Source organism: Corynebacterium kalidii, from assembly GCF_022869005.1.
Taxonomy (GTDB): Bacteria; Actinomycetota; Actinomycetes; order Mycobacteriales; family Mycobacteriaceae; genus Corynebacterium; species Corynebacterium kalidii.
The window spans coordinates 171511-284718 of the sequence record NZ_JALIEA010000011.1 but is presented as its reverse complement, the minus strand read 5'-3'; the positions used below and the strand labels follow the sequence as shown (position 1 = coordinate 284718).

Annotated in this window: 108 protein-coding genes (2 of these 108 cut by a window edge); 36 read left to right on the top strand and 72 right to left on the bottom strand. The window is 70.2% G+C overall.

Annotated elements, in window-relative coordinates:
• The 7 genes from MUN33_RS04460 to MUN33_RS04425 all read right to left on the bottom strand — a co-directional run.
• Positions 1-202 carry the 5' portion of a hypothetical protein gene (locus tag MUN33_RS04460; protein ID WP_244803695.1) on the bottom strand. Its footprint begins 761 nt before the window's first position, so only the first 202 of its 963 coding nucleotides appear in the window; it begins with the start codon at positions 200-202; the stop codon falls past the left edge of the window.
• 128 nt (positions 203-330) lie between these two features.
• Entirely contained in the window at positions 331-1899 is a 1569-nt protein-coding gene (locus tag MUN33_RS14155) for a serine/threonine-protein kinase (RefSeq protein ID WP_369414919.1), read from the bottom strand.
• A complete protein-coding gene (locus tag MUN33_RS04445; RefSeq protein ID WP_244803694.1) occupies positions 1896-2597 on the bottom strand; it encodes a hypothetical protein in 702 nt (233 codons plus the stop codon). The genes MUN33_RS14155 and MUN33_RS04445 overlap by 4 nt, the downstream gene beginning before the upstream one ends.
• An 82-nt stretch (positions 2598-2679) precedes the next feature.
• Positions 2680-3387: a hypothetical protein gene (locus tag MUN33_RS04440; protein ID WP_244803693.1), complete on the bottom strand. Its 708-nt coding sequence runs from the start codon at positions 3385-3387 to the stop codon at positions 2680-2682.
• A 13-nt stretch (positions 3388-3400) separates the two neighbouring features.
• Positions 3401-4177 carry an ATP-binding cassette domain-containing protein gene (locus MUN33_RS04435; protein WP_244803692.1) on the bottom strand — a complete coding sequence of 259 codons (777 nt, stop codon included), beginning with the start codon at positions 4175-4177 and terminating at the stop codon, positions 3401-3403.
• Positions 4174-5166 (bottom strand): ABC transporter permease, encoded by a 993-nt coding sequence (locus MUN33_RS04430; RefSeq protein ID WP_244803691.1) that lies wholly within the window; start codon positions 5164-5166, stop codon positions 4174-4176. The genes MUN33_RS04435 and MUN33_RS04430 overlap by 4 nt, the downstream gene beginning before the upstream one ends.
• Positions 5163-6164: a substrate-binding domain-containing protein gene (locus MUN33_RS04425; protein WP_244803947.1), complete on the bottom strand. Its 1002-nt coding sequence runs from the start codon at positions 6162-6164 to the stop codon at positions 5163-5165. Before MUN33_RS04425 ends, MUN33_RS04430 begins: the two co-directional genes overlap by 4 nt.
• A 461-nt stretch (positions 6165-6625) precedes the next feature.
• Between MUN33_RS04425 and MUN33_RS04420 the strand changes: the two genes are divergently transcribed.
• Entirely contained in the window at positions 6626-7390 is a 765-nt protein-coding gene (locus tag MUN33_RS04420; protein WP_244803690.1) for a hypothetical protein, read from the top strand.
• A 142-nt stretch (positions 7391-7532) separates the two neighbouring features.
• Entirely contained in the window at positions 7533-8180 is a 648-nt protein-coding gene (locus MUN33_RS04415) for a LiaF domain-containing protein (RefSeq protein ID WP_244803689.1), read from the top strand.
• A 6-nt stretch (positions 8181-8186) separates the two neighbouring features.
• Here MUN33_RS04415 and MUN33_RS04410 read toward each other — a convergent pair whose 3' ends face one another.
• A complete protein-coding gene (locus MUN33_RS04410; protein ID WP_244803688.1) occupies positions 8187-9539 on the bottom strand; it encodes an adenosine deaminase in 1353 nt (450 codons plus the stop codon).
• Between the two features lie 85 nt (positions 9540-9624).
• On the opposite strand from MUN33_RS04410, the gene MUN33_RS04405 reads away from it, so the two are divergent.
• Positions 9625-10965 carry a D-alanyl-D-alanine carboxypeptidase family protein gene (locus tag MUN33_RS04405; protein ID WP_244803687.1) on the top strand — a complete coding sequence of 447 codons (1341 nt, stop codon included), beginning with the start codon at positions 9625-9627 and terminating at the stop codon, positions 10963-10965.
• A 12-nt stretch (positions 10966-10977) separates the two neighbouring features.
• Here MUN33_RS04405 and MUN33_RS04400 read toward each other — a convergent pair whose 3' ends face one another.
• The 3 genes from MUN33_RS04400 to MUN33_RS04390 form a co-directional block, all read right to left on the bottom strand.
• Complete coding sequence (locus MUN33_RS04400) at positions 10978-12069, bottom strand: YhjD/YihY/BrkB family envelope integrity protein (protein ID WP_244803686.1); 1092 nt, start codon at positions 12067-12069, stop codon at positions 10978-10980.
• A 117-nt stretch (positions 12070-12186) separates the two neighbouring features.
• A complete protein-coding gene (trpS, locus tag MUN33_RS04395) occupies positions 12187-13203 on the bottom strand; it encodes a tryptophan--tRNA ligase (protein WP_244803685.1) in 1017 nt (338 codons plus the stop codon).
• Between the two features lie 11 nt (positions 13204-13214).
• Positions 13215-14111 (bottom strand): LysR family transcriptional regulator, encoded by an 897-nt coding sequence (locus MUN33_RS04390; protein WP_305037372.1) that lies wholly within the window; start codon positions 14109-14111, stop codon positions 13215-13217.
• Positions 14112-14182: 71 nt separating this feature from the next.
• Between MUN33_RS04390 and MUN33_RS04380 the strand changes: the two genes are divergently transcribed.
• The gene (locus MUN33_RS04380; RefSeq protein ID WP_244803684.1) at positions 14183-15139 is read left to right on the top strand and encodes an SLAC1 family transporter; all 957 of its coding nucleotides are present in this window, start codon (positions 14183-14185) and stop codon (positions 15137-15139) included.
• Here MUN33_RS04380 and MUN33_RS04375 read toward each other — a convergent pair.
• Together MUN33_RS04375 and MUN33_RS04370 are read right to left on the bottom strand one after the other, a co-directional pair.
• On the bottom strand, positions 15088-16056 hold the full coding sequence (locus MUN33_RS04375) for an exodeoxyribonuclease III (RefSeq protein ID WP_244803683.1): 969 nt from the start codon (positions 16054-16056) through the stop codon (positions 15088-15090). The two genes, MUN33_RS04380 and MUN33_RS04375, sit on opposite strands and share 52 nt — an antisense overlap.
• 10 nt (positions 16057-16066) lie before the next feature.
• Positions 16067-17239, bottom strand: coding sequence for an MFS transporter (locus MUN33_RS04370; RefSeq protein WP_244803945.1), 1173 nt, complete (start codon positions 17237-17239; stop codon positions 16067-16069).
• Between the two features lie 482 nt (positions 17240-17721).
• Between MUN33_RS04370 and MUN33_RS04365 the strand changes: the two genes are divergently transcribed.
• From MUN33_RS04365 to metX, 3 genes are all read left to right on the top strand, one after another.
• Positions 17722-19977, top strand: coding sequence for an NADP-dependent isocitrate dehydrogenase (locus MUN33_RS04365; RefSeq protein WP_244803682.1), 2256 nt, complete (start codon positions 17722-17724; stop codon positions 19975-19977).
• A 158-nt stretch (positions 19978-20135) separates the two neighbouring features.
• On the top strand, positions 20136-21476 hold the full coding sequence (locus MUN33_RS04360; RefSeq protein WP_244803681.1) for an O-acetylhomoserine/O-acetylserine sulfhydrylase: 1341 nt from the start codon (positions 20136-20138) through the stop codon (positions 21474-21476).
• Between the two features lie 11 nt (positions 21477-21487).
• Positions 21488-22609, top strand: coding sequence for a homoserine O-acetyltransferase MetX (gene metX, locus MUN33_RS04355; RefSeq protein ID WP_244803680.1), 1122 nt, complete (start codon positions 21488-21490; stop codon positions 22607-22609).
• Between the two features lie 16 nt (positions 22610-22625).
• On the opposite strand, the gene MUN33_RS04350 is transcribed toward metX, so the two are convergent.
• From MUN33_RS04350 to MUN33_RS04310, 9 genes are all read right to left on the bottom strand, one after another.
• Positions 22626-23615 (bottom strand): sulfate/molybdate ABC transporter ATP-binding protein, encoded by a 990-nt coding sequence (locus MUN33_RS04350; RefSeq protein WP_244803679.1) that lies wholly within the window; start codon positions 23613-23615, stop codon positions 22626-22628.
• The gene (locus MUN33_RS04345) at positions 23616-24419 is read right to left on the bottom strand and encodes a sulfate ABC transporter permease (protein ID WP_244803678.1); all 804 of its coding nucleotides are present in this window, start codon (positions 24417-24419) and stop codon (positions 23616-23618) included. It lies immediately after the preceding gene.
• Positions 24416-25207, bottom strand: a complete 792-nt coding sequence (gene cysT, locus MUN33_RS04340) for a sulfate ABC transporter permease subunit CysT (protein WP_244803677.1) — start codon at positions 25205-25207, stop codon at positions 24416-24418. Before cysT ends, MUN33_RS04345 begins: the two co-directional genes overlap by 4 nt.
• Positions 25208-25209: 2 nt before the next feature.
• A complete protein-coding gene (locus MUN33_RS04335) occupies positions 25210-26388 on the bottom strand; it encodes an extracellular solute-binding protein (protein WP_439647829.1) in 1179 nt (392 codons plus the stop codon).
• Positions 26389-26503: 115 nt separating this feature from the next.
• On the bottom strand, positions 26504-27439 hold the full coding sequence (locus tag MUN33_RS04330) for a TIGR03571 family LLM class oxidoreductase (RefSeq protein WP_244803943.1): 936 nt from the start codon (positions 27437-27439) through the stop codon (positions 26504-26506).
• A 38-nt stretch (positions 27440-27477) separates the two neighbouring features.
• Positions 27478-27852: a DUF3017 domain-containing protein gene (locus MUN33_RS04325; protein ID WP_244803676.1), complete on the bottom strand. Its 375-nt coding sequence runs from the start codon at positions 27850-27852 to the stop codon at positions 27478-27480.
• Positions 27849-28730, bottom strand: coding sequence for a bifunctional methylenetetrahydrofolate dehydrogenase/methenyltetrahydrofolate cyclohydrolase (locus MUN33_RS04320; protein WP_244803942.1), 882 nt, complete (start codon positions 28728-28730; stop codon positions 27849-27851). The genes MUN33_RS04325 and MUN33_RS04320 overlap by 4 nt, the downstream gene beginning before the upstream one ends.
• A 27-nt stretch (positions 28731-28757) precedes the next feature.
• A complete protein-coding gene (locus tag MUN33_RS04315; RefSeq protein ID WP_439647832.1) occupies positions 28758-29267 on the bottom strand; it encodes a tRNA (cytidine(34)-2'-O)-methyltransferase in 510 nt (169 codons plus the stop codon).
• 5 nt (positions 29268-29272) lie between these two features.
• Entirely contained in the window at positions 29273-30556 is a 1284-nt protein-coding gene (locus tag MUN33_RS04310) for a M18 family aminopeptidase (RefSeq protein WP_244803675.1), read from the bottom strand.
• Between the two features lie 81 nt (positions 30557-30637).
• Between MUN33_RS04310 and MUN33_RS04305 the strand changes: the two genes are divergently transcribed.
• Both MUN33_RS04305 and MUN33_RS04300 read left to right on the top strand, forming a co-directional pair.
• Positions 30638-32059, top strand: a complete 1422-nt coding sequence (locus MUN33_RS04305; protein WP_244803674.1) for a C1 family peptidase — start codon at positions 30638-30640, stop codon at positions 32057-32059.
• On the top strand, positions 32059-33453 hold the full coding sequence (locus MUN33_RS04300; protein ID WP_244803673.1) for a C1 family peptidase: 1395 nt from the start codon (positions 32059-32061) through the stop codon (positions 33451-33453). The genes MUN33_RS04305 and MUN33_RS04300 overlap by 1 nt, the downstream gene beginning before the upstream one ends.
• A 4-nt stretch (positions 33454-33457) precedes the next feature.
• Here MUN33_RS04300 and MUN33_RS04295 read toward each other — a convergent pair whose 3' ends face one another.
• The gene (locus tag MUN33_RS04295; protein ID WP_244803672.1) at positions 33458-34699 is read right to left on the bottom strand and encodes a CE1 family esterase; all 1242 of its coding nucleotides are present in this window, start codon (positions 34697-34699) and stop codon (positions 33458-33460) included.
• A gap of 122 nt (positions 34700-34821) precedes the next feature.
• On the opposite strand from MUN33_RS04295, the gene MUN33_RS04290 reads away from it, so the two are divergent.
• Together MUN33_RS04290 and MUN33_RS04285 are read left to right on the top strand one after the other, a co-directional pair.
• A complete protein-coding gene (locus tag MUN33_RS04290) occupies positions 34822-36186 on the top strand; it encodes a lipase family protein (protein ID WP_244803671.1) in 1365 nt (454 codons plus the stop codon).
• 227 nt (positions 36187-36413) lie between these two features.
• Positions 36414-37400 (top strand): MinD/ParA family ATP-binding protein, encoded by a 987-nt coding sequence (locus tag MUN33_RS04285; protein WP_244803670.1) that lies wholly within the window; start codon positions 36414-36416, stop codon positions 37398-37400.
• 8 nt (positions 37401-37408) lie between these two features.
• Here MUN33_RS04285 and MUN33_RS04280 read toward each other — a convergent pair whose 3' ends face one another.
• Positions 37409-40594, bottom strand: coding sequence for an error-prone DNA polymerase (locus tag MUN33_RS04280; protein ID WP_244803669.1), 3186 nt, complete (start codon positions 40592-40594; stop codon positions 37409-37411).
• 134 nt (positions 40595-40728) lie between these two features.
• On the opposite strand from MUN33_RS04280, the gene MUN33_RS04275 reads away from it, so the two are divergent.
• The 4 genes from MUN33_RS04275 (at position 40729) to MUN33_RS04260 (ending at position 44103) form a co-directional block, all read left to right on the top strand.
• Complete coding sequence (locus tag MUN33_RS04275; protein ID WP_244803668.1) at positions 40729-41628, top strand: MetQ/NlpA family ABC transporter substrate-binding protein; 900 nt, start codon at positions 40729-40731, stop codon at positions 41626-41628.
• The gene (locus MUN33_RS04270) at positions 41621-42664 is read left to right on the top strand and encodes a methionine ABC transporter ATP-binding protein (RefSeq protein ID WP_244803667.1); all 1044 of its coding nucleotides are present in this window, start codon (positions 41621-41623) and stop codon (positions 42662-42664) included. Before MUN33_RS04275 ends, MUN33_RS04270 begins: the two co-directional genes overlap by 8 nt.
• Positions 42661-43353: a methionine ABC transporter permease gene (locus MUN33_RS04265; RefSeq protein WP_244803666.1), complete on the top strand. Its 693-nt coding sequence runs from the start codon at positions 42661-42663 to the stop codon at positions 43351-43353. The genes MUN33_RS04270 and MUN33_RS04265 overlap by 4 nt, the downstream gene beginning before the upstream one ends.
• Before the next feature lie 75 nt (positions 43354-43428).
• Positions 43429-44103 (top strand): AMIN-like domain-containing (lipo)protein, encoded by a 675-nt coding sequence (locus tag MUN33_RS04260; protein ID WP_244803665.1) that lies wholly within the window; start codon positions 43429-43431, stop codon positions 44101-44103.
• Here the strand turns inward: MUN33_RS04260 and MUN33_RS04255 are convergent.
• The 3 genes from MUN33_RS04255 to imuA' are packed head-to-tail and all read right to left on the bottom strand — an operon-like array spanning position 44087 to position 47790.
• Positions 44087-45334, bottom strand: coding sequence for a sucrase ferredoxin (locus MUN33_RS04255; RefSeq protein WP_244803664.1), 1248 nt, complete (start codon positions 45332-45334; stop codon positions 44087-44089). The genes MUN33_RS04260 and MUN33_RS04255 overlap by 17 nt on opposite strands.
• 27 nt (positions 45335-45361) lie before the next feature.
• Positions 45362-47017, bottom strand: a complete 1656-nt coding sequence (locus MUN33_RS04250; protein WP_369414918.1) for a Y-family DNA polymerase — start codon at positions 47015-47017, stop codon at positions 45362-45364.
• Positions 47014-47790, bottom strand: a complete 777-nt coding sequence (imuA', locus tag MUN33_RS04245; protein ID WP_244803663.1) for a DnaE2-dependent mutagenesis accessory factor ImuA' — start codon at positions 47788-47790, stop codon at positions 47014-47016. The genes MUN33_RS04250 and imuA' overlap by 4 nt, the downstream gene beginning before the upstream one ends.
• Before the next feature lie 182 nt (positions 47791-47972).
• Between imuA' and MUN33_RS04240 the strand changes: the two genes are divergently transcribed.
• Positions 47973-48428: a hypothetical protein gene (locus tag MUN33_RS04240; protein ID WP_244803662.1), complete on the top strand. Its 456-nt coding sequence runs from the start codon at positions 47973-47975 to the stop codon at positions 48426-48428.
• Between the two features lie 125 nt (positions 48429-48553).
• On the opposite strand, the gene guaA is transcribed toward MUN33_RS04240, so the two are convergent.
• Complete coding sequence (guaA, locus tag MUN33_RS04235) at positions 48554-50179, bottom strand: glutamine-hydrolyzing GMP synthase (protein ID WP_448259352.1); 1626 nt, start codon at positions 50177-50179, stop codon at positions 48554-48556.
• A gap of 164 nt (positions 50180-50343) precedes the next feature.
• Between guaA and MUN33_RS04230 the strand changes: the two genes are divergently transcribed.
• The 3 genes from MUN33_RS04230 to MUN33_RS04220 all read left to right on the top strand — a co-directional run bounded on the left by MUN33_RS04230 (position 50344) and on the right by MUN33_RS04220 (position 53153).
• Positions 50344-51609, top strand: a complete 1266-nt coding sequence (locus MUN33_RS04230) for a Na/Pi symporter (RefSeq protein ID WP_244803661.1) — start codon at positions 50344-50346, stop codon at positions 51607-51609.
• Positions 51606-51929, top strand: coding sequence for a hypothetical protein (locus tag MUN33_RS04225; protein WP_244803660.1), 324 nt, complete (start codon positions 51606-51608; stop codon positions 51927-51929). Before MUN33_RS04230 ends, MUN33_RS04225 begins: the two co-directional genes overlap by 4 nt.
• A 123-nt stretch (positions 51930-52052) precedes the next feature.
• Entirely contained in the window at positions 52053-53153 is a 1101-nt protein-coding gene (locus MUN33_RS04220) for a putative endonuclease domain-containing protein (protein WP_244803659.1), read from the top strand.
• Positions 53154-53289: 136 nt separating this feature from the next.
• On the opposite strand, the gene MUN33_RS04215 is transcribed toward MUN33_RS04220, so the two are convergent.
• Complete coding sequence (locus MUN33_RS04215; protein WP_244803658.1) at positions 53290-54441, bottom strand: GuaB3 family IMP dehydrogenase-related protein; 1152 nt, start codon at positions 54439-54441, stop codon at positions 53290-53292.
• A gap of 7 nt (positions 54442-54448) precedes the next feature.
• Positions 54449-55978, bottom strand: coding sequence for an IMP dehydrogenase (gene guaB, locus MUN33_RS04210; protein ID WP_244803657.1), 1530 nt, complete (start codon positions 55976-55978; stop codon positions 54449-54451).
• A gap of 175 nt (positions 55979-56153) precedes the next feature.
• Here guaB and MUN33_RS04205 point away from each other — a divergent pair, with 175 nt between their 5' ends.
• The gene (locus MUN33_RS04205; RefSeq protein WP_244803656.1) at positions 56154-56567 is read left to right on the top strand and encodes a DUF5319 domain-containing protein; all 414 of its coding nucleotides are present in this window, start codon (positions 56154-56156) and stop codon (positions 56565-56567) included.
• A gap of 103 nt (positions 56568-56670) precedes the next feature.
• Here the strand turns inward: MUN33_RS04205 and MUN33_RS04200 are convergent, their stop codons facing one another.
• The gene (locus MUN33_RS04200) at positions 56671-57552 is read right to left on the bottom strand and encodes a hypothetical protein (protein ID WP_244803655.1); all 882 of its coding nucleotides are present in this window, start codon (positions 57550-57552) and stop codon (positions 56671-56673) included.
• Positions 57552-58136, bottom strand: coding sequence for a sigma-70 family RNA polymerase sigma factor (locus tag MUN33_RS04195; protein WP_244803654.1), 585 nt, complete (start codon positions 58134-58136; stop codon positions 57552-57554). Before MUN33_RS04195 ends, MUN33_RS04200 begins: the two co-directional genes overlap by 1 nt.
• 297 nt (positions 58137-58433) lie before the next feature.
• On the opposite strand from MUN33_RS04195, the gene MUN33_RS04190 reads away from it, so the two are divergent.
• A complete protein-coding gene (locus MUN33_RS04190) occupies positions 58434-58754 on the top strand; it encodes a WhiB family transcriptional regulator (RefSeq protein WP_244803653.1) in 321 nt (106 codons plus the stop codon).
• 116 nt (positions 58755-58870) lie between these two features.
• Here the strand turns inward: MUN33_RS04190 and groL are convergent, their stop codons facing one another.
• From groL to glmS, 5 genes are all read right to left on the bottom strand, one after another.
• On the bottom strand, positions 58871-60484 hold the full coding sequence (gene groL / locus MUN33_RS04185) for a chaperonin GroEL (protein ID WP_244803652.1): 1614 nt from the start codon (positions 60482-60484) through the stop codon (positions 58871-58873).
• A 10-nt stretch (positions 60485-60494) separates the two neighbouring features.
• Entirely contained in the window at positions 60495-60800 is a 306-nt protein-coding gene (gene groES / locus MUN33_RS04180; RefSeq protein ID WP_075811378.1) for a co-chaperone GroES, read from the bottom strand.
• Between the two features lie 136 nt (positions 60801-60936).
• Positions 60937-63408, bottom strand: coding sequence for a tRNA (adenosine(37)-N6)-threonylcarbamoyltransferase complex transferase subunit TsaD (gene tsaD, locus MUN33_RS04175; protein WP_244803651.1), 2472 nt, complete (start codon positions 63406-63408; stop codon positions 60937-60939).
• Between the two features lie 224 nt (positions 63409-63632).
• A complete protein-coding gene (alr, locus tag MUN33_RS04170; protein WP_244803650.1) occupies positions 63633-65435 on the bottom strand; it encodes an alanine racemase in 1803 nt (600 codons plus the stop codon).
• A gap of 18 nt (positions 65436-65453) precedes the next feature.
• The gene (gene glmS / locus MUN33_RS04165) at positions 65454-67328 is read right to left on the bottom strand and encodes a glutamine--fructose-6-phosphate transaminase (isomerizing) (protein ID WP_244803649.1); all 1875 of its coding nucleotides are present in this window, start codon (positions 67326-67328) and stop codon (positions 65454-65456) included.
• A gap of 190 nt (positions 67329-67518) precedes the next feature.
• Between glmS and MUN33_RS04160 the strand changes: the two genes are divergently transcribed.
• On the top strand, positions 67519-68415 hold the full coding sequence (locus MUN33_RS04160) for a dienelactone hydrolase family protein (RefSeq protein ID WP_244803648.1): 897 nt from the start codon (positions 67519-67521) through the stop codon (positions 68413-68415).
• Between the two features lie 44 nt (positions 68416-68459).
• Here the strand turns inward: MUN33_RS04160 and MUN33_RS04155 are convergent, their stop codons facing one another.
• The 9 genes from MUN33_RS04155 to MUN33_RS04115 all read right to left on the bottom strand — a co-directional run bounded on the left by MUN33_RS04155 (position 68460) and on the right by MUN33_RS04115 (position 74886).
• The gene (locus MUN33_RS04155) at positions 68460-68714 is read right to left on the bottom strand and encodes a hypothetical protein (protein ID WP_244803647.1); all 255 of its coding nucleotides are present in this window, start codon (positions 68712-68714) and stop codon (positions 68460-68462) included.
• Positions 68711-70228, bottom strand: coding sequence for a hypothetical protein (locus MUN33_RS04150; RefSeq protein ID WP_244803646.1), 1518 nt, complete (start codon positions 70226-70228; stop codon positions 68711-68713). Before MUN33_RS04150 ends, MUN33_RS04155 begins: the two co-directional genes overlap by 4 nt.
• Positions 70228-70545, bottom strand: coding sequence for a hypothetical protein (locus MUN33_RS04145; RefSeq protein ID WP_244803645.1), 318 nt, complete (start codon positions 70543-70545; stop codon positions 70228-70230). Before MUN33_RS04145 ends, MUN33_RS04150 begins: the two co-directional genes overlap by 1 nt.
• A 146-nt stretch (positions 70546-70691) precedes the next feature.
• Positions 70692-72038, bottom strand: coding sequence for a phosphoglucosamine mutase (gene glmM / locus MUN33_RS04140; RefSeq protein WP_244803644.1), 1347 nt, complete (start codon positions 72036-72038; stop codon positions 70692-70694).
• A 143-nt stretch (positions 72039-72181) separates the two neighbouring features.
• A complete protein-coding gene (gene rpsI / locus MUN33_RS04135; protein ID WP_439647828.1) occupies positions 72182-72730 on the bottom strand; it encodes a 30S ribosomal protein S9 in 549 nt (182 codons plus the stop codon).
• Positions 72727-73170, bottom strand: coding sequence for a 50S ribosomal protein L13 (gene rplM / locus MUN33_RS04130; protein ID WP_244803643.1), 444 nt, complete (start codon positions 73168-73170; stop codon positions 72727-72729). The genes rpsI and rplM overlap by 4 nt, the downstream gene beginning before the upstream one ends.
• A 255-nt stretch (positions 73171-73425) precedes the next feature.
• Entirely contained in the window at positions 73426-73707 is a 282-nt protein-coding gene (locus tag MUN33_RS04125; protein ID WP_244803642.1) for a WXG100 family type VII secretion target, read from the bottom strand.
• A gap of 63 nt (positions 73708-73770) precedes the next feature.
• On the bottom strand, positions 73771-74055 hold the full coding sequence (locus MUN33_RS04120) for a WXG100 family type VII secretion target (protein WP_244803641.1): 285 nt from the start codon (positions 74053-74055) through the stop codon (positions 73771-73773).
• A 108-nt stretch (positions 74056-74163) separates the two neighbouring features.
• Complete coding sequence (locus tag MUN33_RS04115) at positions 74164-74886, bottom strand: FadR/GntR family transcriptional regulator (protein ID WP_244803640.1); 723 nt, start codon at positions 74884-74886, stop codon at positions 74164-74166.
• A gap of 176 nt (positions 74887-75062) precedes the next feature.
• Here MUN33_RS04115 and MUN33_RS04110 point away from each other — a divergent pair, with 176 nt between their 5' ends.
• Complete coding sequence (locus MUN33_RS04110; protein WP_244803639.1) at positions 75063-76751, top strand: L-lactate permease; 1689 nt, start codon at positions 75063-75065, stop codon at positions 76749-76751.
• 57 nt (positions 76752-76808) lie between these two features.
• Positions 76809-78062, top strand: coding sequence for an alpha-hydroxy acid oxidase (locus tag MUN33_RS04105; protein ID WP_244803638.1), 1254 nt, complete (start codon positions 76809-76811; stop codon positions 78060-78062).
• Here MUN33_RS04105 and MUN33_RS04100 read toward each other — a convergent pair.
• A complete protein-coding gene (locus MUN33_RS04100) occupies positions 78043-79278 on the bottom strand; it encodes a type VII secretion-associated protein (protein ID WP_244803637.1) in 1236 nt (411 codons plus the stop codon). The genes MUN33_RS04105 and MUN33_RS04100 overlap by 20 nt on opposite strands.
• Complete coding sequence (locus MUN33_RS04095) at positions 79275-82697, bottom strand: FtsK/SpoIIIE domain-containing protein (protein WP_244803636.1); 3423 nt, start codon at positions 82695-82697, stop codon at positions 79275-79277. Before MUN33_RS04095 ends, MUN33_RS04100 begins: the two co-directional genes overlap by 4 nt.
• 159 nt (positions 82698-82856) lie before the next feature.
• Here MUN33_RS04095 and MUN33_RS04090 point away from each other — a divergent pair, with 159 nt between their 5' ends.
• Together MUN33_RS04090 and MUN33_RS04085 are read left to right on the top strand one after the other, a co-directional pair.
• On the top strand, positions 82857-84116 hold the full coding sequence (locus MUN33_RS04090; protein ID WP_244803635.1) for a ubiquitin family protein: 1260 nt from the start codon (positions 82857-82859) through the stop codon (positions 84114-84116).
• Positions 84117-84169: 53 nt separating this feature from the next.
• Positions 84170-85288: a S8 family serine peptidase gene (locus MUN33_RS04085; RefSeq protein ID WP_244803634.1), complete on the top strand. Its 1119-nt coding sequence runs from the start codon at positions 84170-84172 to the stop codon at positions 85286-85288.
• Between the two features lie 14 nt (positions 85289-85302).
• On the opposite strand, the gene eccB is transcribed toward MUN33_RS04085, so the two are convergent.
• Complete coding sequence (eccB, locus tag MUN33_RS04080; RefSeq protein WP_244803633.1) at positions 85303-86544, bottom strand: type VII secretion protein EccB; 1242 nt, start codon at positions 86542-86544, stop codon at positions 85303-85305.
• A 321-nt stretch (positions 86545-86865) separates the two neighbouring features.
• Between eccB and MUN33_RS04075 the strand changes: the two genes are divergently transcribed.
• Positions 86866-87624 (top strand): hypothetical protein, encoded by a 759-nt coding sequence (locus MUN33_RS04075; protein ID WP_244803632.1) that lies wholly within the window; start codon positions 86866-86868, stop codon positions 87622-87624.
• 21 nt (positions 87625-87645) lie between these two features.
• The gene (locus MUN33_RS04070) at positions 87646-88647 is read left to right on the top strand and encodes an arsenic resistance protein (protein ID WP_244803631.1); all 1002 of its coding nucleotides are present in this window, start codon (positions 87646-87648) and stop codon (positions 88645-88647) included.
• Here MUN33_RS04070 and mgtE read toward each other — a convergent pair.
• From mgtE to rpsH, 18 genes are all read right to left on the bottom strand, one after another.
• Complete coding sequence (gene mgtE, locus MUN33_RS04065; RefSeq protein ID WP_244803630.1) at positions 88616-89986, bottom strand: magnesium transporter; 1371 nt, start codon at positions 89984-89986, stop codon at positions 88616-88618. The genes MUN33_RS04070 and mgtE overlap by 32 nt on opposite strands.
• Before the next feature lie 263 nt (positions 89987-90249).
• The gene (locus MUN33_RS04060) at positions 90250-91113 is read right to left on the bottom strand and encodes a tRNA pseudouridine synthase A (protein WP_244803629.1); all 864 of its coding nucleotides are present in this window, start codon (positions 91111-91113) and stop codon (positions 90250-90252) included.
• The gene (locus tag MUN33_RS04055) at positions 91110-91946 is read right to left on the bottom strand and encodes a DUF998 domain-containing protein (protein ID WP_244803628.1); all 837 of its coding nucleotides are present in this window, start codon (positions 91944-91946) and stop codon (positions 91110-91112) included. Before MUN33_RS04055 ends, MUN33_RS04060 begins: the two co-directional genes overlap by 4 nt.
• Before the next feature lie 133 nt (positions 91947-92079).
• A complete protein-coding gene (gene rplQ / locus MUN33_RS04050) occupies positions 92080-92622 on the bottom strand; it encodes a 50S ribosomal protein L17 (protein ID WP_244803627.1) in 543 nt (180 codons plus the stop codon).
• 106 nt (positions 92623-92728) lie between these two features.
• The gene (locus tag MUN33_RS04045) at positions 92729-93742 is read right to left on the bottom strand and encodes a DNA-directed RNA polymerase subunit alpha (protein WP_244803626.1); all 1014 of its coding nucleotides are present in this window, start codon (positions 93740-93742) and stop codon (positions 92729-92731) included.
• Between the two features lie 118 nt (positions 93743-93860).
• The gene (rpsD, locus tag MUN33_RS04040) at positions 93861-94466 is read right to left on the bottom strand and encodes a 30S ribosomal protein S4 (protein WP_244803625.1); all 606 of its coding nucleotides are present in this window, start codon (positions 94464-94466) and stop codon (positions 93861-93863) included.
• 21 nt (positions 94467-94487) lie between these two features.
• Entirely contained in the window at positions 94488-94892 is a 405-nt protein-coding gene (rpsK, locus tag MUN33_RS04035) for a 30S ribosomal protein S11 (protein WP_038546448.1), read from the bottom strand.
• A 3-nt stretch (positions 94893-94895) separates the two neighbouring features.
• The gene (rpsM, locus tag MUN33_RS04030; RefSeq protein ID WP_244803624.1) at positions 94896-95264 is read right to left on the bottom strand and encodes a 30S ribosomal protein S13; all 369 of its coding nucleotides are present in this window, start codon (positions 95262-95264) and stop codon (positions 94896-94898) included.
• Positions 95265-95482: 218 nt separating this feature from the next.
• Complete coding sequence (gene infA, locus MUN33_RS04025) at positions 95483-95701, bottom strand: translation initiation factor IF-1 (RefSeq protein ID WP_025251938.1); 219 nt, start codon at positions 95699-95701, stop codon at positions 95483-95485.
• 197 nt (positions 95702-95898) lie between these two features.
• Entirely contained in the window at positions 95899-96702 is an 804-nt protein-coding gene (map, locus tag MUN33_RS04020) for a type I methionyl aminopeptidase (RefSeq protein ID WP_244803623.1), read from the bottom strand.
• A 31-nt stretch (positions 96703-96733) separates the two neighbouring features.
• Positions 96734-97279: an adenylate kinase gene (locus MUN33_RS04015; protein WP_244803622.1), complete on the bottom strand. Its 546-nt coding sequence runs from the start codon at positions 97277-97279 to the stop codon at positions 96734-96736.
• The gene (gene secY, locus MUN33_RS04010) at positions 97276-98607 is read right to left on the bottom strand and encodes a preprotein translocase subunit SecY (protein WP_244803621.1); all 1332 of its coding nucleotides are present in this window, start codon (positions 98605-98607) and stop codon (positions 97276-97278) included. Before secY ends, MUN33_RS04015 begins: the two co-directional genes overlap by 4 nt.
• A 560-nt stretch (positions 98608-99167) precedes the next feature.
• A complete protein-coding gene (gene rplO, locus MUN33_RS04005) occupies positions 99168-99617 on the bottom strand; it encodes a 50S ribosomal protein L15 (protein WP_244803620.1) in 450 nt (149 codons plus the stop codon).
• Positions 99618-99619: 2 nt separating this feature from the next.
• The gene (gene rpmD / locus MUN33_RS04000; protein WP_244803937.1) at positions 99620-99805 is read right to left on the bottom strand and encodes a 50S ribosomal protein L30; all 186 of its coding nucleotides are present in this window, start codon (positions 99803-99805) and stop codon (positions 99620-99622) included.
• Between the two features lie 5 nt (positions 99806-99810).
• Complete coding sequence (gene rpsE / locus MUN33_RS03995) at positions 99811-100458, bottom strand: 30S ribosomal protein S5 (protein ID WP_244803619.1); 648 nt, start codon at positions 100456-100458, stop codon at positions 99811-99813.
• A gap of 40 nt (positions 100459-100498) precedes the next feature.
• Positions 100499-100903, bottom strand: coding sequence for a 50S ribosomal protein L18 (gene rplR, locus MUN33_RS03990; RefSeq protein WP_244803618.1), 405 nt, complete (start codon positions 100901-100903; stop codon positions 100499-100501).
• Between the two features lie 2 nt (positions 100904-100905).
• A complete protein-coding gene (gene rplF, locus MUN33_RS03985; RefSeq protein WP_244803617.1) occupies positions 100906-101442 on the bottom strand; it encodes a 50S ribosomal protein L6 in 537 nt (178 codons plus the stop codon).
• Between the two features lie 15 nt (positions 101443-101457).
• On the bottom strand, positions 101458-101856 hold the full coding sequence (gene rpsH / locus MUN33_RS03980; protein WP_244803616.1) for a 30S ribosomal protein S8: 399 nt from the start codon (positions 101854-101856) through the stop codon (positions 101458-101460).
• 400 nt (positions 101857-102256) lie between these two features.
• Here rpsH and purF point away from each other — a divergent pair, with 400 nt between their 5' ends.
• From purF to fdhD, 5 genes are all read left to right on the top strand, one after another.
• A complete protein-coding gene (gene purF, locus MUN33_RS03975) occupies positions 102257-103750 on the top strand; it encodes an amidophosphoribosyltransferase (RefSeq protein WP_244803615.1) in 1494 nt (497 codons plus the stop codon).
• Positions 103751-103809: 59 nt separating this feature from the next.
• Positions 103810-104451 carry a nucleosidase gene (locus MUN33_RS03970; protein ID WP_244803614.1) on the top strand — a complete coding sequence of 214 codons (642 nt, stop codon included), beginning with the start codon at positions 103810-103812 and terminating at the stop codon, positions 104449-104451.
• Between the two features lie 86 nt (positions 104452-104537).
• The gene (locus tag MUN33_RS03965) at positions 104538-104897 is read left to right on the top strand and encodes a DUF6457 domain-containing protein (protein ID WP_244803613.1); all 360 of its coding nucleotides are present in this window, start codon (positions 104538-104540) and stop codon (positions 104895-104897) included.
• A gap of 129 nt (positions 104898-105026) precedes the next feature.
• Positions 105027-107345: an FdhF/YdeP family oxidoreductase gene (locus MUN33_RS03960; RefSeq protein WP_244803612.1), complete on the top strand. Its 2319-nt coding sequence runs from the start codon at positions 105027-105029 to the stop codon at positions 107343-107345.
• A 9-nt stretch (positions 107346-107354) separates the two neighbouring features.
• Positions 107355-108275: a formate dehydrogenase accessory sulfurtransferase FdhD gene (gene fdhD, locus MUN33_RS03955; protein WP_244803611.1), complete on the top strand. Its 921-nt coding sequence runs from the start codon at positions 107355-107357 to the stop codon at positions 108273-108275.
• A 44-nt stretch (positions 108276-108319) separates the two neighbouring features.
• Here the strand turns inward: fdhD and MUN33_RS03950 are convergent, their stop codons facing one another.
• From MUN33_RS03950 to moaC, 5 genes are read right to left on the bottom strand one after another with little or no spacing between them, the layout of a single operon-like run.
• Positions 108320-108961 (bottom strand): pyridoxamine 5'-phosphate oxidase family protein, encoded by a 642-nt coding sequence (locus tag MUN33_RS03950; protein WP_244803610.1) that lies wholly within the window; start codon positions 108959-108961, stop codon positions 108320-108322.
• Positions 108943-110058 carry a ThiF family adenylyltransferase gene (locus tag MUN33_RS03945; RefSeq protein ID WP_244803609.1) on the bottom strand — a complete coding sequence of 372 codons (1116 nt, stop codon included), beginning with the start codon at positions 110056-110058 and terminating at the stop codon, positions 108943-108945. The genes MUN33_RS03950 and MUN33_RS03945 overlap by 19 nt, the downstream gene beginning before the upstream one ends.
• The gene (locus MUN33_RS03940; RefSeq protein ID WP_244803608.1) at positions 110055-110522 is read right to left on the bottom strand and encodes a molybdenum cofactor biosynthesis protein MoaE; all 468 of its coding nucleotides are present in this window, start codon (positions 110520-110522) and stop codon (positions 110055-110057) included. Before MUN33_RS03940 ends, MUN33_RS03945 begins: the two co-directional genes overlap by 4 nt.
• Positions 110515-111015 (bottom strand): molybdopterin-binding protein, encoded by a 501-nt coding sequence (locus MUN33_RS03935; RefSeq protein ID WP_244803607.1) that lies wholly within the window; start codon positions 111013-111015, stop codon positions 110515-110517. Before MUN33_RS03935 ends, MUN33_RS03940 begins: the two co-directional genes overlap by 8 nt.
• A complete protein-coding gene (gene moaC, locus MUN33_RS03930) occupies positions 111012-111545 on the bottom strand; it encodes a cyclic pyranopterin monophosphate synthase MoaC (protein ID WP_244803606.1) in 534 nt (177 codons plus the stop codon). The genes MUN33_RS03935 and moaC overlap by 4 nt, the downstream gene beginning before the upstream one ends.
• A 41-nt stretch (positions 111546-111586) precedes the next feature.
• On the opposite strand from moaC, the gene MUN33_RS03925 reads away from it, so the two are divergent.
• The 3 genes in view from MUN33_RS03925 to MUN33_RS03915 are tightly spaced (each overlapping or abutting the next) and all read left to right on the top strand, a layout consistent with a single transcriptional unit that may run on beyond the window.
• Complete coding sequence (locus MUN33_RS03925) at positions 111587-111856, top strand: MoaD/ThiS family protein (RefSeq protein WP_244803605.1); 270 nt, start codon at positions 111587-111589, stop codon at positions 111854-111856.
• Entirely contained in the window at positions 111857-112498 is a 642-nt protein-coding gene (locus MUN33_RS03920) for an NTP transferase domain-containing protein (protein ID WP_244803604.1), read from the top strand.
• On the top strand, positions 112495-113208 hold the 5' portion of the coding sequence (locus MUN33_RS03915; RefSeq protein WP_244803603.1) for a molybdopterin molybdotransferase MoeA. It continues 516 nt past the right edge of the window; 714 of the gene's 1230 nt are visible here — the first part of the coding sequence; it begins with the start codon at positions 112495-112497; the stop codon falls past the right edge of the window. Before MUN33_RS03920 ends, MUN33_RS03915 begins: the two co-directional genes overlap by 4 nt.

The following is a 113208-nucleotide window of genomic DNA, read 5'->3' as shown; positions in this document are numbered from 1 at the left end:
AGAGCGCGGCCTCGTAGATGTCCCGCTTGTAGGGGTCGCCCAGGATCACGCGGGCGGTCTCCACCTGGTCGATCTCCGGGGAGTCGGCACCGTACCCCCGGTTCCGCAGGTCGGCGGCACGCTCCCCGAGGACCTCCGCTATCTCGTACGGCGGCATGTCCTTGTCGAGCTGAAGTTCGGTGTACAGGTCGTAGTTCGCCATGGGATTCCTTGTCGTGGGTGTCTCGCCGGGCCTCGCTGAAGCTTCGAAGAGCTGTCAGGGGCACCTTAATACATCGGGCGGGCCGGGGAACACCTGCAACCCGCGCCACCCGCCGTGCCGGCAGGCGGTCAGCAGACGGGGATGTCCCCCACGACGTCGGTGGCCGTGGAGGCGGAGTCCACCGTCGTGCCGGTGAGGAGCATCGCGTAGCGCGTCCGGTCCCCGGTCTCCGGGAAGACGCCCATCGCCGCACCGGTACCGGTGGCGGGGGCGACCCGGATGCGGCAGCCGTCCGCCTCCAGGTCCCGGACGCCGTCCACGGGCACGTAGGACGCGCGGACGTCCTCGTCACCGAAGTCGACGACGGCCATGGTGAGGTCGTCGCCGTGGCAGTTCACCCGCGCCCCCTCCTCGCCCCGGGGCTCACCACTCTCGCACGTCATCCCCCGCCAGCCGTGCTGCCCCTGCCGTTCCGGCAGCAGGTCGGGGAACGCGGCGACGATCCTGGCGTCGCGTGCGTCCCAGCCGGGGGTCAGGAACTGCCGGTACCCCACGAACCCCAGCACCGCGAGCGCGCCGACGATCGTCAGGACGGCGCCGAGCGCGACGGGCGTCCGCCACCGCGGCGCACCTGACCGCGGCGCACCGGACGACGGCGGCACCGGCGCAGGCGCCGTGCCCCACGGTCCCGGCAGCTCGCGGGTCTGACCCGCCTCACCCACCTGCCCCGCCTGCCCCGCCTGCCCCGCCGCGGCGTCCCGCAGCGCGTCGAGGAACGCCACGGCGGTGGGGAAACGTCGGGCCGGGTCGTTGTCCAACGCCCGTCGGAACACCCCGGCCACCTGCGGCGCGACCGCCGCGTCCGACGCCGCCAGGTCGTCGGCGGTGAGCCGGGGAGGTGTCCGGTCACCCCGCCACGCCGCCGTGGACATCGTGTCACGGAACGCGGTGAGCGTGAGCATCTCCAGTGCGATGAGCGCGAGGGCGTACCTGTCGGTGGCGGGACTGTAGTCGACGAGGTGCGCACCGTAGGTGCTGGCCACGGTGAAGATCTCCGGCGCCATGTACCGCTCGGTACCGATGACCAGGCCGGTCGAGGTCACACGGGTGTCGTCGCCGGCGATGCTGATGCCGAAGTCGGTCAGAACAGCGGTGGTCCCGGCACCGCCCCGCGGGTCGCGGGGCAGCAGGATGTTCGCCGGTTTGAGGTCCCGGTGGACCACCGGTGGCGTCCGGTGGTGGATGTGGTCGAGGGCGTCCGCGACGGGCCGCAGCACCCGGTCGACCTCGTCGACGGTGAACTTCCGGCCGGTGCGCCTCCGGTCGGCCAGGGCCCCGTCCAGGTCGCCTCCGTCGACGTAGTCCATGACGAAGTAGGCGGCGGTGCCGTCGTCGGACGCGGTGTCGGCGTAGTGGATGCTGACCACCGCGGTGTGCCGGATGGTGGCCAGGGTCCTCATCTCCGCCAGGAACCGACGGTAGCCCTCCCCTGCACCGCCGACGACGTCCGGGCGGAGGGCCTTCACCGCCACCCAGCGACGCAGGCCCCGGTCGTAGGCCCGGTAGACCTGCCCCATGCCGCCCCGTCCGATCAGCGACAGGTCGGTGAGGTTCCTCCGCGCCTCCAGTTCCGCCGCGAGCCGCGCGGTGTCCGGCCCGCCGGCGCCGGACCAGGTGGGACCGCTGTCGCCGCTCACCTGTCCACGCCCTCAGAGCTCCAGGTGAACCCGCGGGAGGAGACGGTGTCCCCTCCTCCGTCGACGACACGGACGCCGGTCCCGCTGATCACCACGCGGGAGCCGTTGTTGTCCAGGGTGCGGGTGACCCACCGTCCCGACCCGGCGCGCTGCATGTCGATGTCGTACTCGGCGGACCGGTTGTTGTAGTACCCGCGGTAGTACAGGTCGCCGCGCTCCCCGACCCGGCACACGACCGCGTGGTCTTCCCCGTTGGTACCGGCGAAGACCCACCGGTCGGAGGCGTTGCACGTCGCGGCGCGGACCCCGCGCCACCCCTGCGCACCCAGGGTGGACGGTACGTCCGACGGGTCCGACGGGCGCGTCGTCCGCTCCGGGGACGGACGTGCCGGTGTCGGCGACGGCGAGGTCGACGGCGACTGTGCTGTGCCGGCGGTGCCCGGTGTCGTCGCCGGGGTCTGCACCGGGACGGTGGTGAACGCCGGGGCGGCGGTGTCGTCGCCGTCCCCCTGGTTGCTCCACAGCCACATGCCCGCGGCGACCACCGCGACGACGAGGACGACGACGGCGACCACGGTGAGGACAACGCCGGTGGCGAGACCCCCTGCCACGGACGGCGCCGGCTCCTCCGGCCGCCACGGGTTCCCCGTCTGGCCGGGCGAGCCCCAGCCGGGCGAACCCCAGTCGTCGTTCCCCACGTCGTGTCCTCCCGTCCACATCCGGTCGCTGGTCCGGCTGTCAGCCCAGCCGACCGTCCTGCCCTGGTCCGCTCTTGTCGTCCTACACTTGTTTTCTCAGGGACCAGTAGTTTTCCTGAGCGTACCGTGCCAGGGTAAGTCGCCGCGTCGGCGCATTGCCGTTGCGCGCCGAGAAGCCACGCACCCCGCTGTTCCCGAGGAGCTTCGAGAGGTAGTCGATCTTGGTGTTCACCTTCTTCTGCGACCAGCCCAAGGTCTGTTCGAGGTCGCGCACGGTCGGCACCTCGGACAGGTCGGTCCCCGGGCGCCGGACCAGGGGTGCGGCGAGCGCCCGCAACGGGTCGACCTGTTCCTCGTTGAGGATGAGCTCGCCGACGGTCATCGGGGCCTCGCCGACGCGTCCGGCGCCGGTGCCGCCCGTCGGGGGACGCAGTGTCGCCGCGACGGTGACGTCGATCTCGTAGGTGGTCACCGACGTGGCGAACACCGCGGCGGACCTCCCGAGCGGCAACGGCAGACTTGCCCCGGGCCCCAGCCTGCTCTGGCTGAAGGAGTTCTCGGCACGCGGCTGGATGCTGGCCGCCATGCGGCTGCCCCGGTTGGTGATCATCCATGTCCCGTCGGTGTCCCACACCTGCAGGAAGACCCGGTGCATGAACCCGTCGTCCATCCCCAGGGGGAAGTCGGCGGCGCGCCCGAGGGTCAGCGACTGCCCGGGGTCGAGCACGACCCGGTGGCCGATCTGGTCGTCGATGAGGATCTGGCCGGGGAAGAGCCGGGGGAACGTCATACCCGGCATCCTCCTAGCGTTCGAGCTCGTGCGCCAGGGAATTGAGTTCCCCGCCCCCGGCCATCTCCAGGGTGAGCTGCTCCAGGGTGACCTCCTCCCGCGACGCGTCGAGGACGCCGCGGCCCAGGTTGAGCAGGACGAAATGGTCCCCGACCAGGTAGGCGTGGTGCGGGTTGTGGGTGATCAGGATGACGCCGATCCCCTCGTCGCGCGCGGCGGCGACGAACCGCAGCACCATGCCGGACTGCTTCACGCCGAGTGCCGCCGTCGGCTCGTCGAGGATGAGCACGCGCGCTCCGAAGTAGACGGCGCGGGCGATGGCGACGACCTGGCGCTGCCCGCCCGACAGGGAGGAGACGGGGACCGACACGTCCGCGAGGTCGACGCCCATCCGTTGCAGGCGGTCGGCGGTGATCTCGCGCATCTCGGCCTCCCGCAGCCGGCCGAAGCGGCCGGTCATCTCCTGGCCCAGGAAGAAGTTGCGCCACACGGGCATCTGCCCGACCACGGCGAGGTCCTGGTAGACGGTGGCGATACCGTGGTCCAGGGCGTCACGCGGGTTGGCGAACGTGACCGGTTCCCCGTCGACGAGGATCACCCCGTCTGTCGGGGGGTGCAGCCCGGCCATCGTCTTGATCAGCGTGGACTTCCCCGCACCGTTGTCGCCGAGGACGCAGGTGACGTGGCCCTCCTGCACGGACAGGTTGACGTCGTCCAGGGCGCGGAAGGAACCGTAGGTCTTCCCGACGCCGCGGAGTTCGATCACCGGCGGGTTGTCTGGTGCACTCACTGTCGGGCCTCCGAGTACTTCGAGAAGGAGTTGTTGGCGAGCACGGCGAGCAGCAGCACACCGCCGAGGAAGAACTTGAACCAGTCAGGGTTCCAGCCGGCGTAGACGATCCCCTGGTTGGTCATGCCGAAGATCAGGGCACCGACGGCGGTCCCCACAGCCGTGCCCTTGCCCCCGTTCATCGCACAGCCGCCGACGACGGCGGCGATGATGTACAGGAACTCGTTGCCCACGCCCTGCCCGGCCTGGATGGAGTCGAACTGGTACAGGTTGTGCTGGCCGACGAACCAGCAGGACGCGGCGACGGTCATGAACAGGATGATCTTCACCCGGTCCACCGGTACGCCGACGGCCCGGGCGGCGTCCCTGTCCCCGCCGACGGCGAAGATCCAGTTGCCGAAGCGCGTCTTGAACAGGACCCAGCTGGCGACCGCGACGAAGAAGATCCACCAGAACACGGTGACCTGCACCGTCACGCCCGCCACCGTCACCGACCCGGCGAAGAGCCGGCGGCAGAACTCGTAGCCCTGCATGTCGGAGATGACCGGGGTGGCGACCTGGTCGTTGACGAGTTTCGTCACCGCGAGGTTGAGCCCCTGGAGCATGAGGAACGTCGCCAGGGTGATCAGGAAGCTGGGGATGCCGGTCCGGGTGACCATCCAGCCGTTGAAGAACCCGATGGCCAGCGCGATGGCCAGCGCCAGCAACGAGCCCACCCAGGTCTGCAGGTGGAAGTTGTAGGCGATCATCGTCGCCGCCAGCGCCGTGGTGGTGACCGCGACACCGGTGGACAGGTCGAACTCGTCGCCGATCATCAGCAGCCCCACGGCGAGGGCCACGATCCCCAGCGTCGACGAAGTGTAGAGGACGGTGGCGACGGCGTCCATCGAACGGAAGCTCGGCGCGACGACGAGGAACAGGACGAAGATCGCCACCGCCCCGATGAAGCTGGCGAACTCGGGTCGGCGCAGGACGGCCGCGGCCCTCATCGCAGCCCCTCCTTCGCGGCGTCGGCGATGGTGTCGATGTTGCCCTTGTCGACGAAGCTCGGCCCGGTGTAGACCGGCCGTCCACCGCCGACGGTGGTCCCGTTGCGCTTGGCGAGCCAGAGGGCGTCGACGGCCATGTACCCCTGCAGGTACGGCTGCTGGTCGACGGCGAAGCTGATCCGCCCGTCCCGGATGGCCGGGACCAGTTCGGCGTTCGTGTCGAAGGTGCCGATGTTCACGTCCGCCCCGGTGGCTTCCGCGGCGTCGGCGACGACGAGGGAGACAGGCGTGACCAGCCCCATGACCCAGTCGATGGAGCTGTCCTGCGCCAGTTTCGACTGCACCGTGGACTTCACCGAGGTGAGGTCCTGGCCGTTGACGTAGAGGATCTCGACGGAGCCGCCGCCCAGCCCCTTCCTGATGCCGTCACACCGGGCCTCCTGGGAGGTGTTGCCCTGTTCGTGGATCACGCAGAGCGTCTTCTGCGCCCCCTCCTCCCGGAGGCGTTCGCCGGCCCGCTGCCCCGCGACGCCTTCCTCCTGGCCGAAGAAACCGGTCATGCCGTAGTCCCCGTACTCCTCCATGCCCGCGTTCAGGCCGACGACCGGGATGCCGGCGTCGACGGCGCGCTGGGCCGCCGGTCCGATGGCGTTGGCGTTGGGCATGGTCACCGCGATGCCGTCGACCTCGGAGTCGATGGCGGACTGCACCAGGCTGGCCTGGTTGGGTGCCTGCGGGTCGGAGCTGTAGCGCAGCTCGATGTTGTCCTTGCGGGCGGCGTCCTCGGCACCCTTGCGCACGAGGTCCCAGAAGGTGTCGCCGGGGGCACCGTGGCTGACCATGGAGACGACGTACCGGGGGGTGTCGACGGTCCCGCCGCCTCCTGCCCCGTCGGCGGCGCGCGGGGCACCGCCGGTGGCGGAGCACCCGGCGGCGGCGAGGGCGGTGGTCAGTCCCACCGCCGTCACGGCGGCGGTCAGGGCGGTGCGGAAGCGCATCTTGAAAGTCACAAACCGCAAGTCAATGCGCCTGAAGCGGTTAAGTCAAACCAGCTGACCTGCGACTTTACCGATCCAGTTGATCGGTTCAGGTGACTTCACCTGCACAGGAAACGAGCCGACCGCCGTTCCCGGGCTCTCCCCACGGAGTGGACCACCGTGTCCCTTCCGCCGCGTCACGGTCACTCCCCTCGTCATGACGGTCCGGGCCCCTGAGGACCGTTCCCCAACTCGATGACCTCCGGTGTCCACTCGACCGCACAATACTTCCGGATGACAGGCCCGCCCGGCCGCCCACTCTCGAGAAAGGCCAGTTACCGATGCCTACGCCCCCTCCGGGCCGCTGGAAGCGCGACGACGCCTCCACCTCCCCCACTCCACCCTCCCGACAGCACCCCGACTCCGCACCAGCGGGCCACCAGACTGGATCCCGACAGGGATGGCACCGCACCACGCCGCCCATGCAAAGCTCCGCCCCACAGCGAAGGACCCCACGTCCCACCCCGCCACGACCCGCTGTCACCGACGGGGCACCGGAACCGTTCCCTGCGCCGGCAGGTGCGCAGCCCACCACGAACCCCGGGCCACCCTTCGACGCAGGACTTCACCGGTTCCTCCGTGACCCGCGGTACCTCGTTGCAGGTACAGCAGGACTGCTGCTCGTCATCACATTCATCATTGCGGGCACCGTCTACGCCCTGAAAGCCGGCCCGCAGGACGACATCAACCCGAACAGGGATTTCGTCCTCAGCGACGACGAGGTGCGGGATTCCTTCAGCATCGACAATGCCTTCGCTGACTGCAGGATAACCGAGGAGTTCTACGCAGAAGTACACGTGGAAGACGTCACGCTTTCCGAGAGCGGAGAAAAATGCGTAGGGACCTTCACGGATACCGGCGACGAGGTCGGGATACACCCGAACGTCTACGTGCAGGGCGGTAGCATTTCACGCGAATCCCACGTGAAGATCGGCGCGGAGAACTGGAGCAGGGTCAGCAATCCTCCCGGATCGAGCAGCGACGTCCCGTGCGCCATTTCACGGACCACCGAGCCCGGACTGATCACACTGACCTCCGACGACTCATGCTCGAACCTCGAACCGATAGCACGGCACCTCCAGAATCTCATCGACAGGAAGAAGTGGATCGACCTCCGGGATTCGGGTTCCAGCAGACCTGCACCACCCCTCCTCGACCCCTTCGCCACGGATGCTTCACAGACGTGACTGTCCGGCTCCGAGCCGAGACTGAATCAGTGGGCGGTCCCCACCTGCCACACGCCCCGACCGTGGCGGGATACGGTAGCTGTGTCTCCAGGTGTGTCTCCTCCGTTCCATCAGGACAGTAAACTCACGTATCCTGAGCCCCATGACCAACCTCCCCGACCGCATCCCCGACGAGCGCCGGCACGAACTCAGCGACGCCCTGACACTGGCTGTCGGCCAGGGACGCATCGACCTGACGGAGTTCTCCGAGCTCAGCGACGAGGTCTGGTCCACCACGGACGTGCAGCGGTTCGAGCGGCTCGAGGCCCTCGTCCTGGGGAACGGCGGCCGCCGGGACGTCGAGGAGCTCGCGGCGAAGGCGGCGACCCCCGTCCCCGAATTCTCCCGCGGGCACACCGTCCCCCAGATCAGTTCCCCCTCGCAGAACCTGTGGTTCGGCGACCTCAAGCGCGGCGGCGACATGCAGCTGGCCGCCACCGAGACGTTCTTCCTCGTCTTCGGCAACACCGAACTGGATCTCCGCGAAGCGTCACTGTCCGCACCGACGACGACCCTGCACATCACGTCGGTCTTCGGCGACGTGAAGGTCACCGTCCCACCCGGGGTCCGCGTGGAGAACCGGATGTCGCTCGTCTTCGGTGACGTGAAGGCCGACCAGGGGCCCCGCCTCAGCCCCGGCGCCCCTGTCGTCGTCCTCACCGGCCACGCCACCTTCGGCAGCGTGAAGATCACGGTCGCCGAACCCGGCGTACCGCTGAAGAAGAGCTGGTGGGACTGGCTCTCCGGCTAGCCGCCGTTACTTCCCGTCCATGTCCCCGGGTTCCTCGAACCCCTCGCCGTCCTCGCCGTCCTCACCGACGGTGTCGTCCTCGTCGTCGAGGCTCAGCCCCAGCTCGGCCAGTTCCGCCCGGAGGTTCTCCATCGACAGCTGGACCTCCTCGGCCCCGGCACCGTGCACGTGCCCGTGATCGCCGTGGAGCTCACCCAGCCCTTCGGAGTCGCCCTCGCCGGAGCCCAGGGTCCCGCCCAACTCAGCGTAGGCGGGGTAGATGACCTCGCGCTCCAGCGACTCCCGCAGCGGCTGGTCGCAGAACGCGTTGTCCAGGGCGTTGGTGGTCAGCTCCAGGAACTGCCAGTACTCCAGGTCGAAGTTCTCGGCCAGGGCCAGCATCTCCCCGGTCATCGTGCAGCCGGACACCAGCCGGTTGTCCGTGTTCACCGTGCAGGTGAAGCCCAGTTCGTAGAGCAGGTTGAACGGGTGGTCGGCGACGGTGTCGCAGACCCCCGTCTGGGTGTTGGACGTCGGGCAGATCTCCAGCGGGATCCGGCGGTCCCGCACGAACTTCGCGACCTCGCCGAGCTCGATGCCGTTCATCGTGGCGTCGAGGTCCTCGTAGATACGCACCCCGTGCCCGATCCGCACGGCCCCCTGGCGCAGGCCGTCGGCGATGGACTCCACCCCGGCCGCCTCACCGGCGTGGACGGTGACCGGCACGAGGTTCTCGCGCAGGATACGGAACGCCTCGACGTGGTTCGACGGCGGGAAACCGTCCTCCGCGCCGGCGATGTCGAAGCCGACCACGTAGCCCTCGCCGGGGGTGTGCTCGCCGTGGTTGTCGACGGTGAGCCGGGCGATCTCCGCGGCACGGTCGGCGTGGCGCATCGCACACATCAGCAGGCGCACGTGGATACGGCCGCCGCGCTCGGCGACGGTCCGCTCCCCCTCCTTCACACCCTGCACGGTCGCCTCGACGACCTCCTGCAGGCTCAGGCCCTTCGCCTGGTGCTGCTCGGGGGCGAAACGCAGCTCGGCGTAGCACACGCCGTCGGCGGCGAGGTCCTCGACCGCTTCCCGGGTGACCCGCACCAGCGAGTCCCGCGTCTGCATCACCGCGGTGGTGTGGTCGAAGGTGGTGAGGTACGTCGGCAGGTCCCCGGAGTTCGCCGCGTCGAAGAACCACTTCTCCAGTTCCGCGGCGTCGGTGGTCGGCAGGCCCTCGTAGCCCGTCTCCGCCGCGATGTCGATGATGGTCTGCGGCCGCAGGCCCCCGTCGAGGTGGTCGTGGAGTTCGACCTTCGGGAGACGCCGGACGACGTCCGGGTCGACGGTGGCGGTCACGTCCTGCTCGCTGAATTCGCTGTCGCTCATGGTGCCCCAGGATAGCGCCGCTCCCGGCGCGTGTCCGTGCCGGACCCCGCTACCGACGGGCGCCACCGATACACTCTGGGAACTGATGACCTCACCTACTCTCCCCCGACCCCCGGCCCGGCGCCGTGCCCACCGGGCCGCCACACAGGCCGCCACGCTCGCCGCGGCGTCCGCCCTGTGCCTCACCGGCGCCCTCGCCGGCCCACTCGCCGCCCCCGCGGCCGCGGAGACCGGCCTCAACGGCGTCGAGAAGGACGACTGGCTCCCGTTGACCGTGGATCCCGGCGCCCCGCTCCCTGCCGACCCCTTCCTCGACACCGAGTCCTGCCCCTTCGCCGGGGACCTTCCCCCGGCCTTCGACAGGGACGCACTCCCGCCCGCCGGTCAGGACGCCCCGGCACCGGTCGCCGTGGAGCGTCCCGGCCCGGCCGGCGAGGCCCTCGACACCTGCGCCGCCGTGTCCGCCCCGGGCATGGAGATGCCCGGGCGCCTCAGCCTGGGCAGCTACGTCGTCTACGACGTCGCCTCCGGTGACGTCCTCGCGGCGAAGGACCCCTACGGGCTCTACCGCCCCGCCTCCATCATCAAGGCCCTGCTGGTGATGACCGCACTGGACGAACTCGATCCGGACCAGGTCGTCCCGGTCAGTGACGAGGCCGTGGCGATCGACGGGTCACAGGTCGGCGTCGGCCCGGGTGGCCGCTACACCGCCCGGGAGCTGCTGCTGGGCCTGGTCATGCGGTCCGGCAACGACGCCGCCATCGCCCTCGCGGACGCCATGGGCGGGCAGGAGGAGACGGTGGCCCGGATGCAGGAGCTCGCGGACTCGCTGGGCACCCGGGCGACCCGGGTGGTGACCGTGCACGGTCTCGACAGCCCCGGTGTGCAGACCACCGCCTACGACATGGCGCTGATCTACCGGGCGGCGTTCCAGCGCGAGGACGTCCGTGAACTGCTCGGCGAGGAGACCATGGACTTCCCCGGCTACGGGGACATGGACGGCTTCGAGCTCTCCAGCGACAACGAGATGCTCTTCAACTACCCCGGCACGATCGGCGGCAAGACCGGCTTCACCGACAACGCCCGGCACACCTTCGCCGTGGCCGCGGAGCGCGACGGACGCACTCTGGGGATGGTGCTCCTGAACTCCACCATCGCGGCGGGACGTCCGGCCGAGCAGGCCAGCGCCGTGCTCGACGCCGCCTTCGACGCACCGGCCGGTGCGGGCATCGGCACGTTGGACGTCCCCGCGGAACCGGTCGCCGCCACCGGGGACGTGACGCCGACGCCGGACGCTCCGGCCGACGTGGACGCGCGCGCCACCGCCGCGGACGGCGTCGACATGCGTGCCGTCGTCGGCGCCGTCGCCGCCGTCCTGCTGCTCCTGGGACTGGCGGCGGGTGCGGCGCGCTTCCGGCGTCGCTGAGCCCTCAGCGCGTCACTTCCTGCGGAACGTCCTGGTGAGCAGGCCGACGGCCGTCGCCCCGACGGCGGTGCCGACGCCGACCAACCCGGCGGTGCTGACGTTGCGCGCACCCGGCCGGACCTCCTGACGCACCCGGATCACCGCGGCGGGCGGAGCCTCGGGCACCATCGCCGCCAGTGCCTCCGGCGTGGTGGCCGTCCACGCCGCGAGGTACAGGGTGACGCGCCACACCAGGTAGAGCACGACCATCACGCCGATCACCGGGCCGAAGGCCGCGCCCGCCGGATTCGACAGGGCGTTGGAGAACACCAGCGTGGCGACCTGCTTGATCACCTCGAACACCAGTGCACCGATCACCGCCGCCCGTGCGGCGGAGGGACGCGGCACCCGGGTGCGCGGCAGGTAGAGCATCAGCCAGAAGAACACGATCCAGTTGGCGACCAACGCCACCACCAGTGCCACCAGCCAGGTGACGAACCGGATGCCGGGGACGTCCCCCAACCCGACGGTCTCCAGGAGGCTGCCGGTGAAACCACCGCCGCCGACAGCGGTGACGGCGAACGCCACCGCCAGCGCCAGCAGCAGCCCGAGCAGTCCGACGAGGTCGCTGAGCTTGCCCTTGACGACGTTGTCGGCCCGGCCGTGGACCTTCCACATCTCGGAGACCCCGAGGCGCAGGTTGCCCATCCACCCCAGGCCGGTCCACAGCGCCAGCACGAGGCCGATACCGAAGACACTGCCGCGCTGGTCGACCGCTTGGACGATGATGCTGTTGACGGTCTCCCCCAGCTCGCCACCGGCGGACTCGGTGACGGTGTCCATGATGGAGTCCATCAACTCGTCGTTGCCGGCGACGACCATCGCCACCGTGGCGAAACCGAGCATGATCAACGGGAAGATGGACAGGACGGAGAAGTAGGTGATCCCGGCGGCGAAATGGTTTCCGCCCTGGTCGCCGTAGCGCTCGTTCATGCGCATCACGTGGTCGAACCAGGGCCACTTGTCGCGGTACCGGTCGACCGCGCCCGGCGAGTCGTCGGTGGACCGTTCAATGCCGTGGTCGTCCAGCCTGTCGCGGTCGGAGGCGGTGATCGTGCGAGCCATCGGAGGACTCCTCGTGTGTCGCGTCATCGTCAACGTCCCACCGCAGACGGCGGGACCATGGGGAACCCACCCTAGTTCATGGACGACGCAGACGGTCGGATTCCTCCGCACGCTCCCCTACCGCAGCAGCCCCATCTTCCCGTACACGTCGGCGACCACAGACTCCGCGACCACGCCGGCCTTCTCCGCACCGCGGTCCAGGATCCGCTTCAGTTCCGCGGGGTCGGCCATGTACTCGTCGTACCGGGCCTTCAGCGGGGTGGTGAAGGCCTGCAGAGCGTCGGCGGTGTCCACCTTCAGCGCGCCGTACTGGGCGCCGGAGGCCTGGTAGTCGGCCACGATCTCGTCCACGCCGCGTCCGGTCAGGGCGGACTGGATCACAAGCAGGTTCGACACCCCCGGCTTCGCCTCCCGGTCGAAGCGGATCTCGCCGTCGTTGTCGGTCACCGCGGACTTAATCCGCTTGACCGACGTCTTCGGCTCGTCCAGCAGGTTCACGATGCCCTTGGGGTTGTCCCCGGACTTACTCATCTTCGAGGTCGGGTCCTGCAGGTCGTAGATCTTCGCCGCCCCCTCGGGGATGAACCCCTCGGGCACCACGAAGGTCTCGCCGAAGCGGGCGTTGAACCGCTCGGCGAGGTTCCGGGTCAGCTCCAGGTGCTGGCGCTGGTCCTCACCCACCGGCACCAGCTGCGGACGGTAGAGCAGGATGTCCGCGGCCATCAGCATGGGGTACATGAACAGGCCGGCGGAGGTCCGCTCGGCACCACGCTTGGCGGACTTGTCCTTGAACTGTGTCATCCGGGACGCCTCGCCGAAGCCGGTCAGGCAGGTCAGCGCCCACGCCAGCTCGGCGTGCTGCGGCACCTGGGACTGCACGAAGATCGTGGACTTCTCCGGGTCGATCCCCAGCGCCAGCAGCTGCGCCACCCCGGCGAGGGTGCGGTCGCGCAGTTCGGCGGGATCCTGGTCGACGGTGATCGCGTGCAGGTTCGGGATGAAGTAGAAGGCGTCGTACCCGTCCTGCAGGTCGATCCACTGCTTGACCGCGCCCAGGTAGTTCCCGAGGTGGTAGGAGTCCGCCGTGGGCTGGATGCCGGACAGGACGCGCTTGATCTGTGCTTCATCGCTCATGGAGAGCCATGTTACCCGGGGACTTTGGCGATCCGCAGCAGAGCCTCGGCGTCCGGGTCGCTCACGGCCAGGGACCGTCCCCGCGGGTAGACCGCACGCAGCAGGCGACGGAAGGTCACCCCCGTCACCGGGACCCTGACCAACTCACCGGACGCCACCTGCGTCTCCACCGCCCGCGCCGCGATCACGGTCGGCTCGCCCATCCCCGTCGCCGCGGCACGCTGGGCGGCGAGTGATCCGAACTCACCGGCCGGTTCGGCGATGGAGCCGAGCGTCGCCTCCAGGATCTCCCGGCTCCCCGACCCCTGCTCCCGGGTGACCAGCGGGGTACGCCGTAGCTGGGCGGCATCCACCTCCGACCCCGCCCAGGGGTGCGACGGTGGGACGACGAGGACCAGGTCGTCGACGCCCACCACGTCCGACGCCAAACCGTGGGACACCTCCGCCCCCTCGACGAACCCCAGTACGCACTGCCCGCCAGCCACCGCGTCACACACCTCGGCACTGTTCCGGGACCTCATCTGCAGCCGCACCGTGGGGTTCTCCCGGTGGAACCGCGCCGCCCACGACGGGAAGTACAGCTCCGCGATCGTGTTGGAGACGGCGACGGGCAGCGACCGCACAGCGTCCGGCTGCGTGGTCACCGCGACCGCCCGGGAGAACTCCGCCGCCGCGCCGAGCAGCTCACGGGCCGCGGACAGCACCGCCCGCCCGCGTTCCGTCGGCTCCGATCCCCCCACTCCCCGACGGAACACGGTGACGCCGAGGGTCTTCTCCGCCGCGGCCACCCGCGCGCTCACCGTCTGCTGGCTCAACCCCAGGTCACGGGCCGCGGCGGCGATGCTGCGGCGGTCGTCCACCGCCACCAGCGTGGCGATCTGGTCAACCTGCGGGACATGAGGGTACATACATTCACTGTACCCCTTTCCACCTGGCCCGTTATCCCTGTCCGGGGCGACGGCGCTCTACGGTCGGGCCCATGGACACCACTCCCGCACTCCCGCCTCCCGGTCCCGCCTGGGCCGGCGCGCTGATGGGCACCTCCATCACCGCCTCCATGGCCGGCGTCCACCTGGGGACGCCCACCGGTGGCGTCGTGACCGCGTTGGCCGGCACCGTCCTGCTGGTGCTGGCCACCGGAGGACGCAGCTGGCTGACCACGGACCTCCCCGCCTGGTCGATGGTCACCATGGGGATCCTCGCCCTCGGCTCGGCCGCCGACACCGCCCTCGGGTTCGCCGGCATCCACCGGGTCACGTGGGTGGCCGGGACACTCGCCTCGGTCATCGTCTATGTCCCGCAGGCGGTGGCACTCGTCCGCGGCACACTGCCGCGCACCTTCCCGGCGACGCTCCCCCTGGTGACCCCCATGGTCGCCGCGACCAACGCCGCCCAGCTCGGTCACCCGCTGCCCGGGGTCCTGTGTTTCGCCGCGTCACTGGCGGCCGGCGTCCCCGCTTTCGTCCTCGTCTACCTCGCCTCTGGACGACGCCCGGCGTCCCCCGCCGTCGCCACGACGTGGATCCCCCTGGGCATCGTCGGTCAGAGCAGCGCAGCGGCCCTGCTCCTGTCCGGGGGCACCGCCCTCGCCGACGCCGGCCGCGTCTACGCCACCGTCATGCTCTGCCTCGGTGTGCCCGCCGCCGCCTGGGCGCTCCGCACCCACTGGGGCACCCTGCTGCGGACGTCCCCCGCCGTCTCCGTGGCGACCTACGGCCCAGCGTGGTGGTCGGCCACGTTCCCCGTCGGTACCTGCAGCCTGGGCACCCACCAGCTGGCGGTCAGCACCGGCGCAGGGTGGCTGGACGCCGTCAGCGCGACACTGTTGGCCGTGCTGGTCCTGCACGTCACCCTGGCGACCGCGGGACTGCTCGCGGCACTGGGTCAGCGGTACGTGACCAGGACCGGTGAGTGGTCGCTCCAGCGCAGGTCGTAGCTCTCGGCACGGTCCACCCAGGCGGACTCCACCCGTTCCATCAGCTCCGCGGTCACCGCCTGGTAGTCGATACGCCAGCCCGCCCCGGTGTCGAAGGCCTGGCCCCGCCACGTCCACCAGGAGTAGGGCCCCTCCTCGTCCGGGTGGAGCCGGCGCAGTGCGTCGAACCACCGCGGCTCCGCGGCCGGCCCCTGCTCCAGCCGCCGGGCCGCCACCTCGCCGGGGGTGTAGTCCACCGCGCCGAAGAAGTCCGCCGGCGCACCTGCGGGGTTGCCGGCCCGTCCTGCGTCGGTGGGGTCACCGACCTGCGTCGCCCCGTCCGGGAAGGTGCCGAAGACGGTGTCCATGAAGGCCCGCTCCGCCGGCAGGTAGCCCGACTTCTTCCGGTTCGGTCGCCAGTTCTTCAGGTCCTGGCGCCGGTGGCAGATGTTCCAGTCCCCGCCGACCACCATCTGCCCGTGCACCCCGGCCTGCTGCTCGAGGTAGGGCCCGAAGATGTCCAGGAACCGGAACTTCTCGTCCTGCTTCGCCGTCCCCTCGGCGCCGGACGGCAGGTACACGCTGGCGACCCGCAGGCCGGCCGTCGTGGCCTCGATGTAGCGGCCGGCGTCGTCGAACTCGGTGCTGAACCCCTCACCGAAACCGACCTGGACGTCCTCGATGCCGTGCCGGGACAGCACGGCCACACCGGCGCGGCCCTTCGCCGCGGCCTCGGCCTGCACCAGGTTCCACCCGGACTCCAGCGCGGGCGCCAGTGCCTTCTCGGTCTGGTCGGGGGTGGCGCGTACCTCCTGGAGCAGCACCACATCGGCCGGGGTGCTCTCCAGCCACGGCAGGATCCCGTGGTTGTCCTCGTTGCGGACCTTGGCGGCGGCACGGATGCCGTTGACGTTGACGGTGGCGACTGTGACGGTCATGCCGACCAGACTAGCGGCGGGCCTCGCCACGGCGCCGAAGGAGGTAGGTCGGGACGAACACCGCGATACCGCACAGGGCCATCCCGACCCCGGCCAACGCCGGTGCCGAGTACGAGTAGCCGGCGCTGATCACCGCACCACCGACCGCGGCGCCGGCGGCGTTGGCCAGGTTCAACGCGGAGTGGTTCATCGACGCGGCGAGGTTCTGCGCCTCGCCGGCGACGTCCATCAGCCGGGTCTGCAGGTTGATGGTCATCACCGACCCCGACATCGCCACCAGCCCGAAGTTCACGATCGCCAGCGGCGCGACGGTGCTGGTGAAGTAGAACGCGCCGAGCATCAGGGCCATCGCCACCAGGGCGCCGAAGATGGACGCCTCCACGTCGATGTCCGCCAGGCGTCCGCCCAGGAAGGTCCCCGCCACCATGCCGACGCCGTAGACCATGAGCACCAGCCACATGAGGTTCTCCGGGAACCCCGCGCGCTCGGTCATCGTCCACGAGATGTAGGTGTACACGCAGAACATGCCGCCGAAGCCGACCGTGCCGAGCAGCAGGGTGAGCATGACCTGCGGATTGACCAGGGCACCGAGCTCGGTCATCGGCCGGGTCGGCGCCATCAGCGTCATGTGCGGCAGCGAGAACCACAGACCGACGAGGGTGACCAGGCCGATCACCGCCACCAGCGCGAACGCAGCGTTCCACCCCAGGGCCTGGCCGATCCACTGCGCGGCCGGCACCCCGGCCACCGTCGCCACCGACAGCCCCATCGAGACCTGGGCGACGGCCCGTCCCCGCTGCCCGGCGTCGGCCATCGACGCGGCGATCAACGCGGCCGCGGCGAAGTAGGCGCCGTGGGGGATGCCGGCGATGAACCGGGACAGCATCAGCAGTCCGTAGGACCCCGCGAGCACACTGAGCGCATTGCCCACGGTGAAGGCACCCATCAGGATCAGGACCAGCCGCCGCCGGGGCATCGACCCGGTGAAGGCGGTGATCACCGGGGCTCCCACAACCACGCCAAGGGCGTAGGCGGTGATCACGTGGCCTGCGGTGGCCTCGCTGACCGAGAAGTCCTCGGCGATGTAGTTGAGCAGGCCCATCGCCACGAACTCGGTGGTGCCGATCCCGAACCCGCCGAGCGCGAGCATGAGCAGCGCGACCGGACGGCGGCGCCGTCCCATCTCCGTCTGCCGCGGGAGGGGACGACGGGCCGGACGACGGGACCCGCGCGGCGGGTCCTCCAGTCGCTGCAGCCCGGAGGTGGCGGCGGTCGGCTGTTCAGTCACAGGGGCTCCTCGGGGGACGGTGCGGGGTGTGCTGGGCGTGCTGGCTGTACGGGCACGGTCGGGCGGCAGTGCCACAGGAGAGGGCAACCAGTATCGATTCAGATCTATTCCCCGTCCAATTCCACCAGAATCGGGGGGATTTCACTGATATCCGGATAACGGTCTCTCCCCGGTGTAGGGTATCGCGGCCCCGCGGCCGCCGGGACAACCGCCATTGCCGTATCATCGCGATAGTAGATGCCCGAGCGGCACCCTTCCACACGAAGGCATCACCACAGATCGAGACGAATAATCGCAGGTGCGCCCGTGCTCGTCCCTCACCATGGGGGCGGGCGACGCGACGCTGCACCGACTATTGAAGAGGGAGACACCGGCCCATGGCCAAGATCATCTACACCCGAACCGACGAAGCCCCGCTACTCGCCACCTACTCGTTGAAGCCCGTCATCGAGGCCTTCGCCTCGACCTCCGGCGTGGCCGTCGAGACGCGGGACATCTCCCTGGCCGCACGGATCCTCTCGGCGTTCAACGACATCCTCCCCGAGGAGCAGCGTGTCCACGACGCCCTCGCGGAACTCGGCGAGCTCACCAAGCAGCCGGACGCGAACATCATCAAGCTGCCGAACATCTCCGCGTCGGTCCCGCAGCTCAAGGCCGCGATCGCCGAGCTGCAGGAGCACGGTTACGACCTGCCGGACTACCCGGACGAGCCCACCTCCGACGAGGAGAAGGACGCCCGCGCCCGCTACGACTCCGTCAAGGGCTCCGCGGTGAACCCGGTCCTGCGTGAGGGCAACTCCGACCGTCGTGCGCCGAAGGCCGTCAAGAACTTCGCCCGGAAGCACCCGCACCGCATGGGCGAGTGGTCCGCCGACTCGAAGACCACCGTCGCCACCATGACCGACGGGGACTTCCGCCACAACGAGCAGTCCGTCGTCATCGACGGCGACGACACGCTCACCATCCGCCTCGTCGGCACCGACGGGACGACCACCGTCCTCAAGGACGGCCTGAAGGTCCTGGACAAGGAGATCGTCGACGCCACCGTCCTGCGCGCCGCGGACCTCGACGAGTTCCTCAAGGCCCAGGTCGCCCGCGCGAAGGAGGAGGGCGTCCTCTTCTCCGCGCACCTCAAGGCCACGATGATGAAGGTGTCCGACCCGATCATCTTCGGCCACGTGGTCCGCGCCTACTTCGCCGACGTCTTCGAGAAGTACGGCGACACCCTGTTCTCCGTGGGCCTCAACGGCGAGAACGGTCTCGCCGCCATCTACTCCGGCCTCGAGGACTACGCCGACAAGATCGGCGACGACCTGGCGGCGGAGATCCGCGCGGCCTTCGACCAGGCTCTGCAGGACGGCCCCGACCTGGCCATGGTGAACTCCGACAAGGGCATCACCGGCCTGCACGTCCCCTCGGACATCATCGTCGACGCCTCCATGCCCGCCATGATCCGCAGCGGCGGACACATGTGGAACAAGGACAACCAGGAGCAGGACGCCCTCGCCGTCATCCCGGACTCCTCCTACGCCGGCGTGTTCCAGACCGTGATCGAGGACTGCCGGAAGAACGGCGCCTTCGACCCGACCACGATGGGCACCGTGCCCAACGTGGGCCTGATGGCTCAGAAGGCCGAGGAGTACGGCTCCCACGACAAGACCTTCCGGATCGGCTCCGAGGGCACCGTCGAGGTCGTGGACTCCTCCGGCGAGGTGCTCATGTCCCACTCCGTCACCCCCGGCGACATCTGGCGTGCCTGCCAGACCAAGGACATCCCGGTCCGCGACTGGGTGCGTCTGGCCGTCGACCGGGCCCGCAAGACCGGCGCCCCGGCCGTGTTCTGGCTCGACCCGGAGCGTGCCCACGACCGCAACATCACCGCGAAGGTCGAGGAGTACCTCAAGGACACCGACCTCGTCGGCGACACCGAGGGCCTGGACATCCGCATCCTCTCCCCCGAGGAGGCCTGCCAGCTCTCCGTCGACCGCATCCGCGCCGGCGAGGACACCATCTCCGTGTCCGGCAACGTGCTGCGCGACTACCTCACCGACCTCTTCCCCATCATGGAGCTGGGCACCAGCGCCAAGATGCTGTCCATCGTGCCGCTGATCGCCGGTGGCGGGCTGTTCGAGACCGGTGCCGGCGGATCCGCACCGAAGCACGTCCAGCAGCTCATCGAGGAGGACTACCTGCGCTGGGATTCGCTGGGCGAGTTCCTGGCCCTGGCCGAGTCGCTGCGTAAGCTCGCCGAGACCGACGACAACCCCCGCACCCCGATCCTCGCGGACGCGCTGGACGCGGCCACCGAGCGGATCCTCAACGAGGACCTCTCCCCCGCCCGAGTCGTCGGTGAGATCGACAACCGCGGCAGCCACTACTGGCTGGCCCGCTACTGGGCGCTGAACCTCTCCCGTCAGACCGAGGACCCCGAGCTCGCGGAGATCTTCGCCCCGGTGGCCGAGGAACTGGAGGAGAAGTACGAGACCGTGAAGAAGGAGATGCGCGGCGGTCAGGGCTCCTCCGCCGACCTGGGCGGCTACTACTGGCTGGACGAGGAGAAGACCACGAAGGTCATGCGTCCCTCGTCCACCTTCAACGCCGTCATCGACGGCCTCACCGCGCGCAACTCCTGATGCGCCGGTAGCTCTTTTGGACAGCTCGGTCTAGCAGAAACAACGCCCTCACCTGCGACGTTGCCGAAAACTAGACCGAGCTGTTTGCCGCTCCCCCTCCGGTGGGTTATCGTGTTCCCAGCGAAATGACACACCTACCCCCGAAGGGACCACCACCGATGAGCACCAGGTACGACAACTCCGACTCCGCCTCCTGGGGATTCGCCTCCCGCGCCGTCCACGCCGGCCAGACCGTGGACTCCGACACCGGCGCCCGGAACCAGCCGATCTACCTCACCACCTCCTACGTCTTCGACTCCGCCGAGCACGCCAAGCAGCGCTTCGCCCTCGAGGACCTCGGCCCGGTCTACAGCCGCCTGACCAACCCCACCCAGGAGGCCCTGGAGAACCGCATCGGGTCCCTGGAAGGCGGCGTCCACGCCGTGGCCTTCGCCTCCGGGCAGGCCGCCGAGACCGCCGCGATCCTCAACCTCGCCGGCGCCGGCGACCACATCGTCACCTCCCCCCGGCTCTACGGCGGCACCGAGACCCTCTTCGGTGTCACCCTCGCCCGGCTCGGCATCGAGGTCACCTTCGTCGAGGACCCCGACGACCTCGACTCCTGGCAGGCCGCCGTCCAGCCGAACACCAAGGCCTTCTACGGCGAGACCTTCGCCAACCCCCAGGCCGACGTCCTGGACATCCCGGCCGTGGCCGAGGTCGCCCACCGCAACAACGTCCCGCTGATCGTGGACAACACCATCGCCACCGCCGCCCTGGTGCGTCCCCTGGAGCTCGGCGCGGACATCGTCGTGGCCTCCCTGACCAAGTTCTACACCGGCAACGGCTCCGGACTCGGCGGCATCCTCGTCGACGGCGGTTCCTTCGACTGGACCGTGGAACGCGACGGGCAGCCGGTCTTCCCCTCCTTCGTCACCCCGGACCCCGCCTACCACGGCCTGAAGTACGCCGACCTCGGCGCCGCCGCCTTCGGCCTGAAGGCCCGCGTCGGCCTGCTGCGCGACACCGGTGCGACCATCTCCGCCTTCAACGCCTGGGTCACCATCCAGGGGCTGGACACCCTGGCCCTGCGCGTGCGCAAGCACAACGAGAACGCCGAGATCGTGGCCCGCTCCCTCGCCGACAATCCCGCGGTCACCACGGTGAACTACGCCGGCCTGCCGGACTCCCCCTGGTACGCCACCAAGGAGAAGCTCGGCCTGGAGTACACCGGCTCCGTCCTGTCCTTCGACCTCGCCGTGGATGACGTCTGGTCCGACGAGGCCCGCGAGAAGGCCTGGGCCTTCATCGACGCCCTGAAGCTGCACTCCAACCTGGCCAACGTCGGTGACGTCCGCTCCCTGGTCGTTCACCCGGCGACGACCACCCACTCGCAGTCCGACCAGAAGGGCCTGGCCCGTGCCGGTGTGAACCTCGCCACCGTCCGCCTGTCCGTGGGTATCGAGGACATCGAGGACATCCTCGCCGACCTCCGACGCGGCTTCGACGCGATCGGCTGAGGCACCACCCCATGAGCATCGACCCCCGGTCCCTTCCCGCCTCCCACTCCTCGGTGACCGTGCCGATCGGCACGTTCACCACGGAGGCGGGGGTGGACATCCCCGGCGCTGAACTACGGCTGTTCGCCTGGTACGAGGGCCCGGCCGACGAGGCGGTGGCCCGCCCGGTGATCGTCATCGAGCACGCCCTGACCGGCGACGCCGACGCCGCCGACTGGTGGGCCGGCATCATCGGCCCCGGCCTCGCCCTGGACACCGAGCGTTACCTCGTGCTCTGCGCGAACTGTCTCGGCGGTTGCCAGGGGTCCACCGGCCCGTCCTCCGCCCACCCCGACGGCGGTCACTGGGGGTCGCGTTTCCCCGCCCTGTCGATCCGCGACCTCGTCGCCGCGGAGAAGACGCTGCTCGTCGACGTCCTCGGCATCTCCCGTATCCGCGGTGTGGTCGGCGCGTCCATGGGCGGTGCACGCGTCCTGGAATGGACCTTCATGTACCCCGAGGTGGTGGAGGCCGCCCTCCCCGTCGCCGTGTCCGCGCGCGCGTCGGCCTGGCAGATCGGGATCCAGTCCGCCCAGATCCGCTTCATCACCGCCGACCCCTGCTGGCAGGACGGCGACTACCACGGCTCCGGCCGCATCCCGTCCCACGGACTGGGCCAGGCCCGGCGCATCGCGCACCTGACCTACCGCGGCGAGCTGGAGCTCGACGAACGATTCTCCACCGAACCGCAGCCCGGCGAGAACCCCTACGGGCCCTACCCCTCCCCCACGGAGAGGTTCGCCGTGGAGAGCTACCTCGACCGTCAGGCCGAGAAACTGGAGGCACGGTTCGACGCAGGCAGTTACGTGATCCTCACCGACGCACTGAACCGGCACGACGTCGGACGCGGCCGTGGCGGCATGAACGCCGTGCTGGGCTCGTCGCAGGTGCCGACCATGGTCGCCGGGATCGACACCGACATCCTCTACCCGTACCACCAGCAGGAGCACCTCTCCCGCAACTTGGGCGACTTCATCGGCCTGTCCAAGATCACCTCCCCCACCGGGCACGACGGCTTCCTCACCGAGACCCGTCAGATGACGGTCATCCTGGACAAGTTCCTCACCAAGGCGGCGTTGCTGGCGCAGCGGTGACCGGCGCGGGCGCGGGTCACCCCGCGGCCGCCGTCGCCCGCGCGTACACCGTCTCCCCGACACTGCCGGCCCCCAGTCCCAGCGTGCGTGCGTCCCCGCGGGTGATCTGGGCGGTGAACCGTCGGCCGTCGGCGGCGTCGGTGAGCTCCACCCGCACCTCGAACCCCAGCACCGCGACGCGGTCGACCACCGCCTCGCGCACGTCGGTGGCGGCGACCTCGTTGCCGGGCACCTCCGGGTCGGCGTTGCGGCCCAACCGGATGTCGTGCGGGCGCACCGTCGTCCCCGCGAGTTCGGTGACGTGGCCCAGGAAGGACTGGACGAACGGCGTCTCCGGGGCGTCGTACAGCTCGGTGGGGGTGCCGACCTGCTCGATCCTCCCGTCCCCCATCACGGCGATGCGGTCGGCGACGTCGAGCGCCTCCTCCTGGTCGTGGGTGACGAGCACGGTGGTCACGGTGAACTCCTCGTGCATGTGGCGCAGCCAGGTGCGCAGGTCCTCGCGCACCTTGGCGTCCAGCGCCCCGAACGGTTCATCGAGCAGCAGCACACCCGGGTTCGGGGCGAGTGCCCGAGCCAACGCCATCCGCTGCCGCTGGCCGCCGGAGAGCTGCGAGGGGTACCGGGTGTGGTAGCCGGCGAGGCCGACGATCTCCAGCAGCTCGTCGACCCGCCGGTCGATCTCCTTCTTCGGACGCTTGCGCACCGACAGCCCGAAGGCCACGTTGTCGCGCACGGTCATGTGCTTGAACGCGGCGTAGTGCTGGAAGACGAAGCCGATGCCCCGGTCCTGGGGCGACAGGCGGGTCACGTCGGCACCGTCGATGACTACCGCGCCGGAGTCCGGCTGTTCCAGTCCCGCGATCGTGCGCAGCAGGGTGGACTTGCCCGAGCCGGACGGCCCCAGCAGGGCGGTGAGGGACCCTTCGGGGATCTCGAGGGAGACGTCGTCGAGGGCCGTGAAGTCACCGTAGGTCTTCACGGCGTGGGAGACGGAGATAGCCATTCAGGAAACCTTCTTCTTCTGCAGCAGGGTCATGGCGACCAGGACGATCACCGAGACGATCATCAGCAGGGTCGCCGCGGCGTACGCGCCGTAGACGTTGTTGTCGTCGAGATAACGGGAGTGCACCAGCAGGGTCAGGGTCTGCCCACCCCCGGCGAACCCCGAGGCGACCATGATCACCGCACCGAACTCCCCCAGGGCACGGGCGACGGTCAGCACGATGCCATAGGACAGGCCCCAGCGGATCGACGGGAGGGTGATGCGCCGGAACGTCTGCCAGGGTGAGGCACCCAGGGTGGACGCCGCCTGCTCCTGTTCGGTACCGATCTCACGCAGCACCGGCTCCACCTCCCGGACGATGAACGGAAGTGTGACGAACACCGTGGCCAGCACCATGCCGGGCAGGCCGAAGATCACCCGGAAGCCGAGGTCCTCCACGCCGCCGAACCAGCCGTCGGTGCCCCACAGCATGATCAGGGCGACACCGACGATCACCGGTGACACGGCGAAGGGCAGGTCCACGACCGCCTGCACCAGTGCCTTGCCGGGGAAGCGTCCCCGCACCAGTCCGAGGGCGACGACGATGCCGAAGACCACGTTGAGCGGGACGGTGACCGCCACGATGAGCAGCGAGGTCTGCAGGGCCGACACCGCCGCAGGGGTGGTGATCCACTCCAGGAACTGCCCGAGACCGGGCTCGGCGGTGCGCCACAGGATGGTGCCGACCGGCAGTGCGACGAGGACCGCCAGGTAGACCAGGGCGAGGATGCGCAGTGTCAGGACACTGGTTCTGGACTGGTTCACGCGTCCTGCTCCTTCCGTGTGCTGCGGTCCCCGACGAGACGGAGGACAAGGAGGACGATGAAGGTGATGGCCAGGAGGGTCACGGAGACCGCCGCCGCGGCGGACGGGACGTCCGACTCGATCTGCTCCTGGATGTACTGGGAGGCGACCTGGGTCGCGCCGGGGACGTTTCCGCCGATGAGCACGACCGACCCGTATTCACCGATCGCCCGGGCGAAGGCGAGGCCCGTCCCGGACAGCACCGCGGGCCACAGGGCCGGCAGGATGATCCGCCGGAAGATCGTGGCGTTGGACGCACCCAGGGACGCCGCGGCCTCCTCGACGTCGTGGTCGAGCTCGATGAGCACGGGCTGCACCGAACGCACGACGAACGGCAGTGTGACGAACGCCAGGGCGATGACCAGCGCCGGCTGCGTGGCGTTGAGGGTGACGTTCATCGGGCTGTCCGGCCCGTACAGGCTGAGCAGCACCAGGGAGGCGACGATGGTGGGCAGGGCGAACGGCAGGTCGATGACCGCGTCCACGATCCGCTTCGCGGGGAAGTCGTCGCGCACCAGCACCCAGGCGACCAGTGTGCCGGTGACCATGTTGATCAGGGCCACCACGAGGGAGACCTTCGCGGTCACCCACAGTGTGGTGCGTGCCCCTGGTGCGGTCACCGCGTCCCAGAATCCGCCGAACCCGCCGGAGAAGGCCTCCGTGGCCAGTGCCACCAGGGGCAGCAGGACGATGACGGACAGCCACAGGGTGGCCGTGCCCATGCTGAGTCTCGTTCTCCTCGCGCCCATTCTCACACCGCCTTGTAGATCGTCGTGATGGCGCCGTCGGTGTCGCCGCTGCCGGGCTTGGCACGCGTGAACAGCACCGCGTCGACCACGTCCCAGTCGGCCACGTTCCCGTCCGGGTCCAGGTCCGGATCAAGGTCGCGGAACACCTCGGCGAGGTCGTCGATGGTGTGCACCGTGTCCAGCGACCGGAAGGCCTCGCGCTGCTCCGCCGGGAGGGTGTCGATGACGTCCGTGGAGTCAGTGAACAGGTCCGGCCCGGGCCGGAACCCCTCGGCGGCCCACAGTTTCTCGGCGGCCGGGGTGAACAGGTAGTCGCGGAACTGCGTGGCCTTCGCCATGTCGCCGTCGGGGTCGTCGGTGGTGTCGACCACGGCGACGGGGTTCTCGATACGGAAGGTGTCGTCCGGGACGGTGTAGTCGACGGCCGCACCGTTGCGGGCGAGTTCGATGGCCTCGTTCTCGTAGGACAGCAGGACGTCGCCCTGACCTCCCTCAAAGGCGGAGGTCGCCTCGCGTCCCGACTTCGGTCGGACGGTGAAGTGCTCACCGACCAGGCGGGTGAGCTTACCGAGCGCCTCGTCGTGGGCGGTCTGTCTGTCGGCCCCGCCGTCGAGCGCCTGGAAGAACCAGCTGGCGTAGGGGGCGAGCAGGTTCCATTTCGCCGACCCGGAGCTGGCCGGGTTCGGGCTGATGACCTCGATGCCCGGGGCCAGCAGGTCGTCCCACGTCTCGACGCCGTGCGGGTTGCCCTCCCGGGTGACGACGGAGACGACCGACCCGAAGGGGACGGACCGTCCGGACTCGTCGCCGGGGACGTCGTCTCGCCAGTCCTCGGCCACCTGTCCACTGTCGACGAGCCGGGTCACGTCGGGCTCCACGGAGAAATTCACGATGTCGGTCGGCAGGTGCCGGGCGACCTTGCGGGACTGGTCGCCCGAGGCGCCGTAGCTCTCCGCGAACCCGGTGTCCCGGCCGTCGGGTGTGCCCCGGAACCCGCGGATGACCGCCTCGAACCCCGGCTTCGGGACCGCGTAGGCCACGAGGTTCAGCCGCTGGTCACCCGACGAGACGTCCACCACGTCCGGGTCGTCGACGGTTCCCCCGGGCAGCACGGCCACCCCGGCGGCGGCCACCAGGCCGACACCGACGAGTACCGCTCCCAGGCTGGGTCTGAACGCCACGACGTTGTCCTCTCCTCCGCACAGACTGCTCTGTCTACTACGCAGGAGACACTATCCTCCCGGCCGTCCGACCCCGCAGAGTTCGATTCACACCGAATGGAACCGGCCGCCGGATTCAGCCGTCGAGAGCGGGGAACTCCGGCAGCACGTGCTCGGCCAGCTCGCCCAGCATCTCCTCCACCGGTCTGGTCCGGCTCGTGAGCCGCAGTGACACATGGTTGATGCCCATGTCACGCTGCGACGCCAGGATCCTCGTCAGCCCGTGCCGCCCCGTCCGGTACCCGAAGTCACGCCCCTCGACCGGCAGGTCGGGGTCCTCCGCCAGGTCGACCCACATGGATTCGGCGAACGGCGCGAAAACGTCCCCGCAGGACGCCCGCCACCGGTCGACCATCACCTTCTGCTGCGGCAGGGAGCGGTGGTAGGTGATCCACCCGTCACCGTGGGCGGCGTTGTAGTCCATGTTCTGCTGGCACGACCCCGTCGGCAGCACCGGCACGCGCCCGACGGTCGGTGTCGGGACGACGTCCGCCCCACCCATGCGCCCCCGCGACCAGCGCACCGGGCGGCCGGTGGACGACCACCCTGCCTGCAGCACCTCCAGGTGCTCGCGGAACACGGCGGCACGGTCCCCCTTCTCCATGCCGAAGGCCGGGAACTCCTCGGGACGGTCGCCGCTGGCCACCCCCATGAGGAAACGTCCCCCACTGAGCCGGTCCAGGCCTGCGGACCGTTTCGCCAGCAGCAGGGGGTGCGCCAACGGCAGCACCACAGCCGCCGTGCCCAGCGCGACCCGCTCCGTGTGCGCGGCCAGCCACGTGAGGAACATGAACGGGTCGTGGATCTGCCCGACGTCCCCGAAGGTGTCGACCCGTAACGGGATGTCGCGTGCCCACACGGCCGCGACCCCGGCCGCCTCCGCGGCCCTGACCAGCTCCACCTGGCGTGCGACGTCCCCGCCGTCCTCGGCGCCCACCCCCTCGTCCGCGACCGGTCCGACCGGCAGGGCGAGCCCCAGCGTCAACTCCCCCTCGGCGAAGGTCCGTCGCATCCCGGGTAGGTCGGCGACGGACGCCGGGTCCCCCACCGTCAACTCCCCAACGAGTCGACGGAGATCGCGACCAGCAGCATCGACGCACCGACGACGAGACAGAACACCGAGTCGAATTTCCGCGAGCGGACGGAGAGCACCCCCAGGATCTCGCCGTCGACCACCCAGCGCAGCACGCCGAGGACGAGCATGCCCGTGCCCACGGTCACCGTCCCCCGTCGCCACCGGTCGGCCACGAGGAACGCCAGGCCCACCAGCATCACCACCACGAAACCGAGGACCAGCAGCATCTGCAGGGTCTGGTTCAACCGCGAGTGCGGCACCCGCCGGTCGTGCGGGTTGCGCAGCAGTGTCCGACGTTCCGCCGGCGTCAGTTCGACGAGATCGGCTCTGTCGTCGGTACCGTCACTCACACCAGCCGCTCCGCGCGTTCCACGACGTTGTGGATCAGGAAGGCACGCGTCAGCGGCCCCACCCCGCCGGGGTTCGGTGACACGGCCCCGGCGACGCCCCACACGTCGGGGTGGACGTCACCGGCGAGCTTCCCGTCGACCCGCGACACCCCCACATCGAGCACGGCGGCGCCGGGCTTGACCATGTCGGCGGTGAGCATGTGCGGCTTGCCCGCGGCGGCGACGATGATGTCGGCGTCGCGGGTCTCCTTGGCCAGGTCCCTGGTCCCGGTGTGGCACAGCACCACCGTGGAGTTCTCCGAGCGACGGGTCAGCATCAGGCCGATCGGCCGGCCCACGGTGACACCGCGTCCGATGACGACCGTCTTCGCCCCGTCGAGCGGCACGCCGTAGCGGCGCAGCAGCGAGATCGCCCCGTTGGGCGTGCAGGGCAACGGGGCGGGCTCCATGAGCACCAGCTTGCCGAGGTTCACCGGGTGCAGGCCGTCGGCGTCCTTGGCGGGGTCGATCCGTTCCAGCACCGCGTTCTCGTCGAGGTGCGCGGGCAGCGGCAGCTGGACGATGTAGCCGGTGCACGCGGGGTCGGCGTTGAGCTCGTCGATCACGGCGTTGAGCTCCTCCTGACTGACGTCCGCGGGGAGGTCGCGCCGGATGCTGTTCACCCCGATCTGCTCGCAGTCGCGGTGCTTCATCTTCACGTAGGAGTGGCTGGCGGGGTCGTCACCGACCAGGACGGTGGCCAGGCCCGGCGTGACGCCCTTCTCCTTCAGCGCCGCCACGCGGCGGGTGAGGTCGACGACGATCTCGTCGCGGTAGAGTTTCCCGTCCAGCGTCATGGCGGTCCCGGTCGTCGCCGTCGTCTCGGTCATCCCAGTCATCTCAGTCACGCCACCAGTATGGCACCCTCAGTGTCCGCCCGGGAACCCCGCCTGCCGCCACGCCTCGTACGCCGCGACCGAGGCGGCGTTGGAGAGGTTCATGCTGCGCCTGCCGGGCAGCATCGGCACACGCACCTGCCGGGTGATCCTGGGGTCGGCGAGCGCCTCGTCGGTCAGCCCGGTGGGCTCGGTCCCGAAGAGCAGGACGTCGCCCGGTTCGTAGGTGATGTCGGTGTACCAGGTGTCCGCGTGGGTGGTGAAGGCGAACACCCGTGCCCCGGACGGTTCCGTCAGCTCCGTCAGGGCGGCGTCCAGCGAGGGGTGGACGTGCACGTCGGCCAGGTCGTGGTAGTCCAGGCCCGCCCGCTTGAGGTGTTTGTCGTCGAAGTTGAAGCCCAACGGTTCGGCGAGGTGCAGCGACGCCCCGGTGCCGGCGCACAGGCGGATGGCGGCACCGGTGTTGCCGGGGATGGCCGGGTGCTCGAAGAGGACGTGGCAGTAGGGCGTCATACGGTCAGGCTCGCTCGCACCGTTCATGCCGCTCACCGCCCCCACCACTCCTGCAGTGCGGCGGTGAACCAGGCGATGTCGTGCACGCCCGCCATCTCCCGCGCCGAATGCATCGACAGCAGCGGTATCCCGACGTCGACGGTGGGGATGCCCAGCCGCGTTGCGGTGACCGGGCCGATGGTCGACCCGCAGGGGACCTCGTTGTTGCCCACGAAGACCTGGTCGGGCACCCCGGCGGCCCGGCACGCCGCCCGCCACTCCGCCGAGGTGACGGCGTCGGAGGCGTAGCGCTGGTTGGCGTTGACCTTCAGCACCGGGCCGCCGTTGACCACCGGACGGTGCACCGGGTCGTGCTTCCCTGCGTAGTTGGGGTGGACCGAGTGCGCGGCGTCAGCGGAGACGCAGGTCGACCGGGCGAACATCGCCCGGGTCTCCTCGGCGTCCGCCACCAGGGCCATGGCGGTGCGGGTCAGGACGTCCTCCAGCACCGGTCCCGCCGCCCCGCTGGTCGTCGCGCTGCCGACCTCCTCGTGGTCGAAGGCGGCGAGCACCGGGATGGCGTCGGTCTCCCCGAGGGCGAGGAAGGCCTGCAGCGAGGTGTAGACGCTGCTGAGGTTGTCCATACGTCCGGCGGCGACGAAGTCCCGGCGCGCACCGAACACCTCACCGCGGTGTGCGTCGACGGTGATCAGGTCGTGGGCCAGGATGTCCCCGGCCGACACCCCGTCGACGCCGAGGGCGTCCGCGACGACCTCGCCGATCGTCGGGGCACCGTCGCCGACGGCGAACACCGGCAGCATGTGCTGCTGCCGGTCGAGGGTGAGGCCGTTGTTGACGGTGCGGTCCAGGTGGATCGCCAGGTGCGGCACCCGCAGCACCGGCCCGGTACGTACGAGGTGCTCCGACCCGTCGGACAGGACGACCCGTCCGGCCAGGCGCAGCTCACGGTCCAGCCAGGACGGCAGCACCGCCCCGCCGTAGACCTCCACCGCGGCCTGCCGCCACCCGCCGGGCCCGGTGACGTCGCCGGCCGGCTTGAGCTTCAGCCCCGGCGAATCGGTGTGCGAGCCGACGATGCGGAACCCCCGCGCACTATCGCCGCCGGCCGTCTCCGGGATCCGCCACGCCAGCACCGCTCCCCCACGCACGATGTAGTGTCCGCCCGGCGAGGCGTCCCACCGTGCCGTCTCGTCCTGCCGGACGAACCCGGCGGCCTCCAGCCGCGACGCGACCTCCGCGGCGGCGTGGTAGCTGCTGGGGGCGGCGTCGATGAAGTCGATGAAATCCATGCAGTCGATACAGTCGGAGCCGGTCATGGGAACCAGTAAACCACCCGCACATCCGCCCGGTTCAGGGGGCCGGGCGTGGTGCACCCGACCGGGAGGTATAACGGATGCATGAGTACCTCACCACCCACGTCACCCGGGACGGTCGCCGAGACGTCACCGGCGCTCACCCCCGACCTGCTCACCGGACTGCGCGACGCCGCCACCGGCGACCGGGCCCTGCGGATCGCACGCAACGCCGTGACCGCGGCGGACGTCAACGCCGTCGCCCTGAACCGTGACGCCGTCGTCGCCCTGGACCCGACCACCGAGGTGAAGCTGGACTCCCTCGGGGTCAGCGACCAGAAGCAGTCGGGACGGTGCTGGATGTTCGCCGCCTACAACGTCTTCCGTCACCGGGTGGCGGAGAAACTCGACGTCAAGGAGTTCGAGTTCTCCCACACATACCTGCAGTTCCACGACAAGATCGAGAAGTCGAACCACGTCCTGCGGACACTGGAGACCCTGTTCCGCGACGGCGTCACCGACCTGGACGACCGCACCGTCGCCGCCCTGCTGCAGGCACCCGCCTCCGACGGCGGGCAGTGGAACTACTTCACCAACCTCGTGGCGAAGTACGGCGTCGTGCCGTCCTACGCCATGCCGGAGACCTTCGCCTCCGGGCGCACGCCGCAGCTCGACGGCCGCCTGCGCACCGTCCTGCGCCGCGGCGCCCTGCGACTGCGGGACGCCGTCGCCGACGGGGACGCCGCCGCCACGGAGGCCGTCATCGCCGACACCCTCGCCGACGCCCACCGGGTCACCGCCATCCACCTGGGCCTGCCGCCCACGGAGTTCACCTGGCAGTACCGCGACTCCGCCGGCGGCTTCCACCGTGGCGGCACCTACACCCCGCAGCAGTTCGCCGCCGAGATGCTGCCCGACGACCTCGACAGCTACGTCAGCGTCGTCCACGACCCGCGCCACGCGGCGGGCCGGGCGTTCAGCATCACCCACGAGAACAACATGTGGGGCACCCGTGACTTCAGCTACGTCACCGCCGGCATCGACACGCTGCGCCGCCTGGTCACCGACAGCCTCGACGACGGCGAACCGGTGTGGTTCGCCTGCGACGTCAACCGCCAGTTCGTCGCCACCTCCGGGGTGTGGGACGCCGACCTGCTCGAACTCGACGCGCTGTACGGCACCGACTCCGCGACCACCAAGGCCGGGCAGATGGCCACCGCCGAGTCACGCCTGACCCACGGCATGGTCTTCACCGGGTACGACCGCTCCCCCGCCGGCGACCTACGCTTCCGCGTGGAGAACTCCTGGGGCACGAAGAGCCACGCCCAGCACACCGAACTGGCCGGCGGCGGCTACGGCACCATGGCCGACAACTGGTTCGCCGACAACGTCTTCCAGGTCGTCGTCCCCCGCCGGCGCCTCACCGACGCCTCGGCCAGCGGCCTCACCGACGACCTCACCGACGCACTGGCCGCGCTCGACCGCGGCGACACCACTGACCTTCCGATCTGGGATGCGATGGCCTGATGACGACAGCAACCGACACGACGACCACCACGACCACCGCCGCCACGGCCAGCACGACCGCCGCGGCCGGAGCCGGGGTCGACCCCCGCCAGCTCGCCGCCCTCGGCGACACGCTGCGCGCCGACCCGTCCTTCCGCGTCGCACGCAACGCCGCGACCGCCGCCAACGTCGAGACCGTCACCCTCGACCGGGACGTCCTGGCCACCACCGACAGCTCCACCTCCGTGAAACTGGACTCCTGGTCGGTCGCCGACCAGAAGAAGTCCGGGCGCTGCTGGATCTTCGCCGGCCTCAACGCCCTGCGCGGCGGTGACGGCGGCGTCATCGACGCCACCGGGGTCAAGGACCTCGAACTCTCCCAGACCTACCTGCACTACTGGGACAAACTCGAGAAGGCCAACCACTTCCTCTGCGCCATGGCCGGGCTGACCGACCGCGACATCGACGACCGGACCGTCCAGCACCTGCTCGCCGACCCCGTCGAGGACGGCGGACAGTGGAACATGTTCGTCGCCCTCGTCGACAAGTACGGCGCCGTCCCCAAGTACGCGATGCCGGAGACCCGCTCGTCCTCCGACACCCGCGCGATGAACCGCGACCTGGCCACCGCCCTGCGCGCCGGGGCGACCCGGATGCGCCAGGACGGCGCCGATGTGCGGGAAGTGCACCGCGGCACCCTCGCCGACGTGCACCGCATCCTCACCGTCCACCTGGGCACCCCGCCGGAACGGTTCGTCTGGCAGTACCGGGACCGCAACGACGAGTTCCACCGCGTCGGCGAGATGACCCCGCGGGACTTCGCCGCCAGGTACCTCCCCGCCGACCTGGGCGAGTACGTCTGTGTGGTCGACGACCCCCGCCGGACCTCCCCGCGCGGCGGCCTGTTCACCGTCGAGCACCTGGGCAACGTCGTCGGCGGCGCCCCGGTGACCTACGTCAACGCGCCGGTCGAGGTGATCAAGGCCGCGGTGCTGGAGTCGCTGCAGGACGGCCGCCCGGTGTGGTTCGGGTGCGACACCGCCGCACAGTCCTACCGGGAGCGCGGCGTCTGGGACGCCCACCTCCACGACTACGAGGGCTTCTACGACGTGGAACTGGACCTGACGAAGGAGGAACGGCTGCTCACCGGCGAGTCACAGATGACCCACGCCATGGTGTTCACCGGCGTGGACGTCGACGACGACGGCCGGCCCGTCCGCTGGCGCGTGGAGAACTCCTGGGGCCCGAAGGCCGCGGAGAAGGGCTTCTGGACGATGAACGACAACTGGTTCGACCAGTACGTCTTCGAGATCGCCGTGCACCGCGACCGTCTCCCGCAGGAGTACCGCGCGGCCCTGGACACCACCCCGACCGTCCTGCCGGCGTGGGACCCGATGGGTGCCCTGGCCCGCTGACCTGTCAGGTGAGCCGGTGCCCGGAGAGGAACGTCCACACCTCGGTGGTGGCGTCCAGCGAGTAGGACGTCACCTCCGCCGAGTCCGACGCCGCGCCCGAGGCACCCGAGGCGTCGCCCGGCCAGGTGTGTCCGCCGTCGCCGACCCGCAGGTGGACCACCGACGTCCCCGGTGAACACATCGGCCACTGCTGACGCCGGACGTCCCCCGCCAACGCCGTGGTCACCGGGGTGCTCTGGCAGTGGTTCCGGCTGGCGACGTCCTCCACCAGGTCACGGGCCGCCATGTAGGTGCCGCCGTGGCGTGACCCGCCGCCGTAGTTGATCGTCTCGTCCTTCGTCCCGTGGATCTCCAGGAACGACGGCGCACGGCCGGCGTCCTCCACGCAGTTCGTCCGCGTCCCGCTGTAGTACGCCCCGGCGACCGCGGCGACGGCGGCGAACAGGCGGGGTTCGCGGCACGCCAGCTTGGCGACCATGCCGCCACCGTTGGACATGCCCGCGGCGTAGATCCGGGACCGGTCGACGTTGTACGTCGTGTTCAGTGCGGCGAGCATGTCACGGGTGAAGCGGATGTCCTCGCCGTCCTTCGTCTTCGAGTACGGGGCACCCTCCCAGGCGTCGCCGACGCCCTGCATCGACACGGTGATCACCGGCTTCCTGTCGAAGCCGGCGTAGTCGTGGAAGCCCTGGGCGGTCTCGCGGTAGCCGTGGTAGGTGAGCAGCACCGGGTAGGACTTCTCCGGGGTGTACCCCTCCGGCACCGACAGCACACCTTCACGGGTACGGTCGCCGCTGCGCAGGGAGATCCTCTTCGAGTGCCCCGGCGCGGGACCGTCCAGACGCGGCCCGGTGCCCAGGTCGGCCTCCGCCGCGGTGGGGACGATGCTCTCCGACGCGGCGACGGCGTTCTCCCGCACCGTCTGCTCCCGGTACTCCCGGAGCGCCGCCTGGTTCTCCCCTGCCGGGGAGTGCCCCGCCCACACCAGGACACCGACCATCACCGTGGCGGTGAGGACACCCAGTGACCTGGTGACCCGACGGCGGACACGGCCTGCCGGCCTCCCGCCGGCGTAGTCCCCGTCGTGGTCCTCGTCGCGGTGATCTTCCCGGTCGCCGTCCCAGCTATCTTCGCGGCCGTCGCCCCACCCGTCACCGGTGCTGTCCGGGCGGGGTCCGGGGACGGGACCTGACGTCCGCCGGACCGGGGGAAGGTCTCGGGACTCCTGCGGGTTGGACTGTTGCACCCCACCATTTCTACTGGTCAGATACCCCGGAAGCAACCCTGCCACGCACCCCGCACATGTTCTTTCGCCCAATTGTATCGAACGGGACAACACCGGCCCCGGCCGGCGATAAGCTCAACGCCATGACGTACCTCACACGACGGATGCTCACACGCGCCGCCGCACTCTCCACGGCGGCGGCCGTCGCTTTCGCGACAGTGGCCACCGGGACCGCGGCCCCCGGCTCGACCCTGGGCCCGGACGACATCCCGGGACTCTCCTGGCCCCCGCCGGCCGGCGCACCCTCCCCCGACACCGACCCCTTCTACCAGCCACCGGAGACCCTGCCCGCCCGGCCCGGGGAGCTCATCCGCGCCCAGGACGCACCACAACTCCTCGACCTCGCCGGCGACGGTGGCCCCGGCAGCGCCGAGAGGATCCTCTACACCTCCACCACCGAGGACGGCGACCGGGTCGCCACCAGCGGGACCGTCCTCAAGGCGTCGGGCACCTGGCACGGCAAGGGACCCGCCCCCACCCTCGTCTACACCCCGGGCACCCGCGGGTCCGGTGACCTCTGCGCACCGTCACGGAGCTCCTTCCAGCTCTTCGGGGTCGACACCGGCAACGGTGCGCTCAACGTCAACTACGAGTACCCGTTCCACGCCGCCGCCAGCGCACTGGGCATGAACGTGGTCGTCGTCGACCTCATCGGACTCGGCACACCGGGCCAGCACACCTACGTCAACAACCCTGAGCAGGGGCAGGCCACCCTCGACGCCGCCCGCGCCGGACTGTCCCGGCTCGGGTTGCCGGCGGACTCCCCCGTCGGGTTCTTCGGCTACTCCCAGGGCGGCGGCGCCGCGGCGGCCGCCGCCGAGATGGCCTCGTCCTACGCCCCCGAGCTCAACGTCAAGGGGACCTTCGCCGGCGCCCCGCCCGCCGACCTGCTCGAGGTCGTCGACGCCGTGGACGACCACGCCATCACCGGCGTGCTCGGCTACGCCCTGAACGGCGCCCTGGAGCGCCACCCCGAACTGGCTCCCCTGAAGGACAAGTACTTCAACGACCGCGGCAAGGAGTTCCTCGCGGACACCCGGGACCGCTGCATCGCCGACTCCATCGCCCGGTGGGGCCTGACGGACACCCGCACGCTGACGACCGACGGCCGGTCCTTCGGCGAGATCGCCCGCGACGACGACCGGCTGCGGTCCGTCCTGGAGAGCTACCGGCTGGGCTCGACCTACACCGACGTCAACGCCCCGATCATGATCGCCAACGGCCGGAACGACGACACCATCCCCTGGCAGCAGGCCCGCGACACCGCCGCGCGTTACTGCGAGGCCGGTGGCACCGTCCAGTTCGTCACCGACCCGCTGCCGTCGATCCTCCCGAAGTCCGCGATCAACCACGCGGTGCCGATGCTCACCACCGCCGGCCCGGCGATGACCTACATGGTCGACCGTTTCAACGACCGGCCGGCGCCCAGCAACTGCGGACGGTTCTAGGCGGCACCCGGCCTCCGGTCATCGCACCCCATCAACAGGTTATCGAAATCTGACCTGGGCTTTCGTGTTGTTAATGTGGTTATGGAGTGCGACGACCGTCCAGCCGCCCCATCTCCTCCCCCACCTTCCCGGGCATTCCGCCCCGCCGGCCACCGGCACCGGCTACCCTCGTCACCGGGGGCCGGGACAACACGGGACCGGAACACGATCCAAGGGGGAATTCACCGATGACCGTACCTGCACACACCACCGGTCCGGACACCACGCTGGACGCGTCGGCGATGGTCGGCGCCGTGGCGGCCGCTCCACCGTCCGGGTGGCGCCGCCTGGTCCACCGCCTCTCCGGAGGCCGGGTGAACCCGGGGGAATCGACAGGCCAGAGCGAGGAACGTGCCGTCCAGGAGCGCATCCTCACCCCGCTCCGCGGCGACTACCGGATAGCGGTCCTCAGCCTCAAGGGCGGTGTGGGCAAGACGACGACCACCGTCACGCTCGGCGGCATGTTCGCCTCACAACGCGGTGACCGGGTCATCGCCGTGGACGCCAACCCCGACCTCGGGACGTTGGCCGACCGTGTGGTGGACCAGGCCGCCGACCCGTCCGACCCGCTCCACGCCACCCCGACGGTCCGGGACCTCCTGGAGCTCCCCGACGCCTCGCGGTACCCGCAGGTCAGGTCCTGCACCAGCCAGGCCGCCAGCCGACTGGAGGTGATCGGTTCGGACCGCGACCCGGCGGTCTCGGAGGCGTTCAGCGAGTCCGACTACCGGCGGGCGGTGGATGTGCTGCAGCACCACTACAACATCATCCTCACCGACTGCGGGACGGGCCTGATGCACAGCGCGATGACCGGGGTCCTGGACCTCGCGCACATGCTCGTCCTCGTCACGTCCCCGGCGTTGGACGGGGCGAGGTCAGCGGAGGCCACACTGGACTGGCTCGACCACCATGGTCACGGTGACCTGGTGGCCAATGCCGTCGTCGTGGTCTCCGGGGCGCACCCGGGGCAGGCGGCTGTCGATCCTGACGTCCTGACCTCGCATTTCGCTGCCCGGACGCGGGCTGTCCGGGGGATCCCCTTCGACCGTCACCTGTCGGAGGGTGGTGTGGTGGACCTGGACCGGCTCACCCCGGCGACGTTCCGCGCCTACCGCGAGCTCGCCGCGACGGTGGCGGAGGACTTCGGCAGCTGGCACCGGCACGCCGCGGTGTGACCGGACCGTCACCGGAAGTCACGGGAGGGGGATGCCAGGACATCCGCCATCTCCAGGGGTTCGAATGCGTCGGCGGCGACGGTCACCGCCCCACCGGCGTTCTGGACGATACCCCGGACCATGAGCATGCGTGAGGTGGTCGCCACCTTGCGTCGTGCCCGCCACAGCCCCGGGGACACCATCACGTTGACCAGTCCGGTCTCGTCCTCCATCCCGAGGAACGTCACCCCGCCGGCCGTCATCGGGCGTTGACGGTGGGTCACCACCCCGGCGACGAGGACGCGCCTCCCGTCCTCCACCGACAGCAGCTGCGACGCCGGCACCACCGGGAAGTTCCCCGGCCAGGTGTCCAGCCGGGCGCGCAGCAGCCGGACCGGGTGCCCGTCCGGGGTGACGCCGGTCGACGAGACGTCCGCCGCGGCCAGTTCGAAGGCGCTCATTCCCGGTAGCGCGGGTGTCGGGACCGTGGACGTCCCGGGCAGCATCCCGGCGCGCTCGGTGGCCGCGGTGCCCGCCGCCCACAGCGCCTGCCGCCGGCTCAGGCCCAGACTGCCGCACGCTCCCGCACGGGCCAGGGCGGACACCTCGTCCACGGCGAGGCCGGCCTCCCGCGACAGGTCGGCGACCTCGGTGAAGTCCGACCCGCGCTCGGTCCGTGCGGCCACGAGCCGTTCCGCCGCGGCCTTCCCGAGGCCCTTCACCGACCCCAGGCCCAACCGGATCTCGCCCTCTTCCACGGTGGCCTCGACCAGGGAGGCGTTGACGTCCACCGGCCGGACACCGACACCGTGCCGACGGGCGTCGGCGACCAGCGACTGCGGCGAGTAGAACCCCATCGGCTGGGAGCGCAGCAGGCCCACGCAGAACTCGGCCGGGTAGTGGTACTTGAACCACGCGGAGTAGTACACCAGGGAGGCGAAGGACTGGGCGTGCGACTCCGGGAAGCCGTAGGACGCGAAGGCGACGATCTTGCGCCAGAGCCTCTCCGCCGCGTCCCTGCCGATCCCGTGCAGGTCGCAGCATCCGTCGATGAAGCGCCCGTGCATCCGCTCCATCTTCTCCGGGGAGCGTTTCGACCCCATGGAGCGACGCAGGTTGTCGGCCTCGGCGGGGGTGAAGCCGGCGACGGCGACGGCCATCTGCATCAGCTGCTCCTGGAACAGCGGGATGCCGTAGGTGCGTCCCAGCACGGGTTCCAGGACGTGCCGGAGTTCGGGCGGGTCGTACGACACCTCCTCCACCCCGTTGCGGCGGCGGATGTAGGGGTGCACCGACCCGCCCTGGATCGGCCCGGGACGGATCAGCGCGACCTCGACCACCAGGTCGTACAGCTCCCGTGGTTTCAGCCGGGGCAGGGTGGTGAGCTGGGCACGGGACTCCACCTGGAAGACGCCCACGGCGTCGGCGCGGGCGAGCATGGCGAAGACGTCCGGGTCGGTGGGCTGGAGCGTCCACAGCTCGACATGCTCGCCCGTGCTCTCCTCGACGAGGTCGACGATGTGGTGGAGCGCCTCGAGCATGCCGAGGCCGAGGAGGTCGAACTTCACCAGTCCGACGGCCTCGCAGTCGTCCTTGTCCCACTGGAGGACCGACCGGTCCTCCATACGTGCCCACTCGGTGGGGACGACGTCGGCGATCGCCCGGTCGCAGATGACCATCCCGCCGGAGTGGATCCCCAGGTGACGGGGCTGGCCTTTCAGGGACGACGCCAGGTCCCGCACCGGTCCGGGCGGTTCCTCCAGGCCGCGCGACCAGGCGTCGACGCGTCCCGGGTCGTGGCCCAGCGCCCGGGCGGCGTCGCGTACGGCTCCTTTGGTGCGGTAGGTGATGACGTTGGCGACCTGGGCGGCGTTGTCGCGACCGTACCTGTCGTAGACGTGCTGGATGACCTCCTCGCGCCGTCCGGACTCGATGTCGAGGTCGATGTCCGGCGGCCCGTCGCGCTCCGGGGAGAGGAATCGTTCGAAGAGCAGTTCCCCACGGACGGCGTCGACGTTGGTGATGCCGAGGGCGAAGCAGACCGCGGAGTTCGCCGCCGACCCCCGTCCCTGGCAGTAGATGTCGTTGTCGTGGCAGAAGGTGACGATCTCGTTGACGATGAGGAAGTAGCCGGGGAAACCCAGTGACCCGATGATCCCCAGTTCATGGTCGATGACCTCCCAGGCTTTCGGGAACACGTCCCTGGAGCCGTAGCGTTTCTCCGCCCCCGCCGTCGTCAGGGCGCGTAGCCAGCTCATCTCGGTGTGCCCCTCCCCGACCGGGAAGTGCGGCAGTTGCGGGGCGACGAGGTCGAGGGTGAAGGCGCACTCCCCGGCGACGCGGGCACTGGTGGCGACGGCCTCCGCGAGCCAGTCGCAGTCGCCGGCGAGCGCCACCATGTCGTCACCGGAGTGCAGCCACGGGCCACCCAACGGGTGCGTGCGCGGCATGGCGGCCTGGACGTCCTCCCTGTCGTGCAGCGCCGCCTTCGCCCCGGCGAGATGCGCCTGCGCGGGGGTCGCACAGGTCGCCGCGGTGGAGACGATCTCGACCAGCCCGTACTCCAGGGCGAGCCCGTGCAGGCCGGCGTTCCGGTCGACGTCCGCCGGGTTCATCGTCTGCCCCAGTTCCACCAGGCAGGTGTCGGACCCGAAGGCCTCGACGATCTCCGCCGCCCGGGGCAGATGGTGGTGGTCGACCAGGACGTACCAGCTCCCGCCGGCGGACTCCGCGAGTTCCCGCAGGGGCGGGTAGTCCGCGGCGTCCTTGTCCCGACGCGCCATGCGTGCCCCGGTGATGACGTGCGAGAGCCGCCGGTACCCCTCCTGCCCGCGGCAGAGGACGGTCAGGGGTGCCGTCCCGGGACCGAAGACGGAGAGTTCCGCGCCGAATACCGTGGCCAGGCCCACCTCCGCGGCGGCGGTGGCCAACCGCGCCGCGCCGTAGAGGCCGTCCCGGTCGACCACGGCGAGGGCGGTGAGCCCCAGGTCCACCGCCGCCGCCACGTACTCCCCGGGGTCGCTGGCGCCACGCAGGAAGTTGTAGGAGCCGGCGGCATGGAGCTCCGCGAACGGGACCGTCGGGCGGGTACCCGGCACCGCACGTCCGGCGCCTTCGCCGGTGCGCTCGCCGACGATCCGGAGCGGCCCGACGTCCACACCGGAGAGGATCCGTTCCATGCGTGACCAGCTGAGCGCCCGACCGTTACTGAACATACGTTCGATACTAGCGCACCGGCCGGACACGTCCCGCCCCGGAAGGCAACTAGACAGAGCGGTCCATCCTGCGGTACTACTACTAGCATTGCGCGAAACCCGCTACCCCCCTTTGACGTCCCCAGGAGGACCCCTTGATCACGCGTCTGAAGAAAGCCGCCGTCATCGGCGCCGTCGCCACCCTCTCCGCCGCAGGCCTGACCGCCTGCATGAGCGACGGCGGCGACGGAGACAGCGACACCATCCGCATCGGCTCCACCGAGGCGGACAAGAGCCAGTGGCAGGTCTTCCAGGAGAAGGCCGAGGAGGAGGGCCTCGACGTCGACGTCGTGTCCTTCACCGACTACAGCATGCCCAACAAGGCCCTCGCCGAGGGGGAACTAGACGTCAACCAGTTCCAGCACATCCAGTTCCTCGCCGAGGAGAACGTCAAGGCGGACTACGGCCTGGTCCCCTTCGGCGCTTCCCAGACCTTCCCGATGGGCGTCTACGCCAAGAACTACTCCAGCGTGGAGGAGATCGCCGAGGCCGGTGACGTCGTCATCCCCAACGACACCACCAACCAGGGCCGTGCCATCAAGGTGCTCGCCGCCGCCGGCCTGGTCACCCTCCGTGACGACGACCTGCTCACCCCGACCCCCGCCGACATCGTCGCCGAGGAGTCCGACGTCACCGTCACCCCGGTCGACGCCTCCCAGACCGCCGTGGCCTACAACGACGGCCAGGCCTCCGTGATCAACAACAACTTCCTGGCCGCCGCAGACGTCGACGCCAACGACGCCGTCTTCAAGGACAACCCGGACGACCCCTCCTCCCAGCCCTACATCAACGTGTGGGTGACCACCGAGGAGAACAAGGACGACGAGGACTACCGCAAGCTCGTCGAAATCTGGCACTCCGACGAGGTCCAGGAGGCCGTCGCCAACGACACCGCCGGCACCGCCGTCAGTGCGGAGAACTCCCCCGAGGAGCTCCGGGACATCCTCGCCGACACCGAGCAGAAGATCCGTGAGCAGGGCGGCGCGGATGAGTAGCGGAGCCACCGGCACCGCCGTCGAGTTCCGCAACGTCGGGAAGGTCTTCTCCCAGGGGAAGAAGTCGGTCACCGCACTGGAGGACGTGTCGATCACCGTCCCGCCCGGCTCCATCGTGGGCATCATCGGCTACTCCGGTGCCGGCAAGTCCACCCTGGTCCGCCAGATCAACGGGCTGGACAAGCCCACCAGCGGCCAGGTCCTGCTCGACGGGCAGGACATCGTCCCGCTCAGCGAGCGGGAACTGCGCGGGATCCGCCGCAACATCGGCATGATCTTCCAGCAGTTCAACCTGCTGTCCTCCCGCACCGTCGCCGGCAACATCGCCTACCCGCTGAAACTGCAGGGCATGGACAAGGCCGCGCGCGAGGCACGGGTCAAGGAACTGCTCGACTTCGTCGGCCTGTCCGAGAAGGGCCGCTCCTACCCCGAGCAGCTCTCCGGTGGCCAGAAGCAGCGTGTGGGCATCGCCCGGGCACTGGCGACGAACCCGTCGCTGCTGCTCGCCGACGAGGCCACCTCCGCGCTGGACCCCACCACCACCCGCGAGGTGCTGGAACTGCTCCGCAAGGTCAACGAGGAGCTCGGCATCACCATCGTGGTGATCACCCACGAGATGGAGGTCGTGCGCACCATCGGCGACCGGGTGGTCGTCATGGAGAACGGCCGGGTCGTCGAACAGGGCAGCGTCTACGAGGTCTTCTCGCAGCCGCAGACCGACACCGCGGCGAACTTCGTCGCCACCTCCCTGCGCAACACCCCCGACATGGTCGAGGCCGATGCGCTGCAGGACCACACCGGACGCCTGTTCACCGTGACCATGAAGGAGGGCGCGGGGTTCTTCCACGCCGTCTCCGAGGCCGAACGTGCCGGCGTGAGCGTGAACATCGTCCACGGCGGGGTGACCACCCTGCAGAGCCACTCGTTCGGGCGGCTCACCGTGCGCATGACAGCCACCACCCCTGAGGGCGAGGACGCCGTCGAGTCGTTCTACCGCACCCTGTCCACCACGACCGAGATCGAGGAGATCCGATGAGCACCACAGACACCCTCCTCCTCGCGAAGGACACCAACTGGGAGTTCCTGACCCCCATCTACCAGGACGCCATCGTCGAGACGCTCTACATGGCGGTCTGGGGCCTGATCATCGGCGGTCTCGCCGGCCTGGTCGTCGGTGTGCTGCTCTACACCACCCGCGGTGGTGGGGTGCTGGCCAACCGTCCGGTGTTCTGGGTCCTCAACGTCCTGGTCAACGTGGTCCGCCCGATCCCGTTCATCATCCTGATCACCGCCCTCGGGCCGCTGACGAATGTCGTGGTCGGCTCGATCCTGGGCATCAACGCCGCCACCTTCGCGATCATCGTCGCCGCGACCTTCGGCGCCGCACGCATCGTCGAGCAGAACCTGGTCTCCATCGACCCCGGGGTCATCGAGGCCGCCCGGGCGATGGGCGCCGGACCGCTGCGGATCATCTTCACCGTGATCATCCCCGAGGCCCTCGGGCCGTTGATCCTGGGTGCGACGTTCATGTTCATCGCCATCGTCGACATGTCTGCGATGGCCGGCTACATCGGCGCCGGCGGACTCGGTGACTTCGCCATCCAGTACGGTTACCGCGCCTTCGACAGCAACGTCACCTACGTCGCGCTGATCACCATCATCGTGATCGTCCAGGCTGCACAGCTGTTCGGCAACTGGCTGGCACGGAAGATCATGCGCCGGTAACAATACGGTCACAATACGGGCCCCCGCGTCCGATAGCGGTGTTTTTCACCGGGACGCCGGGTAGTCTCTGAGCCCGTGAACACAACCGCAGACACCCGCCGGACCAGACGCCACGCCGTGGTCGGCGCCACCCTGGCCGCCGGGTGTCTCTGTGTGTCGGTGACCGCCTGCGCCTCCTCCGGCCAGTCCCCCCGGGACGAGAGGGTCACGGCCGTCAGTGCCTCCACCGGCTCCACCACCGCCCAGGCCGCTGAGTTCGACGCCCCGGGCGCCGAGCTCAGCTCCCCCGTCCCCCGCGCGTCGAGCGAGGCCGGCCCCCTGGTCGGCTCACAGCCGCTCGACGTCCTCCCCGAGGACGGGACCCGGATGGGCGTCACCGAGATCCGCACGACCTCCCACGAGGGTGTCGACCGGATCGTCGTCGAACTCGACGGCACCGGGGCGCCGGGCTGGCACGTCTCCACCGACATCTCCCCCACCGCCGCGGGGTCGGGCCTGCCGATCGGCTACGGGGGCGACACCGCCCTGCTGATCGACGTCCGTGGGGTGGTGCAGCCCACCGTCTCCCCCAGCGGCCCGTCCCCGGTGCACGACGCCGCGGGCGGGATCCTCCGCTCCGTGGGGGTCCAGGGCGCCTTCGAGGGCGTGCAGCGCATCGTCGTCGGGCTGGGCGACGGTGCCCCGAACTACCGGGTGAGCCTGCTGGACTCGCCCACCCGCATCGTCGTGGACGTCACCCGGCCGGAGTGACCTCCGCCCGGACGTCGACCGCGACCCAGGACCTGCCCTCCTTGGGGCGGTCCCCGCAGGACGACACCACCGGGTGACAGGGCTGCGACTCCAGCGTCACGGCCCAGGACTCCCCGCCCCGATACACCCGGAGCACCGGGGGCGCGCCCTTCCCGTCCTTCCGGTGTTTCCGGTCCTTCTTCCGGCCCAGGCCGTGGGCGGCCGCCGCGTCCTTCACCGCACGCTCGTAGTCCCGTACCGGCTGGAAGTACCCGGAGCGGTACAGCTCCTTGAGCTCGGGGTAACGCCCGGTGGCCTTCATCTCGATCCGCTCGGTGATCAGTTCGCCCGCCCGCCGGCGGAGCTCCGGGTCCACCGCCCGGGAGAATGCGGCGTAGACGTCTTGCCCGGCGTCCTGCCCGGCGTCGTCTGCGGAAGGTCGGGCGGGCGGCTGGGCAGGCTGGGCACGCTGTGCCACCTCCTCACCGACGGTCAGCTCCCCCGGCGACACGGGGCACCCCTGTGACTCCAGCAGCGCCGCCACCGCGAGCTCGGCCACCTGGCCACGGGCGTCGAAGATCCCCCTCCCCCGGTTGCCGGCCACCGGCAGACGGCCGTCCGCGACGGCCTCCATCATCGCCGTGGCACCGGGGACGTCGAGGGAACCGAAGGAGTAGTTGTACGGCAGCAGGATCATCGACGGGGCGAACCGGTGCCCCTTGGTGTGCGAGGATTCCCAGACCTGCTCACCGGAGGGCCCGCCGTGCCGCTCTGCCAGGGCGGCCGCCAGGGGACGTCCCTTCAGGGCACAGCACTGGTCGCGCTTCCCGTGGGTGCACACCAGCAGCAGGGGGTGGTCCACCCGGGTGGCACCGGGCACGGCACCCGGCGTCGACAGGTCCACCTCCGGCAGGCCGCGCACCCCGTCGGGCAGTTCCAGCCGTTCCAGCGTCGGCGGTGTCGCCCCGGCGTCGGCGATGAAGGCGACGACGGCGCCGTCCTGCCCTGCACCGGTCTGGCCGGCACGCCCGGGACGGCGGATGAACTGCAGTTGGGCACGGTACTTCTTCAGCCACCGTTTCACCTGCCCGGCGAGGTCCTTGCCCAGGGCCTCCCCGTCGAGGATGTCCTTGCCCCACCCCTGCGGGTACGCGACCGCGACGATCAGGCGCCCCGTCTTCGCTGTTCCGGGCAGGGGCTCCCGGGTGATGTCGGAGCAGAGCCCCGACCTGGGGTTCCATGTGGTGGGCATGACACCGATCCTAGTACGTCGGACGCGTCAGTAGGTCGCCTCGATCCGCCACGAGCGGCCCCGGCACACCAGCAGGAACGCCGCCGGCCCGTCCGTGGCGACCTGGAGCCTGGCGTAGCGACGCGCCGCACCGCTCTGCGACCACCACATCTCGTCGACCGGCCAGGGGCCCGCCCACCCCGTGAGACGGTGGACCGCCCCACCCCACCGCAACGCCACCGGCGGAGCGCTCATCATCCCACGGCCGGTGACCCACACCTGCCCACCTGCGGCGTCGAGGAGCTGGACGGAGGCGGCGGGGTGCCGCGGCCCCGGTGGCCGGGGCCGGTCCCCCGTGGTGTCCGGCGCCCCGACGAGGGCCGGCAACGGTGCGGGGAGTTCCCCGTCCCAGGCCCGGGTGGACAGGGCGTCCACCTCCTCAGGGTCCTGCTCACCGTAGGGCACCGCCGCCACCCGGCCCGCCACGGCCCGGCCACCACAGTGCACCGGACGCAGCACCCCGCGGGTGCCGATCAGCGCCTGGGCGCGGGCCGCCGCGGCGCGCGCCGCACGGATCCCCACGTCCGGCCCGCCCCACAGGGCGTCGGCGACCTCACCGGCGGGCACGCACTCCACCGGAGCCAGGTCGATCGCGCTGATACCCCCGACACCGTCCGGTGACTCCGGAGACTCCGGTGACCCCGGGAGTGTGGCACGCACGCGCGTGAGCCACCCGTCCAGCTGCCAACGCACCCGCTGTGCGGTGTCCTCCTCCGTCAACGGCTCCCGGCAGCGCCACAGGCGTTCCACCGTCGTCGGCCCGTCGTACCCCGCCGGTGGGTCCAGGTGGGCGCGCACCGCCAGCCGCAGGCAGACCTGCCCCTTCTCCACCAGCGCCGCATGCAGCCGCACGGCCGCCTGGCGGGCCAGGAACGCCGCCGTCCCGGTGTCGGCGACCAGCTCCTCCGGCTCGACCCGCACCTCCAGCGGGATGACGGTACGTTCCGGGGACACCGGGCGTTCCGGTTCACCGCAGGCGATCCGGTGCCACCGCACCCCCTCCTGACCGAACCGGCCGGCGACGTCCGCGACCGGGAGCGCGGTGAAATCCGCCAGTGTGCGGATCCCCAGCTGCGACAGGACCGACACCATGTCCCGTGGCACACCCAACGACCCTTCGGCGACCAGCACCTGCAACGGCAGGCCCGCCAGGTAGTCCCGCGACCCGCCCGCAGGAACCTGCCGTCCGTCCCTCGCCGCCCACACCGCGGTCACGACCTCGTCGGCGACACCGGCCAGACAGTCGGCACCCACCCGAGCCGCGGCGTCCACCAGCAGCTCCACCGCCGTCGCCTCGTCCCCGTAGTACCGCACCAGGGAGGACGCGGAGAAGGCGAGCAGCCCCGGCCGCAACGTCTCCACCCCGGCGGCGACGGATTCCAGGGCGAGGAGCACCTCCTCGTGCGCCTCCGCCTCCGCAGCCTCCTCGACCTCACCGACCTGCAGGGACGGACAGGTCCCCACCGCGTGCCTCTCCTTCATCCCCTGACGCACCCCGGCCCGGCGTGCCGCCGCATTCACAGCATGCACCCGGTGGTTGTCCACCACCGCCGCCGGGGCGAGCAGATCCCATCCCCGGCGCAGGGCCACGGTGTACACCGGCCAGTCGGGGAACCAGAGAACCACCACACGCCGCACGCTCACAGCGCCGTCTCCTGCACGGCCCGGGCAGTGCCTGCCGTGCTTGCCGCACCGGTGCAGTCCCCTGCCCCCACGGTGCCCCGGAACGTCTGCGGCGGCTGCCCCTGGCCCCACGCCTGACCGACCACCGACACACCACGGACCCTGCCGGAGCCGACACCGAGACCGGTGACCCCCGCGGTCCGCCACGACAGGTGGAGACGGGCCCCCGGCCAGGACCGGACACCGGAGCAGACGAGCAGGGCACACCGGCCCCTGCGCAGACGGGCCTCCACCGGCCTGGCCGACGACGGCGCCACCGCGGCCGGCGGTGCGTACAGCACCATGTCCAGCCCCTCTGCCAGGGTCCCCACGACCGCGGCAGCATGCGGCATCGGATCCGGGACGAGGACCAGCCGCTCCAGTTCCCCACCACCGGCCGCGACCGCCGCCAGTGCCAGCCGCGGATAGCCGACCACCGCCGCGCACCCGCCACCCGCCGTCAGGGTGGCCAACAGGTCCACGAGGGCGGCGGGGCAGTCGTCCGCCGCGGTCACCGCACCACGGGGAAGACCACCGGTGACGAGGGACCCCGACAGCCACCCCGGCACCGGGACCACCCCGTCCGTCCGGTCCCGGCCGTCCCCGCCCGGAGCACTTCCGCCCCGGGGAGCCCCGCCCTCCACCCGGCCACCGGTGGCGGGCACACGGCCGTCCCCGATCGTCGCGATCCTGCTCCGGAGCTCGGCGACGACCGCACCACGGTCTCGTACACCCGTTCCCTGAACCTGCGCCACAATCCTCACCTCCGCCATCGCTCTCCGGGAGGTCACCATCCCGACCACCGCAACAATAGGGAACGGGCCGGACCTCCGGTGCCGGCCGACCACAATGATTAGAACACCCGTTCTATAGTCGACCAGAGTATCCCTCCCTCGGGTGACCGTCAAACACCGTGGTCCTACTACGATGGACCCCCATGGCACGCAGCACGAACCACCCCGTCCCCTCCAGCGACGACCCCGTCAACCCCACCCCGGCCACGCCACGCCCCCTGCGTGCCGGCGTCGCGGTACTCATCGGCGCCGGCGTGGGCGCCCTGGCGACACCGTTGCCCACCGGGGTCCGCGTGGTCCTGATGCTGGTCTTCCTCGCCGCGGGCCTGCTCTCGCTCTTCAGCCACCCGTACCGCCGGGACGTCCGCGCCGCCGTCGAGGCCCGCGGGGACCGCTACACCACCCGCGTCAAGCAGGTGGTCCCCCTGTTCCCGCTCTGGCTCGCACTGATGCTCGTCCCCGCCTTCGAGTTCGACAACTGGGCCGTCGCCGTCATCGTGTGGGCCGTCGCCGGGGGGTACGCCTGGCAGGTCGTCCCCCGTCTCGACGGCACCCGCGAGCTCGAGGACATCGCCGCCGCCGAGGCACGCGCCGCCTGAGGCACCCGGAGGCACCCGGAGGCACCCGGAGGCACCCGGAGGCACCTGGAGCCGCCCTGGGAAACACAGAACCCCCGCCGTCCCGGACACACTGTCCGGACACGGCGGGGGTGTCCTGTGTCAGGTCACTCCCACTCGATGGTTCCCGGGGGCTTGCTCGTGACGTCGAGCACCACCCGGTTGACCTCCGCGACCTCGTTGGTGATCCGCGTCGAGATCCGCTCCAGGGTCTCGTAGGGCACCCGGGTCCAGTCCGCCGTCATGGCGTCCTCACTGGTCACCGGACGCAGGACGACGGGGTGACCGTAGGTCCGCCCGTCGCCCTGCACACCCACCGACCGCACGTCGGCGAGCAGGACGACCGGGCACTGCCAGATCGTGTTGTCCAGACCCGCGGCGGTGAGCTCGGCACGCGCGATGGCGTCCGCGGCGCGCAGCGTCTCGAGACGGTCCTGGGTGACCTCACCGATGATGCGGATACCCAGACCCGGCCCGGGGAACGGCTGACGGCCGACGATGATCTCCGGCAGCCCCAGCTCACGGCCCACGGCACGGACCTCGTCCTTGAACAGCAGACGCAGCGGCTCGACCAGGGTGAACTCCACGTCGTCCGGCAGCCCGCCGACGTTGTGGTGGCTCTTGATGTTGGCCGTGCCCGTTCCCCCGCCGGACTCCACCACGTCGGGGTACAGGGTGCCCTGGACCAGGAAGTCCACCGAGGAGCCCTCCGGCGCGTCCTCCAGCACACCGGCGACGGCGCGCTCGAAGGAACGGATGAACTCCGCACCGATCGCCTTGCGCTTGGCCTCCGGGTCGGTGAGCCCGGACAGCTTGTCCAGGAACGCCGCACGCTCGTCCAGGGTGACCAGCTTCGCGCCCGTCGCAGCGACGAAGTCTTGCTCGACCTGCTCGCGCTCCCCCGCACGCAGCAGTCCGTGGTCGACGAAGACACAGGTCAGCCGGTCGCCGATGGCCCGCTGCACGATCGCGGCGGCCACCGCGGAGTCCACGCCACCCGACAGCCCGCAGATGGCACGTCCCTCAGGGCCGACCTGCTCACGCACAGCCTCGACGAGCTGCTCGGCGATGTTGCCGGCGGTCCACGTGGGCTCCAGACCGGCGACGTCGTACAGGAACCGGGTCAGCACCTCCTGGCCGTGCGGGGAGTGCTGGACCTCCGGGTGGTACTGCACACCCGCCATCCGCTTGTCCAGGCACTCGAAGGCGGCCACCGGGGCACCGTCGGAGTGCGCGGTGACGGCGAACCCCTCCGGGGCCTCGCTCACCGCGTCGCCGTGGCTCATCCACGCCTGGTGCGCGGACTCGAAACCGGCGTGCAGGGAACCGCCGTCGACCTCGATCTCGGTACGGCCGTACTCACGGTCGCCGGTGTGGGCGACCGTGCCGCCGAGGGCGTGGGTCATCGCCTGGAAGCCGTAGCAGATACCGAAGACCGGCACACCGAGCTCCAGCAGTTCCTTCTGCAGCACCGGGGCACCGTCGGCGTAGACGGAGGACGGACCGCCGGAGAGGATCAGGGCCGCCGGGTTCTTCGCCGCCACCTCCTCGACGGGCATGGAGTGGGGGATGACCTCGGAGTACAGCCGCGCCTCACGCACACGACGTGCGATGAGCTGCGCGTACTGGGCACCGAAGTCGACGACCAGCACCGGACGTGGGCCGGACTGGGACTCGGGACTGGGACTGCCGGTGGATGTTCCGGACTGCTGCTGTTGTGTCACGACGCTCATTCTACCGAACCACCCGCCGACCGCGACCGCCGGTGCGGACAACCGTCGGCCGAAGAGTTCACCCCCCGTTCACCTACGGACTTCGCGGACCGGGGTGAACACCATACACTCACTGGGTAACGTCCCACCCCACGACACGTCGTCGACCACGAATGGAGTCCCACGTGCCGGCAGAGGTCACCGACCGCTCACCAGCCACCACCGTCGCCACCACCGACACAACGACCGGGAAAGGCACCACCCCACCAGGAACGGGGGAACCGCCCCGCAGCCCCCTCACCCGGCTCGGACTCCACGGACGCCCCCTCGACTGGGCGAACTGGTTCTGCGTCGTCCTGGGGATCTACCTCCTGATCACCGCGGTGTCCGTGGTCGGCGGAGGATTCAAGGCGGCCACCGGCGGGCAGGCCGAGGAACTCTTCGCCTTCGCCTCCAACCCCCTCGTCGCCCTGATGATCGGCCTGCTGGCCACGGCACTGATCCAGTCGTCCAGCACCGTGACCGCCATCATCGTCGGACTGTGCGCCGGCGGGCTGCCCATGGAGACCGCGATCCCCATGCTCATCGGCGCCAACGTCGGGACCACGGTGACCAGCACACTGGTGAGCCTCGGCATGGTCCGCGACCGCGAGTCCTTCCGCCGTGCCTTCGCCGCCGCCTCCGTCCACGACTGCTACAACCTGCTCGCCGTGGTGATCTTCCTCCCCCTGGAGCTGGCGTTCGGCCTCCTCGAGAAGAGCTCGACCTGGCTGTCCACCCGCATGGCGGGCAGCGACGGCGGGATCCTCGCCACCGTCTTCGGCGGTGTCGGCGACGCCGTCACCGGTGTGACTGACCCGCTGGGTGACGCCGTCACCTCGGCCTTCTCCGGAGTGCCCGGCCCCTGGGACGGGATCATCCTGATCCTCCTGGGCATCGCGATGATCCTCGCGGTCATCAACGTCATCGGCAGACTGCTCAAGGTCGTGATGGTCGGACGGGCGAAGCAGGTCCTGCACACCGCCATCGGACGTGGCCCTGTCTCAGGCATCGCCTCCGGGACCCTGATCACCGTGATGGTCCAGTCCTCCTCCACGACCACCTCGTTGATCGTCCCGCTGGCGGGATCCGGGACCTTCTCCCTCCGGCAGGTCTACCCCTTCACCCTCGGTGCGAACGTCGGGACCACACTCACCGCACTGATCGCCGCCTTCGCGTTCACCGGCCCGGAGGCCCAGTTCGCCCTGCAGGCGGCACTCGTCCACGTGCTGTACAACGTCTTCGCCCTGCTCGTGATCTACGGGCTGCCGTTCCTGCGGTGGATCCCGCTCGCCGGGGCGTCCACGCTGGCCCGGCTCGGCGCCCGGAACAAGCTGTACGTGGCCGGATGGGTCATCGGGGTGTTCCTCGTCCTGCCCGCCGCCCTCATCCTCCTGACGGTGCTGTTGTGACCGTGCCTGGCCCGGCTGAGCCGTCTGACCCGGCGGAAGGGCAGCTCGAACGCATCCTCGTCGACGCCGAGGACGCCCTCCGTGCCCTGCGCGAGGAACTCGCCGAACACCGTCGGTCACGTGAACAACACGACGCCGTCGACCAACTCCCCCACCTCATCAACGCCTCGACCGAGAAGTGGGCCAACACCCGCCTGTTCCTCGAGGAACTCCTGGAGGAACTCCGGGCGAACCGTCAGGGCGGGGACCTGCCGTCCCGGAGCCCCCGCGCCGCCGACTCCCCTCGACATCCACAGGACCCTGGCAGAGACGACGGCTGAACGGCAGAGGCACCGGTCGGATTCCACCCCTGATCCGACCGGCGCCTCTGCCATCCCACCGTCCGCTCTGCCACCTGTGGACAACTCCCCGCAGTGCGCCACCACTGTGCTTAACTATTGCCCATGGGGGACGACACCGTGACGGGGGACGTCACGCACGCACATGCACGACTGCTGCCACTGGTACCCGGCTCAGAACCGAGCGACTGGTACCGCGCACACGTCGTCCGCCGGGCCCGCGACGGCTCCCCACCACTGCCCCGGCACCGCCCGATGACCACCGCGGAACTCGACGCGGCCGGAGTGACCCGGGCCCAGCGCCGAGACCACTACCTGCGTGTCGACGTCGGGGTGTACGTGCCACTCACCGCCCTCGACACCGGCTCCGTGTCCCGTCAGACTCCGGCCGCCACACTCGTGCGTGCACACCACCTCCGGTACCCGGCCCATCTGGCCACGGGCTTCGCCGCCGGGGCGGTACTCGGAATGTGCTACCTCGTCGACGACGCCCCTCTCGAGTTCCTCGTCACCCGTGGCGCGGGATGCGCCAACCCCGCCCCGCACCTCCTGCTGACCCGGACGCGCCGGCATGACCGGCTCATCCGCACCGCCGACCACCCGGACCCCGCGTTCCCCACCCTGGCCTGCACCACCGCCGGACACACCCTCGGCACCATGATCCGCATGCTCCACAGCCCGTCCCCCGCGCTGGACGCGGCATGGCGTGTCCCTGACCTGCAGCACATCCAGCCACAGCTGAGCCCCGCCTTCATCCGGTCCGTCCAGGCCAGCGACTGTCTCCACCAGGCACTCCGGAGCACCCGGCCCGGCTCCGTGACGAACCTCGTCCGCACCGGGACCGTGGATGCCCCGACAGCCGCGGCTGTCCTCGGTGCGACGGACCCCGGAGCCGAGTCATCACCGGAGACCGTGCTACGCCTCGCGGTGTCGGACCTGGCCCCCGGGTTGCGGAGTCAGGTTCCGGTGTGGCGCGACAACGGCAGTCTCCTCACCGCCGCCGACCTCGGCTGGCCGGGCCGCGGGGTCCACCTCTTCTACGACGGGGAGCACCATCTGCGGCGTACCCAGCGTGACCACGACTCCGAGGTGCTCGCCCGCCTCCAGCAGGACGGGGGCCGGGTGCTGCGGGTGACCGCGGGGAACCTCCGGGACGCCGACTCCGTCGAGGCCCTGCGCGGTCGGGTCCGCGACGCTCTCGGCTAGGTGGCAGAGACGACGGCTGAACGGCAGAGGCACCGGTCGGATCCGGGGTGGAATCCGACCGGTGCCTCTGCCATCCCACCGTCCGCTCTGCCGTACGGCCCAGCAGGACGGTCCGCCGGAGAAACGACCGTCACCGTCAGCGCACGGCGAGCGGGACCCTCTGGAAGCTCTTCAGGTCGGTGTAGCCGCACTTGGCCATGGACCGCCGCAGCCCACCGACGAGGTTCTCTTCGCCGTAGGGGTTGTCGGTCGGCCCGAACAGCAGCTTCTCCAGGGGCAGCGTCTCGCGGGAGCCGAAGGTCCCGTACACCGCCTCCGCCTCACCGCGGGGCAGGCCCGGGTGTGCCGCGACGGACGGCCAGAAGTGGCCCTTCCCACCGGAGCAGTCCGCCATCGCCAGCGGTACACCCAGCGACACGGCGTCCGCACCGCAGGCAATGGCCTTGGCGATGTCACCGGAGACCTCCAGGTGGGAGTCGGCGATGACGTGGACGTACCGGCCACCGGTCTCGTCCAGGTAGTCCAGCCGGGCCGCGGCCGCGTCGGCGACGGCGGTGGCCATCGGGACGTCGATCCCCAGGGCCTGACTGTTCGTCGTGGTCCCCGACCCGACGATCACACCGGCGGCACCGGTACGCATCAGGTGCATCGCCGTGGTGTAGTCCACCACGCCACCGGCGATGACCGGGACGTCCACCGAACCGATGAACTCCTTGAGGTTCAACGGCTCGCCGTTGGAGTACACGTGCTCGGCGGACACCAGGGTCCCCTGGATCACCAGCAGGTCGATCCCCGACTTCACCAGTGCCGGGGCGAAGTCACGGGCGTTCTGCGGGGACACCCGCACGCCGAAGGTCACGCCGGAGTCCCGGACCTCCGCCAGCCGCTCCGCCAGCAGTCCGTGGTCCACCGGTGCGGCGTGCAGCTCCTGCAGGACACGCTGTGCGGCGTTGTCCGGGGCGGGCAGGCCGAGCGGGTCGGAGTCGCCGGCGGCCGCGCGGACCTGCGCCAGGGCGCCGTCCAGGTCGCGGTGGCGTCCCCACAGCCCTTCGGCGTTGATGACGGGCAGACCACCGAGGCGGCCGAACTCCACGGCGAACTCCGGGGTCACCACGGCGTCCGACGGGTGCGCCATGAAGGGGATGTCGAAACGGTAGGCGTCGATGCGCCACGTGGTGTCGACGTCATGGGACGACCGCGTACGCCGTGACGGGACGATGTTGATCTGGTCGAATCCGACGACACGGCGCGCCGTCCGCCCCATCCCGATGTTCACCTGTTCCTGCATGGTCTTCCTATCGCTGGTAGTAGTTCGGGGCTTCGACCGTCATCTGGATGTCGTGCGGGTGCGACTCGCGCAGCCCGGCACCGGTGATCTGGACGAAGTGGGCGTCGTTGAGCTCCTCGATCGTCCGGGAGCCGGTGTAGCCCATGGCCGCGCGGAGCCCGCCGACCATCTGGTAGATGATGGTCTCCACGTCGCCGCGGAACGGGATCCGTCCTTCGATGCCCTCGGGGACCAGCTTCTCCTCGCTGGTGACGTCGGCCTGGAAGTAGCGGTCCTTCGAGTAGGAGCGCTGCTCACCGTGCAGGCCACGGCCCTTCATGGCCCCGAGCGAGCCCATACCACGGTACATCTTGTACTGCTTGCCGTTGATGACGGTGATCTCACCGGGTGCCTCGCTGGTACCGGCGAGCAGCGAGCCGAGCATCACCGAGGACGCGCCGGCGGCCAGCGCCTTGGCGATGTCGCCGGAGTACTGCATCCCGCCGTCGGCGATGATCGGGACGCCGGCCTTGCGTGCCGGGACCGCCGCCTCCAGGATCGCGGTGATCTGCGGTGCACCGACGCCGGCGACGACGCGGGTGGTGCAGATCGAGCCGGGGCCGATGCCGACCTTGATGGCGTCCGCCCCGGCCTCGATCATGGCCTCGGCGGCACCGCGGGTGGCCAGGTTCCCGCCGATGACGTCGACCCGGTCGCCGAACTCCTTCTTCACCCGGGCGACCATCTCCAGCACCCCGGTGTTGTGGGCGTGGGCGGTGTCGACCACCAGGGCGTCCACCCCGGCGTCGACCAGGGCACCGGCCCGACGCCAGGAGTCCTCGCCGGTACCGATCGAGGCGCCGGCGAGCAGCCGTCCGGAGGAGTCCTTGGCGGCGTTGGGGAACTTCTCCCGCTTGGCGAAGTCCTTGACCGTGATCAGACCCGTGAGCACGCCCTCGCCGTCGACGATGGGGAGCTTCTCGACCTTGTTCTCGCGCAGGAGGCGCAGCGCCGCGTCGGCGGAGACGCCCTTCTCCGCGACGACGAGCGGCATCGGGGTCATGACGTCGGCGACCTTCGCCGAGAAGTCCTCCTCGAAGCGCATGTCACGGTTGGTGCAGATGCCGACGAGCCGTCCGGCGGTGTCGACGACGGGGAGCCCGGAGATGCGGTAGCGTGCGCACATCTCGTCGACCTCGCCGATCGTCATCTCCGGCGAGCAGGTCACCGGGTCGGTGACCATGCCGGCTTCGCTGCGCTTGACGATCTCGACCTGTTCGGCCTGCTCCTCGATCGAGAGGTTGCGGTGCAGCACACCCATACCGCCCTGGCGTGCCATGCCGATGGCCATCCGTGCCTCGGTGACGGTGTCCATCGCCGCGGAGATCACCGGGGCGTTCAGGGTGATGTTCCGGGTCAGCCGGGTGGTCGTCACGACCTCGTTGGGGATGATGTCGGACGCCGCGGGCAGCAGGAGGACGTCGTCGAACGTCAGCCCGACCAGCTCCACCTTCCTCGGGTCGTCGCCACCAGTGGTCACAAGCTGGGCATCGGTCATGCCGGTCAGGCCTCCTGCATCCTTTACGCGTCCGTACCGGAATCAGCCGGAACTGTCGTCGTGTCTTCTAGGGGACAGGATAACCCGTCGCCGGCTGTTCGCCGACATCAGAACCCCCGGACCCGGCATACGACACACCGCGCTGTTCCCCTCGCCGTATACAGCGGGTACTCTCATGGGCGTGGACTTCGACGACTCTCTGATGCCCCCGGACCCTTTCGCCGATGATCCGGAGGATCCGGCGGCCCTGTTCGACCACGAGGTGGACGAGCCGCTGTCCGACGAGGAGCGCAGTGCCCTGCGCGAGGACCTGGCCAACGTCCGCCGTTTTCGCGAGCTGCTGGAACCCCGCGGGATCCTGGGTGTGGCGATGACCTGTGACGACTGCCAGGAGCTGCACTACTACGACTGGCCGATCCTGGTGTCGAACCTGTCGACCATGCTCAACGACGGCCCGGTGCCGGTCCACGAACCCGGTGCCGACCCGGACCCGGACTTCTACGTGCCCTGGGACTACTGTGCCGGCTACGCCGACGCGGCCGACTGGCTGAGCCGCGGCCCGCGGACCTTCCGCACCTGGGGCCGCTAGCACCCCCTGGCCGCCCGTCCCCTGCGACATCCCCCCGTGACGTTCCCGGGACAGGCCGGTCCCACCGGGTCACCGGCGTCGTCCCGTGACGTCCCCGTGCCCTCTAGGGGGCGGGCTCGGACTCCTCCGAGTGGTTGTGGGCCTTCGGTTCGCTGCTCGGGCTCGTCGAACTCGACGAGGACGACGACGTCGACGCCGGGGCCTTCGCGGCGGCACCGCCCTGCGGCTCGGCCATCAGCATCGGACCACCCGGTACCCCGGCGTCCCCGGGAGTCTCGGAGAGCTCGGTCGCACCGTCCGCCCCGTCGCCGTCCGCGCCACCGGCACCGGTGGTGTCGGTCGGCACCGGCAGCGGCGTGTCAGCACCCTGCGACGGTTCCGCGAGCACCATGCCGCCGGCGTCGGCGCCACGGTCGACGACATCGTCCTTCTCCGACGGGGCCGGCGACGCCGACGGGGCGTCCCGCCGGTCGGTGCCGCGCTCCGGGTCCCGCTCCGCGCCCTCGGCGGGACGACGGTCCTGGTCGACCGAGCCACCGTCCTCACCCGGCTGCGCGGACCCGGCGACGACGGAGTCGGACTGCCCGGAGTTCCCCGTGGTCAGGGCACTGACCGTGAAACCCCCCACGACGAGGGCGGCAGCGACACCGCTCCCCACCACCAGGGAGGTCAGGGACACGCCCCCCACCGCCGCGACCCCGCCGGCACGCCGCATCGCACGGCGCCGACGGCTGGCCAGAGGCGTCACCGTCGCCCCGGCACCGTCGGACGTCTGGACCGGGCCGACGACGGGCGGCGCCGGGATGTCCCAGTCCGCCTCGGCGCGGGCGGCGGAGAGGAGCCGCAGGAGCGCGTCGTCCCCGTCCACCGTCCCCCCGGCCGCGATGATGTCCACCATGCGGTCGGCGGCGCGCACGGCGTCGACGTCGACACCGTTCACGGCGTCGTCGTCAGCACCCTGCGGGGTCCACCTGCGCTCGTCCATCATTCCGTCCTCGAAGTCTCACGGGTTTCCAGGGTCTCCCGCATCTTGGCCAACGCCCGGAACTGTGCGACCCGCACAGCGCCCGCGGTCGACCCGACGATCTCCGCCGTCTCTTCCGCGGAGTACCCGCCGAAGACCCTGAGAGTCACGATCTGTCGTGCCTTGTCACTGAGCGTATCGAGCAGCTGCACCACTTCGTTACAGGAGCTCACGTCCATGGCGACGGTCTCCGGTGTGCTCGTCACCACCTCCTGGTCCGGCACCTCGTCGGTGGGGACGGACAGGTCGCGGGACTGCGAGCGGCGCGCGTCGACGATCTTGTTGGCCGCGATCCGGTAGACGAACGCCATGAACGGTTTCCCCTGGTCCTCGTAGCCGGGGATCGCCCGTGCCACGGCCAGGCAGATCTCCTGCGCCAGGTCCTCCGGGGTGGGGTACTTCGTGGACGGCACGCGCGCCCTGCAGTAGCGGACGACCGGCGGGTGGATGAGATCGATGATGCGCTGGAGCGCCCGCCCGTCCCCCTCCACTGCGGAGGGTACGAGACGGGGCAGAACCTCGTCGATGTCATCTGTCGCTGTCATAGTCCTCGTGAAAACACGGTCAGGGCAGGCTGTCGGGTCGCCGGTGAAGCTCGCCTGCCTGTGGGGTGAAATTACCACAGTAGCGCCCGCCCCCGGGACTCACCCGCGATAGCGGACGCCGGTCGTGAGGCCACCGGGCCGGAAAATGTCACGTGCTGAACAGCTCGCCGACACCTGTTGTTCACAGACGGGGACGACCCTGGGGGCAGTCGGAGAACACACACGCCCCGGCACCAGAAGCCGACCAGAAGCCGACCAGAAGCTCACCAGAAGCCACTGACCTACAGGAGAACAGCCATGCCACAGACGAGCGACCTCCCGGGCTCCGCCACCGCGTTCTGGGACTGGCAGCTCCACGGTTCCTGCCGTGGGGCCGAGTCCGCCGTCTTCTTCCACCCGGACGGGGAACGTGGACGCGCCCGGGCCCTGCGGGAGCACCGCGCCAAGGCCATCTGCAACGAGTGCCCGGTGCTCGCCCAGTGCCGTGAGCACGCCCTCAGCGTCGGTGAGGTCTACGGCATCTGGGGCGGGATGGGCGAGTCCGAACGCGCCGCCGCCCAGGGTGGCCGCGCCCGCCGGATCCGCCCCACCCGGGAGCCGCGCCGTCTGGCGTCCTGAACCGTACACGCGTACGCCCGAGGCCCCCGTCCAGGTCAGGGGAACTAACCTTCCGGACGGGGGCCTCGGTGCCGCCCCGGTCGGGGCAGGCTCAGCCGTGACGGCTGCCGGACACCTTAGTGGTGGTGTCCGTGGCCGGCCGCTGCGGCGGCGGCAGCCGGCTTGTCGACGACGGCGGTCTCCGTGGTGAGCACCATACGTGCCACGGACGTCGCGTTGACAACGGCGGAGTGGGTGACCTTCACCGGGTCGATGATGCCCTGCTCCAGCAGGTTGCCGTAGGTGCCGGTGGCGGCGTTGTAGCCTTCACCGTTGCCCAGCTCGGCGATCTTCGAGACCACGACGGCCCCGTCGAGGCCGGCGTTGTCGGCGATCCAGTAGGCCGGGCGACGCAGCGCACGTGCCAGTGCCTTCACACCGACGGCCTTGTCGCCCTCGAAACCGGTCGCGAACTCGTCGAGTTCGCTGGCGATCTGCACCAGGACGGAACCGCCACCGGCGATCACGCCTTCCTGCGCGGCGGCGCGGGCGGCGTTGATGGCGTCCTCGACGCGCAGCTTGCGCTCGTTGACCTCGGTCTCGGTCGCACCACCGGCACGGATCACGGCGACGCCGCCGGAGAGCTTCGCCAGACGCTCCTCGAGCTTCTCACGGTCCCAGGTGGAGTCGGTGCGCTCGATGTCCGAACGGATCTGGGCACGGCGGGTGTCCAGGTCCTCGGCGCTTCCGGCACCGTCGACGATGACGGTCTCGTCCTTGGTGACCGTGACGCGACGGGCGGAGCCCATCTGCTCCAGGGTCATCTCGGACAGCGACTGCCCGACCTCCTTGTCCACGACCGTGGCGCCGGTGACGACGGCGAGGTCGTCCATGAACGCCTTACGGCGGTCACCGAAGTACGGGGACTTCACGGCCACGGCCTTGATGGACTTGCGGATGGAGTTGACCACGAGCATCTGCAGCGGCTCACCGTCGACGTCCTCGGCGACGATGAACAGCTCCTTGCCCGCCTTGGCGACCTGCTCGAGCACGGGCAGGAAGTCCGGCAGCGAGCTGATCTTGTCGCGCACCAGCAGGATGGCCGGGTTCTCCAGGACCGCCTGGGCCGACTCCTCCTCGGTGACGAAGTACGGCGACAGGTAGCCCTTGTCGAAGGAGACACCCTCGGTGACGACGAGCTCGTCCACCAGGGACTGGGACTCCTCGACGGTGAGGACGCCGTCCTTGCCGACGGTGTCCATGGCCTCGGCGACCTTGGCGCCGATGCCCTCGTCGCGCGAGGACACGGTGGCGACGTTGGCGATCGCGGCGGAGTCGGCGACCGGCTCGGCACGCTGGCCCAGCAGCTCGATGACCTTGTCGGCGGCGACGGAGATGCCCTCGTTGACGGCGATCGGGTTGCCGCCGGCGGCGACGATGCGCATGCCCTCGTTGATGAGCGCCTGCGCGAGCAGGGTGGCGGTCGTGGTGCCGTCACCGGCGATGTCGTTGGTCTTCACGGCGACGGACTTGACCAGCTGCGCACCGAGGTTCTCGAAGGGGTCCTCGAGGTCGATGTCGCGGGCGATGGTCACGCCGTCGTTGGTCACGGTCGGACCACCGAAAGCCTTGTCGAGGACGACGTTACGGCCCTTGGGGCCGAGGGTGACGCGCACCGAGTCCGCCAGCGTGTCCACACCGCGCTGGAGACCCTTGCGGGCCTCCTCGTCGAATGCGATGAGTTTAGCCATGCGTCACGCCCTACTTCGCGGAGTCGACGACGGCGAGGATGTCGCGCTGGTTCAGCAGCAGGTACTCTTCACCGTCGTACTTGAGCTCGGTGCCGCCGTAGCGGGAGAACACGACCGTGTCGCCGACCTCGACGTCCATCGGGATGCGGTCGTCGTCGTCGTGCCAGCGGCCCGGGCCGACGGCCACGACGGTGGCCTCCTGCGGCTTCTCCTTGGCGGAGTCCGGGATGACCAGGCCGGATGCGGTGGTGGTCTCGGCCTCGACGATCTGGACGAGGACGCGGTCCTCGAGCGGCTTGATGTTGACGTTAGCCACGTTGAATACCTCCGTGTTTGCGTACATGCAGTGATCGGAATTGTCTTGTTTTCCGGTTGGTATATCCTGCACAGCCGTCGTCGCGGGTGAACAACTGTGTGTCACACAACCACTTGGCACTCTACCCTGCCAAGTGCTAGCCCTCAACCGGGGAGGGTGCCAACACCGGCACCTCGACATCCATCGACGGGTCCGTCGCGGCATCCAGCGAGCTGGCGGGTGCCCCGGCCTCGATGACACGCGCCGCCAACGCCGCGATCATCACCCCGTTGTCGGTGCACAACGGCAGTGCCGGCACCACCAGGCGCACCCCGACGGCGGCACACCGCTCCTCCGCCAGGGCCCGCAGCCGCCGGTTGGCGGACACCCCGCCACCGAGCAGCATCACCGTGGCGCCGGTGTCGACACAGGCCCGCACGGCCTTCGCGGTGAGCACGTCGACGACCGCCTCCTGGAAGGACGCGCAGACGTCCTCGACCGGCAGGCTGCGCCCCTCCGCCGCCGCCTTCTCCACGAAGCGTGCGACAGCCGTCTTGAGCCCGGAGAAGGAGAAGTCGTAGGCGGCGTCGCCCGGCCGGCTCATCCCCCGCGGGAAGGCGATCGCCGTCGGGTCCCCCGCCGCGGCGAGCCTGTCGATCACCGGCCCTCCCGGGTAGCCGAGCCCGAGCAGGCGGGCCACCTTGTCGTAGGCCTCCCCCGCCGCGTCATCCAGGGTGGACCCCAGCTCCACCATCGGCCGACCGACACCGTTGACCTGCAGGATCTGGGTGTGCCCGCCGCTGACCAGCAGCGCCACCGCACGGTCGAGGTCGCCGGCGGGTGCCTCGGCTGTGTCGCGGGCGTCGACGGTGTCGCGGGTGTCGAGCGTGCCGACGGCGACGTGCCCCCCGAGGTGGTTGACACCGTAGAACGGCACACCCCACGCGGCGGCGTACGCCTTCGCCGCCGCCGCACCGACCAGCAGCGCCCCGGCCAACCCGGGGCCGACGGTCGCCGCGACCGCGTCCGGACGGCGCCGGCCGGCACCCCCGGTCGCGCGGGTGGCGCGCTGCAGGTCGTCCAGCGCCGCCGCCATCGTCGGGCCCATCGCCTCCAGGTGCGCCCGCGAGGCGATCTCCGGCACCACCCCGCCGAAGCGGGCGTGCTGCTCCATCGACGACGCCACCCGGTTCGACACCTGCCGGACCCGGCCGTCGGGGTACAGCTCGACAATCCCGACGCCGGTCTCGTCACAGGAGCTCTCGATACCCATGACCAGCTGCGGGGCGTCGGCCAGTCGCCGCGAACGCGACGGCCGGCACATCGTGTAGGCGTCCGCGCCGGAGGGACGGTAGTAGTTGCGGCGGGTGCCGGTGACCTCGAAACCGTAGCTGCGGTAGAGGCCGACCGCGGTGTCGTTGTCCGTCCTGACCTCCAGGTAGACCGGCCCGTCCTCCCGGTCCGCCAACTCCATCAGCGGGTCCATCAGCAGGCGTGACCATCCCCGACCCTGCGCGGCCGGCTCCAGGCCGATGGTGTGGATCTCGAACTCCGGGTCGTCGGCCGGCCCGTTCTTCGCCAACCCCGCGTAGCCGGCCAGGCGCTCGTCCGGGGTGCCCTCCCCGGTGACGAGGCCGAGGAAGACCGTGTTCGGCGCGGTGATCTCACCGACGAAGCCCGCCTCCGGCCACGGTGAGTCCCCGGCGAACAGCTCCGCCTCGATCTCGGCGCACCGCGCGGCGGCCTCCGGCGACAGCCTGCCCACCGACGGCTCGTCCACCGGTTCCGTACCAGCTTCCGTACCAGGGGCCTCTACCCGGGCGTCCTCCTGAGAGTCCTCCTGGGCGTCCTCCTGGGCGTCCTCCCGGGCGGCCTCCCACTCGACACCGCTGAAGTCCAGGGCCGTGGAGACCTGCACGGCCTTCGGCTCCACCGCGTCGGGGCGCCGCAGGTACAACGCCCGCAACGGCTCACCGGGCTGCCGCAGCCGTCCCACTCCCCCGAGACCACGGACCGCCGCCGTCACCAAACCGACCGGGGTGGGCCGGGCATCGGTGTCCGTCACCGTCCACCCCTCCACCTCCGCGGCCCGCGCGGCGACCTCACGGGACGCCAGCACGTCCGCCTCCGGGTGACGCGCCACCACGTCCTGCGGTGCGGCCACCGCCGGGCCGTCCAGCACCGTCCCGCTCGCACCGTCGACGAGACTCCAGTACCACTCACGCCGACGGGCGTCGCTGAGCACCAGCTGACGGGCACCGGAGACCGGGCCCGCCGCCGTGGCGAGATGCCCGGGAACCCCGTGGACCGGGATGCCGAGCGCGTCACCGAAGGCGGCACCGGTGGCCATCCCCACGCGCAGGCCGGTGAACGGGCCAGGGCCGACGCCCACCACGACGGCGTCGAGGTCCTCCGGCGTGATCCCGGCCTCCGCGAGACAGGCGAGGATGTTCGGGGTGAGGACCTCCATGTGCCCCCGCGGGTTGAGCTCCACCCGGCTGGCGAGCAGGCGCGGCTGCCCGGCAGCTTCTGTCGTGTCTGTGGCACCTGTGGCGCCTGTGGTGTCGGGGCAGTCCACCACCCCTGTGACGACGAAGGAGGTGGAGGTGTCGACCGCGAGAACATGCATGGCACATGATCCTAGTCGGCGGCGTTCAGCTCCGGACAGTCGACGAACCGGACCCCACCGGCACCCTGTCGGAGAACAGGCGAGGCCCCGTCGCACTCTCCAATTGCGACGGGGCCTCTGGATACACCCCTCACGGTGATCCGTCTCCTATTCTGGCACCACAGACAGAATCTCGCCAGTCATTCCTTGGACATGGGGGATACCGTCGGGGGGATTCAGAAGTGCTACCCCTGTGACCAGCGCCAACGCAGGACACGGGGGACATCGTCCTCCAGGTCGTCCTGAAGGTCGTCCTCCAGGTCGTCACCGTCGGTGGAACCGCCGGAGCGGTCGATCTCGATGTCGATCCACCGCTCCGGGGCCAGCGTCTCCACCACACCGCGGCCCCACTCCGCCACCAGCACACGGTCCTCCAGGTCCGCGTCGATGTCGAGCGACTCCAGGGCGTCGAGGATGACCTCGCGCGACGGGGCACCGTCGTCACTGTCTCCGCCACCGCCGTGGGCGCCGGCGCCGAGCAGCCGGTAGGCGTCCATGTGCAGCAGGCCCGGCCGTCCGGCTGCGCCAGTACCGCCGCTGCCACCGATGCCACCGGTGCCGGGCTTGTGCTCACGGACGATCGTGAACGTCGGGGACTGGACCCGTCCCTGCACACCCAGACCATCGGCGATGCCCTGGGTGATCGTCGTCTTCCCCGCCCCGAGGGCACCGGTGAGCACCACGACATCGCCGGCGCGCAGCCGGGCACCGAGCTCCCGGCCGAGGGCGCGCATCGCCTCGGCGGACCGGACCTCGACGCTGCCCGTCCCCGCACTGAAGGCCCCGCCGGCGGGCAGGACGCGGCGACGCACCCGGCCACGCGGCAGGGTGAGCACCTCGTAGGCGATGGTGTCGGCGGCGACGGCGATCTCCTCGACCGACCGTCCCCCGGCTCCGAAGATCACCGCCCAGTCACCGGGGCGGACCGACGCGCCCGGGCCGTCGTCGTCCGCCGCGCCCAGGTCGACGACGATCTGGTCCATGCACACCCGTCCGATCTGCGGGAACCAGGTGCCGTCGATGGTCACGCCGAACCGTCCCGACATGCTCCGCGGCAGGCCGTCGGCGTACCCCATCGCCACGACCGCGGTGCGCGTGTCACGGGGTGCGCGCCAGAGATGCCCGTAGCTGACCCCCTCGCCGGCCGGGACGACGCGCGTGGTGACCACCCGCGCCCGCACCGTCATCGCCTCACGCAGCTCGACGGGCCCGTCCTCCCCCGCCGGGATCACCGCCGGGTCCACGGCGTACACGCCGTACACGCTGACACCCGGACGCACCATCTCGTGCCGCAGGTCAGGACGCGACAAGGTGGCCGGGGTGTTCGCGATGTGGTTCACCGGCACCTCGAGCCCCGCGGCGCGGCACGTCTCGACGGCCGTGACGAACCGTCGTGCCTGCAGATCCGTCACCGGGGACGTCGGGTCGTCGGCGACGGCCAGGTGCGACAGCACACCGGTAACCTCGAGGACGCCCTCGCGCACCGCGGCCACCGCCAGGGACACCGCCTCGTCCCACCGGCCGGCCTCGATACCGGAGCGGGACAGACCCGTGTCCGCCATCAACCCGACCGACAGCGGCGCCCCACCGTCCGCCACCGACGCCCGCGACGCGGTCACGGCCGCGGTGAGGTGCGCCACGGACGGCACCCCCAGGGTGACACCGCCGGCGCAGGCCGCGGCGATGTCCTCCAGCGCGGGATCCGGCAGCCACATCCACGCCGTCACCGGCGCGGTGACACCGGCGTCACGCAGCGTCAGCGCTTCGCCGAGGGTGGCCACCCCCAGGGCGACGGCACCGGCGTCTAGCGCGGTGCGGGCCACGTCGACCATGCCGTGGTTGTAGCCGTCGGCCTTCACGATCGCCATGACGCCCGCCGGCGCGGCGACCCGTGCCAGCGTCCGCACATTGTGCGCGACGGCACCGAGGTCGACGACGACCTCGGCGAGGGAATGGTCGAGGGAATGGTCGCCGGGGGTTCCGCTCATCACCGTTGCACCCCGGACCTATTCCACGGTCACGGACTTGGCCAGGTTCCGCGGCTTGTCGATGTCGTTGTTGCCGCACTGCCGGGCGATCTCCGCCGACAGGAACTGCAACGGCACCGTCGAGAGCAACGGCTGCAGCAGCGTCGGGCACTGCGGGATCTCCAGGAGGTCGTTGGCGAAGGGGCGCACGGCCTCGTCGCCCTCCTCGGCGATGACGATCGTCCGGGCGCCACGGGCACGGATCTCCTGGATGTTCGTCACGATCTTCGAGTGCAGGATCTCCCTGCCCTGCGGGGACGGCACCACCACGACCACCGGCAGGTCGTCCTCGATCAGCGCGATGGGGCCGTGCTTGAGCTCGCCGGCGGGGAACCCCTCGGCGTGGATGTAGGCCAGCTCCTTGAGCTTCAACGCGCCCTCGAGTGCGACCGGGTAACCGACGTGGCGTCCCAGGAACAGCATGGTCGGGATCGGGCCGAGCTCCGCCGCGAGCTCCAGGACGGTGTCCTTGAGCTCCAGGACCTTCTCGATCTTGCCCGGGATCTCCTCGAGCTGCCGGTAGATCGCCTCGATCTCGTCGGCGAACTTCGTCCCCCGGGCCTGCGCCAGCGCCAGTCCCACGATGTAGTTCGCCGCCACCTGCGCCAGGAACGCCTTGGTGGAGGCCACACCGATCTCCGGACCTGCGTGGGTGTAGAGCACCGCGTCCGCCTCACGCGGGATCTGCGAACCGTTGGTGTTGCACACCGCCAGCACCCGGGCGCCCTGCTGCTTCGCGTGCCGCACGGCCTCCAGGGTGTCGGCGGTCTCGCCCGACTGGGACACCGCGACCACCAGGGTCTGCCGGTCGAGGACCGGGTCACGGTAGCGGAACTCGCTGGCGACCTCGATCTCCACGGGCAGGCGCACCCAGTGCTCGATGGCGTACTTCGCGAGCAGGCCGGAGTGGTAGGCCGAACCACAGGCCACGACGAAGACCTTCTCGACCTGACGCAGGTCGTCCTCCGACAGCCGCTGCTCGTCGAGCACGACGCGCCCGTCGACGTAGTGCCCGGCCAGCGTGTCACGCACGGCCGCGGGCTGCTCGAAGATCTCCTTCATCATGAAGGAGTCGAAGCCGCCCTTCTCCGCCGCGGCGAGGTCCCAGTCGATGGTGAAGGGGCGCCCCTCGGTCGGGTTCCCGTCGAAGTCCATGACGCGGTAGCCGTCGGCGGTGATCACCACGGCGTTGTTCTCGTCGAGCTCCACGGCCTCCCGGGTGTGCGCGATGAACCCGGCGACGTCGGAGCCGAGGAACATGCCGTCCTCACCGACGCCGACGATCAACGGGGTCGAGCGACGGCCCGCGACGATCTTCCCCGGCTCGTCCGCATGAGCGAACAGGACGGTGAACGCGCCCTCCAGGCGGCGCAGCACCGACAGGGCGGACGCCTCCAGGTCGCCCGCCGTCGGACCGGCCGCGTAGGCCAGGGCGAGCAGGTGCGCGGCGACCTCGGAGTCGGTCTCGCTGGTCAGCTCGATGCCCGCGGCCTCGATCTCGGCGCGCAGCGGGGCGAAGTTCTCGATGATGCCGTTGTGGACGATGACGGCCTTGCCGTCGAAGGAGACGTGCGGGTGCGCGTTGACGTCGTTGGGACGCCCGTGCGTGGCCCACCGGGTGTGGCCGATGCAGGCCTTCCCCTCGAACCTGTCCGTGCCCGTCTCGGCGATCTGCTGCAGCAGGTTCGCCAGCTTCCCGGCCTTCTTCTCGACCTCGATGTCGCCGTCCGAGATGACGGCGATACCGGCGGAGTCGTAGCCGCGGTACTCCATCCTGGCCAGGGCCTCCAAGCCGACGTCAAGTGCCTTGGCGGAGCTCCGGGCGCTTCCGATGTATCCAACGATGCCACACATACCGGACAACAATACTGCTAGGTGTCCCCACCCGTGAACCGTGCACCGGTTCGCGGGTGGCACCCCCGGGTCGCCGCCGGTGTGTCGGCCGGGGTGGCGGCCGGTGTGGCGGTCGGTGTGATACTCGGCGTGGCGGTCGGTGTGACGGCCCCCGCCCCGTGCCGCGGGTGGATCTACTAGGCTGAGACCCGTGGCAGACAACGTGAAGAACCTGGTCCCCCGGTTGGAGAAGCGGGGCCCGCACAGGGTCCTGGTCGGCGAACTCGACTTCGCCGGCATCCCCGGCCGTATCTACACGCCTGCTGAAGGCAAGGCGATCGCCGGTGTGGCTTTCGGCCACGACTGGCGGGTCGGGGCGGACGGTTACCACGCCACCCTGCGGCATCTCGCCAGCTGGGGAATCGCCGTCGCCGCGCCGGACACCGAACGTGGCGTGTTGCCGAACCACCGTGGCTTCGCCTCGGACCTGGAGTCGTGCCTGCAGATCCTCTCCGGGGTGCGGCTGGGTGTCGGCAACATCACCGTGGACCCGAACAAGTTGTTCTTCGCCGGGCACGGGATGGGTGCCGGGGCCGCGATCCTGGCGGCCACGGGCCGGGCGCCTGCCCAGCCGGCGAAGAAGCGCTACCGTGACCGTCCGACGGTCGCCGGTGTGGTGGCCATCCACCCGTCGGACACCTCGCCGAGTTGCTATCGGGCGGCACGCCACGTGCAGGCACCGGGCCTGATCCTCGCCCCGGGCCGTACGCTCGGCATCGAGGCCGGCGAACCGGAGCGTGTCGCTGCGCTGTGGGGCGGTCGGGCGGTGTTCCGCAGGATCTCGAAGGCGTCGGCGTCGGGCTTCCACGAGAAGCTGACCCGCAAGTTCCTGACGACGAACAGTGGTTTCGAGTTCGCCGCGCAGGATTTCATCCGCGCGCTGACCACCGGTTTCATCCTGGCCGAGGACGACAGGCACTACGCCGCCTTCCGCGACCCCGAGGTCGAGATCAAGAAGTCCGAGATCGAGACCCGCGGAGAGCTGTTCGAGAAGCTCCCGGAGTTCGCCGACCCGCTCGACGCGGTGAATTCGGCCCTGCGCCTCTGAGCAGGTCTCTGACGGCGGGGACGGCCCCTCTGCCCACCTGCCGCTCAGTCGAAGATCCCTGGACGACGGCGGGCCGGTCTGTGGCCGGTCGCCGTCAGGTGTTTCTTCTCCCCCGGGCCGGTGGACGTCGCCCCCGGCCCGTCGTCCCCGTCGACGGGGCTCTCCCCGTCGTCGGTGGCATCCGCGGCAGCCAGCAGGCGCGTGGCTTCCTCCATCTGTGACTGGAACTTCTCGGTCGCGGCACCGACGATCTGCACATAGCTGTCCAGCGCCGCTTCTATCGGGCTCCTGGTGTTCACCACTGTCCACTCCTCGCCACCGACGGTGCATCGCCGGATTTCTCACCTGTCGTCCACACGTCCGGGGTCCAGCCGTCATACGTGGCGGGGCTCTCCGGAGGTTCTGTCCGGCCTGAATCCTCGGCAGCCTCGGGAGTCTCAGGGGACCCATGAACCTCAGCCGGGGCGTCGACAGCCGCCGGGCCCACCGGTGAGGGCGCAGGTGTCGCGGGGCTGTCTGGCGCCGGCACAGCGGCGGGCGACGCCTCACCTCCGCCACCGGCGGCCTGCAGGTACGCACTCTTGTCGAACCCTTTCTCCGGATCCACGGTGGGTGGTGCCGGTGTGTCGGGCTCAGGCTCGGGCTCAGGGACGGGCTCGCACGGTTCCTCCTCCGGTTCGGGCTCGGCGACAGGTTCGCACGGTTCCGGTTCGGGTTCCGGGACGGGTTCAGGGCAGTCGCTGTCGCCTCCACCGTCCGGGGTCCCGGGCGGGCACGCGGTCAGGTCGATGTCGATCAACGAACCGGCGTTCTCCACGGCCACCGTCACCGCGCCCTCGACCGCCCCCTTGACCCACCCACTGATCTCGCCGACGAGCCCGGGGACGGACACCGGTGGAGGGCACGGCGGCGCCGGTGGGGTGGCCGTTGACCCGATCCCCGCCGACGCGACGGCCGTGGCCGCAGCGGCCGCCGTGGTTGCGGCGGTCGCCGGAGCCGGCGCCACTGCCGCAGCCGCAGCCGCAGATGCAGATGCAGATGCCCCGACCGTGGACACCTCCGAGGGCACGGGCGCGACATCGCAGTCCGGTGCCTCGACCGACGGCGCGGGGTCAGCGGCCAGCGGGACCCGGCAGCGCCCCTCGTCCGCTGCCGGACGGCACTCGGCGATCGTGAGGTCCATGCACTCACCCATCTGGGTGTTGCGCCCCTCCACCATGGTCCCGACCCCGTCCAGCGCCGAGCACAGCAGCTGTGCGGCGGCCTGGAGCATCGCCTGGGCCGCAACCGGGTCGGTGGCCTGCAGCGCCTGGGCCGAGCTGTACAGGCCCATCGCGGTGTCCACCGCACCGTCGACACACGCCTCGACCTCGTCGGCGCACAACCCCTGGATGGACTCCAGGACCCGGTCGCACGTCGACACGGCGTCGTCGGCATGGTCCACGGACTCCTCGTGGGTCTCATGGTCGTCTCCACCGGCGCCCAGCCGGTTCGCCAACAGGCCGCCGCTGACACCGACCACGTAATCCCTCACGGTCGACAGCACCTCACCGACGATGCCCTTCCTGCCACCTCCCTTCCCGTCTCCCTTCCCGCTCCCCGACGTCCCGTCCGACCCGGAGTCGCCTCCGGTACCGTCCTTGTTCCCGTCGCCACCGCCGAGGGACATGCCGTCGGCGAACTCCATCAAGGTAGTCAGTCCCGTGATGATCCAGGGGACCGCCGCCGGGGCAGCTTTCGTCACCGTCCTCCCCGCCCGGTCCAGTTTCCCCACCGAGGCGACGAGCCTGGCCTGGTCCGCCTCCACAGACATCAGCGACCCTCCCCCGCGCCGAACACACGGCGCGACTGCTCGTCGGTGCCCGAGACCGCCGTCAACGTCCCCGCCGTGTTCTCCAGTCCGGCGCGCAGCCGGTCGACGTGCGCCAGCCGTATCTCGTGGGCGCGTCGGCGCAACTCCACCAACTGCACGGCCCGGTCCCCCAGGCCCTTCCCGTAACTCGCCGCCGTGCGACGCGGACTCTCCGCCAGGATCTCCTGCTGCTTCGTCCCCACCGTGTCCAATGCGTCAGACACCGCCGACTGCGCTGCTGCGACATCCACGTCGAGGCTCCCGATATCCGGTGCCACACTGCCCCCTTCGTCTCCCCCGTGACATTGCACGGTCTCTCCTGCCACACGCCGCGGCCGACCGGCACACGCCGCCGGCCCGCCAATGGGCCCGTGAATGGGCCCGTGACACAGAGAGACTCGCCGGAGTCCCGAAAGGTTCCCGCCTACCCCTCGGCGACGACGACGGCCGCGAGCCGTCCGGCGACCCGTTTCGCCTCCGCCGAGGTCGGGGCCTCGACCATCACCCGGTAGACCTGCTCGGTTCCGCTGGGCCGCAACAGCACCCGGCCGGTGTCGCCGAGCTCCGCCTCCGCCGCCACGATCGCCTCACGCACGACCTCGGAGGTGTGGATCCGCTCCTTCTCGTCCACCGGCACATTGACCAGGGTCTGCGGAAGGACCGTCATCACGTCAGCCAACTCCCGCAGGGACTTCCCGGTGTCGGCCATCCGCGCCATGAGCCGCAGTCCGGTCAGCGTCCCGTCGCCGGTGGTCGCGTGCGACGGGAGCACGATGTGGCCGGACTGCTCCCCGCCCAGGGAGAAGTCGTTGGCCAGCAGGTCGGCGAGGACGTAGCGGTCACCGACCTTGGTCCGGCGCAGGGTGATGTCGTGTTCCTTCATCGCCAACGTCAGGCCCAGGTTGGACATCACCGTGGCGACGAGGGTGTTCCGGCGCAGTTCACCGGACTCCTTCATCGCCACGGCGAGGACCGCCATGATCTGGTCACCGTCGATCACGTTGCCCTCGGAGTCCACCGCCAGGCACCGGTCCGCGTCACCGTCGTGGGACAGGCCGAGGTCCGCCTGGTGTTCGAGGACCGCCTTCTGGATGACCTCGATATGGGTCGACCCGCAGTTGTCGTTGATGTTGAACGAGTTCGGCGAGTTGTGGATCGCCACGACGTCCGCACCGGCGGCCTCGTAGGCCATCGGCGCCGCAAGGCTGGCCGCGCCGTTGGCGCAGTCCACGACCACCCGGATACCGTCCAGGGGCCGCGGGGCGGCGTCCTGCAGGTGGAACAGGTACCGCTCCAGGGCGTCACCGGACTCCTCGATGACCCGGCCGATCGCGGCACCGGTGGGGCCCTGCTCCTCCAGCTCCAGCATGGCGGCCTCGATCTCGTCCTCCACCGAGTCGTCGAGCTTCCGTCCGCCGGCAGCGAAGAACTTGATGCCGTTGTCGGGCATGGGGTTGTGCGAGGCGGAGATCATCACGCCCATGTCGGCACCGTAGTCGTCGGTGAGGAAGGCGACGGCCGGGGTGGGGAGCACGCCGACATTCAGCACGTCGACCCCCTGCGACGCCATCCCGGCGGACAACGCGCCCGCCAGCATCTCCCCCGACACCCGCGGGTCACGTCCGATCACTGCTGTCGGCCGACGCTGCGACCCCTGGCCTGTGCTGGTCAGCACGCGTGCCGCCGCCGCCCCCAACCGCAGTGCCAGTGGTGCCGTCAGCGACCTGTTGGCGAGGCCCCGAACCCCGTCCGTCCCGAAAAGTCTGCTCATGGAGTGCCAGTCTAGTCCGTCGTACCCGCAACACCCCGAACGACAGGCAACGCCGCCCCGACCCCTGCACACGGTGCGGGGACGGGACGGCGTTGTGGTGTGCGGCAGAGCCGCACAGCAGTCCAGCGAGGACCCGGGTGGGGTCAGCGCTTGGAGTACTGAGGTGCGCGACGGGCCTTGTGCAGACCTGCCTTCTTGCGCTCCACGGCACGGGCGTCACGGGTGAGGAAGCCGGCCTTCTTCAGCTCGGAGCGCTCCTGCGGGTTGTACTTGTTCAGTGCGCGGGCGATGGCGAGACGCATCGCACCAGCCTGACCGGACGGGCCACCGCCCTTGAGGTTGACCTGGAAGTCGAACTGGTTCTCGCGCTCGAGCAGGACGAGCGGAGCCTTGATCAGCTGCTGGTGCAGCTTGTTGGGGAAGTACTCCTCCAGGGTCCGGCCGTTGCAGGTGAACTGGCCGGAGCCCTGCACCATGCGGACGCGGACGACGGCCTGCTTACGGCGACCGACGGTCTGGATCGGGCCGTCGAAGACGGTGGGGGCGGCGACGAAGTCGTCACCCTCGGCCGGCTCGGCGAACTCGGCGATGGAGTCACCGATGCTCGCGACGAACTCCTCGTTCACGGCGTCGGTGGCGGCGAAGACCTCTTCGTCCACGGACTCGGCCTCGTAGTTCTCGTTGTCGGTCACTGTTCCACCTTCTTGATCTCGTAGGACTCGGGCTTCTGAGCCGCAAAGGGGTGCTCGGAGCCGGCGAAGACGCGGAGCTTCTTGGCGGACTCGCGGTTGAGGCGGTTGTGCGGCATCATGCCGACAACGGCGTCGGCGATGACGCGCTCCGGGTGCAGCTCCATGGAGCGACCCAGGGACAGCGTCTTCAGGCCGCCGGGGTAACCGGAGTGACGGTAACGGAACTCGCGGTCCCGCTTGTTGGACGAGATGTGGACCTTGTCCGCGTTGATGATGATGACGTTGTCACCGCAGTCGACGTTGGGGGCGTAGATCGGCTTGCCCTTGCCGCGCAGCAGGTCTGCCGCGTGGGTGGCGAGACGACCCAGGACCACGTCAGTGGCGTCGATGACGTACCACTTACGGGTCAGGTCACCGCTCTTCGGGTGGAAAGTAGTCATGTATGACTCCTTGGTCTTCATGGAACTGCCAGCCGGGAGACCCCTCGTCCCCGAAAGATCACCGGGGGAGGTGCCCGCAGCGGCCGGTGGGGACCTGCGGGCCGACCGCCGGGGGTCCGTGACACGGACGCCGGTGGTCGCAACCTGATGGAGGTTACCGGAAGGCACCTGTCGTCCGCAAAAACCACCGCCGTCCTGTCCCCGGGAGGGGAAGGACGGCGTGGCGGTGGCTGCCTTGCGCGGGGGCGGCCCGCGTCAGGCCCAGCTGTTCGCGGCGCTGGTGTTGATCTGGCTCATCCGCGAGTTGGCGTTGTCCACCGCCCGTGCGATGGTCTGGAGCACCTGGTTGAGCTCCTCGGCGGCGGCGTCCCACCGCTTCTGCGCCGCCTGGTAGGCCGTGGCCGATTCCCCCTCCCATTCGGCGACCATCGGGGCGATGTCGCCCTTGAGCTGGTCGAGCATTCCGTTGATATTGCGGTTGGTGGCGTGGATGTCGGCGGACGCCTGGGCGATGTGCGCGAAGTCGTATCTTATCAAGAGCCTGTTCCTGTCATTGCGTGCAAAGTCGGTTGGTCGGTGTCGGGAGAACCGGCGGGGACGTCAGCGGAATGCCGCGATATTGTCGTCCTCCACCTGCTGGAAAGCCCGGGCGTTGCCGCGGATGTTCTCCGAGATGCCGTCGAGCGCCTGACGCAGTTCCCGCGCCGACTCATGCCACCGCAGCATGAGCTGGGCGAATGCCGCCTGCGCCTCCCCTTTCCATGCCCCCGCCACCCCGTCGACGGTGCCCTGCAGCCGGGTCAGCTCGGACTGCACCTGGCCGTTGACGGTGTCGACTTTGCCGGCCGTGGCCTGCATGACCTCGGTCGTTGTTCTGAAGCTCATGGGTCCCTCCCCTGTCGTTGCCGTGAAGACTCGCTGTGCCGCCCGCCGTCACGGTCCCGGCGGGCGTCACCGTAGAGAGACTCACCGGCGACCGGAAAGGTTCCCCACCTACTCCAGCAGTGCGCGGTAGGCGGTGGTGATGTGCTCCGACATCAACGCCCCCGCACCCTCGACGTCGCCGGCCTCGATGGCGGCGAGGATCGCCCTGTGCTGCTCGCGCAGGGTGTCCGCCACGGTGCCCCAGTCCTCCTGCGCACGGAAACCCTTCAGGATCGGCAGCCTCAGCGACTCCCGGATCGCCTGGGTCATGTCGGCGAACAGCCGGTTCCCGGAGCCGTGGGCGAGCGCGATGTGGAACCGGGTGTCGGCGTCGTTGAACTCCTCGCGGGTCACCCCCGGCCGGTCCATGTCCTCGACCGCGTCGCGCATCGCCGCCAGGGCGTCGGGGTCCTGTTCGGCGGCGGCGAGCCGGACGCTCTCGACCTCCAGGATGGTACGGGTCCGCACCACCTCCTCCAGGCCGAAGTTCGACAGTGCGACGTGCAGCCGCAGAAACCGCGACAGCGCCTCCGAGGGCATCGCGGCGATGAATGTCCCGGCCTTGAGGCCGGAGCCGACGTTGGACTCCAACACCCCCTGACCCTCGAGGACCCTGATCGCCTCCCGGACGGCGGCCCGGCTGACCTGCAGCTGCTCCGAGAGCATCCGCTCGGCGGGGAGGAGGTCACCGACCTGGAGTGCGCCGGTGAGGATCTGGTTCTCGATGGCCTCGACGACCATCTGGTGGGTCCGTATCCGCGGCACCGGTGTCCAGGCAGGTTCGTCAGTCATGGTCTTTTTCTACCATGCCCCCTCCGGGCGCCGGCGACGAGACGACGCGGTGAAGTCTTGACGGCAAAACTTGCCGTGCTTTACGCTGTGGTCCGACCACTGGTGTGGTCTGAGTCACCTCGTTCGACGCCCGCCACACCGATGCCACCGACTCCCCCGACACCCACGAGGACCCCATGAGTTCCCCTTACCTCCCAGATCTCGCGCCGGTCGCGGACAACCTCTTCCTGTCGTCACTGGTCGCGCTCCTCCCCCTGGTCACGGTGTTCGTCACACTCGGCGTCCTGCGCTGGCGTGCCCACTGGGCAGGCCTCGCCGCCCTCGCCGTGTCCCTGGTCGTCGCCGTCGCCGTGTACGGGATGCCCGCAGGTCTCGCCGGGCTGTCCGCCACCCAGGGTGCCGTCTTCGGCCTGTTCCCCATCATGTGGATCGTGGTCTCGGCCATCTGGTTCTACGAACTGACGGTGCGCTCGGGACGGTTCCTCGACCTGCGCGCCGTGATCGACCGCATCTCCGACGACCCCCGGATCCAGGCGATCCTCATCGCCTTCTGCTTCGGGGGCATGCTCGAGGCCCTCGCCGGCTTCGGCGCTCCGCTGGCCATCACCGGCGTGATGCTGCTCGCCGTCGGCTTCTCCCGGATGCGGGCCGCGGTCTCCGTCCTGGTCGCCAACACCGCGCCGGTGGCCTTCGGCGCCATCGCCACGCCCATCATCACCGCAGGCGCGCTCACCGGCATCGACTACGAGCACATCGGCAGCATCGTGGGACGGCAGACACCGTTCATCGCGGTGGTCGTCCCCCTGTTCCTGTGCCTGCTGGTGGACGGCAGACGGGGACTGAAGCAGTGCTGGCCGATCGCGACGGTCATCGGCGTCGTGTTCGCCGTCACCCAGTTCGTGGCCGCCAACTACATCTCCGTCGAACTCACCGACATCATCTCCGCCCTCGCCGGTCTCGCCGTCGCCGTGGTCATGCTGCGGTTCTGGCGTCCCGACGGGACCGCCGAGGCCCGGCAGCGACTGCTCACCGAACGCCGCGAGGAGGAGTCGGACGGCTCGGTCGAGGATGCCGATGCCGGCGCCGGGGGCGCGGCCGACACCACCGCACGCGAACTGACGTCCACACGCACCCTGATGGCCCTGTTCCCGTACCTGCTGGTGATCGTCGTCTTCTCGGTCGCCAAGCTCTGGACGCCGGTCTCGGACTTCCTGGGCTCCACCGACCTCTCGTTCCCCTGGCCCGGTCTCGACGGCAACGTCTTGACCGCCGAGGGAGACGTCTCGACCGCGACCGTCTACGGCTTCCCCTGGCTGTCCTCACCGGGGACCCTGCTCCTGCTCACCGGAGTGATCGTGGCCGCGGTCTACCGTGTCTCGCCGGCCGAGGCCGCGCGGGCCTACTGGGAGAACCTGGTGAAGATGCGCTACTCGATCCTCACCGTCGCCGCCGTCCTGTCCCTGGCCTACGTGATGAACCAGTCGGGCCAGACCATCACGGTCGGCCACTGGATCGCCGGCGCCGGCGCCGCGTTCGCCTTCTTCGCCCCGGTCCTGGGGTGGCTCGGCACCGCCGTCACCGGGTCCGACACCAGCGCCAACGCCCTGTTCGCCACGCTCCAGCAGACCGCCGCCACCCAGGCGAACCTCGATCCCGCCCTGATGGTGGCGTCCAACACCTCCGGCGGAGTCGTCGGAAAGCTCGTCAGTCCGCAGAACCTCACCATCGTCGCCACCGCCGTGGGACTGGCCGGACGCGAATCCGAGATCCTCCGGAAGGTGATGTGGTGGAGTCTCGGTATGCTCACGGCGATCTGCGTCATCAACGGCCTCCAGGCCACCGTCCTGCAGTGGATGCTGCCCTGACCCCTCCCCGCCCCCTGCCCGACACCGACACCGACACCGACACCGAAGGAACCGACCATGGTCAAGCGCCAACTCCCCAACCCGTCCGAGATCCTCGACCTCATGCAGTTCAAGAAGCCCGAGCTCAACGCCAGGAAACGTCGTCTGGACTCCGCACTGACCATCTACGACCTGCGGAAGATCGCCAAGCGCCGCACCCCGGCCTCCGCCTTCGACTACACCGACGGCGCCGCGGAGGAGGAGATCTCCATCGCCCGGGCACGCCAGGCCTTCGAGGACATCGAGTTCCACCCGTCCATCCTCAAGGACGCCTCACGGATCGACACCACCGCCACCGTCCACGGCGGCACCTCCGCCCTGCCCTTCGGCATCGCCCCCACCGGGTTCACCCGGCTCATGCAGACCGAGGGCGAGGTCGCCGGGGCGGGTGCCGCCGCAGCCGCCGGGATCCCGTTCAGCCTCTCCACTCTCGGCACCACGTCCATCGAGGACGTCAAGGCCACCAACCCGCACGGCAGGAACTGGTTCCAGCTCTACGTGATGAAGGACCGTGACATCTCCTACGGTCTCGTCGAGCGTGCCGCACAGGCCGGGTTCGACACCCTCTTCTTCACCGTCGACGCCCCTGTCGCCGGTAACCGGATGCGCGACACCCGCCACGGTTTCTCCATCCCGCCGCAGCTCACCGCGAAGACGATCCTGGACGCCATCCCCCGCCCGTGGTGGTGGTACGACTTCCTCACCACCCCGCCGCTGGAGTTCGCGTCCCTGTCCTCCACCGGCGGCACCGTCGGCGAACTGCTCGACTCGGCGATGGACCCCACCATCAACTACGGCGACCTCGAGACCATCCGGGAGATGTGGCCCGGGACCATCTCGGTCAAGGGCGTCCAGACCGTCGAGGACGCCGTGACGCTGGCGGAGCTCGGCGTCGACTCCGTCGTCCTGTCCAACCACGGTGGACGCCAGCTCGACCGCGCCCCGGTCCCCTTCCAGCTGTTGCCCGAGGTCCGCCGTGCCGTCGGTGACGACATGGAGATCCTCGTCGACACCGGCATCATGAACGGCGCCGACATCGTGGCGGCGGTCGCCCTGGGCGCGGACTTCACCCTTATCGGCCGCGCCTACCTCTACGGCCTCATGGCCGGTGGCCGCGACGGGGTCGACCGGACGATCGCCATCCTGCGCTCCCAGATCGAACGCACCATGAAACTGCTGCAAGTGACCAGCCTCGACGAGCTCGGCCCCGAACACGTCACCCAGCTCACCCGGTTCAACCGCCTCACCCCCATCACCCGGCAGCAGCACTGACCCGGACCGTGGCGCCGAACCGGCCACAGGTCTCGCGCCGGTCCTCCGAGAACTCCCGGTACTGGCACCCGACGGACACCTGGTGCCCGTCCACCAGCAGCACACGCCAGGACGTCGTCGAGTCGGGGAAGTGTTCCTCGTAGGCCACCGGTGACCGGCCGGTCACCACGACCCCGCCGTCTGCGCCGGGGCCGTCGAGACCGTCGAGTGCCCGCAGCATCGCCGCGTCCAGCTCGTCCTGGGTACCGACGGGCGTCGGGCTCGCGGCGATGAGTACCCGCATGCCGTCGTCCCCGGACGTCCAGATCTCACTGTCCGGGGTGGTCTCGGACATCCTCCACCCGGGCACGTCGACCGTCACCGTGACGTGGCGGGCACCGCCGGCCTCCTCCGGGCCGGTGCCGTCCGCACTCAACTCGCGCCACGACGGATCCTCCGGGACGTCGTCCCCGTCCTCGGTAGCCTCCGTGGCCTCCGGTTGCTCCCTGCCGTCCTGCACACCACCGCCGGCCTCCACGGGGTGCGCGGAGTCACCCGGCCCGCGGGCGAGAACCCCCGCCACGAGCCCCACCAGAACCACCGACACCAGTGCCACGGCGGCGAGGACGACGACCCTGGGCGGCACGGAGGGCCGGGTACCCCTCGACCTGGACCCGACGACGGACTCCGCCCGGTCCTGTTCCCCGACCTGGTCCCGAATCTCCTCGCCAGCCTCCTCGCCGGCCTGCTCGCCGGCTCCTGCCGGGTCAGGGTCGGCGACCTCCGCCCGCGCCTCCGCGAGGTCCCCGGCGAGACGCAACGCCTGGCTGACGTCCACCGTCCGTGCACGCAGCCCGGTCATCCTCAGGTACGCCGCGGTGACGTCCTTGTCCGGGCCGGCGACCAGGATGTCGCTGACGGACGCGCCGATACCCCAGGGGAACACCGTCCGCGGGACGACGGGGTTCGCGCTGGTGAGTTCGGGGTCGGCCTCCCGTGCCTCGAGAACCTCCTCCACCAGTTCCCGCACCGCCTCCAACTGCAGCAGCGGCACCCCCGACCCGCGGAACACCGGGCCACCGGCAGAAGCGTCAGAAGCGTCCGGAGAATCAGGCGAATCAGGAGAATCAGCACAGCGGACCTCGAAGCCGCTGAGCAGGTCGGTGGCGCAGAGTCCGTTGACCAGGATCCCCGACTCCGTCAGCGCCACCGCGGACGCGACCATCCCGGCGTTCATGAGCCCACCTCCACGACTCCGGCGCCGTGAACCCCGTCAGGTACCGGTTCCCGCCCGACGTCGCTGACCGCCACCTGGATCTCCTCCGCCGAGCCCTGGACCAGTACCGCCCGGCCCGGCGGGCGTGGCGCCAGCACCTGCCCGGCGACCGGCCCGTCCTCTCTCGGCGCCGACAGGACCACCCACGCCGTACGGTCCCGGGTGCCCTGCATCAACGGGGTGAACGCACTACGACCCACCAGCGCGCTACGCCGCGCGGTCACCAGGTGCAGGCCGATGTCCGCGGCATGCGGCAGCAGCGGCACCAGCAGGTCCACCACCGACGCCAGGTCCGCGGACTGGTCCAGGTCGTCCACCACGATCACCCGGTCGGTACCGCTCCACCACGACCGGTGGCGCAGACTCTCCGGGGTCAGCTCCACGTCCTCACCGGGGACCCGTGCGGTGAGTTCCTCGACCCACCGGGTCAACACCGTGGTGAACGACGCGACCGACCGGTACCCCGGCGCGCCGAGCAGGCCCCGACGGACGTCGGTGGACAGGACCTCGGTGCCGGGGCGCGCTGCCGCTGCCCGGGCGACGGTATGCAGGGTGGTCGTCGCCCCCGCCCGTGACTGCCCGACCACGGTCAGGTGGGGGAACGTACCGATGTCCCAGGTGACCGTGGACAACCGTGCCCCACCCACGCCGACGGGCAGTCCCTGTCCCCCGGGCTGTTCCGGTGCCTCCTCCAGGTCGCCGACGTACACCAGCTCCGGCAGCACCCGCATCGTGCGCAGTGGTTCCCCACGCTCTGCACTGACCTTGCGGGCGTGTTCGATGTCCTGCGCGTCCGAGTAGGCGACCTGCAGGTGCTTCCCGTCGGGTGACACGCCCCGCCCCGGGTGGTCCGGGAGCGTGCGTTGGGCGTCACGGAACACCGAGTCCGACGGGGTGAGCCGCAGCTCGACCGCCCCGGTGAGCAGGTCGCGCAGGCCCGGCCGGAAGGTCCACCGGAGGGAGGTCACCACCACGTGCACGCCCCGTTCCATCCCCGCGGCGACCAGGGCGGCGAGTCTGCGGTCCTCCTCGCCCACCGCGTCGAGCCCGTCGACGACGAGCACCCGGTGCCGGGACGCCCCGGGCGTCCCCTCCGGAGTGGTCCCCGGTGCGTCGTTGTCGTGTTCGTCCTGCTCGAGTTCGTCGAGCAACCGTGGCAGAAGATCGGCCCCGACCACCGCCGCCACCTGCGGGAGCCGTTCGAGGTCGCGGAGGGAACCACCCGGGTCCACCACGTAGATCCCCACCCCGGGGGAACTCAGCGCCAGGCCGACGACCAGCGAGCGCACCAGCGTCGTCTTCCCCGTCCCCGGCTGTCCCACCACCGCCCAGTGACGGCGGCGCAGGTCGAGGACGAACGGGCGCTGGACCCCGTCGAACGGCAGGTCCTCGAGCCCCAGGCGCACGGTCAGTGCCGGCTGTGCCTGCTGTGCCGCCTGTGCCGCCTGTGTCGCTGCCGTCGTCCCCTCTCCACCGGACTCCGCACCGTCGCCCATCACCGCGCTGGCCGGCAGCAGTTCCGGCAGCGGCTCCAACCAGATCGGATTTCGGTTCGGGCCCGCCAACCGGTCGATCACCAGGTCCATCGTGGTACCCGCCGCCTCCGGTTCCACACCGAGTTCGCGCACCAGCCGGGAATCCAACGGCGCTTCAGGACCGGACACGTAGGCCGCCTGGAACCGTACCTGGCCGATGGAACTGAGGATCGCCGCCCCGGGGGTGGCCGGCAGCTCGTGCGCCGCGGTCGAACCGATGAGCTGGCGCGATTCCGTCGCCGAGAACGTCCGCAGGGCGATGCGGTACGACAGGTGCGACTCCAACCCGCGCAGCCTGCCCTCCTCCAGCCGTTGACTGGCCAGCAGCAGGTGGATCTGCAGGCTCCGGCCCAGCCGCCCGATGGCGGCGAAGACCTCCGCGAACTCCGGACGGGCGTGCAGCAGTTCGGAGAACTCGTCGACGATCACGAACAGCGCCGGCATCGCCCCCGGGTAGGTCCGGTTGTACTCGGCGGCGGTGGACAGCCCCGCGGCGCGGAGCCGCTCCTGACGACGGTGCAGTTCGCCCAGCAGGGAATCCTGCATGCGGTCGACCAGCACCGCCTCCTCCGACAGGTTGGTGATCACCGCGGAGGTGTGCGGCAGCCGCTCCATCCCGGCGAACGCCGCGCCGCCCTTGAAGTCGATCAGCACGAAGTTCAGTTCCTCGGGCGGGTGCTGGTGCGCGAAGCTGGTCACCACGGCCCGCAGCAGCTCCGACTTCCCGCTGCCGGTCGCCCCGATGCACAGCCCGTGCGGACCGATACCACCCTGGGCGGACTCCCGGATGTCCAGGTGCACCGGCGACGGTGAGAACCCGATGGCCGCACGCAGACCACCGCCTGCGACGTCCAGCACCGACCGGGAGGTACGGGCCACCGCCCGCGCCCGGCACAGACCGGCGAGCTCCACGTCGCTGAGGGTGTCGGCGGTGGCGAAGGGACGCCACCCGTCCACCGTCCAGGCGGACAGGGACCCGCCTTGCGCGTGGAGCAGCAGCCCACCGTCGGCCGCCAGGTCATGCCACGCCGGGGCCACCGACGCCGGGTCCGCCACCACGGTCACCGCCCCCGACACCGGCACCGGGATGTCCTGCGTCCCGTCCGTCACGTGCACGAACCGGACATGGACCGACCCCTCGTCCGGGAGCCACCGGTCGTGTGGCCCGGTGACCCGCACCTCCGAGTCGTCGCGGGTGACCGCCTGGCCCTGCATCGCCCGGACCAGGCCCGACGCCCCCTCGCCGATGACGACCACGCAGTCGAACTCCCGCAGGTCCACGGCCACCGGCGCCTCGATCGTCGCGTAGCTGCCGGCGAGGTTGCGCAACGTGGTGGCGCACACCGGCTCCAGGTCCTCCGGCGGGGCGTCGACCGGGATCTCCAACGGGTCGTCCGGTGCCTGCACCGCCGTACCGATACGCACCACACCCGGCTCGGGGGTGCGGACGTCCCCGGCGCCGACCGTGTCTCCGGCCCTGTCGCCGGCCCGGTCCCAGGCCCCGTCGCCGGCGAACGTCCACAGTGCCTGCGGGTGCGGCTGCTCCACCGCAGCACGTTCCCACTGTGCCCGGCGCGCCCGGTGCAGGGAATCCGACAGCGCGTCCAGGTGCCGGTGGAACCCACGGCGTATCTCGTCGACGTCCTGCCCACCGGGGCTGATCATCATCGCCAGGCTGCCCAGCATCATCAGGGGGAAGATGAACGCCATGGGTGAGCGTCCCATCCCGGAGAGCACCATCGCGGCGACCATGCCGACCACGGCGATGACCATGACCACGGGCATGAGTATCCGGATGAACGGCTGTTTGTTCTTCGGCAGTGTCGGTGGAGCCTGTGACTTCATCGGCGAAATTCCCCTCGCGTCCCCCTGCCGCGCCCCCTGCGCGACAGCTGTCGCCCACAGACTGTACACTCCCGAGTCAACCGACCACGGCCGTCGGGGACGCGTCAGGGGGACGCGGTCGGCCGTGGGGTACACCGACACCAGGGGGAGGAACCCACCATGATCGCCGTGAGCATCACCGTCTGCCCGGACAGCGACGACGCCCGCACCGTCGAGGCCACCGTCGCCGACACCGTGCCGGTCGCCGAACTGATCCCCCACCTGGTCGAGGCCACGCCCGGCGAGGTGTGGCGGCTGTCCGGCCCACTGGGCGTGCTGCGCCCCGAACACTCCCTGGCCGACGCCGCAGTCCGTCCCGGTGAGCGCCTCACCCTGGACCGCGACGGGCTGCCGCCACCACCGGTCGACGACGTCGGGCACCTGAGCACTCCGGTCACCGGGTCACCGGCGGCCTGGGTCGCCGCCCTGGGTGCCGCCGTGGCCTGCGCGGTGGTGTGGGCGCCGGTGTGGGGATCCGCCGACCGGGTGCACTGGCACCCGTTGGAGGTCAGCGACCGGGCGCGCGGCCTGCTCGACGGTACCGACCCCACCGGGGTGCTGCCGGTCGTCGCGGTACTGCTCCTGGCCACCCTGGCGACCGCGACACTGTCCCTGTCCGACCGCCGGTACGTCAGTGTCGCAGCGGTCCTCGGTTTCGGGTTGGGCCTGCAGGTCAACGTGCTGGCCGCCTGTGTCGTCGCGGCTCTCGCGGTGTGGCGGGGCGGGGTGGTGCGTACCGTGACGGTGGGTCTGGCCGCCGCGGCCGCGGTGAACGTGTCACCGGGGCTGACGACGCTGCTCGCGGTGTCGGCGCTGACATTCTCCGGGCAGCTCGCCGTGGGGCTGGCGGGGATCACGCTGCCGCGGATCCCCGCGACCGGCCTGTTCACCGGTCGGCGGAGCACGCAGGACGGACGTGGCACCGACGGTACAGCCGGTGCCGTCGGTGACCGTGGCCCGGTCGTCGCGGCGCAGGCGATGCGCCTGCACTCCGCCATCGTCGTGACCTGCTGTGTCGTCATCCTCGCCGGTGCCGTCCAACTGGTCCCGCTTGGGCTGGAGCCGGGGTCGTCGCCGGGGTGGGAGCAGGGTGCGCTGCTCGCGGTCGCCGCGCTCGGTCTGTCGGCGCGGGCGACCCGCCCGGTCCATGCCGTCGCGGTGACGGTCACCTCCACGGCGCTGCTGCTCTGGACCACCCTGCAGCTGCCGCCGCCCTGGATGCTGCTGGCACTGGCGCCTGTCGCGCTGCCCGCGGTCCGGGTGACCTCGCCGCTGGCCGGACGGGTCCTCGACGTCCTCGAGACCCTGGCATTCACCGCCTGTGTGCCGCTGCTCATCGCGACCACCGGGCTCTTCGGCGTCATCCGGGGCATCGGATGACGCCACGGACAGGAGACAGGACAGGAGACAGGACGCTCCGGTGGCGGGGTGCCGTGCTGCTGCCCGCGCTGGTTCTCGGCACGGTGGCGGTTCCGCAGGCCGACAGTCAGCCCCGGTGTGACCAGCCCGTGTTCGGCGATCCCCTGCCCCTCGACGTGGACCTGCCCCACGACCTGGCCACCGGCGGTGGCGTCGGCGTCGCGGTGGTCGACACCGGGGCCGCTGCCCCGGGGATCGTCGCGGAGCGTCCCGGTGACCGGGACCGGTGCCTGCTGCACGGGACCGCCGTGGCCGGGACGCTGCGCACCGTGGCCCCGGACAGCGGGATCGTCTCTGTCCGCCAGGGTGACAGCGGCACCGACACCACCGTCGCCGACCTCGTCGTGGCCCTCGACCGGGCCCGTGCCGGCGCCGACGGGCACGGGGTCAGGATCGTGAACATCTCCGTCGTCGCCTGCGAGGACACCGCCGAGCTCAGGGCTGCCGTGACCGCCGCCGAGGAGGCCGGGCTGCTGATCGTGGCCGCCGCAGGCAACACCGGCCAGTGCCGGGAGGACCAGAGGCCCTACCCCGCCGCGCTGCCCGGGGTCCTCGCCGTCGGTGGGGTCGACGCCCGCGACCCGGTGGACCTCGACGCGGGACGTCGCCCCGCCGACTACTCCGTGCCCGGCGACTGGGTGGAGCTCCACGCACCCGGTGGGCCAGTGTCGGCCCTGCTGGACACCTCCGGTGACGACGGTCCGCCGGACGGGGACGCGGTGGCGCGGACGATCGTCGGGGACCCCGCCCCGTTCTCCGGGACGAGTTTCGCCGCCCCGGTAGTCGCCGGGGCGGCGGCACTGGTGTGGCAGGTCCGCCCGGACTTCACCGCGGCCCAGGTCCGTTCACTGCTCGTCGACACCGCCGAGCAGGGGGTGGTGCCGGTGGTCTCCCCGGTCGGCGCGGTCAGTGCCGCCCTGGACAGCCGGGACGACAGGGAGGCCGGGGAGGCCGGCGAAACCAGCGGCGATCCGGCCCTGCAGGCGGCGCCCGGCACCCGGTACGCCGTCCCGGAGGAGGTCACCGTGACACGGACAGCCCCTGCCCCCCGTGACCTGAGGATCCCCCTGCTCCTCGGTGCCGCGGTGGCCGTAGCCCTGCTCACCAGGGGGATCCTGCGGGTACGGAGGTAGCCGGGCCCGGCCCGTCACCACCCGGGCGTGTCTGTCGACGACACCGTCCGGCTGGCCCGCTCCTCGGTGAGCACCCCACCGTCGGGCAGCCCCTCCAGCACCCGGAAGGCCACCGTCTCCGGTTCCCCGGCGCTCTCCCCGTCCACCAGGCCCAGGACCTTCAGGTCCTCGGCCGAGGTCACCGAGTAGCGCACCCCGGTCTCACTGACCAGCACGAATCCGCGCTCGGTGAGCACCGTGGAGGTGCCGCGCGGGCCGACGAAGTGTTCCCCGGGCACCGGCACCCCCACCCCGGTGGACTCCAGGTCGCCGGCGTCCACGACATGCTCCCCGATACACACCTCGCGTGAACCACCTGAACCACCCGGACCACCTGAACCACCTGAACCACCCGGACCGCCCGACGCCGCCAGGTCGGCGAGCTCCAGGTCCGGCGGGACCTGGTCGAGTGCGGCCACCCCGCCGACCTCCGGGCGTGACAGCAGGACCGGGAGTTCCTCGACCACCGGTGCCCCGGTGAGCGCCTCGGCGATCGCCCGGCGCGCGCCGGTGACCTCGGCGACGCCGTCGTCCCCGGTGAGGAAGACCCGGTCACCGGAACGTGCGGTCTGCCGCAGCGACGTCAGCGCGACGTCCGGCCCGCGGTCCAGCACCGCCAGCACGTCCTCGGCGACGGGGACGGGCGTGGCACCGAGCGCCCGGGCGAGCACCGGCCCCTCGGTCAGCAGCAGCCGCCGGCCGTCGACGGCCAGCCACGTCCCCGACGGGGCGTCGAGCACCACCGGTCCGGCGTCGGCGAGGGCCGGGGCGGCGACGACCCCGTCCGCGCACCGCGCCCAGGCGGACGCGGGTGCGGGGACCAGCCCCGGGGCGTCCGGGATGCCGAGGGCGGGCCCGGTGGCGAACCGTGCCAGCTGGTCGGACGTCGAGGTGGTGACGTCCTCCGCCGCGCCGAGCAGCAGCCGTCCCGAGGCGACGTTGGTCACCGGATGGAAGGCCTCGCCGACCCGCACGTGCAGCGTGCCGGCCTCGTCGGCGACGAGGCCGGCGTCGTCGACGGCGGGTTGAGGGCGCAGCATCGCCACCAGCAGCATGCCCCCGCAGACGAGCAGCGTGAGCAGGACACCCACCCCGGTCGCCCGCCGCTGGGTACGTAGCGGGTCGTGCGCCATGCGCGCATCCCCGGTGACCAGTGCCAGCTCCGTCCGCCGCAGCAGGAACGCGTAGCCGGACACCTGCAGACCTGTGGTCCTCATCTGTTCGATCCCCCTGTTGTGTCCCCCGGCACAGTGTGCCTATGCTTGCGGATGGTACAGCACGGTGCCGGCACACGGGTGCATACCAGCGGGGTACCGGGCCACGGGGGCACAGGGGTGTGTCCCGCTGCATGTCACGGGGATGTTGAAGGGGGATGGACGGGGTTGTCGGGGAAGTCTGGGAAATCTGGGAAATCTGGGAAATCTGGGACGACGGGAAAGTCAGGGCTCCCGTGGGGAGCGGGACTCGTCGCACGTCTACGGTGGTACCACCGGCAGGTCGGTGGACGGGGCGGGGACGATCCGGTGGTGTGGTTCCGGATGCACGTGCCGCACCCGCGTCTGTGGGGCGAGCCGGTGGAGCACCCCCCGACGGTCGTGCTCGACGACAGGGTCCTGGACCGTCTGGCCGCGGGCCTGCGGGTGGAGGAGGGGGCGGCCGGTCTGACGACCGCGATCGCCCCGGCTCCGCGTGCCGCCACCCGGGTGGAACGGTCCTACTCCGGGGTGGCCTCCCTGCTACGCCGGCCGACGCAGTGCCTGGTCGGGGTCCCCGAGGGCGCCGCCGCCCGGATGCGGTGGGCCGCCGCCGGCTGCGGGCTCCTGGCCTCGCGGCTGGACGCCGCGCCCCCGGGGATGCGCCTACGCACCCCTGCCGAGGACGCCGCAGGCCCGCTGCAGGTCACCCCGTTGCCCGGGTGGATGGTCGGCACCGACGTCTACGGGGCACCGGTGGTCCTGCACCTTCCGCCGGGGACCACCACCGTGGTGCACGGGGCCACGGCCAGCGTGGTCTCGCAGACGATCCCGCCGTCGGGCCGGATACCCGGCACGGACGTCGACATCGTCACTTCCCGGGCGGACTGGGAGGCCGCGTGGGACCCGCAACGCTGCCGGGTCCTCGTGGACACAGGGGACACAGGGCGCACAGACACGGATGGCCCGGCGGCCACCCCGCCGGACGGGGACACCGTCGACATCACCGTCGACGTGACCGTCGACCTCACCGGCCCGAGCGCCGGCACGGTGCAGGTCGGCGGGACGACGGTGGAGTTCACTCCCCTGCCGCTGCGTGCGTGACCGTCGGCTACGCTGACGACAATGGACAACCTCGTGGCATGGCTGGAGCGGCACCAGGTCCCGCTGTACCTCGGCGCGCTCCTGGTCGGCGGTGTCGTCGGCTCCACCGTGGCAGTCGTCCCCGGTGCGGCCGACGGGCTCGGCGCGGCGGTGAACCCGGTGCTCGCACTGCTGCTGTACGCCACCTTCCTGGGTATCCCCCTGCGCGGGGCGTTGGCGACGCTGCGCGACGGCGGCTTCCTCGTCACCGTCGCCGTGGTGAACTTCGTGCTGGTGCCTCCGGTGGTCTGGCTGGTGACCCGCCTGGTGGCCGACGACCGGGCGTTGCTCGTCGGCGCACTGTTCGTGCTGCTCGCCCCGTGTGTCGACTACGTCATCGTCTTCACCGGCCTGGCCGGCGGCGCGGCCGACCGGCTGCTGGCCGCGGCCCCGTTGCTGATGCTGGTGCAGACGGCGCTGCTGCCGGTGTTCCTGTGGCTCTTCCTCGGGTCCGGGACCGTGGCGGGGATCGACCCCGCGCCCTTCGTCGAGGCGTTCATCGTCCTGATCCTGCTGCCGCTCTGCGCCGCCGCCCTGACCCAGGCGGTCCCCGGACGGGCCGGACACCGCGTGCGTTCGGTGGTGGGCAGGGCCATGGTCCCGTTGATGATGCTCACCCTCGCCGTGGTCGTCGCCTCCCAGTTCGCGGAACCGCACCGTGCGTGGTCGTCGGTGGTCCGGGTGGTGCCGGTGTACGTGCTGTTCGCCGTGGTGATGACGGCGGTGGGCTGGACGACCGCACGCGTGGCGGGGCGGTTCGCCGGGACGGACGTGCCGGCGCAGCGGGCGGTGGTGTTCACCGGGGTGACGCGCAATTCCCTGGTGGTGCTGCCGCTGGTGCTGGCCCTGCCCGCCGGCTACGGGGTGGCGCCGCTGGCGGTCGTCACGCAGACCCTCGTCGAGCTGCTGGTGATGGTGGCCCTCGTGCGGGTGGTGCCGGCGCTGCTCCCCGTCACAGGCTCAGCACCGTCCGGGCGATCATGAAGTAGACGACCAGCCCGGCGGCGTCGACGAAGGTGCTGATGAACGGGTTGGAGAAGACCGCCGGGTCCGCCCGGACGGCCCGGGCAACCATCGGCATGACGCCGCCGATGGTCGCCGCCATACTGCAGACCGCCAGGAGCGTCAGCCCGATGATCAGCCCGACGGACGGGTCGTAGATCACCGTCGTGACGCCACCGCCGAGCGCCCCGAGCAACGCCCCCAGCGACACCCCGACACCCATCTCGCGCAGCAGCACCCGTCCCACGTCCCGGGGACTGACGTCCCTCAACGCCAGTGCCCGGGTCACGGTGGTCGCCGCCTGGTTGCCGGTGTTCCCGCCGGTTCCGATGAGCAGCGGCATGAACAGGGCCAGCACCGTGACCTGCTCCAGCGTAGCCTCGAAGATCGACAGGACCTGCACGGTCAGCGTCGCGCCGATGGCCAGCACCAGCAGCCACACGATGCGCGACCCCACCAGGGAACGCACCGGGGTGGCCAGGTACGGGCGGCGCAACGGCTCCACGCCGCCCTGGCGGGCGGCGTCCTCGGTCTCCTCGTGCTCGAGGATCCGGGCGGCGTCGTCGATGGTGAGCACCCCGACCAGGCGGTCCTCCCGGTCCACGATCGGCAACGCGAGGAAACCGAGCTCAGCACACCGCCGGGCCGCCGCTTCGGCGGTCTGGTAGGCGGTCATGGCGCTGGCGTCCTGCATGATCGCGGAGATCGGCACACCGTCGTCCGCACGCAGCAGGTCCCGCAGGCTCACGACCCCGATGAGCCGACGGCTGCCGTCCAGCACCGGCAGGGTGTACACGGTCTCGGCGTCGTCGAGCTGGTCGTGCACGCGCTGCATCGTCTGCCCCACAGTGACGTCGGCCCGGGTGGAGATGTACTCCGGTGTCATCCGCCGCCCCACCGACCCCTTCGGGTACCCGAGCACCTCGGAGGTCAGCTGCCGGTCCTTCGCGGACAGGCCGTGGAGCAGCCGCGGGGCCAGTGCCGCCGGCAGTTCGTCGAGCAGCCACACCCGGTCGTCCGGGTCGAGGTCGCTGAAGATGGTGGCGACCTCCCCGTCGCGCAACCCCTGGATCAGGTCACGCTGCAGTGCCGGGGAGAACTGCTCGAAGACCTCGATCGCGTTGTCCTTCGGCAACAAGCGGTACACGATCGCCCGGTGGTCGGTCGACAACCGTTCCAGCAGGGCGACGACCTGCTCGGTCGACAGAGGTGTCACCACCTCGACGATGCGGGGGAAGTCCTTGGTCTCCACCAGGGTCTCCACCAGCTGCTCTACGGTGGCGGAGAGATCGGCGGCGTGGGTAATCTGCCGGGTGTCCATGCTGAGTCCTCGATGGTTCTCATGTGTCTGTCACGGGTGTGGCGGGGGTACGCGCCCACACGTGCACACGGCTCAGCTCACGGTCAGGTCGACCGGCCGTACTGCAGGGAAGGCGCGCTGCGCTGTCTGTGAGGGGAACTGTCACAGTTCACGGAAACCTCACCTGCCTTCCCTGTCGGCTCCGACGGCCCGGTCGGCCGCCTCTACCCGGACCACCGTGCCACACAATCCGCCGCGGTTCAACGCGGAAGGCATGGGGCCGGTCAGGAGCCGGGTTCCACCGGGGCCCGACGGTCACGGGTCACGTCCGCACGCGCCGCCATCTCGTCCTCCGGCGGGTACTGCACGGACACCAGGTTCAACCCGCACGCCGGCGCGACCGGGACGGACGAGCTGCGCGACCGTTCCTCCAGCAGCCCCCCGGTGAACCCGCTGCCGCGCCGGCCCTCACCCACCGTCAGCACCGCGCCGACGAGGGAACGCACCATCGACCAGCAGAAGGCGTCCGCCACCACCGTCGCCTCGTAGGTGGACGGTTCGGTCGCCGTCGAGACGTCCCGCCAGTGGAACTCCTGCAGGTCCCGGACCGTGGTCGCGTTGGGACGGTGCCGGCAGAACGCGGCGAAGTCGTGCAGGCCGACCAGGACGTCCGACGCCGCCTGCACCGCCGGCAGGTCGACGTCGTGCCGCCACACCGCGGTGTCACGGACCCGCAACGGCAGCGGCCCGGCGGCCGCGGTGGTGACCCGGTACACGTAGCGGCGGGACAGCGCCGAGAACCGGGCGTCGAAGCCGGCAGGGGCCGCGGTCGCCCCGTGCAGCCGGACGTCCTCCGGCAGCATCCGCGACAGACGGCGCACCAACGCCTCCGGGCGGTCCAGGGAACGCTGGCGGAAGGCGCTCTCCGGGAGGTCGACGTGGGCTACCTGGCCGTTGGCGTGGACACCGGCGTCCGTCCGTCCTGCGACGACCAGCTCCACCTGCTCACGGACGACCAGCGACAACGCGTCCTCCAGCACACCGGCGACGGTACGCAGGCCCGCCTGGGGGCCCTTCTGGCGCGCCCAGCCGTGGAAATCCGTCCCGTCGTAGGCCACGTCCAGGCGGACGCGGACGGTGTCCGTCATCGGTCGTTCTCCTTCTTGTCGTCCCTGTCGTCCGGGTGGCGCCGTCGCCCCCACCCCTGGGTCAGTGCCGCGGTGAACCCCGGGTCCCGGCGGGGGCCGTCGTGGTCGCCGGTCATCACCGTCCCGTCCGCCTCCATGTCGGCCACACGGCGGCTCTCCTGGTCGGCGGCCCCGCCGAGCGAGTACATGCATACCCCGATGACCATCAGCCACGCCGTCAGCATGTCGAAGGCGAGCCTCTCGTAGGCACCGGGCAGGCCCCGTGGACCGAGCAGCAACAGGGCGAGCAGCCCCACCACCGAGGCGGCGAGCATGAAGCGGGTGATCAGCAGATACCCGCCGTAGATCAACGGGTGCGGGCCGCGTCCACCGGCGGTGCGCGCCGACCCCACTCCGGTGAGGAACGCCATGAACGACCACATCAGGATGGCGTGCACCAGCATCGACAGGTCGTGGATCGCCGGTGAGACGTCGTAGGGGAACAGTCCGGCCAGCATGGCCGTCGCCCCGGCACCCCCGGCGAGCACCGCCGGGATCCGCACGGAGCGGTGGCCCTCCCTACCGGCCGCCAGCCACATCACCCCGGCCGCGACGACGATGATGAACGCGCCGGCCACGTAGGCGGTGTTGGTCACCAGGTAGGCCGGGTTGCAGACGTACCTTGTGCCCAGGTTGTCGCGGAGGACCTGGCACTCGGTGACCGTGAAGTCGCCGATACGGTTGTCGGTGAAGGAGTACAGGCCACGCCAGCTCCACAAGGCGACGACGTGCCCGAATCCCGTGACGAGGCCGCTGAGGAACAGCAACACGCCGGCGAATCGGTAGGTCAACACAAGCCACGACTCTACCAACCTGCCGACCGGACGCCGCGACAGAACACGCGACAGAACACGCCCGCCCCCACCGTGGTGACGGTGGGGGCGGGCGTGTGCGGTGACGCGGTCGGGACGGCCTACCGGGGGAAGACTACTTCTCCCCGGTGGTCTCCTCGGCACCCTCGGCTGCCTCAGCCTCAGCTGCCTCGTCGGCGGCAGCGGCGTCGGTGGCCTCGTCGGCCTCGACGACCGGTGCGTCCTCGGCAGCCTCGTCAGCCGTGTCGGCTGCCTTGGATGCGGCGGCGCGGGTCGCGCGGGTCGCCTCGGTGGAGGCGAGCTCCTCGAGGACCAGGGAGATCTGGCTCATCGGAGCGTTGTCACCCTTGCGGTTCTCGAGCTTGATGATGCGGGTGTAACCACCGTTACGGCCCTCGAACTTCGGCGCGAGCTCGTTGAACAGGTAGGCCACGACCTGCTTGTCCGTGATGAGCTTCAGGACGTTGCGGCGGTCGGCGACGGTACCTTTCTTCGCCTTGGTGATGATCTTCTCGACGTACGGACGCAGGACCTTGGCCTTCGCGTCCGTGGTCTTGATGGCGCCGTGCTCAATCAGCTGAGCTGCCAGGTTGGCGAGGATCTTCTTCTGGTGGGAAGCAGATCCGCCGAGGCGGGCACCCTTCTTCGGGGTAGGCATAACTTCTCCTCGTGTGTTTCTCTAGTCAGACTGTGTCAAGCGCGATGTCGGTGTCCACACCGCTGGTCCACCCGGCACAGCCGACGGCGGTTCCCGTGCAGAGGGACTACTCTGCGATGTCCTCGCCCTCGGTGTCGACGAATTCGCCGGACTCCGGGTCGTAGCCCTCGATGTCGTTGATGTCGAAGCCCTCGGGCGCGTCCTTGAGACCCAGGCCCAGCTCGGCGAGCTTAACCTTCACCTCGTTGATGGACTTCTGGCCGAAGTTGCGGATATCCAGCAGGTCGGACTCGGTCCGGCCGGCGAGCTCGCCGACGGTGTGGATGTCCTCACGCTTCAGGCAGTTGTACGACCGCACGGAGAAGTCGAGGTCCTCGATCGGGGTGCTGTAGGCGGCGATGTGCTCGGTCTCCATCGGGGACGGGCCAATCTCGATACCTTCGGCAGCCAGGTTGAGTTCCTGGGCCAGACCGAACAGCTCCACCAGGGTCTTGCCGGCCGACGCCATGGCGTCGCGGGCGGTGATGGAGTTCTTCGTCTCGACGTCGATGACCAGCTTGTCGAAGTCCGTGCGCTGTTCGACACGGGTGGCTTCGACCTTGTAGCTGACCTTCAGCACCGGGGAGTAGATCTGGTCGACCGGGATACGGCCGATCTCACCGGTGGTGGGTGCGGCCGGGACGTACCCGCGGCCACGCTCGACGACGAGCTCGATGTCGATCTTGCCCTGCTCATTGAGGGTCGCGATGTGCAGGTCCGGGTTGTGGACCTCCACACCGGTCGGGGCGACGACGTCTGCCCCGGTTACCTCACCGGCGCCTTCCTTGCGGATGTACATCGTGACCGGCTCATCGGAGTCCGAGGACAGCACCAGGGACTTGATGTTCAGGATGATGTCGGAGACATCCTCCTTCACGCCGGGGATGGTGGTGAACTCGTGGAGCACACCCTCGATCCGGATGGAGGTGACCGCCGCGCCCGGGATGGACGACAGCAGGGTACGGCGCAGGGAGTTTCCGAGCGTGTAGCCGAAACCGGGCTCCAACGGCTCGATGACGAACCGGGAACGGGACGGGCTGACGAACTCTTCGCTCAACGCCGGGCGCTGTGAAATGAGCATTCTGCTTCTCCTTGTTGGCGACCGTTATTTGACGCCGTAGAGATGAACAACGGATCTTGACGGGAACCGCCACCGGCCACAGGTGCGGCGGTGGGCGGCGGTGGTGCGACCGACCGTCCTACTTGGAGTAGAACTCGACGATGAGCTGCTCCTGCAGCGGCACGTCGATCTGGGCGCGCTCGGGCAGCTGGTGCACGAGGATGCGCAGGGTGGACGGCACGACCTGGAGCCAGGCCGGGACGACGGCGTCGACCAGGAGCTCCTGGGCCTCTTCGAACCACAGCATCGAGCGGGAGCGGTCCCGGACGTCGATGATGTCGTACTGGGAGACCTGGAAGGACGGCACGTTGATGTTCTTGCCGTTCACGGTGAAGTGGCCGTGGGAGACGAGCTGACGTGCCTGCCGACGGGTGCGGGCCAGGCCTGCACGGTAGACGACGTTGTCCAGCCGGGACTCCAGCAGGATGACCAGGTTGTCACCGGTCTTGCCGGGACGACGGTTGGCCTCCGCGTAGTAGCGGCGGAACTGCTTCTCCATGACACCGTAGGTGAAGCGGGCCTTCTGCTTCTCCTGCAGCTGGGTCAGGTACTCCGACTCCTTGATGCGGGTGCGGCCGGCCTGTCCCGGGGGGTACGGGCGGCGCTCGAAGGAGCGGTCGCCGCCGACGAGGTCGACGCGGAGGCGACGGGACTTACGGGTGGCGGATCCGGTATAGCGAGCCATGTGGTATCCCTATCCTTTCTTCTAGACGCGACGACGCTTCGGCGGACGGCAGCCGTTGTGCGGCTGCGGGGTCACGTCGGAGATCGTGCCGACCTCGAGGCCGGCGGTGGACAGGGAACGGATGGCGGTCTCGCGGCCGGATCCCGGGCCCTTGACGAAAACGTCGACCTTCTTCATGCCGTGCTCCATCGCCTTGCGGGCCGCGGACTCGGCGGCCATCTGCGCGGCGAACGGCGTGGACTTACGGGAGCCCTTGAAGCCGACGTGTCCCGAGGAGGCCCAGGAGATGACTGCACCCTTCGGGTCCGTGATGGACACGATGGTGTTGTTGAAGGTGGACTTGATGTATGCGGCGCCGTGGGCCACATTCTTCTTTACGACGCGGCGGCCGGTACGGCGCGCGCCGGAGCGTGCTTTGGGAGGCATAGACTACTTCTTCTTTCCTGCGATCGTCTTCTTCGGGCCCTTACGCGTACGAGCGTTGGTCTTGGTGCGCTGGCCGCGCACGGGCAGGCCACGACGGTGGCGGATGCCCTGGTAGCAACCGATCTCGATCTTGCGACGGATGTCGGCCTGGACCTCGCGGCGAAGATCGCCCTCGACCTTCCAGGTGCTCTCGATCGCGTCCCTCAGAGTGGAGATGTGCTCGTCCGTGAGGTCCTTGGACCGCAGGTCGGGAGAGATGCCGGTCTTCTCCAGCAGCTCGGTGGCTCGGGCGGGGCCGATGCCGTAGATGTAGGTGAGTGCAACCTCCATGCGCTTGTCGCGCGGGAGGTCGACACCAGCAAGGCGTGCCATATGGCAGTTCCTTCCGGATTACAGCGGCGGTTTTCTCCACACACGTCCCGGTTTTCCGTCCCCCCGGCCCGGAGGCGGGGAGGGGACGGCGGGCTTCAGCCGCCGCGGCCGAAGGTGGTTGTCCGGTACCCGTGTCCCGTGAGGGACTGTCGGGCCACCGGCTGGATATGTGGAGGCTGAATGACTGTGCGACCAGTAGTGGAGGTCGGACGGTCTGCCTACTTGTAGCGGTAGACGATCCGGCCACGGGTCAGGTCGTAGGGAGAGAGCTCCACGACGACCCGGTCCTCGGGGAGGATACGGATATAGTGCTGACGCATCTTGCCGGAGATGTGTGCGAGCACCTTGTGCCCGTTGTCCAGCTCAACGCGGAACATCGCGTTCGGCAGGGGCTCGATGATCTTGCCCTCAACCTCGATGGCGCCTTCTTTAGCCATATCCTCCACTTTTCCCGGCCCGCCGGTGACGGCGGGCCTTTAAGGTCTGGTCTCGTGTGATGGGACGGACGGTCTGCGGTCTCGCAGTGCCCAAGTGTCCACACCAACGACCCACGATACGGCATCGGCCCTGCGCATGACAAATGGAATGCATTCGTCACGCCCAGGGCCGGTGGGGCTCGCTCGGGTGCGGGGGCTCAGTACCTCGGGGTCAGGATCCGCGGGCCGTCCTCCGTGGCGGCCACGGTGTGCTCCCAGTGGGACGCACGCGACCCGTCCAGGGTCTTCACTCCCCAGTCGTCGTCGAGCACGTAGGACTCCACGGTACCGAGGGCGAGCATGGGCTCGATGGCCAACGTGCTGCCGGCCTCAATCAGCGGCCCCTTGCCGGGGTCGCCCTCGTTCGCGAGGTACGGCTCCTCGTGCATCTCACGGCCGATGCCGTGCCCGCCGTACCCGTCGACGATGTACAGGGAGACATCGAACTTCTCCTCGGCGCGCCCGGTGGCCTCCTCGAGGGCCCAGGAGACGTCCGTCAGCCGGTTGCCCGGGACCATCGCCGTGATCCCCTCGTACAGGACCCACTCGGTGGCCTGGTTGAGTTTCAGGTCCTCCGGCGTCAACGTGTCGTCGCCGCCGACGGCGAAAGTCCAGGCGGAGTCGCCCACCCAGCCGTCGAGTGTGGCACCGCAGTCGACGGAGACCAGGTCCCCGTCCTTCAGTACGGTGGCGGCGTCCGGGATCCCGTGGACGATCATGTCGTTGACCGAGGAGCAGATGCTGCCCGGGAATCCGCCGTACCCCTTGAACGTGGGTACGGCGCCGGCCGCACGGATCGTCTCTTCGGCGACGGCGTCGAGGTCGAGGGTGCTGACACCCGCGGCCGCCGCCGCACGGACGGCCTGGAGTGCACGTCCGACGATCTCGCCCGCCGCCTGCATGGCGTCGAGCTCACCCGGGGTCTTCCCGGTGATGACCCTGCTCTTCCTACGGAATCCCATCAACTACCCGTCTGCTTTCCCCGGCCTACCGTCAGCGGTCCAGGGCGTCCAGCGTCGAGGACGAGATGTCCTCCACGGTACCCTCGGCGTCGACGTTGACGATGATGTCGGAGTAGTAGTCGATCAGCGGGGCGGTCTCGTCCCGGTAGACCTGCAGACGGGTCCGGATCGTCTCCTCGGTGTCGTCGCTGCGACCGCGGGCGAGCATGCGCTCGACCACGACGTCCTCGGACACCTGGTAGTTCAGGACGTTGTTCAGAGCGGTGCCCTTGCCCTCCAGGATCCCGGCGAGGATCTCGGCCTGCTCGACCGTGCGGGGGAAACCGTCCAACAGGAAGCCGTCGGCGGCGTCCTCCTGGTCCAGGCGCTTGCTGACCATGTCCGCGGTGACCGAGGTCGGCACGAGCTTACCGGCGTCCATGTACTCCTGCGCCTGACGGCCCAGGTCGGTCTCCTTGGAGATGTTCTCGCGGAAGAGATCACCCGTGGAGATGTGCGGCACGCCCAGCGAATCGGCGAGGATGGCGGCCTGCGTACCCTTACCTGCACCGGGAGGGCCGAGGAGAACGAGTCTCATTTGAGGAATCCTTCGTAGTTGGCTTGCATGAGCTGGGACTCGATCTGCTTGACCGTGGTCAGAGCGACCGAGACCATAATCAGGATAGCGGTACCACCGAACGCACCCAGACTGGAGGCTGCGCCGTCAGAGGCGAGTCCCATCGTAATCGCCACGTTCGGGAGAACGGCGATGACGGCGAGATACACCGAACCGACGAGCAGCAGACGCGTCATCACGTACCAGAGGTACTCGGCGGTCGGCCGCCCCGGGCGGATACCCGGGATGAACCCACCGTACTTCTTCATGTTCTCGGCCTGGTCGTTCGGGTCGTACTGGATCGACACGTAGAAGTACGAGAAGAAGATGATCAGCAACGCGAAGATCACGATGTAGGTCCAGCTGGACGGGTCCGACAGCATGGTCATCACGTTGCGGTTCCACCAGTTGTCCTCCTGGCCGGCGTTGCCGGACTGGATGATCTGGGTGATCAGGATCGGGACGGTGAGGATCGACGACGCGAAGATCACCGGGATGACGCCGGCCTGGTTGACCTTGAGCGGCAGGTAGGTGGACGTCTCCCCGTACTGGCGCCGGCCGACCATACGCTTGGCGTACTGCACCGGGATGCGGCGCTGACCCTGCTCGATGAAGATCACGGCGACGACGAGCAGCAGCACCGCGGCGACGACTCCGGCGAAGACGAATCCGCCGGAACTGCGCAGGATCTGCATACCCTGGGCGGGCAGCTGGGTGGCGATACCGGCGAAGATCAGCAGTGACATGCCGTTACCCACACCGCGGTCGGTGATCAGCTCACCGAACCACATCACCAGCACGGCACCTGCGGTCATGATGACCACCATGGCGACCAGACCGAAGACACCGACGTCCTCGTGGAGCACGCGGACGTTCGCGCCGAGCAGCTGCTGGCGGTCGGCCAGCGCGACGATACCCGCCGACTGCAGCAGCGCCAGCGCCACGGTGAGGTACCTGGTGTACTCCGTCATCTTCGCCTGACCGGACTGCCCCTCCTTCTTCAACTGCTCGAAGCGGGGGATGACCACGGTCAGCAGCTGCACGATGATCGACGCGGTGATGTACGGCATGATGCCGATCGCGAAGACCGACAGCTGAAGTAGCGCACCACCGGAGAACAGGTTGATCAGCGTGTACATGCTGTTTCCGCCGTCCTCGGTCAGAGAACGGACCTGCGAGGTGACTTCCGCGTAGTCGACACCGGGGGTCGGGATCTGTGCTCCGATCCGGTAGAGGATGATCATCGCAAGGGTGAAGAAGATCTTCTTGCGTAGATCAGCATCCCGGAACGCCGAGAGCAAGGCGGTCACGTTTGCCTCCTGGCTCGGCAGTCACTGTCGGGAGTACCACTCCCGGGGCGGGCCGCCGAAGGTTTCTACTTGGGGTGAGTGTTCGGTCACGGAGTCCCCTGCCGGTGGCACCCGGTCTCGGATGGGCGCGGCCCGCGGGGGACAGACAACTGCACAAGGATAGCAGGGGTCGCCTGGAAGGTTACACTTCCGTGACCGTCGGTGCGGGGTCGGACGCCGGCCGCGGGCGTCACCGTCCCGGCTGCGCTGCTGCGACGCGGTCACGTGACCGTTGCACCATCGCCGGTCCTGTCCGCCGGGAGGGGCCGGGGGTGTCGCGGGACGCCGGTGGGCCCGCTGTAGCGCCGAAGTGGCAGAGGCACCGGCTGAATGGCAGAGGCGCATGTCGCTTCAGTGGCGGAAACCAACCGTTACCCCGTACCGCTCGACCGGACACTCTGCCACTGGGCCGCACGGGGCGTCCCGGGACACAGAAAACCCCCGGCCCCACCGGATGAACCGGTGGGGCCGGGGGTGTCCGCTCCCCGGGGCAGCTGGGTGCCCCGGTGGAGGTGTCCTCCTTAGGAGGCGTCGGCGACGGAGCCGCCTGCAGCCTCGATCTTCTCCTTGGCGGAGCGGGAGAACTTGTCCGCGGTCACGTTCAGTGCCACGGAGATCTCGCCGTCGCCCAGCACCTTGACGGGCTGCTTGGCGCGGACGAGGCCGGCGGACACGATGTCTGCCACGGTCACGTCGCCACCCTGCGGGAAGGCCTTCGCCAGGTCAGAGACGTTGACGACCTGGAAGACGACCTTGGCCGGGTTCTTGAAGCCCTTGAGCTTCGGCAGACGCATGTGCAGCGGCATCTGGCCACCCTCGAAGGCGGCAGAGACCTGCTTGCGGGCGCGGGTGCCCTTGGTACCACGACCGGCGGTCTTGCCCTTGGATGCCTCACCACGACCGACGCGGGTCTTGGCGGTGTTGGCACCCTTGGACGGCCGGAGGTCGTGCAGCTTGATGGGTTCGCTCATTGTTACTCCCCTGCTACTTCCTCGACCTGGACCAGGTGGCGCACGGTGTTGATCTGACCGCGGACGATGGGACCGTCCTCACGGATGACCGACTGGCCGATACGCTTCAGGCCAAGCGAGCGCAGCGAGTCACGCTGCTTAGAAATGGTTCCGACAGTGCCCTTGAGCTGGGTGATCTTCAGTGCCATCTCAATCACGCTCCCTGTCCTGCAGCGCGGGCGCGCAGCATCGGTGCCGGGGTGACCTCTTCGAGGGTCTTGCCACGACGGGCGGCGACCTCTTCGGGGCGGACCAGCTGCTTGAGTGCGTCCACGGTGGCGTGGACGACGTTGATGGCGTTGTCGGAGCCCAGGGACTTCGACAGGACGTCCTGGACGCCGGCGCACTCGAGCACGGGGCGGGCGGCACCGCCGGCGATGACACCGGTACCCGGCGCAGCGGGCTTCATCCACACGACACCAGCGGCGGCTTCGCCCTGGACCTCGTGGGTGATGGTGCCGGCGATCATCGGGACGCGGAAGAAGTTCTTGCGGGCTTCCTCGGCACCCTTCTGGATCGCGGCGGGGACTTCCTTGGCCTTGCCGTAGCCGACGCCGACCATGCCCTGGCCGTCACCGACGATGACGAGGGCGGTGAAGCTGAAGCGACGACCACCCTTGACCACCTTGGAGACGCGGTTGATGGTCACGACGCGCTCGAGGTACTGCGAGCGCTCGTCCTGCTGGTCACGACGACCACCGCGACGGTCGTCGCGACCGCCGTTGTTGCCGCGGCCCCGGTTGTCCCGGTTGTCCTTGTTGTTGTCGGCGGTGCGTCCGCCGTTACGATCACGTTCCGACATCACGCAGTCCTTCCGTCGGTGAAAATGTTGTCGTTGCGCATTAGAACTTCAGACCACCTTCACGTGCGGCGTCGGCCAGGGCGGCGACGCGGCCGTGGTACTGGTAGCCACCACGGTCGAAGACGACGGTCTCGATGCCGGCGGCCTTGGCGCGCTCAGCGATCAGCTGACCGACGCGGGCGCCACGGTCCTTCTTCTCACCTTCCAGCGCACGGACGTCGGGCTCCATCGTCGACGCAGCGGCCAGGGTGTGGCCCTTGGTGTCGTCGATGACCTGGACGTGCATGTGCCGGGAAGTGCGGTGCACCACGAGACGCGGGGTCTCGGGGGTACCGGAGATGTTCTTGCGCAGACGGTAGTGACGACGTGCGCGTGCGACGCGGCGACGGGTGGAGATGTCCTTGCCCACCGGGAGGCGCTTGTTGCTTGCAGTGCTCTGTGCCATCTCTACTTACCCGTCTTTCCGACCTTGCGACGGATCTGCTCGCCCGCGTAGCGGATACCCTTGCCCTTGTAGGGGTCGTCCTTACGGAGACGACGGATATTTGCGGCGATCTGTCCGACCAGCTGCTTATCGATACCGGTGATGGAGAACTTGGTGTTTCCGTCGACCGCGAAGGTGATTCCCTCCGGAGCCTCGATGAGGACCGGGTGGGAGTAGCCGAGGGCGAACTCGAGGTTGCTGCCCTTGGCCTGGACGCGGTAGCCGACACCGAAGATCTCCATCTTGGTGGTGTATCCCTCGGTCACACCGACAACCATGTTGTTGACGAGCGAACGGGACAGACCGTGCAGGGAGCGGTTCTTGCGGTGGTCGTCCGGACGGCTCACGACGATCTCGTTGTCCTCCTGGACGACGGAGATCGGGGCCGGGATGACCTGCGAAAGGGTTCCCTTGGGACCCTTGACCTCGACGTTCTGGCCGTCGATGGCGACGGTGACGCCGGAGGGCAGGACCACGGGGTTCTTACCGATTCGTGACATTGCTTCGTCCTCCTTCTACCAGACGTAGGCGAGGACTTCCCCACCCACGCCCTTCTCGGTCGCCTGACGGTCGGTCAGCAGGCCGTGGGAGGTGGAGATGATCGCCACACCCAGGCCGCCGAGGACCTTCGGGAGGTTGGTGGACTTGGCGTACACGCGCAGGCCCGGCTTGGACACGCGACGCAGCCCGGCGATCGAACGCTCGCGGGACGCGCTGTACTTCAGTTCCAGAGTGAGCTTCTTACCGGTCGAGGCGTCCTCGACGGCGTAGTCGGCGATGTAGCCCTCGGACTTCAGGATCTCGGCGATGTTCGCCTTGATCTTGGAGGACGGCATCGAGACGCTGTCGTGGTACGCGTTGGACGCGTTCCTCACGCGGGACAGCATGTCCGCGATGGGGTCAGTCATGGTCATGGAAGTGACCTCTAGCCTTTCTCGTCACGGTTCCCCGGCCACCCGGGCGTCACCGCGCATTGGTGTCCGGCAACTCGACGCTCCCCGGACTCAGTAGTCCGGCTTGCTCGCTGCCTTGTGTTCCGCGCGGCCGCGATAGGCGGTGGGCCTGCGACAAAGTGGTTCATGTTCAGGAGTCTCGACGTGCTGCGGTGGGACGGTCGGCCCATGCCGGACACAGGTGCCCCCACAGCGAGACCCGTTCACGCTACCAACCTGGGCAAATAAAGGCAAGACGGCGTCCTCCGGCGCCCGACACACCCACCCGACTGCCGTCCAGGACGGTTGTTGTGGTCAACTATGGGCGTAGGCTCAGAACCTGCATCCATCTTCCGGGACACAGTGAGGACACCTCAGCGCAATGTGCGGCATCGTCGGCATGGTGGGAAACCAGCCGGTCAACCAGGACATTTACGACGCTCTCCTGCTTCTGCAGCACCGCGGGCAGGACTCGACGGGCATGGCGACGGCGGAGGAGGGCGGCCACCTGCACCTCTTCCGTGCCCGCGGAATGGTCCGGGAGTCCTTCCGTACCCGTGACATGCGGTCGCTCACCGGTACGGCCGGCCTGGGCCACGTCCGCTACGTCACCCGGGGTGCGGCGACGAACGAGCAGGAGTCGCAGCCGTTCTACGTCAACTCCCCCTACGGCATCACCCTGGTGCACAACGGCAACCTGACCAACACCCGGGAACTCACCGCGGAGATGCGGCACCGCGACCGTCGCCACCTCAACACCTCCAGCGACACCGAGCTGCTGCTCAACGTCCTGGCCCATGAACTGCAGTCGACCACCGGCCCGGACGACCTCGGCCCCGACGGCATCTTCGACGCGGTCACCGCCACGATGGGCCGCATCGAGGGCGCGTACGCGGTGATCTCGTTGATCGCCCACCACGGCCTGCTTGCCTTCCGCGACCCCAACGGCATCCGCCCGCTGGTGCTCGGGCGGCGGCGTCCGACGGCGGCGGACGGCTCCCCCGCCGTCGACGGCCACGACGAGTGGGTCGTCGCCAGCGAGTCCCTGGTGCTGGAGAACGCCGACTACGAGACCGTCCGCGAGGTCGCCCCCGGTGAGGCCGTGTTCATCACCAACGACGGCGTCCTGCACTCGCGGCAGTGCTCCACCGACGCCCGCCTGGAGCCGTGCTCCTTCGAGTACGTCTACCTGGCCCGTCCCGACTCCGTGATGAACGGCATCAGCGTCTACGACTCCCGGCTGCGTATGGGGGCCCGGCTGGCGGCGACCATCGCCGAGCACGTCCCCACCGACGACGTCGACGTGGTCATGCCGATCCCCGACTCGGCCCGCCCGGCGGCGATGGAGGTCGCCCGTGTCCTCGACCTGCCGTACCGCGAGGGCTTCTTCAAGAACCGCTACGTGGGACGGACGTTCATCATGCCGGGCCAGGCGGTGCGCAAGAAGAGCGTGCGGCAGAAGCTCAACGCCATGTCCACCGAGTTCGCCGGCAAGCACGTGCTGCTCATCGACGACTCGATCGTGCGGGGCACGACCAGCTACGAGATCATCGCCATGGCGCGCGCCGCCGGCGCCCGGAAGGTCAGTTTCGCCTCCGCCGCACCCCCGATCCGCCACCCCCACGTCTACGGCATCAACATCCCCGACCGGCGTGAGCTCATCGCCGCCGACCGGTCGGTCCCGGAGGTCTGCGAGGCGCTCGGCGCCGACCACCTCGTCTACCAGAAGGTCGAGGACCTCGAGGGGGCGATCCTCGACGGCCAGACCGACACCCGTCTCGACGGTCTCGACATGAGCTGTTTCGACGGCCGCTACGTCACCGGCACCGTCACCGAGGAGTACCTCGGCTGGGTGCGGGACAACCAGACGTCCTGACCTGGTCCTGACCGCGTCCTGACCGCGTCCTCACCGCGTGCTCCGGTAGATTGGGGACCATGCTCGAACTGACCCAGGGAAGGTTCCGCGGCAGGCCGGTCCCCGGCCAGCCACTGGTCGTCGTGGCCGTCGCCGCCGAGGCCGCCGACATGGACGAGGACGCCCCGGTGCTGCTGACCGGGATCGGCCGGATCAACGCCACCCTCGCGCTGACCGACTGTCTGCACCGCTACCTGCGTGCCGGCGGTCTGCCCAGCGCGGTGGTCAACATCGGCACCGCAGGGGCACTACGGCCCGGACTGTCCGGGGTGCACCGGATCGACCGCGTGGTGCTCCACGACTTCTCCCACGCCGGTGTCGCCGCGCTGACCGGCCGGGACGAGTACCCGCCGATCGACCTGGGCACCTCCGACCCGGAGGCGGCCCCCGGGGTGACCCTGGCGACCGGCGACGTCTTCGTCGAGGACGCCGCGACACGCGACCGGCTCGCCGCCGACGCCGACCTGGTGGACATGGAGGGGTACGCCGTCGCCGCCGTGGCCCGGTGCTTCGGGGTCCCCGTACAGCTCGCCAAGATCGTCAGCGACGGGGCGGACGGTGAGGCCGGCACGGCCTGGCACCGCGAGATGCCGGCCCTGGCCCGGGAGCTCGCGGCCCATTCACGACAGGCGCTCGGCGGTCCGCCGTCCCCGACCACCTAGGGCCCTCCCCCGGTCCGGGGCCCCGGGTAGCGTGGGAGCCGAGAACCACGCCCCACCCACCCCCGGACAAGAAGGACCGTAGCACCGTGAACCAGTCCAGCAACCCCAGCAGCACGTCCCGCAAGGGCTCCCCGGAGGAGATGGTCAGCGCCCACGCGTGGCTGTCACAGGTCGCCGAGGAACTCGGTCTGCCCGCCGACATCGTCCGGCAGAGCGTCCGGGACGTCCTCGAGCTGACCGCCGCGGTGGCGCACAACCGCTCCCGCCCCGCCGCACCGGTCACGGCGTTCCTCATCGGCCTGGCGGCGGGACAGGCCGCCGGGCAGACCGCCGAACGCCAGGCACCGGGAGAAAACGTCTCCGGAGATGACCTTTTCTCCGCCGCCCGCCCCCGGATCGAACGGATCACCGCCCGGGCGCTGGACGGAATCTCCGAACATCCCTGAGGTGTGGCCACACGTCCGGCGCGTTCACCAGGGTCTTCGTGATGTTCCGGCCCAGTGGAGGCCACAACGGCCACGGTAGACCGGCCACGCCGGCGCCACGGTCCCCCCTCCACGACTAGGATCGTCGGCATGACTAGCCTGAATGAGCCTTCTGCCCAGGTGAACCCGGTCGCCAACCGGTACGACCACCCGGACATCAGCGAGGTGGAGACCGTCGCCACCGGTATCCCCGCCGTCCTGCACGCCATGGAGCACGCGCTGCCGAACAACGCGACCCCGTCGTTGTGGACGATCAACAAGCACAAGGGCTTCGACTGCCCGGGCTGTGCCTGGCCCGAGCCCGACCAGGCCGACCTCAACATCGTGGAGTTCTGCGAGAACGGCGCCAAGGCCGTCGCCGAGGAGACGACGCCGAAGAAGGCCGGCCCGGATTTCTGGGCGTCGTACACCGTCGAGCAGCTGCGGGAGAAGACCGACCACTGGCTCGGCAAGGTCGGGCGCATCACCGAGCCGATGCTCTACGACCGTGACTCCGGGGACGGGCACTACCGTCCGGTCAGCTGGGAGACTGCCTTCGGGATCATCGCCGACCAGCTGCGGGAGACCGCACCGGACGAGGCCGTGTTCTACACCTCCGGCAAGGCCTCGAACGAGGCGGCCTACGTCTTCCAGCTGCTCGCGCGGAGGATGGGCACCAACAACCTCCCGGACTGCTCCAACATGTGCCACGAGTCCACCGGCTCCGCCCTCGCCGCCACGGTGGGGTTGGGCAAGGGGTCGGTGACGATGAACGACATCCACACCACCGACCTGCTGATCTCCGTCGGCCAGAACCCGGGCACCAACCACCCGCGGGCGTTGACGGCGTTCTCCCGCTGCAAGGAGAACGGCGGGCGCATCCTCGCCGTCAACCCCATCCCCGAGACCGGGCTGATGGCGTTCCGTGAGCCGCAGGCGGTGTCGACCTACCTCGGCATGAAGCAGAAGCTCGCCGACGACTACCTGCAGGTCCGCCTGGACGGCGACCGTGCCCTGTTCCTGGCGATCAACAAGGAGCTGGTCCTCCGCGACGCGGTCGACCACGACTTCATCGACGAGTTCACCAGTGGCTTCGAGGATCTCCGCGACCACCTGCTGTCCCTGGACGACGACGAGCTCGCCGCCGGGCACGGCATCCCGCGCGCGCAGGTCCTCTCCGCCGTCGACGACATCGAACGCGCCGACTCGGTGATCATCACCTGGACCCTCGGTGTGACCCAGCACAAGAACTCGGTCGCCACCATCCGGGAGATGATGAACACCCTGCTGCTCACCGGGAACATCGGTAAGCCGGGTGCCGGGACCGCCCCGCTGCGCGGCCACTCCAATGTCCAGGGCAACCGCACCATGGGTGTCTGGGAACGCTGCCCGGAGAGCTTCCTCGCCTCGATCGAGGACCACTTCGGCTTCGCCGTCCCGCGCGAACCCGGCCACGACACGGTGGACGCGGTGCGCGCCATGCGCGACGGCAAGAGCCGGTTCTTCATGTCCCTGGGCGGAAACCTGGTCCGCGTCGTGTCGGACACCTCCGTCGCGGAGCAGGGCATGGCCGCCAACGACCTGACCGTGCACCTGTCGACCAAGCCCAACGGCTCGCACGCGTGGCCCGGGGCGAAGTCGCTGATCCTGCCCGTCCGCTCCCGGACCGACCTCGACATGCAGAAGTCCGGCCGCCAGTCCGTGACCGTCGAGGACTCCGTGGGCAAGGTCCACGCCTCCACCGGCAAGCGGCGCGCCAACCGCAAGGAGAACCTGAAGAGCGAGATGGACATCATCTGCTCGGTGGGGCGCGAGACCTTCGGCGACGATTTCTGGCAGCCGATGATCGACGACTACGCGGTGATCCGCGACCACATCGCCGCCACGATCCCCGGTTTCGAACGCTACAACGAACGCCTGGAGCACCCGGGCGGGTTCTACCTGCCCAACGGTCCCCGCGAGCGCCGGTTCACCACCCCGGACGGCAAGGCCCACCTCACCGTCAACGCGCCGGACACCGTGCAGCTGGGCGAGGGCGAGCTGATGATGAACACGGTGCGTTCCCACGACCAGTACAATTCCACGATCTACGGGATGGACGACCGGTACCGGGGTGTCCGTAACGGCCGCCGCGTGGTCTTCGTGCACCCCGACGACTGCCGCGAGCAGGGCCTGAAGGACGGGGACATGGTCGACATCGTCTCCGACTGGTCCGACGGTGAGCGCCGGGCACCGGACTTCCGGGTCGTCGAGTACCCCCACTCCCGTGGCGGCTGCACGACCTACTTCCCGGAGGCCAACGTCGTGATCCCGCTCGACCACACCGCCGAGGAGTCCAACACCCCGGTGTCGAAGTCGACGCCGGTCCGCCTGGAGCCCACGGGGCGCCGCGCGCAGGACATGCCCCCGATGCCGGCGTCGGAGAAGTAGGCGGCGCCGATGGGACGGTTGATCGACAACGCCCGCGTGACCAAGGTGCGGGTGGGTGCCCCGGACGGCGCGGCAGGCACCGGCGGTGCCGGCAGCGCTGTCGGCACTGTCGGCACTGTCGAGGTGGACACCCGGGCCGACCGGCTCGCGGTGGAGGAACCGTTGCAGATCCGCGTCGACGGGACCGACCTGACCACCACGATGCGCACCCCCGGTGACGACATCGAGCTCGTCCACGGACTGCTCCACGCCGAGGGCGTGATCACCTCCGCGGACGACGTCGTCACCGCCCGCTACTGCGCCGGCGCCGTCGGTCCCGACAACGCCAACACCTACAACACCCTCGACGTCGCCCTGGTGCCGCGTGCCGACGACCCCGGTGCGCGAGCGTACCTGCCGGTCCGGAACCTGGCGACCACCTCCGCGTGCGGGGTGTGCGGGACGACCAGCATCGACGACCTGATGAAGAGCAGCCGCTACGCGGTGCACCCGGTGCGGCCGACGCCGCAGCAGGTCATCGCCCTGCCGCAGCTGCTCAGTGAGGGGCAGAAGGCGTTCCGCAAGACCGGTGGCATCCACGCGGCGGGGGCGTTCACCGCCGACGGGCGTCCGCTGGTGATCCGTGAGGACGTGGGACGCCACAACGCCGCCGACAAGGTCATCGGTGCGCTCCTGCTGGAGGACCGTCTGCCGGGCGACGTGCTCCGGCGTGACCCGTCCGACCCGGACGCCGCCGTCTACCTGGTGATGAGCAGTCGGGCGTCCTTCGAGCTCGTGCAGAAGGCGGTGCTGGCGGGGTTCTCGGGGCTTGTCGCGGTGTCGGCGGCGACGTCCCTGGCGGTGCAGACGGCGCGGGAGTCCGGTCTGTTGTTGACCGGGTTCACCCGGGGTGACCGTTTCAACCTGTACTCCGGGGAGCTCGCGCCCTGAGCCACGGGGAGGTCCGCACCGGGTGCCTCACCCGGCCGGGACGCTCACCGACCTTCCAGTTCCGCGATCCGGGCCTCCAGCCTGGCGATGTCGGCCCGGTACAGGTCGAGCCGTTCCTCGACCTCCTCCCGGGTCCACCGTGGGGTGATCTGGGAGGAGCAGTTCGCGTCGGAGGCGGTGACGTCGACGATCACGGCGCGTTCGATCGCCGAGGTGATGCGCCGGTCCCCCAGGTCCCGCAGTTCCTCGACCAGTGCCGGGTCGTCGTCCGCCTCGACGGTGCGCGCGTGGCCGAAGACCTTCACCCGTGAGCGCGTCGCGAAGTCGACGAAGAAGAGGCAGACGCGGCTGTCACGGTCCAGGTTCCCGGCGGTGACGAACTGCCTGTTCCCCGCGAAGTCCGGGAACATCAGCCGCGAGCCCGCCGCGGTGGAGGACACCTTCACGAAACCGGCCGGGCCGCCTTTGTGCTGGACGTACGGCCAGCCGGTACCGGTGACGGTGGCCATCATGAACAGGCGGGCCTGCCGGATGAGCTTGCTGTCGCGTGGGTCCAGTTCCGCGCCGGACGCCCCGGAGGTGTCGACCCTGTTGCCGACGCCGCGGGCGTGCTGCCGGGCGGTGACGGCCTCGTCGAAGGCGATATCCGCGTAGTTCTCCTCGAAGTTCACTGGCGTTCCAACCATGCGTTGATGCCCCCGGGGTAGTCCACACCGGTGATGCCGGCGTCGGCGAGGATCCCGATGGCCTGCGCCGAGCGTGTCCCGGCGGCGCAGTAGACCACGAGAGGACGCCCCGACCGCGTCGCCTCCGCGGCATGTTCCGCGGCCTCGGCGACCCCTGCCGCGGTACCGCGCAGCCGTGACAGCGGCACGTTCACCGCCCCGGGGATGTGCACGGTGGCGTATTCGTCGGGTTCACGGACGTCGAGGAGCACGGCGTCCTCGAGCGACGGCACCGGCTGCACCGGCTGCACCACCGGCTCCAAGGGCACGCCCTCGTCCGACGGTTCGACGGCCAGTTCCCCGGGCACCGGCGTCGGCGCCCGCCGTACGCGCGCGGCCACGGACGGGTCGGCGACGACGGGGATGTACTCCCACCGGCCGGTCAGTCCGTCGAAGTAGCCGACCTCGCCGCTCAGGGGGCTGCCGACCCCGGTGACGACCTTCACGGCCTCCAGCGCCATCGCGGTACCGATGGCCCCGACGACCGGCCCGAGCACCCCTGCCGCCGAGCAGGACGGCACGGTGCCGGCCGGTGGCGGCGTCGGGAAGACGTCCTCGTAGACGGGGCCGGCGGGCATCCCGAAGACGGTGAGCTGCCCGTCGAAACCGAGGATCGACGCCCACACGTGCGGGATACCCAGCACGGCGCAGGCGTGGGAGCAGGCGTAGCGGGCGGCGAAGTTGTCGGTGCCGTCGAGGACGACGTCCGCCCCGCGCAGGAGCGTGACGGCGTTCTCCGCGGTGAGGCGGGACGACACGGTGTGCACGGTGATGTCCGGGTTACGTGCCAGCATCTCCCGGCGCGCCGACGCCGTCTTCGGCGAGCCCACGGCGGCGTCGGTGTGGATCACCTGGCGGTGCAGGTTCGACGTCGACACCACGTCGTCGTCGATGACCGTGACCTCCCCGACCCCGGCGGCGGCGAGGTACAGCAGGGCGGGCGAGCCGAGGCCGCCGGCGCCGAGGACGGCGACGTGGGCGTCGGTGAGTCTCCGCTGGCCGTCCAGGCCGAAGCCGGCGAGGGTGATCTGGCGTTGGTAGCGGTGGAGGTCGGTCACAGTCCCACCCAGTCCGTGGTTCCGTCGGTGAGTTCCTGTTCCTTCCAGATCGGCACCTGGGACTTCACCGCGTCGGCGAAGGCGGCGACGGCCGTGAAGGCGGGGCCGCGGTGTGCGGCGGCGACGACGACGAGGAAGGCGAGGTCGCCGATCGCCAGGTCGCCGGTACGGTGTTCGGCCCACAGGCGGATCTCGGGGTGCTCGGCGACGGTGTCGGCGGCGATGCGGGCCAGGGTCTCCGGCGCGCTCGGGTGGTGGGAGTAGGTCAGTGCGGTCACCCCGGCGCCGCCGTCGTGGTCACGGACGGTGCCTTCGAAGGTGACGACCGCCCCCATCGCGTCGGTGGCGGTGGCGGCCCTGGCGTCGGCGAGGTGCGCCTCCAGCGGTTCGGCGGAGACGGCGGTGTGCACGACGACGCCGGTCTGCTCGGCGACGTAGCCGGGGTCGGTGGTGTCCTCACTCATGGTCGGTACGGCCTTCCAGTTGGTTGAGCAGGTGTCCGAGGACGGGGTCGAGGACGGCGATACCGTCCTTCACCCCTCCGCGGGACCCGGGCAGGGTGATCACGAACGTCCGGTGGTCGCCGTCGCCGGCGACACCCGCCACGCCCCCGGAGAGCAGTGCGGTGGGCACGCCGGCGTCGACGCCGCGGCGCCGGACGGCCTCGACCAGGCCGGGCAGTTCGTGGGTGAGGTGCGGGCGTACGGCGGCGACGGTGGTGTCGGTGGGGCTGATACCGGTGCCGCCGGTGGTCACCACGACGCCCGGGGGCGGTGCCCCGTCCCCGCCGAGCAGGTCGTCGAGGTACCCGGTGACGTCGGCGTCGGCGACGACCGCGGCGTCCGGCACCTCGAGGCCGAGTGAGCGCAGCCACTCGACCAGCAGTGGCCCGGTGGTGTCCCGGTACTCACCGGACGCCGCCCGGGTGGAGGCGACGACGACGTGTGCGCGGCTCACCGCACGTCCCAGTCACCGGACTTGCCGCCGGACTTGGCCAGCACCCGGACGTCGTCGACGACGGCGTGCTTGTCGACGGCCTTGATCATGTCGTACACGGTCAACGCGGCGCTGGTCACCGCGGTGAGCGCCTCCATCTCCACACCGGTGACGCCTCGGGTCTTCACCGACGCCTCGATACGCACGGCCCCGGTCCCGTCCCCACCGTCCTCACCGTCACCGCCGTCCTCGCGACTGAAGTCGACGGTGATCTTGCCCAGCGGCAGCGGGTGGCACAGCGGGATGATCTCGGGGGTCTTCTTCGCCCCCATGATGCCGGCGACGCGGGCGACGGGCAGGGCGTCGCCCTTCGGCAGGTCGGCGCCCCCCTCCCGGAAGATCATGTCGAGCACGTCCGCCCTGGTACGGACCCTCCCGGTGGCGACGGCGGTGCGGCTCGTCTCGTTCTTCGCGGTGACGTCGACCATGTGGGCCGAGCCGTCCTCGCGGACGTGGGTGAGGTTGGTGCGGTGGGCGAGGTCGTCTTCCATGACCACCCAGCTTACCCGCCGTTCCCGCTAGACTGGGAGGCATGGTTGAGATCCGATACTTCGCCGCCGCCCGGGCGGCCCGCGGTACCGCGGGCGAGGAGGTCCCCGCCGACGGCACCCTCGCCGACCTCCTCGACGACCTCGGCAGACGCCACACCGGGGCGACCGCCGGGGGGATGACGTTGGCCGGGATCTTCGACCGGTGCAGCTTCCTCGTCGACGGGCGGACGGTCACCCGGCCGGACGCGGCGACGGCCTCCCTGGACGGGGTGGGACGTGTCGACGTCCTGCCGCCGTTCGCGGGAGGGTAGATGGCCGACCACACCGGCCGCACCGTCCATACCGTCCATGCCGTTATCGTCGCCGGTGGTGCCGGCTCGCGTCTGGCGGCGTCGGCACCGGAGGACGCGGTGGCGGACCTGCCCCGCAAGCCGTTGCTCCCGGGACCGGACGGGCGACGGCTGATCGACCGGGTGCTCGACGCCACGGCGTCCTGCGTCGGCCGTGTCGTGGTCGCACCACCGCTGGACCTGCCGGGGCTGCCCGCCGACGTCGTGGTGACGCAGGAGGACCCGCCCCTGGCGGGACCTGCGGCGGCCCTCGCCGCGGGGGTCGCGGCGTTGCAGGGCAGCCGGACGGTCGCCGACACCGACCTCGTCCTCCTGCTCGCCGCCGACCTGGTGGACCCGGCGGAGTCGGTGGAGGTGCTGCTGGCGGCCGCGCTGGAGGAGCCCACCGGATGCGTCGGCACCGTCGACGGGCGGATGCAGCCGCTGCTCAGCGTGGTGCGCTCCGGTGCCCTCCGCGCGGCGGTCGACGGCAGGGACTTCACCGATGCCCCGGTCATGGCGCTGCTGCGCCGGCTGGACCTGCGGGAGACGGCGCTGCCGTCCGCCGCGGACATCGACACCTGGGACGACGCCGTGACCCACGGCTACGGAAGGACATCATGACCCACACACCGGTGACCTGGGACGCGGCCCGCGCCCGGGTCCTCGACGCCTGCCGCACGCCCGGCACACCGCCCCGCACCGTGCACCGCTCCCCCGTCCCCGGCGACGTGACCGCCGCACCGGTGAGCGCCCCGGTGGACGTGCCGCACTACACGTCCTCGGCGATGGACGGCTTCGCGGTGAACGGCCCTGGGCCGTGGGAGTTGCTCGCCCTGCCGGTGACCGGGGCACGCGGACGGAACGTGCACAACACCGGCGGCGCGCTGGACGTCGGCCAGGCGCTGCCGGTGCTGACCGGGTCCCTGCTGCCGGAGGGGACGACGGCGGTGGTGCGTTCGGAGAACAGCCAGGTCAGCGGCACCGACGACACCGACGCTACCGACGGGGCCGGGCCGTCCCTCACGGCCGACTACCCCGGCGACGGACGGGACATCCGCCCGGCCGGTCAGGAGTGGGCGGCCGGCGAGACCCTGGTCGACGCCGGTGTGGTGCTGGGCCCCGGGCACTGCGCGATGCTCGCCCTCTGCGGTGTCGACGGTGTCGACCTCGTGGCCCCTCCGCGGGTGGCGTGCGCGTTCACCGGCAACGAGGTCGTCACCCACGGTGTCCCCGCGCCCGGTGAGGTCCGCGACGCCTTCGGGGTGTCCTTCCCGGCGTTGTTGTCCGGCTGGGGTGCCGAGGTCGTCCGCGCCGACCGGGTCCCGGACGAC

What these genes read in the sequence shown, in the direction of transcription:
- eccB (WP_244803633.1), bottom strand. Translation starts at nt 86,544, where the DNA reads ATGAGGACCACAGGTCTGCAGGTGTCCGGCTACGCGTTCCTGCTGCGG.
- MUN33_RS04045 (WP_244803626.1), bottom strand. Translation starts at nt 93,742, where the DNA reads ATGCTCATTTCACAGCGCCCGGCGTTGAGCGAAGAGTTCGTCAGCCCG.
- MUN33_RS04310 (WP_244803675.1), bottom strand. Translation starts at nt 30,556, where the DNA reads ATGACCGGCTCCGACTGTATCGACTGCATGGATTTCATCGACTTCATC.
- MUN33_RS03960 (WP_244803612.1), top strand. Translation starts at nt 105,027, where the DNA reads ATGACTAGCCTGAATGAGCCTTCTGCCCAGGTGAACCCGGTCGCCAAC.
- MUN33_RS03920 (WP_244803604.1), top strand. Translation starts at nt 111,857, where the DNA reads ATGGCCGACCACACCGGCCGCACCGTCCATACCGTCCATGCCGTTATC.
- rpsD (WP_244803625.1), bottom strand. Translation starts at nt 94,466, where the DNA reads ATGGCTCGCTATACCGGATCCGCCACCCGTAAGTCCCGTCGCCTCCGC.
- rplF (WP_244803617.1), bottom strand. Translation starts at nt 101,442, where the DNA reads ATGTCACGAATCGGTAAGAACCCCGTGGTCCTGCCCTCCGGCGTCACC.
- MUN33_RS04215 (WP_244803658.1), bottom strand. Translation starts at nt 54,441, where the DNA reads ATGCAGGAACAGGTGAACATCGGGATGGGGCGGACGGCGCGCCGTGTC.
- MUN33_RS04205 (WP_244803656.1), top strand. Translation starts at nt 56,154, where the DNA reads ATGGGCGTGGACTTCGACGACTCTCTGATGCCCCCGGACCCTTTCGCC.
- MUN33_RS03970 (WP_244803614.1), top strand. Translation starts at nt 103,810, where the DNA reads ATGCTCGAACTGACCCAGGGAAGGTTCCGCGGCAGGCCGGTCCCCGGC.
- MUN33_RS04195 (WP_244803654.1), bottom strand. Translation starts at nt 58,136, where the DNA reads ATGACAGCGACAGATGACATCGACGAGGTTCTGCCCCGTCTCGTACCC.
- MUN33_RS04270 (WP_244803667.1), top strand. Translation starts at nt 41,621, where the DNA reads ATGAGTAGCGGAGCCACCGGCACCGCCGTCGAGTTCCGCAACGTCGGG.
- MUN33_RS03925 (WP_244803605.1), top strand. Translation starts at nt 111,587, where the DNA reads ATGGTTGAGATCCGATACTTCGCCGCCGCCCGGGCGGCCCGCGGTACC.
- MUN33_RS04415 (WP_244803689.1), top strand. Translation starts at nt 7,533, where the DNA reads ATGACCAACCTCCCCGACCGCATCCCCGACGAGCGCCGGCACGAACTC.
- rpsE (WP_244803619.1), bottom strand. Translation starts at nt 100,458, where the DNA reads ATGTCGGAACGTGATCGTAACGGCGGACGCACCGCCGACAACAACAAG.
- rpsM (WP_244803624.1), bottom strand. Translation starts at nt 95,264, where the DNA reads ATGGCACGCCTTGCTGGTGTCGACCTCCCGCGCGACAAGCGCATGGAG.
- MUN33_RS04220 (WP_244803659.1), top strand. Translation starts at nt 52,053, where the DNA reads ATGGGGGACGACACCGTGACGGGGGACGTCACGCACGCACATGCACGA.
- MUN33_RS04150 (WP_244803646.1), bottom strand. Translation starts at nt 70,228, where the DNA reads ATGTCTGTGGAGGCGGACCAGGCCAGGCTCGTCGCCTCGGTGGGGAAA.
- MUN33_RS03940 (WP_244803608.1), bottom strand. Translation starts at nt 110,522, where the DNA reads ATGAGTGAGGACACCACCGACCCCGGCTACGTCGCCGAGCAGACCGGC.
- MUN33_RS04425 (WP_244803947.1), bottom strand. Translation starts at nt 6,164, where the DNA reads ATGCGCTTCCGCACCGCCCTGACCGCCGCCGTGACGGCGGTGGGACTG.
- rpsH (WP_244803616.1), bottom strand. Translation starts at nt 101,856, where the DNA reads ATGACCATGACTGACCCCATCGCGGACATGCTGTCCCGCGTGAGGAAC.
- MUN33_RS04350 (WP_244803679.1), bottom strand. Translation starts at nt 23,615, where the DNA reads ATGGCTATCTCCGTCTCCCACGCCGTGAAGACCTACGGTGACTTCACG.
- glmS (WP_244803649.1), bottom strand. Translation starts at nt 67,328, where the DNA reads ATGTGTGGCATCGTTGGATACATCGGAAGCGCCCGGAGCTCCGCCAAG.
- MUN33_RS04240 (WP_244803662.1), top strand. Translation starts at nt 47,973, where the DNA reads ATGGCACGCAGCACGAACCACCCCGTCCCCTCCAGCGACGACCCCGTC.
- groL (WP_244803652.1), bottom strand. Translation starts at nt 60,484, where the DNA reads ATGGCTAAACTCATCGCATTCGACGAGGAGGCCCGCAAGGGTCTCCAG.
- MUN33_RS04290 (WP_244803671.1), top strand. Translation starts at nt 34,822, where the DNA reads ATGACGTACCTCACACGACGGATGCTCACACGCGCCGCCGCACTCTCC.
- moaC (WP_244803606.1), bottom strand. Translation starts at nt 111,545, where the DNA reads ATGGAAGACGACCTCGCCCACCGCACCAACCTCACCCACGTCCGCGAG.
- MUN33_RS04105 (WP_244803638.1), top strand. Translation starts at nt 76,809, where the DNA reads ATGGTCAAGCGCCAACTCCCCAACCCGTCCGAGATCCTCGACCTCATG.
- glmM (WP_244803644.1), bottom strand. Translation starts at nt 72,038, where the DNA reads ATGAGCAGACTTTTCGGGACGGACGGGGTTCGGGGCCTCGCCAACAGG.
- MUN33_RS04430 (WP_244803691.1), bottom strand. Translation starts at nt 5,166, where the DNA reads ATGAGGGCCGCGGCCGTCCTGCGCCGACCCGAGTTCGCCAGCTTCATC.
- MUN33_RS04380 (WP_244803684.1), top strand. Translation starts at nt 14,183, where the DNA reads ATGGACACCACTCCCGCACTCCCGCCTCCCGGTCCCGCCTGGGCCGGC.
- MUN33_RS04265 (WP_244803666.1), top strand. Translation starts at nt 42,661, where the DNA reads ATGAGCACCACAGACACCCTCCTCCTCGCGAAGGACACCAACTGGGAG.
- MUN33_RS04285 (WP_244803670.1), top strand. Translation starts at nt 36,414, where the DNA reads ATGACCGTACCTGCACACACCACCGGTCCGGACACCACGCTGGACGCG.
- metX (WP_244803680.1), top strand. Translation starts at nt 21,488, where the DNA reads ATGAGCATCGACCCCCGGTCCCTTCCCGCCTCCCACTCCTCGGTGACC.
- fdhD (WP_244803611.1), top strand. Translation starts at nt 107,355, where the DNA reads ATGGGACGGTTGATCGACAACGCCCGCGTGACCAAGGTGCGGGTGGGT.
- rpmD (WP_244803937.1), bottom strand. Translation starts at nt 99,805, where the DNA reads ATGGCACTGAAGATCACCCAGCTCAAGGGCACTGTCGGAACCATTTCT.
- MUN33_RS04110 (WP_244803639.1), top strand. Translation starts at nt 75,063, where the DNA reads ATGAGTTCCCCTTACCTCCCAGATCTCGCGCCGGTCGCGGACAACCTC.
- MUN33_RS04280 (WP_244803669.1), bottom strand. Translation starts at nt 40,594, where the DNA reads ATGTTCAGTAACGGTCGGGCGCTCAGCTGGTCACGCATGGAACGGATC.
- MUN33_RS04370 (WP_244803945.1), bottom strand. Translation starts at nt 17,239, where the DNA reads ATGGGACGGCGCCGCCGTCCGGTCGCGCTGCTCATGCTCGCGCTCGGC.
- rpsK (WP_038546448.1), bottom strand. Translation starts at nt 94,892, where the DNA reads ATGCCTCCCAAAGCACGCTCCGGCGCGCGCCGTACCGGCCGCCGCGTC.
- rplQ (WP_244803627.1), bottom strand. Translation starts at nt 92,622, where the DNA reads ATGCCTACCCCGAAGAAGGGTGCCCGCCTCGGCGGATCTGCTTCCCAC.
- MUN33_RS04305 (WP_244803674.1), top strand. Translation starts at nt 30,638, where the DNA reads ATGAGTACCTCACCACCCACGTCACCCGGGACGGTCGCCGAGACGTCA.
- MUN33_RS04100 (WP_244803637.1), bottom strand. Translation starts at nt 79,278, where the DNA reads ATGAACGCCGGGATGGTCGCGTCCGCGGTGGCGCTGACGGAGTCGGGG.
- MUN33_RS04095 (WP_244803636.1), bottom strand. Translation starts at nt 82,697, where the DNA reads ATGAAGTCACAGGCTCCACCGACACTGCCGAAGAACAAACAGCCGTTC.
- alr (WP_244803650.1), bottom strand. Translation starts at nt 65,435, where the DNA reads ATGAGCGGAACCCCCGGCGACCATTCCCTCGACCATTCCCTCGCCGAG.
- MUN33_RS04390 (WP_305037372.1), bottom strand. Translation starts at nt 14,111, where the DNA reads ATGTACCCTCATGTCCCGCAGGTTGACCAGATCGCCACGCTGGTGGCG.
- MUN33_RS04300 (WP_244803673.1), top strand. Translation starts at nt 32,059, where the DNA reads ATGACGACAGCAACCGACACGACGACCACCACGACCACCGCCGCCACG.
- MUN33_RS04190 (WP_244803653.1), top strand. Translation starts at nt 58,434, where the DNA reads ATGCCACAGACGAGCGACCTCCCGGGCTCCGCCACCGCGTTCTGGGAC.
- guaA (WP_448259352.1), bottom strand. Translation starts at nt 50,179, where the DNA reads ATGAGCGTCGTGACACAACAGCAGCAGTCCGGAACATCCACCGGCAGT.
- MUN33_RS03950 (WP_244803610.1), bottom strand. Translation starts at nt 108,961, where the DNA reads ATGGTTGGAACGCCAGTGAACTTCGAGGAGAACTACGCGGATATCGCC.
- cysT (WP_244803677.1), bottom strand. Translation starts at nt 25,207, where the DNA reads ATGGGCGCGAGGAGAACGAGACTCAGCATGGGCACGGCCACCCTGTGG.
- MUN33_RS04440 (WP_244803693.1), bottom strand. Translation starts at nt 3,387, where the DNA reads ATGACGTTCCCCCGGCTCTTCCCCGGCCAGATCCTCATCGACGACCAG.
- mgtE (WP_244803630.1), bottom strand. Translation starts at nt 89,986, where the DNA reads ATGGACACCCGGCAGATTACCCACGCCGCCGATCTCTCCGCCACCGTA.
- MUN33_RS04090 (WP_244803635.1), top strand. Translation starts at nt 82,857, where the DNA reads ATGATCGCCGTGAGCATCACCGTCTGCCCGGACAGCGACGACGCCCGC.
- MUN33_RS04375 (WP_244803683.1), bottom strand. Translation starts at nt 16,056, where the DNA reads ATGACCGTCACAGTCGCCACCGTCAACGTCAACGGCATCCGTGCCGCC.
- MUN33_RS04330 (WP_244803943.1), bottom strand. Translation starts at nt 27,439, where the DNA reads ATGCGACGGACCTTCGCCGAGGGGGAGTTGACGCTGGGGCTCGCCCTG.
- MUN33_RS04115 (WP_244803640.1), bottom strand. Translation starts at nt 74,886, where the DNA reads ATGACTGACGAACCTGCCTGGACACCGGTGCCGCGGATACGGACCCAC.
- MUN33_RS04060 (WP_244803629.1), bottom strand. Translation starts at nt 91,113, where the DNA reads ATGACGGACACCGTCCGCGTCCGCCTGGACGTGGCCTACGACGGGACG.
- MUN33_RS04400 (WP_244803686.1), bottom strand. Translation starts at nt 12,069, where the DNA reads ATGGCTCGCACGATCACCGCCTCCGACCGCGACAGGCTGGACGACCAC.
- MUN33_RS04315 (WP_439647832.1), bottom strand. Translation starts at nt 29,267, where the DNA reads ATGAACGGTGCGAGCGAGCCTGACCGTATGACGCCCTACTGCCACGTC.
- MUN33_RS04420 (WP_244803690.1), top strand. Translation starts at nt 6,626, where the DNA reads ATGCAAAGCTCCGCCCCACAGCGAAGGACCCCACGTCCCACCCCGCCA.
- tsaD (WP_244803651.1), bottom strand. Translation starts at nt 63,408, where the DNA reads ATGCATGTTCTCGCGGTCGACACCTCCACCTCCTTCGTCGTCACAGGG.
- infA (WP_025251938.1), bottom strand. Translation starts at nt 95,701, where the DNA reads ATGGCTAAAGAAGGCGCCATCGAGGTTGAGGGCAAGATCATCGAGCCC.
- rplR (WP_244803618.1), bottom strand. Translation starts at nt 100,903, where the DNA reads ATGGCACAGAGCACTGCAAGCAACAAGCGCCTCCCGGTGGGCAAGGAC.
- rplO (WP_244803620.1), bottom strand. Translation starts at nt 99,617, where the DNA reads ATGAGCGAACCCATCAAGCTGCACGACCTCCGGCCGTCCAAGGGTGCC.
- trpS (WP_244803685.1), bottom strand. Translation starts at nt 13,203, where the DNA reads ATGAGCGATGAAGCACAGATCAAGCGCGTCCTGTCCGGCATCCAGCCC.
- purF (WP_244803615.1), top strand. Translation starts at nt 102,257, where the DNA reads ATGTGCGGCATCGTCGGCATGGTGGGAAACCAGCCGGTCAACCAGGAC.
- MUN33_RS04070 (WP_244803631.1), top strand. Translation starts at nt 87,646, where the DNA reads ATGGACAACCTCGTGGCATGGCTGGAGCGGCACCAGGTCCCGCTGTAC.
- MUN33_RS04365 (WP_244803682.1), top strand. Translation starts at nt 17,722, where the DNA reads ATGGCCAAGATCATCTACACCCGAACCGACGAAGCCCCGCTACTCGCC.
- MUN33_RS04410 (WP_244803688.1), bottom strand. Translation starts at nt 9,539, where the DNA reads ATGAGCGACAGCGAATTCAGCGAGCAGGACGTGACCGCCACCGTCGAC.
- MUN33_RS04015 (WP_244803622.1), bottom strand. Translation starts at nt 97,279, where the DNA reads ATGAGACTCGTTCTCCTCGGCCCTCCCGGTGCAGGTAAGGGTACGCAG.
- MUN33_RS04255 (WP_244803664.1), bottom strand. Translation starts at nt 45,334, where the DNA reads ATGCCCACCACATGGAACCCCAGGTCGGGGCTCTGCTCCGACATCACC.
- rplM (WP_244803643.1), bottom strand. Translation starts at nt 73,170, where the DNA reads ATGACTACTTTCCACCCGAAGAGCGGTGACCTGACCCGTAAGTGGTAC.
- MUN33_RS04075 (WP_244803632.1), top strand. Translation starts at nt 86,866, where the DNA reads ATGCACGTGCCGCACCCGCGTCTGTGGGGCGAGCCGGTGGAGCACCCC.
- MUN33_RS04120 (WP_244803641.1), bottom strand. Translation starts at nt 74,055, where the DNA reads ATGAGCTTCAGAACAACGACCGAGGTCATGCAGGCCACGGCCGGCAAA.
- map (WP_244803623.1), bottom strand. Translation starts at nt 96,702, where the DNA reads ATGGGATTCCGTAGGAAGAGCAGGGTCATCACCGGGAAGACCCCGGGT.
- MUN33_RS04320 (WP_244803942.1), bottom strand. Translation starts at nt 28,730, where the DNA reads ATGACTGGGATGACCGAGACGACGGCGACGACCGGGACCGCCATGACG.
- MUN33_RS04405 (WP_244803687.1), top strand. Translation starts at nt 9,625, where the DNA reads ATGACCTCACCTACTCTCCCCCGACCCCCGGCCCGGCGCCGTGCCCAC.
- MUN33_RS04360 (WP_244803681.1), top strand. Translation starts at nt 20,136, where the DNA reads ATGAGCACCAGGTACGACAACTCCGACTCCGCCTCCTGGGGATTCGCC.
- MUN33_RS04200 (WP_244803655.1), bottom strand. Translation starts at nt 57,552, where the DNA reads ATGGACGAGCGCAGGTGGACCCCGCAGGGTGCTGACGACGACGCCGTG.
- guaB (WP_244803657.1), bottom strand. Translation starts at nt 55,978, where the DNA reads ATGACCGATGCCCAGCTTGTGACCACTGGTGGCGACGACCCGAGGAAG.